This window comes from Terrabacter sp. MAHUQ-38 (genome assembly GCF_014518425.1).
Taxonomy (GTDB): Bacteria; Actinomycetota; Actinomycetes; order Actinomycetales; family Dermatophilaceae; genus Terrabacter.
In genome coordinates, this window is record NZ_JACVCU010000005.1 from 342,638 (window position 1) to 457,980 (window position 115,343).

The following is a 115,343-nucleotide window of genomic DNA, read 5'->3' on the forward strand; positions in this document are numbered from 1 at the left end:
CGCCCCGTGCGCGGAGAAGTCCGGCAGGACCTCGAGCACTGCGTCGAGGGCGTCACCGCTCCCCCGGCCGTGCACGGCGGACACGGGCCAGGGCTGGCCGAGTCCCAGGTTCCACAACATGGCCGCGTCGGCCTCGCCGCGCTGGTCGTCCACCTTGTTCGCGACGAGCACGACCGGTTTGCCGGAACGGCGCAGCAGCTTGACCACTGCTTCGTCGTCGTCGGTGGCCCCGACCGTTGCGTCGACGACGAACATGACGACGTCGGCGAGGTCGATGGCGATCTCGGCCTGCTCGGCGACCCGAAGGTGGATCCCGGTGGCGTCGGCCTCCCAACCGCCCGTGTCGACGACCGTGAAGCGGCGGCCGCCCCACTCCGCCTCGTAGGACACCCGGTCGCGCGTCACGCCGGGGACGTCCTCGACGACGGCCTCGCGGCGGCGCAGGATGCGGTTGACCAGGCTCGACTTGCCGACGTTGGGGCGGCCGACCACGGCGACGACAGGAAGCGGTCCCTGCGCAGCGGCGTCGGCGGCATACGGCCCCTCGGCGTCGAGCAGCGCCTGGTCCTCGGGGCTCAGCTCGAAGTCGTCGAGTCCGGCGCGCAGCGCGCGCTCGACGGAGGTGTCGTCGACGGTGGCGGCGGGGGTCGAGATCGGAGCGCCCTCGTCGATGGGGCGGGCGGTCTCGTCAGTCACGGTGTCCTCGAATCAGTGAACGTCTGGTGAGGACCCATTCTCCACCCGCGAGCGACGTACATGTGACGCGAGGGCGTCGCGCAGCTGCTCGGTGGCCAGACGTAGGCGGTCGCGGCCCGGGACGGCAGGGTCGACGGTGAGAGCGAACGAGTCCCCGAAGTCGACGAGCAGCCGCGACCGGAGCGGCGGCCAGTCGTCCTTCGTCGCTCCGGGCAGACGCGTGCCCAGGACGGCGACGGGGACGATCTCGGCTCGGGTACGGAGCGCGATCCACGCGGCGCCCGAGTTGACCTGCTGCACTTCTCCGGAGCCGCGGTTGCCCTCCGGGAAGATCCCGACAGCTCCCCCGCGCTCGAGCACCACTGTCGCTGCAGCCAGGGCCGCCCGGTCGCCCACCGTGCGGTCGATGGGGATCTGGCCGACCGCGCCCATGGTCCAGCCCAGGAAGCCCGAGAACGCCTCCTGCTTGACGAGGAAGCTGACCGGCCGGGGCGCCAAGCCGAAGACGAGCGGACCGTCGAGGAATGCCGCGTGGTTGGCCACGAGGATGACGGGCCCGGTCATCGGCACCCGCTCCGGGTGCAGGGCGGTGCCGCGGTAGAGGGTACTGAAGATGAACCTGCCGATCGGGCGGCCGATCCGAGCCCGGTTCGGGTGGGGAGCGACCGCCTGGCTCATGCGCGAGCCGCCTCGACCACCGACAGGACCGCGTCGACCGAGCCCTCGAAGTCCAGGTGGGACGTGTCGACCGTCGTGACGCCGTCGGCGGCGACGCTGAACTCCGACACGGCCGAGTCAGCCTTGTCGCGGTCGACGATCTGCGAGCGGGTCGCGGCGAGGGCGTCGGCGTCGGCGGCGCCGTGCAGCTCGTGGGAGCGGCGAGCCAGGCGGGCCTCCTCCGACGCGGTGAGCAGGATGCGCACCGGGGCGTCCGGCGCGACGACCGTCGTGATGTCACGTCCCTCGGCGACGACGCCGCCTCTGGCACGTCCGGCCTCGGAGATGAGATCCCGCTGGAGCACACGAAGGATCTCGCGCACCGGAATGATCGAGGCGACCGCCGAGACGTTGGTCGAGATGCGCGTCTCACGGATCGCCGCGGACACATCGGTGCCGCCGACCTCGACCGTCGGCGCGTCGGGGTCGGTGGCGATCACGAGCGGAAAGCGCTGGGCCACAGCGATGACGGCGTCGGCATCGGTGAGGTCGACGCCCTGGTGCAGGCACCACCAGGTGAGGGCGCGGTACATCGCACCGGTGTCGAGGAACGCGTAGCCCAGCCTGCGGGCGACCTGCTTGCTGACGCTCGACTTGCCGGAGCCCGACGGGCCGTCGATGGCGACGACGAAACCGGACAGGTGCTCCTCGGGCGTGACAGACATGCGCTCGAGGATAGTGCCTGCCGACTGCGTACCCGTGGCCTCCCCGACCCGCCCCGGGTCAGTCATGGACGCGCCATCCGAGACGCTCGAGCGCGGTGTGCAGCGGTTCGACGGACGCCGGCACGACCGATATCTCGGCGATGCCGACGGCCTGCCCGAGGCCGTGCTCGAGGTGCAGGTCCTCGAGGTTGATGCCGGCGTTGCCGACGTCGGTGAGCAGCCGAGCGAGCGAGCCGGGCTCGTCGGGCACGACGACCGACACGACGTCGTACGCGGCCGGCGCCGCGCCGTGCTTGCCCGGGATCCGCGCGTGGCCGAGGTTGCCGGCCTCGAGGACCCGGCTCAGGGTGCCCAGCGACCCCTCCCCGTCGGCGTCGACCAGGCCGTCGAGGGCACCCACGACGTCGTCGACCTGGTCCCGGACCTGCCGCAGCACGTCGCGGACGGCAGGTGCGTTGCCCGCGAGGATCTGGGTCCAGAGACGCGGGTCGCTGGCCGCGATGCGGGTCACGTCGCGCAGGCCCTGGCCCGCGAGGCCGACGGCCGACTCCGGCAGCTCACGCAGGCAGGCCGCGATGATGCTCGCGACGAGCTGCGGCACGTGCGAGACGGCCGCGACGGCCTCGTCGTGCTCGTGTGCAGGCATGACGCGCACGGCGGAGCCGACCTCGGTCGCCAGCTCGCGGACGCGGCGCACGGCGGCGGCCGTGGACGCCTCGTGGGGGACGACCACCCAGGCACGACCGTCGAAGAGGTCCGCGCGGGCTGCCGCCGCTCCCGAACGCTCGCGTCCGGCCATGGGGTGCGAGCCGACGTAGCGGCTGGCGTCGGCCCCCGAGTCGAGGACGACCCGCAGCACGGACTCCTTGACGGAGGCGACGTCGGTGACGACGGCTTCGGGCCAACGGCTCAGCGCCTGCACGACGACGTCGGCGGCGACGTCGGGCGGGGCCGCCACGACGACGACGTCAGGGGCGTCGGCCGCATCGTCGGCGATGTCACCAGCACGGAGGTCACGCGCGAGCAGCACGGCCGTCGGTGACGGGTCCTCGATGGTCACTCGAAAACCCTTGTCGGACAAGGCGATCCCAAGGCTGGTGCCAATCAGCCCTGCTCCGACGATGCGGACGTGCGTGCTCACCTCGCCAGCGTAGCGAGGGCGTCACCGGACGGACGGGACGTCCGGATCACAGACCTGCTGCCTTGTAGAGGGCCCCGATCTCCGCCTTGTTGAGCCGGCGCGTGCGGCCCGACTTGAGGTCGGCGAGCCGGATCGGCCCGACCTCGGTGCGCACGAGCTCGAGGACGGGGTGACCGACCGCCTCGAGCATGCGGCGGACGACGTGCTTGCGGCCCTCGTGGAGCACCACCTCGACCATCGCCTTGCCGGGCTGGTGGTCGACGATGCGGAAGGAGTCGACGCTCACGGGGCCGTCCTCCAGCTCGACGCCGTCACGGAGGCGTTTGCCGACGTCACGCTGCACCGGGCCGCGGATCGTCGCGACATAGGTCTTGAGGACGCCGTATGCCGGGTGCTGGAGCCGGTGCGCGAGGTCGCCGTCGTTGGTGAGCAGGAGCAGGCCCTCCGTGTCGGCGTCGAGGCGCCCGACGTGGAAGAGGCGCTCCTCGCGGTTGCCGACGTAGTCGGCGAGGGAGATCCGGCCCAGCTCGTCGTGCATCGTCGTGACGACGCCCTTGGGCTTGTTGAACGCGAGGTAGACGCGCTCCTCGTCGAGGTTGACGCGCACGCCGTCGACGTGGACGACCTGGGTGCGCGGGTTGATGCGCACACCGAGCTCGGTCACGACCTGGCCGTCGACCTCCACGCGGCCGTGCTCGATGAGGTTCTCGCAGACGCGGCGCGATCCCACACCGCCGGCGGCCATGAGCTTCTGGAGGCGCACGCCCTCGGGGTCGTGCACGTCGATCTGCGGCACTGCCTTGCGGTCGGGGAGCTTCGTCGGCTGGCTGGCCCGGGTCGTGCCGGCGAAGCGGGGACCGGCCGACTTGCCACTCTTGCCGGCTCGTCCGCCGGTGCCTGCCTTGGGCCCGCGTGGGGTGGCGCCGGAACGGCCTGTGCCGCCTGCTCCGCCCGACGCACCGGAGCCCTTCCTGCGGGGCTGACGGGGGGATCTGGAGTACTCGCTCATGCGTGTCCTTCCTCGATGAGCTCGTCGATGACGTCGGCGTCCGGGAGGTACGGCGCCAGCGCCGGGAGGTCGTCGAGCGACGAGAGCCCCATCCGCTGGAGGAAGTAGGGCGTCGTGCGGTACAGCACGGCGCCGCTCTCCCCCACGTCCTCGACCTCTTCGATGAGGCCCCGTGACACGAGGGTACGCACCACGCCGTCCACGTTCACCCCGCGCACGGCGCTGACCCGGGCGCGCGAGACCGGCTGCCGGTAGGCGATGACGGCCAGCGTCTCGAGCGAGGCCTGGGTGAGCTTGGCCTGTTGGCCGTCGAGGACGAACTTCTCGACGACGGGCGCGAAGTCGGCGCGGCTGTAGACCCGCCACCCACCGGCCACGCTGCGCAGGGTGAACCCGCGCTGCGCGGCGGCATACTCCTCCTCGAGGGCGTCCAGGTGGCCCCGCACGTCCTCGACGGGCAGCTCGAGGGCGGATGCGAGAGCCACCTCTGTGACGGGCTCGTCCACGACCATCAGCACGGCCTCAAGCGCGGAGCGGGCCCCACCCGGGAAGTCGTTGATGTCGAAGGCGATCTGCTCGTCGGCACCCTCGCGCTCGTCGAGCACGTCCGGCTCGACGGTCGCGTCGGGCCCCTGCGCCGACTGGTCACTCATCCTCTGCTCCTGTCACCAGGGCGGCCTCGCCGCCCGTCTCCTGCCGTGCTGCGTCCTCGTGCGCCGGCTCGTCCTCCGGCTCGTCGTGCGTACCGCTGTCGGTGGCCTCCGGGTCCTCGTCGAACTCGTCGTCGATCGCGATGTCGCCCGCCTCGGCGCCGGTCCAGCGGATGTCGAGCTCGCCGAGGGCCTCGGCCTGCTCGAAGGCGATGGCGGCCTCCTTGAAGAGCTCGAGCAGGGCGAGGAAGCGGGCGACGATGACGAGGGTGCTGTCGGCGTCGGCCACGAGGCTGCGGAACGAGACCTGGCCGCGGCTGCGCAGCCGTTCGACGATGATCGCCGCCTGCTCCCGCACGCTCACCTGCGGCGCGTGGAGGTGGTCGAGACCGACGCTCGGCGGGATCTTCGGCGTCATGGCCCGCGCGGCGATCATCGCGAACTGCTCCGGGGTGACAGCGATGACGAGCTCAGGGAGCAGGCTCGCGAACTCAGGCTCGAGACCGGCCTGTCGCGGCGTGATGCGGCCCGCGGTCGCCATCCGTTCGCGGAAGGTGGCCGCGATCTGCTTGTACGCGCGGTACTGCAGCAGGCGCGCGAACAGCAGGTCGCGCGCCTCGATGAGGGCGAGGTCCTCGTCGTCCTGCGGGCCCGACTGCGGCAGCAGCCGCGAGGCCTTGAGGTCGAGCAGGGTCGCGGCGATGAGCAGGAACTCGGACGCCTGGCCGAGGTCCCAGTCGCTGTCGGCCGCCTGGGCCGCCTTGATGTGCGCGACGAACTCGTCGGTGACCTTCGCGAGCGCCACCTCGGTGATGTCGAGCTTGTGCTTGCTGATGAGGCCGAGGAGCAGGTCGAACGGGCCCGAGAAGACGTCGAGGTGCACCTCGAACGGCGTCGCGGCACGCCGCGTGATGATGCCTCCCGGCGTGAGCTCGGGCGGCGGGGCCACGGCGTCCGGGACGGCCGGGGGCAACGCACCGTGCGCATCCACCGCAGGGTCAGCGGAGTCCACGGCAGCGTCGTCGACGTCGACCGCGACCCGGTCGACGGTGTCCTGCTCGGCCATCAGCGCACTGCGGATCAGGCTGCGCCGCCGCGCGCGACGAGCTCGCGGGCGAGCTGGCGGTAGGCGTTGGCACCGGAGTGCTCGGACGAGTAGGACGTGATGGGCTCAGCCGCGAGGGTGGCGTCGGGGAACTTCACCGTGCGGCTGATGACGGTGTGGAAGACCTGGTCGCCGAAGTGGTCGACGACCGAACGCACGACCTCGCGGCTGTGCAGGGTGCGGCTGTCGTACATCGTGGCGAGGATGCCGTCGACCTGCAGGCGCGGGTTGAGCCGATCGGTGATCTTGTCGATCGTGTCGATGAGCAGCGCCACGCCGCGCATCGCGAAGAACTCGCACTCGAGCGGGATGATGACGCCGTGCGACGCGGTCAGCGCGTTGACGGTGAGCAGGCCGAGCGAGGGCTGGCAGTCGATCAGGATGACGTCGTACTCGTCGATGACGGGCCGCAGCACGCGCGACAGGATCTGCTCGCGGGCGACCTCGCCGACGAGCTGGACCTCGGCCGCCGACAGGTCGATGTTGGCCGGCACCACGTCGAGGTTGGGCGTGCGCGTCTGCTGGATGACCTCGTGGATCTCGTGGCCGCGCTCGATGAGGAGGTTGTAGATCGTCGTGTCGAGCTCTTGGGCGTTGACCCCGAGACCGACCGACAGCGCACCTTGCGGGTCGAAGTCGATGACGAGGACCTTGCGGCCGAGCTCGGCCAGCGCCGCACCGAGGTTGATGGTCGTCGTGGTCTTGCCGACGCCGCCCTTCTGGTTGCACATGGCGATGACGCGCGCGGGGCCGTGGCTCGACAGCGGGGCGGGGTGCGGGAAGTCGGGCAGTGGCCGGCCGGTGGGGCCGAGCGGACCGTTGCCGGGCGCATCGTTGCCGGGCGCACCAGTGCCGGGTGAGTCGGCGGCCGGGTCGGTGCCGGGAAGGTGCGCGACCCGTAGGGCGTCACGGGAGGCCTCGTGGCGGGCCGGCTCGAGGTCCTCGGACGGCACCGACTGCATGGTCTCGTGTGACTCCTCGTTCACCGGGTGTTCCACTCCGCTCGGACTTGCCCCTGAGATGCTGCGGTCAGCCTCTCGCTGATCACGTGTGACCTTATCAGCGGGCACGTGGGTGGGCGCCCGCATACACCTCCCGGAGGCGGTGCACCGAGACCATCGTGTAGATCTGCGTCGTCGTCACCGAGGCGTGTCCCAGCAGCTCCTGGACGACCCGGACGTCGGCCCCGCCGTCGAGCAGGTGGGTCGCGAACGAGTGCCGCAGCGTGTGGGGTGAGACGTGCTCGAGGTCGGCACGGCCCGCCGCGCGCTGGATGATCGCCCAGGCGGACTGCCGCGACAACCGGGCCCCGCGCTGGTTGAGGAACAGCGCCGGGCCCCCTCTCCCGTGCGTGGCGAGGGCCGGACGGCCCCTCACGAGGTATGCCGCGACCGCCTCCACCGCGTAGCGGCCGACCGGGACGATGCGCTCCTTGCCACCCTTGCCGCGCAGCCGCACGGAGCCGACTCCCCCACGGCCACCGGTGGCGCGCGAGCCGTCGTCGGCTCCGTCCGTCTCGAGGTCGTCGACGTCGAGACCGACGGCTTCGCTGATGCGGGCGCCCACGCCGTAGAGGATCTCGAGGAGGGCACGGTCACGCAGCGACTCGGGCGTGTCGCCCACCGATGCGGCCGCGAGGAGGCGCTCCACGGCCTCTACCGGGATGGCCTTCGGCAGGCGCGCGGGTGGCTTCGGTGGGGCGACGTTGGCGGCGGGGTCGGTCGTCACCTCACCCTCGAGCGCGAGGAAGCGGTGGAAGCCTCGGACCGCGACGAGCGTGCGGGCCGCCGAGGAGGCCGCGAGGCCCCGCTCGCGCAGTGACGCGAGGAAGTCGGTGACGTCGGCCTCCCTCACGTGACCGGCGTCGGCGATGCCACGGGCTTCGAGGAAGGCCGAGTAGCCACGGAGGTCGCGTGCGTAGGACTTCAGGGTGTTGTCCGAGGCTCCCTTCTCGACCCGGACGTGGTCGAGCCACCCGCGGACGTCGCGCTCGAGGCGTGAGGGGCGGGCCGCAGGTGGCTCGGTCGTGAGGTCCTGGGTCAGGACAGGGCCTCGTCGAGAGTCACCGAGGACATGCCGTGCGCCTCGGCCACGCCGGCGTAGGTGACATGGCCGTCGTGGGTGTTGAGGCCGAGGCCGAGCGCGCGGTCGGTCCGCAGCGCGTCGCGCCAGCCGAGGTTCGCCAGCTTCACGGCATACGGCAGCGTCGAGTTGGTCAGGGCGTAGGTCGAGGTGTTGGGCACCGCGCCGGGCATGTTGGCCACGCAGTAGAACACCGAGTCGTGGACGCGGTAGGTGGGGTCGGCGTGCGTGGTGGGGTGGCTGTCCTCGAAGCAGCCGCCTTGGTCGATGGCGATGTCGACGAGCACGGAACCCGGCTTCATCTGGGAGACCAGCTCGTTCGAGATGAGCTTGGGGGCCGCGGCGCCCGGGATGAGCACGGCCCCGATGACCATGTCGGCCTGCAGCACCTGCTGCTGGATGGTCAGCTTCGAGGACGCCAGGCCGTGCACCTGGTTGTCGTAGCGCCAGAAGGACATCCGCAGCTTGTCGAGGTCGGTGTCGAGCAAGGTGACGTCGGCCCCCATGCCGAGCGCGATGTTGGCGGCGTTCTGGCCCGAGACACCGGCGCCGAGGATGACGACCTTGGCGTTCGCCACGCCACCCACACCGCCCATCAGGACACCTCGGCCACCCTGGGCACGCATGAGCGCGTGGGCGCCGACCTGCGGCGCCAGGCAGCCGGCCACCTCCGACATCGGGTAGAGCAGCGGCAGGCCCCCTGAGGGCAGCTGCACCGTCTCGTACGCGATGCCGGTGACCTTGCGAGCCAGGAGCTCCTCGGTGAGCGGCTGGTCGGCCGCCAGGTGCAGGTAGGTGAAGAGGGTCAGGCCCTCGCGCATCCGGTGGTACTCCTCGGCCACGGGCTCCTTGACCTTGAGCACCATGTCCGCCTCGCCCCAGACGTCGTCGGCGGAACCGATGATGCGCGCCCCGGCGGAGACGTAGTCGTCGTCGCTGATCTGCGACCCGACGCCGGCATCCTTCTCGACCAGCACGTCGTGCCCGTGCTCGGTGAGCTCGTGGACGCCCGAGGGGGTGATGGCCACGCGGTACTCGTGGTTCTTGACCTCGCGGGGGATGCCGACCTTCATGCTGCTGCACTTCCTTCCGGACTGACTCGGCCACGGCGCCGTTGCCGTGGCGAGAAGGGGCCCGCAGGGGCCGCGAGGCCACTGTATCCGTGGGTGTCACGGCCCGGTCACGACCTCCTGCAACTGTCGTTGACCGGCCTGGAGCCGTGCCACAGTGTGCTCACCGCCATCCGCGGCCGACGCGCTCGGAGAGGAGGGGTCGTGACCGATCCGCCGGGGCACGAGGGATACACCTGGCCCGTGGCACCGGCCGGTTCACGGCCACCGAGGCAGCGGAGGCCCTCGCAGCGGCCAGGAGAGGCCGGCACGATGCTGAAGCGGCCCCAGGGCCTCGTCGCCGGCGCGGCGGCCACGGCCTTCCCGGCACTTCGCTCGTTCGCGGGGGGCTTCCTCGTGGCCTCCGTGGTGGGTGGGTTCGCCGCTTTCATCGCCCTCGTCGTGTTCTTCGTCGTCGTCTTCGCCAACATGGGTCCGTGAAGCTCTACGCAGACACCCCCGGCCGCCGCAGCCGACAGCTGCTGTCCGACGTGCTCATGCTCCTGTGGATCGGGCTCTGGGTGTACGCCGGTCGCCAGGTCCACGACGTCGTCGAGCGGCTGCGCACACCGGCCGACTCGATCACTTCGGCGGGTCAGTCGGTGGGCGACGCGCTGACCGGGGCGGGCGACCAGGCCGGGCGCATCCCGCTCGTCGGCGAGCAGCTGCGGGACTGGCTCACGCAGGCCGCCGGGTCCGGCACGACGCTGAAGCAGGCCGGCACGTCGATGGCCGAGACGGTCGACCAACTGGCCCTGGGACTCGGTCTCGCGACGGTCCTGGTCCCGGTCGTGCCCGTCCTGGTCGTGTGGCTCTACGTGCGAGTTCGGTTCGTGCGCAATGCCAGCCGGTCGCAACGCTTCATCGACGCCGGGGAGGACCTCGACCTGTTCGCCCTGCGCGCGATGGCGACGCAGCCGATGCGCGCCCTGGCCGGCGTCTCCGACGACCCTGCCGGGGCGTGGCGGCGGCAGGACCGCGAGGTCATCCGACGTCTTGCCCTGCTCGAGCTGCGCCACCAGGGCCTCCGCCCCCCGCGCGATCGCTGAACCGGCGGTACCGCGCCCGGGCTCAGCCGTCGACGCGGGTGACGAGCGGGGTGAGGTCCTCGCTCGGCGGCGTCCACGTGTCCGCGGAGGCCGGCAGCTGCTCGCCCGAGCGGATGTCCTTGACCTCGTCGCCCGACTCGCCCGCCCCGGGGAACCAGACGTACGGGATGCCCCGTCGCTCGGCGTACCGGATCTGCTTGCCGAACCGCGCGGGCGACGGCGCGACCTCGCACGCGATACCCCGACGCCGCAACGCGGTCGCGACACCGACGGCTCCCTCGCGGGACTCGTCGTCGTTCAGGGCCACGAGCACCGCCGCAGGCGTCGAGCGTGAGGCGGTGACAAGGCCGCGACCGACGAGCAGGCCGAGGATGCGCGTGACGCCGATCGAGATGCCGACGCCCGGGTAGGTGGTCTTGCCGTCGCTCGCGAGGGCGTCGTAACGGCCACCCGAACAGAACGACCCCCACGACTCGTGACCGACGAACTGCGTCTCGTAGACGGTCCCGGTGTAGTAGTCGAGGCCGCGCGCGATGCGCAGGTCGGCGACGAGCCTGCCCGGCGCGTGGGTCATCCCGGTGCGAATGACGTCCGCGAGGGACTCGAGGCCCTCGTCGAGCAGTGGGTGCTCGACCCCTAGGGCGCGCACCTCGTCGACGAAACCGAGGTCGGTCGAGCGGATCGCGGCCAGAGCCAGGCACTGGTCGGCCTGCGCGTCGGTGGCGCCGGCCTCCACGAGCATGGCCTTGACCTTCTCGGGCCCGATCTTGTCGAGCTTGTCGACGATGCGCAGCGTCCCGATGACGTCGGTGAGGCCGATGCCCTGGTAGAAGCCGTTCGGGATCTTGCGGTTGTTGACCTGGATGACGAACTCGCCCACCGGGAAGCGGCTGAAGACGTCGGCGATGACGAGCGGCATCTCCGCCTCGAAGTGCGGTGACAGCTGGCCCACGTCGACGACGTCGATGTCGGCCTGGGTGAACTCGCGGTAGCGCCCCTCCTGGGGTCGCTCACCGCGCCAGGCCTTCTGGATCTGGTAGCGCCGGAACGGGAACGCCAGCTTGCCGGCGTTCTCGAGGACGTAGCGCGCGAAGGGCACCGTCATGTCGAAGTGCAGGCCCCAGCGGGCGTCGTCCTCAGCTCCGCCACCGAGGCGGGAGACCGCGTAGATCTCCTTGTCGGTGTCCTCGCCCTGTGCACTGAGCCGCTCGATCGGCTCGATCGAACGCGTCTCGACCGAGGAGAAGCCGTGCAGCTCGAACGTCTCCCGGATGACGTCGAGGAAGCGCTGCTCGACGATGCGCTCGGACGGGAGGTACTCGGGGAAGCCGCTGATCGGGGTGATCTTGGCCGCGGCCTTGGTGTCGGCCTTCGAAGTGGGACGCGTGCTCACGCGGGCAAGTCTCTCAGGTAGGGGTTGGTGGCGCGCTCGTGGGCCATGGTGGTCGCCTGGTAGTGCCCGGGGAGCACGAGCGTCGTGTCGGGCAGCGGCAGCACGACGTCGCGCAGGCTGCGCCGCATCGCGGCCGGGTCCCCGCCCGGCAGGTCCGTACGGCCGATGGAGCCGGCGAACAGCACGTCTCCCGTGACCATGGTCCGGTCCACGTCGACCTGGTCGCGGATGCCGTCCGGCACGCGGTCGATCCCGAACATCACGGAGCCCTCGGTGTGGCCGGGTGCGTGGAGCACGTCGAACTCCATCCCGGCGAGCGTGAGGTGCGCCGCGTCGCCGATCTCCACGACGTTGGTCGGCTCGGTCCAGGTGGCGGCCCTGCCGAACTGCTGCTCCAACATCGCGATGAGGCCGGGGTTGCTGCGACCGAGCAGGTCGTGCAGCCGGTAGCGGTCGTCCTTGTGGATGTAGGCGGCCGTGTCGGAGCCGCACACCGGCGTCACCGAGTACACGTGGTCGACGTGACCGTGCGTCAGCAGCACCGCGGCCGGGCGCAGCCGGTGCTCGGCCAGCACCTCCCGCAACGTGTCCTCGATCCCGATCCCGGGGTCGACCACGACGCACTCCTCCCCCGCCTGGGGCGCGAGGACGTAGCAGTTCGTGTCGAACGCCTTGGCCGGGAACGCGATGGTCAGCACGCTGGGAGCCTAGCGAGGGCGCCTGGTCCGGCCATCCGGCATACCGTGCCCTGGTGGGCACGCCCGAGCCCGGCGTATGCGGTCCCGGGCCTTCGGGACCGCAAATCCGCGCGCTCAGGGGGAGATGTCACGCAGTCGTGACCCGTCCCGCTGCGAACGCACCGCAGTCGTTCCATAAAATGACCGAACGCCCGGGGACAACCCACGTGGCCCGTACGAGGAGAGGTTCGTGACCAAAGAGCAGGAACGCGCACGTGCGCGCCGCCGCCACGAGGAACAGCAGAAGACCGCGAAGCCGCCGGTGAGCGACTCCACGCGCGACAAGCAGGTCTTCGGTGTGATCCTCGCGGTCATCCTCATCGTCGCAGCCGTCATCGCCGTGCCCAAGCTCCTCGGCAGCTCGGAGGGCCCCCAGCCGGCAGCCGGCGGGTCCACCACCCCGGCGAGCTCCCCGACGACCTCAGGAGGCCTCGCGGAGGGTCAGAAGCTGGCCGCGGGCTGCACCGCTCCCCCGGCGCTCCAGGCCACCCCGAAGCAGCAGACCAAGGCGCCGGCCAAGGCCGCTGCCGCAGGCAAGACGTTCGTCGCGACCGTCAAGACGAACTGCGGTGTCATCACGCTCGAGCTCGACGGCGCGAAGGCGCCGCAGACGGTGGCCTCGTTCGTCAACCTCGCCAAGACCGGCTACTGGGCCCCCAGCCCGTGCCACCGCGTCACCACGTCGGGCATCTACGTCCTTCAGTGCGGTGACCCCACCGGCACCGGCCAGGGCGGCCCCGGGTACACGTTCGGCATCGAGAACGCCCCGAAGAACGGCACCTACCCCAAGGGCGTGCTCGCGATGGCGCGCACGCAGGACCCGAACAGCAACGGCGGCCAGTTCTTCATCACCTACAAGGAAACCCGCTTGCCGACTGATGGTGGTGGCTACACGATCTTCGGGAAGGTGACCAAGGGCCTCGACATCGTCGAGAAGATCGCCGCCAACAAGGCCCTGGCCCCCAGCCCGACGGACGGCACCCCCGTCTCCCCGATCAGCATCCTCAGCGTCAGCGTGACGGAGAAGAAGGCATGACCGACATCAACCAGCCCGAGCCTGACCTCGCGACGCCGGACGCGCCCGACGCGCCGGAGCCCCTGACGGGGGCAACGCCCCCCGAGGCGACGTCCGTCGGGACGGAGTCCACGGATCCGCTCGAGGCATCGCCCGTCACACCGGCCGCCGAGAGCGCGGCCGCCGCCGAGACGGCCGACAGCACCGACACGGCTGACACCGCTGACACCGCTGACACGGCTGATTCAGTCGAGTCCGTCGCGGCGACCGAGTCCGGGGACACCGCCAACGCGTCCGAGGACGCCGCCGACGCGGCGGGTGACACGGCACAGGTCCAGCAGCCCGCTGCCGTCGAGCAGCCCTCTGCCGTCGGGGAGTCCGCTCCCGTCGAGCCCGCAGCCATTCAGAGCGCGGTCGTCGAACCAGCCGACGCGCAGCCAGCGCCCGTGGTCGCCCCGGAGTCCGCCCAGCCCGCCGTCATCGAGCCCGTCACCGAGCCCGTCACCGAGCCCGTCACCGAGCCCGGCATCGAGCCCGGCATCGAGCCCGCTGACGCGGAGACGGCCGACGCCATCGACTCGGTCGAGGCCACCGAGGCCACCGAGGCCACCGAGGCCACCGAGGCCACCGAGGCCACCGAGGCGGCCGCCGCGACCGAGCAGCCCTCGGCCGACGCGGCTCCGGCCGCTCCCACGCCCGCCAACATTCCGAAGCCCTCGGCCATCCCGACGCCGGCGGCCCTCGCCAAGGTCGTGCCGCACCCGGTGACGCCGGCAGCACCCGCCCCGATCACGACCGACCACTCCGCGTCCGCGGCGTTCGGTCGCGTCGACGAGAACGGCACCGTCTTCGTGCGCACCAGAGAGGGCGAGCGTGAGGTCGGGTCGTACCCGGGTGCCACCGACGAGGAGGCACTGACGTACTTCGCCCGCAAGTACGACGAGCTCTACGCCTCGGCCGTGCTCCTCGAACAGCGGCTCGAGCAGCCCGAGGTCCCGTCGAAGGACGTCGCCGAGGGCCTCAAGACGCTCCAGGCCCAGGTCAAGGACGCGACGGTCGTCGGCGACCTCGACGCCCTCGCGGTCAAGCTCGACGAGATCCAGTCGGGGCTCGCCGCGAAGCGCACCGTCGAGCAGCAGCACCGCGCCGAAGCCCGGGCCGCGGCCACCGCCGAGCGCGAGCGGATCGTGGGTGAGGCGGAGTCCATCGCCGGGCAGCCGGAGAGCCGCATCCAGTGGAAGAGCAGTGGTGCCCGCATGCGCGAGCTGCTCGACGAGTGGAAGGCCCACCAGCGCTCCGCCACGCGCCTCGACCGTGAGACCGAGTCGGCCCTCTGGCAGCGCTTCAGCGCCGCTCGCAACAGCTTCGACAAGGCCCGGCGCAGCCACTTCGCCGGCCTGGACGCGGCGCACGCCGACGCCAAGTCGGCGAAGGAGCGGCTCGTCGCCGAGGCCGAGAAGCTCGCGACGAGCACCGACTGGGCTGCCACCGCAGGAGCCTTCAAGCGCCTCATGGACGAATGGCGTCGCGCGGGTCGTGCGAGCCGGTCCGACGACGACAAGCTGTGGGCGCGCTTCAAGGCGGCCCAGGACAGCTTCTTCGCGGCCAAGGACGAGGTCGTCGCCGCCGAGGAGGAGCAGTTCCGCGGCAACCTCGAGGTCAAGGAGGCGCTCCTCGTCGAGGCCGAGGCGATCCTGCCCGTGACCGACCTCGAGAAGGCGAAGGCGCAGCTGCGCGTCATCCAGGACAAGTGGGACGCCGCCGGCAAGGTCCCCCGAGCCGACATGGACCGGGTCGAGAAGGCCATGCGCCGGATCGAGCAGACGGTGCGCGACGCCGAGGACAAGAAGTGGAAGTCGACCAACCCGGAGGTCGCGGCCCGGGCCCGCGCGATGGTCGACCAGCTCGAGCGCGCGGTCGCCGACCTCGAGGACGACCTGGCGAAGGCCGAGGCCTCCGGCAACGCGAACAAGGTCAAGAAGGCGCGTGAGGCCCTCGAGGCCCGTCAGGTCTGGCTCGACCAGGCCCGCGCCGGCGTCGCCGAGTTCGGCGGCTGACCGCCCGACCCACCCGTCGAGAGGCGGGTGAGGGTCAGGTGCGCATGACGGCGTCGGTCGACTTGCTGCCGTTGACGCGGTAGACGTCGAAGACGCCGTCGATGCGGCGCACCGCCTTGATGACGTGGTCCAGGTGCGCCGGGTCGCCCATCTCGAAGGTGAACCTCGAGATCGCGACCCGGTCGCGCGACGTCTGGACCGACGCCGAGAGGATGTTGACGTGCTGGTCGGACAGCACCCGGGTCACATCGCTGAGCAGCCGGTTGCGGTCGAGCGCCTCCACCTGGAGCTGGACGAGGAAGACGCTGGCCGAGCTGGGCGCCCACTCGACGTCGATGAGCCGCTCCGGGTTGGCCGTCAGCTGGTCGGCGTTGGTGCAGTCGACGCGGTGCACCGAGACGCCGTTGCCGCGCGTGACGAAGCCGATGATCGGGTCGCCGGGCACGGGCGTGCAGCACTTGGCCAGCTTGACCCAGACATCGGCGGTGCCGACGACGACGACACCCGGGTCGCCCGACCGGCGGCGCGTCGCCGCTCGGGTCGGGACGGTGGCCTCGGCGAGGTCCTCGGTGGCTCCGTCGACACCCCCCATCGAGGTGACGACCTTGCTGACGACGTGCTGCGCGGAGACATGGCCCTCGCCCACGGCGGCATACAGCGCCTCGATGTCCTGGTAGCGCAGGTCGGTCGCCACGGCCGTCATCGACTCGTGGCTCATCAGGCGCTGGAGCGGGAGGTTCTGCTTGCGCAGGGCCTTCGCGATCGAGTCCTTGCCGGCCTCGATGGCTTCCTCGCGACGCTCCTTGCTGAACCACTGCTTGATCTTGTTGCGCGCCCGGGGGCTCTTGACGAACTGCAGCCAGTCGCGCGACGGTCCGGCGCCGTCGGCCTTGGAGGTGAGCACCTCGACGACGTCGCCGTTCTCGAGCGTCGACTCGAGCGGGACGAGCCGGCCGTTGACGCGCGCCCCGATGCAGTGGTGACCGACCTCGGTGTGCACGGCATACGCGAAGTCGACTGGTGTGCCGCCCACGGGCAGCGCGACGACCGAGCCCTTCGGGGTGAAGACGTAGACCTCGCTGCTGCCCATCTCGAAGCGCAGCGAGTCGAGGAACTCGCCCGGGTCCTCGGTCTCTCGCTGCCAGTCGAGCAGCTGGCGCAGCCAGGCCATGTCGTTCTGCGGCGTGATCTCGCCGGGCCGCGCCGGCCCTCCGCCAGTCGCCTGGTCCTTGTACTTCCAGTGCGCCGCGACGCCGTACTCGGCACGTCGGTGCATCGTGTGGGTGCGGATCTGGATCTCGACCGGCTTGCCCTGCGGGCCGATGACGGTGGTGTGCAGCGACTGGTACATGTTGAACTTCGGCATCGCGATGTAGTCCTTGAACCGGCCCGGGACCGGGTTCCACCGAGAGTGCAGGGCGCCGAGCGCGGCGTAGCAGTCGCGCACCGTGTCGACGAGGACGCGCACCGCGACGAGGTCGTAGATCTCCTCGAAGTCACGGCCGCGCACGATCATCTTCTGGTACACGGAGTAGTAGTGCTTCGGCCGGCCCGTCACCGCGGCCTTGATCTTGGCGGCGGTGAGGTCGTCGGTGACCTGGCTGCGTACGCCGGCGAGGTACTCCTCACGCGCCGGTGCCCGCTCGGCGACGAGGCGCACGATCTCGTCGTACACCTTCGGGTAGAGCGTCGCGAAGGAGAGGTCCTCGAGCTCCCACTTGATGGTGTTCATGCCGAGGCGGTGCGCGAGCGGTGCATAGATCTCGAGGGTCTCGTTGGCCTTGCGCTTGGCCGACTCGGGACTGACGTAGCGCCACGTGCGCGCGTTGTGCAGACGGTCGGCGAGCTTGATGACGAGCACGCGGATGTCGCGTGCCATCGCGATGACCATCTTGCGCACGGTCTCGGCCTGGGCGGCCTCGCCGTAGGTCACCTTGTCGAGCTTGGTCACGCCGTCGACGAGCATCGCGATCTCGTCGCCGAAGTCGCGTCGCAGCTCGTCGAGGCCGTATGCCGTGTCCTCGACAGTGTCGTGCAGCAGCGCCGCCGCGAGCGTCGGCGGGGTCATGCCGAGCTCGGCGAGGATCGTCGTCACGGCGAGCGGGTGCGTGATGTACGCGTCGCCGCTCTTGCGCATCTGCCCCTCGTGGGCGCGCTCCGCGACGGCATACGCCCGCTCGATGACCGACAGGTCGGCCTTGGGGTGGTTCTGGCGGACGGCCGTCATGAGGGGCTCGAGGACTGGGTTGCCCGCCGGCCGGGTGGCCCCGAACCGTGCGAAGCGGGCGCGCACCCGCGAGGGGGTGGACAGCTCGCTGCGGACGTCCTCGCTCATGGAGAGAGTCTAGGCGGTCTGCCCGGGATCACACCGTCAGGATGGCGTTGACCGGTCGGTCGGCCAGACGCGTGCGTCCGTCGAGGAAGGCGAGCTCGAGGACGACCTCGATGGCGGTGACATGTGCGCCGGCGCGCTCGACGAGCTGGGCAGCGGCCTCGGCCGTCCCACCCGTCGCAAGCACGTCGTCGATGACGAGGACGCGCTCGCCGGCCTCGAAAGCGTCGGTGTGCACCTCGATCTCGGCGGTGCCGTACTCGAGCGCGTACGACTCCTTGAGCGTCTCCCCCGGCAGCTTGCCAGCCTTGCGGACCGGCACCATCCCGAGGCCCAGCTCGTAGGCCACGGCGGCGCCGAGGATGAACCCTCGCGCCTCGATGCCCACGACGACGTCGACCTGTCCCGCATACCGCTGGGCGATGTCACGCACGAGCGCACCGAACGCGGGACCGTCGGCGAACAGCGGCGTGAAGTCCTTGAAGACGATGCCGGGCTTCGGGAAGTCCGGGATGTCGCGCAGCTTGCTCGCCACGAGGTCACTGATCTGGCTCACGCCGTCTCCTGCAGGGTGTCGAACGAGCGGGTGGGCGGTCTCGGCCCGCGGTTGCGGGCCACGCCTCAGCGGCGCGACTTCGGTGCTCGCCTGGGCTGGTTGCGGGGCCCGGCCTGGGCGTACTTGTGGACGGGACGCGGCGCCCCCTCGCCCGAGGGGGACGACGTGGGCCCGGCGGCGCCGGTCGCGTCGGCCCCGACCGCCGCGGGCTCGGCTGCGCCGTCGACCGGTTGCGCACCGGTTCGCGCACCGTGCCGTGCGGCGTACTTGTCGAGCTGGCGCACGGCCGGCTCGTTGCGGCGCAGGTCGACGAGCAGCGGTGTCGCGATGAAGATCGACGAGTAGGCGCCGACCCCGATGCCGATGAAGAGCGCGAGCGACAGGTCGAGCAGCGTTCCGGGCCCGAGCAGGGTGAAGCCGACGAACAGCACCGCCGCGATCGGCAGCAGCGCCACGACCGTCGTGTTGATCGAGCGCACGAGCGTCTGGTTGACGGCGAGGTTGGCTGCTGCGGAGTACGTCATCCGCTTGGTGCGGAAGGCGTCGGCGGTGTTCTCGCGCACCTTGTCGAAGACGACGACCGTGTCGTAGAGCGAGTAGCCGAGGATCGTGAGGAAGCCGATCATCGACGACGGCGTGATCTCGAACCCGAAGAGGGCGTAGATGCCCACCGTGATGACGAGGTCGTGGAGCAGGGCCACGAGACCGGCCACGGCCATCTTCCAGGTGCGGAAGTAGAGGGCCATGACGATCGTCACGAGGATGAGGAACACGATGAGGCCCCGGATCGCCTGTTGGCTCACCGACTGCCCCCAGCTCGGGCCGACGAGCGAGGCACTCACGGCGCCCTGCTGCACGCCGAACTCGCGAGCCAGTGCCGCACTGGCCTCGTCGGTGAGCTCCGAGGCGGCCTCGGACTGCACACGGACGGTGTTCTGGCCGACGATCGTCGAGACGACGTTGCCGGGGATGCCCGCGTCGGCGATCGCGGACTGCGCCTTCTCCTCGTAGCCCTGGCTGTTCGTGACGCCCTGGACGCGGAACTCGGTTCCACCACTGAACTCGATGCCGAAGTTCAGCTGCTTGATGAAGATGCCGACGAGAGCAAGGGCGATGAGCACGGCGGAGACGGCGTACCACGTCTTCTGGCGCTTGATGAAGTCGATGGAGCGCTTGCCGGTGTAGAGGTCGTTGCCGACCTGGGCGAAGTTGATCATGCCTGGGCCTTCCCATCGGCGACGCGGGCAGAGCCCACGGTGGCGGGCGGGCGCTGGGCGCCGGGTGCCCCGAACTGGCCACGGCCGCGGTAGCGCACCGACTCCTTGGCGCCGAGGCGCTGCGGGTCGAGACCGGACCACTTGTGGCCGCCGCCGAAGAACTTCGTGCGGGCGAGCAGCTGCACGGTCGGGTGGGTGAACAACATGACGACGCCGACGTCGATGAGCGTCGTCAGGCCAAGCGTGAACGCGAAGCCACGGACGTTGCTCGAGGCGAGGAAGTAGAGCACGGCGGCCGCCATGAAGTTCACGGCGTCTGCCGCCAGGATCGTGCGGCGGGCCCGCTTCCAGCCCGTCTCGACGGCCGCGACGAGGGGACGCCCGTCGCGGACCTCGTCACGGATGCGCTCGAAGTAGACGATGAAGCTGTCGGCCGTCACGCCGATGGCGACGATGAGACCCGTGACACCGGCCATCGTCAGGCGGAAGCCGTGCGTCGTGCCGAGCACCGTCACCGCGAGGTAGGTGACCGCCGAGGCGACGACGAGCGAGGCGACGGTGACCAGGCCCAGGGCGCGGTACTGGAAGAGCGAGTAGACGACGACGAGCAACAGGCCGATGAAGCCGGCGAGCAGGCCGATGCGCAGCTGCTCCTCACCCAGCTGCGGCGTGATGTTGTCCTGCGTCTGGAGCGCGAAGGAGATGGGGAGGGCACCGAACTTCAGCTGCTCGGCGAGCTGCTTGGCCGAGTCGATGGTGAACGAGCCGGTGATCGAGGCACGGCCGTCGGTGATGACGGCACGAGCCTGCGGCGCCGTGATCACCGACTTGTCGAGGACGACGGCGAACTGGTCGAACGGCGGCTCGGACTGCAGGCCGTAGAGGCGCTTCGTCACGGCCGCGAACTTGGCCTTGCCCGCGTCCTTGAACGACAGCGCCACCTCGACGATGGAGGTCGGCTGGCCGTTGGGGCCGGGCTGGTAGCCGCTCGTCGCATCGGCGATCTCGCTGCCGTCGATCTCGCTCGGGCCGAGGACGTACTTCGTGACTCGGTCCTCACCACACGTGGCGATGGGCAGCTTGGGGTCGTCGACGATCTTGTCGACCGAGCCCGGGGTCGCGCAGTTGAGCGCGGTGTACTGCTTGGCCACGGTGTCGGCAGCCTGGTCGGCCTTCGCCTTCTCCCACCCGAGCCCGACGAGGCCCTTGCTGGCCTGTGCCTTGACGGCGGCCTGCGTCTCGGCCGGCGTCGGCGCGGGCTGGGTCTCGGCCGGTGCCGGCGTCGTGGCGCTCGGGGCCGGCGTCGTGGCCGTGCCGGTGGCCGTACCCGTCGCCGGGGTCGTGGCGGCGAGCAGGGCCGGGGGCACGATGCCGTTCTGGGCCGTGGCGCTGGTCGACGGCTTGGCCGCACCGGTGCTCGTCGCGCTGGGCGTGCCGGTCGAGGGCGTGGTGGCCGTGCCGGACGGGGCCGGCGTCCCGCTCGGCGTGCCGCCCGGGTTCACCTGGGCGGCGTTCGAGTCGAGGGCCTGCACGTAGACGGCGCGGAAGCGCAGCTGCGAGGGCTTGCTGAGAGCGTCAAGCTGCTCGGCAGTCGGCGAGCCGGGGATGGACACGACGATGTTGCGACCACCCTGGGTCGCGATCTCCGCCTCGGAGACGCCGTTGGCGTCGATGCGCTGGCGGATGATGTCGACGGCGCGGTTGACCTGCCCCTCGTTGATCGTCTCGGTGCCGACGAGCACCGGCTCGAGCACGAGCTCGGTGCCACCCTCGAGGTCGAGGCCGAGGCGCGGGGTCAGCGACCCTTCGCCCCACTTGGTGAGCCCGCCCACGAGGGCGCCGAGGCCGAGGATGACGACGATCAGGACCAGAAGGCTGCGCCTTGCCGACTTCTTGGTGGAGCTGCGTGCCACGAAACCCTCACTGACCGTTCTGCGGCGTGCCCGGCGTCGCGCCCGGGGCGTCGTCGGCGGACGCATCTGCGGACGTGTCGGTGGACGTCGTGGGGCCCGCGGCTGGGGTGTCGGTCTGCTTCATCGCGACCGCCCTGCGGTCGAAACGGATCGTCGTGCCCTCGGCGACCTCGAGCCAGGCACTGCTGTCGTCGAGGTGCTTGATGGTGCCGTAGACGCCGGACGAGGTGATGACCTGGTCGCCCACGTTGAGTGCCGAGCTGAACTCGCGCACCTGCTTCATCCGCTTGTTCTGCGAGAAGAACAACCAGCCCAGCAGCAGGAGGGGCAGGGCGAAAATCAGCAACGAGAAGGTCCCGTTGGTGTTCATGTCAGCTCAGTCCTTCGTGTCTTCGTCCGGTCGTCACGTGCGCACGCCACGACCCGTCGATCTGGGGTCGGATGTCGCGTCAACGACCGGGGGCACCGGATGGTGCCGCGGCAGCGGCTATGGTGCCCGCAGGAGTCTACGTGCGCGGGTGCAGTTTGTCAGAACGGATCGCGCGCCCGTGACGCACGGCCGTGTCACGTTTTGGCCGCACTTGGACGGCTCGGACCCGCTCGTCTCGGCCGGTCAGTCGTCGAACCGCCCGCCGCCGGCCTCGTCGAGCGGGAGGGTCGCCGACCACAGCGACTGGGCGTCGACCGGAGGCGTGAGCCCGAGGTGCTGCCACGCGAGCGTGGAGGCGGCACGCCCCCGAGGCGTACGCACCATGAACCCCTCCCGGACGAGGTAGGGCTCGGCGACCGTCTCGACGGTGTCGGGCTCCTCCCCCACGGCCACCGCGAGCGTGGAGAGCCCGACCGGGCCGCCGTTGAAGCGACGGCACAGCGCGTCGAGGACGGCACGGTCGAGCCGGTCGAGCCCGCGCCCGTCGACGTCGAAGAGGGCGAGGGCCTGCCGGGCGGCCGCGTGGGTCACGCGCTGGTCGCCGTGTACCTGCGCCCAGTCGCGGACCCGGCGCAGCAGGCGGTTGGCGATGCGCGGCGTGCCCCGCGAGCGGAGCGAGATCTCCCGGATGCCGTCGTCGTCGGCCTCCAGGCCGAGGAGCCGGGCGGAGCGGTGCAGGATCGTCACGAGGTCGGACGCGTCGTAGTAGTCGAGGTGGCCGGTGAAGCCGAACCGGTCGCGCAGCGGGGCGGGCAGCAGGCCCGCCCGTGTCGTCGCCCCCACGACGGTGAACGGCGGCAGCTCGAGCGGGATCGCCGTCGCACCCGGCCCCTTGCCGATGATGACGTCGACGCGGAAGTCCTCCATGGCGAGGTAGAGCATCTCCTCGGCCGAGCGCGACATGCGATGGATCTCGTCGAGGAAGAGGACCTCCCCCTCGGCGAGCGAGGAGAGCACCGACGCGAGGTCGCCGGCGTGCTGGATGGCCGGTCCGGACGTGATGCGGATGGGCTGCTCGAGCTCACCCGCGACGATCATCGCCAGAGTTGTCTTGCCGAGACCAGGCGGCCCGGACAGCAGGACGTGGTCCGGGGGTGAGCCGCGTCGCTTGGCCGCCTTGAGCACGAGCCCCAGCTGGTCGCGTACGCGTGTCTGGCCGGGGAAGTCGTCGAGCCGCTTGGGCCGCAGGGCGGCCTCGACCTGGCGCTCGTCGGTGTCGCTGCCGGCGTCGACGACGCGCGCCGTGGCCTCGAACGAGCCGTCGTCCCACACCTCGGGGGCGCCGGCCTCGTCGAGCTCCCAGGACCGTTCGATGCTCATCGTCCGAGCTCCTGGAGGGCCGCGCGCAGCAGCGCGGAGACTCCGGCGCCGTCCGCGGCGAGGGGCGCGATCCGGTCGAGCGCGTCGTCGGACTGCCGCACGGTCCAGCCGAGCCCCACGAGTGCCTCGCGGACCTGCTCGCGCCACTCCTCCCCCGAGTCGAGGCGAACCGGCGCGGCCGTCCCTGCGGAGCCGGGCAGTGCGCCGAGCTTGTCCCGCAGCTCGAGCACCATGCGTTCGGCCCCCTTCTTGCCGATGCCGGGCACCTTGGTCAGCGCGACGACGTCGCCGGTGCCGAGGGCGATGCGCACGGCGTCGGGCGAGTGCACGGCGAGCACGGCGAGGGCGAGCCGAGGGCCGACGCCGGACACGGTCTGCACCGTTTCGAAGACGTGCTTCTCGTCATCGGTGGCGAAGCCGTAGAGGGTCAGGGAGTCCTCGCGAACCACGAGACTGGTGGCGAGCTCGGTGGGCTGCCCGGTGCGCACGGACGCCGCCGTGGCGGGCGTCGTGTGGACGAGCATGCCGACTCCCCCGACGCCGACGACGACGGAGTCGAGGCCCACCTTGAGGACGGTGCCGGAGAGCGAGGCGATCATCGGGACTGGGCTCCAGGGTTGCTTCGGGTGGGGCGAGGAGTGCGAATCGCGGGGTTGGGCCCGGAGGCCGTGCGTCGGGCCGGCACGGCGCCCGGCGGCACGCGTCGGGGTATGCCGCTGCCTCGGCCTGCAGTGCGTGCGAGCTGCTCGAGGCGTGCCTCCTCGAGGCGGCTCTGGGTGCCTCCGCGCCAGACGTGACAGATCGCCAGGGCGAGGGCGTCGGCGGCATCGGCAGGTCGGGGCGGAGTGTCGAGCCCGAGGAGCTGGGTGACCATCGTCGTGACCTGGGCCTTGTCGGCGCGCCCGCTGCCGCTCACCGCCGCCTTGACCTCGGTGGGCGTGTGCAGGGCCACGGGCAGCCCGCGCCGCTCGGCGAGCATCATGACGATGCCGGTCACCTGAGCGGTGCCCATGACGGTCGAGACGTTGGTGTCGGCGAAGACCCGCTCGATGGCCACCGCCTCGGGGCGGTGGCGCTCGAACCAGGAGCGCATCTCGTCCTCGATGGCGACGAGCCGTTTCGGGGTCGGGTCGCCCGACGGCGTACGGATGACCCCGACCTCGACGAGCGAGAGCCGTCGCCCGGGAACGCCGTCGACGACGCCCACGCCGCATCGGGTCAGGCCGGGGTCGACCGCGAGGACGCGCACGGCATACCTCCTGGGTCGTGGTGGCTGGGGCGATCCGAACAGGTGTTCGGGACAACGCTAACGGGGCCGCCCCGAAACGACGGGAGGCACGCCGGTGTCCGGCGTGCCTCCCGTGACCCGGTCGGGGTCGACGTCGTCAGGCCGGCGTCACTCCTCGTCGTCGAGCTCCGCCAGGACGTCGTCGGGGATGTCGCCGTTGGCGAAGACGTTCTGCACGTCGTCGCTGTCCTCGAGGGCCTCGATCACGCGGATCATCTTCTTCGCGCCGTCGAGGTCGAGCGGCACCTGGAGGTTCGGGACGAAGGACGCCTCGGCCGACTCGTAGTCGATGCCGGCGTCCTGGATGGCCTTGCGGACGGCGACGAAGTCGGTGGCCTCGGAGACGATCTCCCACGTCTCGCCGTTGTCGTTGACCTCCTCGGCGCCCGCCTCGAGCACCACCTCGAGGATGTCGTCCTCGGAGCCGGCGTCCTTGGGCACGATGACGACGCCCTTGCGGTTGAAGACGTACGAGACCGAACCCGGGTCGGCGAGCTGGCCGCCGTTGCGGGTCAGTGCCGTGCGCACCTCGGCGGCAGCACGGTTGCGGTTGTCGGTGAGGCACTCGATGAGCACTGCGACGCCGTTGGGCGCGTAGCCCTCGTACATGATCGTCTGCCAGTCGGCGCCGCCCGCCTCGGCACCCGAGCCGCGCTTGACGGCGCGGTCGATGTTGTCGTTGGGGACCGAGGTCTTCTTGGCCTTCTGGATGGCGTCGTAGAGCGTGGGGTTGCCGGCCGGGTCACCGCCGCCCTGCCGGGCCGCGACCTCGATGTTCTTGATGAGCTTGGCGAAGAGCTTGCCGCGCTTGGCGTCGATGGCAGCCTTCTTGTGCTTCGTGGTGGCCCATTTGGAGTGGCCGCTCATGCAGTGTCCTCGCGTTCCGGTGACTGGCGTGCGCCCGACTGCTGGAGTCGGTGCTCTCTGACGATCGAGACGAACTCGGCGTGGATCCGGCGGTCGCCGCTCACCTCGGGGTGGAACGACGTGGCCATGAGGTTGCCCTGCCGGACCGCGACGATCCTACCGGCGGCCGCGCCCTTGCTCACGCGCGCGAGCACCTCGACGCCGGGGCCCGCCTCCTCGACCCAGGGTGCGCGGATGAAGACGGCGTGGACGGTTCCGTGCCGGGACCGGTCGGACCACACGTAGTCGAGGTCCTGCTCGAACGAGTCGACCTGACGGCCGAAGGCGTTGCGGCGGACGGTGACGTCGAGCCCGCCGAGGGTCTGCTGGTCGGGGCGCGCGTCGACGATGCGGTCGGCGAGCATGATCATGCCTGCGCACGAGCCGAAGGCGGGCATGCCGTCCGCGATACGCCGCAGCAGCGGTTCGCGCAGGTCGAAGGCGCGCACGAGCTTGTCCATGACCGTGGACTCCCCGCCGGGGATCACGAGGCCGTCGACCGCCTCGACCTCCGCGGGGCGGCGCACCGTGACGGCTTCGGCCCCCAGCGCCGTCAGGGCGGCGAGGTGCTCACGCACGTCACCCTGGACGGCGAGGACGCCGATGAGGGGCCGGGCCTCGGCGTCCTCGGCGGTGCCGGCGACAGGGGTCGTGGTGGGGTCGTCGGTGGTGCGGGTAGTCACCGGGTCAGCGTAGAACGCGTGCCTCGAGGCGCCGACCACGGGTCGGGTCGTGGGAACCGTCTCGGATGCGAGACGGGCCTGACACCGGCCCTGACATCAGCACGACCCCACCGGATACGTTGCGGCCATGACGACGGTGCACACCCACGACGCCCTGACCGCCCGTGCGCAGGAGGCGGACGACTCCTCCGTCCTGCGCGGCACCCGAGAGCTCTTCACCCTCCCCGACGACGTCGTCTACCTCGACGGCAACTCGCTCGGCGCGCTGCCGAGCGCCGTGCCGGCCGTCGTCGACGACGTCATGCGCCGCGAGTGGGGCGAGCGGCTCATCCGGTCGTGGAACGAGGCCGACTGGTGGGGCGCGCAGACGCGCGTCGGCGACCTCGTCGGCCGGCTCGTCGGCGCCGCGCCGGGACAGGTCGTCGTCACAGACTCCACCTCGGTCAACCTCTTCAAGGCCGTGATCGGGGCCGGCCGGCTGCGCCCCGGTCGGCGAGTCGTGCTGACCGACCCCGACTCGTTCCCCAGCGACCTGTACATGACCGAGTCGGCCGCCGCCCTCGCCGGACTCGAGGTGCGCCGGGTGCATCCGCGCGACGCCGTGAGCGCCATCGCCGAGGCCGGCGACGAGCTCGCCCTCGCGTCCTACTCCAGCGTGGACTACCGCACCGGCGAGCTCTGGGACCTGCGGGCCGTGACCGAGGCCGCCCACGCCGTCGGCGCCCTGGCCTGCTGGGACCTCTGCCACTCCGCGGGTGTCATCGAGGTCGACCTCGACACCGGTGGTGCCGACCTCGCCGTCGGCTGCGGCTACAAGTACCTCAACGGCGGCCCCGGCGCTCCGGCCTTCATCTACGTGGCCTCACGCCATCAGGACGACTTCGACCAGCCGCTGACCGGTTGGCAGGGCCACGCCCGCCCCTTCGAGATGCGCCCCGACTACGAGCCGGCACCCGGCATCACGCGCGCCCGCGTCGGCACCCCGCCCCTGCTCTCGGTCCTCGCTCTCGAGGCCGCACTGTCGGCGTACGACGGCCTCTCCCCCGCCGACGTCCGGGCGGCGTCGCTGTCCGTGACGGGCATGTTCATCGAGGCACTCGACACGCTCGGGGTGGACCTGCCGCTGGCGACGCCCCGTGAACCGGAGCGCCGCGGTTCCCAGGTGTCGCTGCGGCACCCGCAGGCGTTCGCCGTCGTGCAGGCGCTCATCTCCCGCGGCGTCATCGGCGACTTCCGCGAGCCCGACATCATCCGGCTGGGCTTCGCGCCGCTCTACGTCACCCACGTCGACGCGGTGCGGGCGGCCAGGCACCTCAAGGAGGTCCTGGACGGACGCGAGTTCGAGCGGCCCGAGTTCGCCGAGCGCGGCGCCGTCACCTGAGCAGTCCCCACCGAGGCCTCCGGCGCCGTGGGTGCACGAGGAGGTCGACGTTGTCGCTCCACTGCTCGACCGACCCGACGCCGCGTGGCAGCGCCCGCACGACGGGGTCGGTGACGCCCGCCTCCAGGAGGGCGACGACCTCCTCCCGCACGCCGCGGTAGGGCCGGTCCCAGAACGGCTCCACGGGGTCGTCGGCCACCGGGAGGCCGGCCGCGTCCTGGACCGCGTTGAGGGTGCGGATGGCGTCGACGAGCCCCGACTCGCGCTCACGCCAGTCAGCCGACGTCACCGCCCGCTGGAGAGACCCGACCGCCGCGGCCGCCCGCGGCAGGCGTGCGAAGCTCGTACCGAGCCACTTGGCGTAGGGCGGCCACCGTCGCTCGAGCAGGTGCCCCAGGTGCAGAGCGACGCCGGTCAGCCGCGCCGCGACGACGCTCGACCCGAGGTCGTCCCCGCGTTCCGCCGTCCGCCCCACGAACGGCAGCTCCTGTGCCAGTCGGGCCCAGTCGGTGGCGACGACGTGACGCCACACGTCGTCCGGGTACCACGCGAGCCGCTTCCGTATGCCGTGCAGCTCACCCGCGTCGTCGGCGAACACCTCCCCGGCCGTGACCTCCAGGACGGCCTGGCCCGTGAGCGACAGCCAGTCCTCGACGTCGAGGTCGCCGGTCGGGTCGAGGCCCAGACGTGAGACCGCGAGGTCGCGAGCGGTCTCGACCTGGACGCGGTGGCGCATGCCCGGGTCCCACGTGGTGGGGAACCGTGTCGGATGGCCCTCGTACTCGTCCGGGAGGCACTCGGTGAGATGGGCGTCGACGTCGGCGACCGCCTCGGTGGGGACGAGGAGGTTGAGGCGCAGTCCCCAGTCGTGGTCGCGCGACATGCCGTCGTCGAGGCCGAGGACGTCCGAGCCGCTGCCCAGCCGGCCGGCTGCATGCGGCAGGCCGGGCCACCGCCGACGGACGAGAGGCCCGACGACGTGTTCGTAGTACGACCGCGACAGCTCGGCTCCGGTGGCGTCCACGTCACGATGCTGCCACCCGACGTTCCCGCAACACACCGGGTAATCACCGACGCACCGGGATCCGACGCCGGTGCGTTGCGGGCTTCTCGGTGTTGCGAGACGGGGAGGGATGACGAATGCCGCCGGGCCCGTGGGGCTCGGCGGCATCCGTCAGCGTGGTGCGGGTGGAGCGGAGGTCACCAACCGCGCTCGGAGAGGCGGTGCGGCTGGGCGATCTCGTCGACGTTGATGCCGACCATCGCCTCGCCCAGGCCGCGCGAGACCTTCGCGATGACGTCGGGGTCGTCGTGGAACGTCGTCGCCTTGACGATCGCCTCGGCGCGCTGGGCCGGGTTGCCCGACTTGAAGATGCCGGAGCCGACGAAGACGCCCTCGGCGCCGAGCTGCATCATCATCGCCGCGTCGGCCGGGGTCGCGATGCCACCGGCCGTGAAGAGGACGACGGGCAGCTTGCCGGCCGCGGCGACCTCCTTGACGAGCTCGTAGGGCGCCTGCAGCTCCTTCGCCGCGACGTAGAGCTCGTCCTCGGGGAGGTTCTGCAGACGGCGGAGCTCCTGACGGATCTGACGCATGTGCGTCGTCGCGTTGGAGACGTCGCCCGTGCCGGCCTCACCCTTGGAGCGGATCATCGCCGCGCCCTCGGTGATGCGGCGAAGGGCCTCGCCGAGGTTGGTCGCGCCACAGACGAAGGGCACGGTGAACTGCCACTTGTCGATGTGGTTGGCGTAGTCGGCCGGGGTCAGGACCTCGGACTCGTCGATGTAGTCGACACCGAGGCTCTGGAGGACCTGGGCCTCGACGAAATGGCCGATGCGCGCCTTGGCCATGACGGGGATCGAGACGGCGTCGATGATGCCGTCGATCATGTCGGGGTCGCTCATGCGGGACACGCCGCCCTGGGCGCGGATGTCGGCGGGGACCCGCTCGAGGGCCATGACGGCGACGGCACCGGCGTCCTCGGCGATCTTCGCCTGCTCGGCCGTGACGACGTCCATGATGACGCCGCCCTTGAGCATCTCGGCCATACCGCGCTTGACGCGGGTCGTGCCGGTTCCGGACTGCTGGTCAGCCGCGGGCGTGCTGCCCGTGGTCGGGGTGGTGCTCACGATGTCCTGCTTTCCCGTGATCTGGTCTGGGGTTGCCTCAAAGGGTAGGCCCAGACCGGCCCTGCGCACGACACGGTCCCTGCTCGTGGGCACCGCTGTGACGGACGTCGCGTGGGGTTCCCTGTCGTGGCCGGGCGCAAGCCCCGCCCCTGACCGGCTCCGTACGGCGTGTCAGCTGACCGACAGGTGCTCGGGCGACTCGTCGTTGAACTCGACCGTGTGCGGCATCGTCGTGTAGCCCGCGAGGTGGAACAACCGGATCGCCCACTTGCGGCGGACGCGGCGCACGTCGGTGACGGCGTCGTTGTGGAAGCGCCGGGCGAGCTGGACGCGGTTGCACGCCGACGTCAGGCGGGACAGCACATCGGTACCGAGGGCGCTCGCCCGGAGGCCGTCGACCGCCTCCGGTGTGAGCGCGAGGTCGAGGGCCTCGGTGAGGTCGCTCTCGGCCTGCTCACGGGCGTGGCCATGCTCCGAGGGAGCCTCCAGCGACTGCGCAGCGGCGTTGGCGAGGATGAGCGAGGTCGCACCGTCGAGCAGCCCGCTGTTGGCGAGCTCGACGACCGCTTCGGCGCGACGCACGAGACGGGCGTCGAGAGCCGCGAGCGTGCCGCTGAGGCGCACGTGCAGCCGGTCGAGCCGAGCCGCGGTGTAGGAGAGGTACCAGCCGACGATGACGAGCACGAACAAGATCGCGAAAACCCAGGAGAGAACCTCGCTCACCGGGCGCCCCCGCGCAGGAAACGGTTCCAGCGGCCCTGCGCCGGCATCGCGGCTGCCCGACCCTCGATGACCGTCTCGTAGACCGCGAGGATCTCGTCGGCCACGACCGACCAGTCGAAGATCCGCGCGCGCCGCTGGCCCGCCTCGGCGAGCTCGGCCCGCCGCTCGGGACGGCGCAGCAGGTCCACCAGGGTGCGCGCCAGAGCGTCGGGCTGCTCGTTGGCGAACATCGCGCCCGCCTGACCGCCGTCGAGCACCCGGGAGAACGCCGACAGGTCGCTGGCCAGGACGCAGGCGCCGGCACTCATCGCCTCGATGAGGATGATGCCGAAGCTCTCGCCGCCGGTGTTGGGCGCGACATACACGTCCACCGACGCGAGCAGGGAGGCTTTGTCGTCGTCGGACACCGAGCCGAGGAACTCGCACGCGGCGACGACCTCGGCCGGCCAGCCCTCGGTCACGTCGTCGGGGTCGCCCGGTCCGGCGACGAGCACCCGCAGGCCGGGCACGGAGCGCAGCACCTCCGGCAGGGCCGCTGCGAGGACAGGGAGACCCTTGCGCGGCTCGCCCATGCGGCCGAGGAAGGCGATCGTCGGGGCTGTGGGCGTGCCGATCCACGGTGAACGCCGCGGCGCCTCGGCGAACCGGTCGACGTAGACACCGTTGGGGATGACGACGGCGTCGCCGCCGACGTGCGTCGTGACGGTGCGACGCGCGTCCTCGCTGACCGCGATGCGGCCGGCGATCTTCTCGAGGCTCGGCCGGATGATGGGGTATGCCGTCTGCATCGTCCGCGAGCGCAGCATCGACGTGTGGAAGGTCGCGACGATCGGACCTTCCGCGGCCATGAGCGCGAGCACGCTGACACTGGGCGTCACGGGCTCGTGCAGGTGCAGGACGTCGAACTCGCCGGCGTCGAGCCACTTGCCGACCTTCGAGGCGGTGACGGGACCGAAGTTGAGGCGCGCGACGGAGCCGTTGTAGCGCACCGCGGTGGCGCGACCCGCCGACGTGACGTAGCCGGGCAGCTCTGTCTCGCTGTCGGCGGGCGCGAGGACGGAGACGTCGTGGCCCTGGCCGATGAGGTGCTCGGCGAGGTCGCGGACGTGGAACTGCACCCCACCCGGCACGTCGAACGAGTAAGGACAGACGATCCCGATCCTCACGGTGTGGCCCCGGTTCGTCGTTCGGCCGGCATGGGGGGCACCGAGGCCGACGCCGAGGTGGTGGACGCGCTCGCGGCCGGGGAGACCGGCGCGTCGAGGTCGTCGACGAAGACGCGCTGGAGCATGTGCCAGCTCGACGTGTGCTCGCGGATCGTCACCGCGATGTGGTCGGCGCACTGCTGGACGAGGTCGGCGGCCCGCACCGCCGTGGTCCCCTCGACCCGCGGCACGAGCCGCCCGCTGAACTCGATCCTGGTGCGGTGTCCGCCGAGGCCCTCGCCGCGTGGCGCGCGCTCGTACCAGATACGGGCCGCGTAGAGCGGCGCGCCCGTCATGAGCGACAGCACCGCGGGGCCCTTCGCCATCCGGGCCCGATGCCCGAGCAGGTCGACCTCGACGCCGCCCTGGGTGAGGTCTCGGTCGGCCGCGAGCGCGATGAGCCGGCCGCCGTCCCGCGCCGCGGCGAGCAGACCGTGGAAGGGGTCGGCGCCACCCGTCAGCGGGATGATGTCCATGCCGATGCTGCGCCGGAAGGCGACGAACTCCTGGTACACCTCCTCCGGCTCGAGGCGCTCGGCGACCGTCGTGACCGGCATCAGGTTGCCGGCCGACCATGCGGCGCCGAGGTCGAAGTTGCCGAGGTGCCCCACGAAGACGACGCCTGCCTCGCCGCGCGCACACAGCTCGCGCACCTCCTCGTCGCCGCTCGCCACCACGGCTGCGTCGATCTGCGCCCGGCTCAGCGACGGCATGCGGAACGCCTCGCAGTAGTAGCGCATGTAGGAGCGCATCCCCTGGTGTACGAGGGAGTCGAGCTCGCGCTCGTCGAGCTCGGGACGCACCTTGGCGTAGTTGGATCGAAGCCGCTCGATGCCCCGGCCGCCGCGGCGGACGGCGATGTCGGCCACCCGGTCGAACAGGGCGTAGGCCGCCCGCTCCGGCAGCGCGCGTACGGCTGACCAGCCGAGCTTGAAGCCGAGCACGCTCACGGTGTCGGTGGCCCGTCGGGCAAGCCCGGTCACGCGCCCACCTCACCGGAGGCGAGGGCCTGCCGGCGCACGGTCAGCATGCGCTGCAGGACCGTCACGAAGCTCGCCACCGCGAGCAGCCCGAGCACCACGCCGAGCAACACGGTCGAGCCGAGGAGGTCGGCGAAGAAGGCCGCGACGAGCACCGCGACGAGCCGGTCGGCGCGTTCGGCGATGCCGACGTCCGCGGTGTAGCCGAGGCCCTCCGCCCGTGCCTTGGCGTAGGAGACGACGCTGCCGAGGATGAGGCACGCGAGGGCGAGGCCCGCCATGAGCTGGTTGTTGCCCCTGCCCGCGTAGAAGAGGACGAGGCCGCCGAAGATCGCGGCGTCGCCCATGCGGTCCAGGGTCGAGTCGAGGTAGGCGCCCCACTTGCTCGACCGGCCGGACTCACGCGCCATGATGCCGTCGACGTTGTCGGAGAAGACGAACGCGGTGATGACCAGCACGCCCACCCAGATCTCACCTCGGGGGAAGAAGGCCAGCGCGCCGACGCAGACACCCGTCGTGCCCACGATCGTCACGATGTCGGGGCTGATCCCGAGGCGGAGGAACACGTGGGCGATCGGACCGAGGATCTTGGTCATCGACGCGCGCAGGAGTCTGTTGAGCATGGTGGGGACAGCCTACTGACCGGTTGCGCATGCCCGGGCACGCCGTATGGTGCGGCGCGTCAGTCGGTGGGCCAGGCCGCGACGAGGCGCGAGCGGGTCTCCTCCAGCAGGACGGGCAGCGCCTTCGTCTGGGCGATGATCGGCAGGAAGTTGGAGTCGCCGCTCCAGCGGGGCACGACGTGCTGGTGCAGGTGGGCCGCTACGCCGGCTCCCGCGACCGCGCCCTGGTTCATCCCGAGGTTGAAGCCGTGCGGCTCGGAGGCGCCCTGCAGCGCACGGATGGCCTGCTTGGTCAGTGCCGTGAACTCGGTCGTCTCCTCGTCGCTGAGGTCTACGTAGAGCGAGACGTGCCGATAGGGGCAGACGAGGACGTGGCCGGGGTTGTACGGGAAGAGGTTCATGACGACGTAGCAGTGCTCGCCGCGGTGGACGATGAGTCCTTCGGCATCCGGCTTGGTCGGCGCGGAGCAGAACGGGCAGTCGGTGCCGGCGTCGTCGGCGGGCTTGTCCCCGAGGATGTAGGCCATCCGGTGCGGGGTCCAGAGCCGCTCGAAGCCGTCCTCGACGCGGGCGAACCCCTCGACGTGCTCCGGCGCCGCGGACTCGCCCGTGGACGTGGTGCCACTCGCCTGCGTCGTCATGGTGTCTGATCCTAGGACGGGGGATCCCTCGGCGAGAGGGCCGGACCCGGGTCGCGAGACACCGGTGCAGCGTGTCGATTTCGGGATCGGGTGCCGGAGCCGGTTGAATTGGGCGCGGCCCTGCGATGTGTGAGATCGCAGGGCCCTTGTCGTGCCGTCGCAGGCGTGCTCGTACGTCAGAGTCGACACGGAACAGCCCTGCGGGTGTGAGAGCCGCAGGGCCGTGGTCCTCGAGCACGCGCGGCGTCGAGCCGCCAGGCGCATGAAGGAAGGTGAAGGCCCGGGAAGTATGAGTTCCCGGGCCTTCGATTCTTCCTCGCCGAAGCGATTCAGAAACCGTCCCGCCGAAGCGGTTCGGTAAGGACTGTTCTAGCCCCGTAACACGCTCGTGACAAGGGGTTTGCCAAAGATTCTCCGGAGTTCGTGCAGAGCTCACGGCGTGTCCCCACAATCGGCGGCGTGTCGGCGGGGGTCGGCGGCTGGGCTCAGCCCCACCGATGCGGTTCAATGGTGCACGAGGACCCCGTGGTGTGTGAGACCACGGGGCCCTCGTACGTTCGGCCGGCCGTCACCGCAGCGACACGGCATACACCTCGAAACGGCCGTCCGCGGGCAGCGTGACCGACTGGAGCCGGCGGGCGGGGTCCGCCGCCGCCGTCGCCCCGAAGAGCTGCACGGGTGGCCCGTCGACGCCCGACCCGCCCTTGATCCGGTGGTCCATGGCGATGGCGACCGTGTTGCCGTTGTGGCCGCTGCCGGCCGCCCAGTCCGTCAGGGCGATCGGCACCGTCTGGACGCTGCCGTCGGTGTAGGTCAGGCGCAGCGCGGTCGTGACGTCGCCGTTGTGGGTGGCCCCGATGACGTGGATCGAGGTCCGGGACCCGGCCGGAACGAGGAGGGTCTGCCCGCGGCCCTCGACGAAGTTCGGTGTGGTGCCGGACGTCGGAGGCGCGGCATACGTGACCCCGTTCCAGTCCCAGGTGCCGGCGGCCGGCAGCAGCGCGGCGTCGTAGCTCCACCCGCTGCCGTCGAAGTTGCCCTCGCTCGGCGACGCGACGGTCGCCGTGCCGTCGTGGTTGCGGGCCGGGCCCAGGTCGACGGCACAGGCCTCGCCGTCGCCGAGGCAGCCGAGGGCGTCACGGACCTGGACGGCGACCGTACGCGTGACGGGTTCGACGCCGGGTGCCGCCGCGGTCACGAGGACCTGGTGGTCACCCACGCCCAGTCCGGCCGGCAGCCGCAGGGTCACGGGGACCGACGCGCTCGCGGGCACGCCGTCGCTGTGCAGCACCGCCGCGCCCTCACCCTCCGGGCCGACCGTCGCACCCCATCCGCCGGGGACCGTGACCGACACGTCGACGGGGAGGCTCTTCGGCGCCTGGCCCACTAGGTCGACGGACAGGCGCGCCTCCCGCGCGCCGGTCGGGACCACCACGGGGCTCGGACGCACCGTCATGGACAGACCGAGGCGCGGGTCGCGCCCTGCCTGCACGGCCGAGGGCGGGACGTCGGCCGGTGTCGTGCCCCAACCGCTCGGTGTGGTGCCGACGGTGTGGGCGACGGTGCCACCGCGGCGCAGGTCGTTCCAGCCGACCCAGCTCCTGGTGGTCGTGCGGCCGTTGACGGCCAGCGTCTGCACGTAGCGCCGGTCGTCGGAGACTCCGGGCGCGGTGACGGTCAGGCGTCCGCCCTGGCCCGTGCGCACCGTCGACGGCGCCGCCACGTCGATGTCGACGCGCTCGAACTGCGGCGAGGAGACGACGAAGAAGTTCGCGCCGCTCATCGTCGGGTACAGGCCCCACGACGAGAAGACGTACCAGGCGGACATCGTGCCGAGGTCGTCGTTGCCGGTCATGCCGTCGGCGCCGTCGGTGAACAGCGTGAACGCGGCGCGGGCGACCGTGGCGATCTTCGCCGGCTCCTGCACCCAGGCGTAGACGTAGGGCGCGAGCAGGTCCGGCTCGTTGTTCGGGTTGTACGTCGGCTTGCTGTAGTAGGCGTACGTCGCCTCGATCCAGTCGGTGCGGGCCGTGCCGGCGGGGTCGGTGAGCAGCTTCGGGTAGGCGAAGAAGTCATCGAGCCGCTGCTCCGTCGCGACGCGTCCGCCCATGAGCTTGACGAGCCCGGCCGGGTCCTGCGGAGCGAGCCACTGGTACTGGTAGGAGCCGCCCTCGTGGAACGCGTGCGATGCCTCGACGGGCTCGTAGGGGTCGAGCCACGTGCCGTCGGCCAGGCGGGGCCGGAAGGTCTGCGTGCCGTCGTCCCAGAGGTTCCGGTACCAGCCGCTGCGCTCGGTGAGCATGGCTGCGTCGGCCGTGTGGCCGAGCCCTCTCGCCATGAGGGCGAGCGACGCGTCGGCCGCCGCGTACTCCATCGTGGCGGAGGCCGGGTGCGCGCAGTCGTTGTCCCCGCCGTGGGAGACGCAGTCCGTCCCCACCTCCAGACCGAACGGGATGTAGCCGAGCTTCTCGTACCAGTGCTGGCCGGAGCGGCCGTTGTACTGGCTGTCGGCCGGAGGTCGCTCGGTCGCGTTCTGCTTGAGCAGCGCGTACGCCTCCGCCTCGTGCCCGGCGAGGAAGCCCTTGCTCCAACCCTCGACGAGGAACGGCGTCACCGGGTCGCCGGTCATGATGTTCGTCTCGCTGTTGACGAGGGCCCAGCGCGGCAGCCAGCCGCCCTCGCGCCCGATCGCGAGGACCGACAGGTGGGAGTCGCGTGCGACGTCGGGCGCGAGCACCTCGAGCAGCTGGTTCTGCGGGCGGTAGGTGTCCCAGAGGGAGAAGTTCTGACGCGGCGTATAGCCCTCCGCGACGTGCACCTTCCCGTCCCAGCCGTGATAGCGGCCGTCGACGTCCGAGGCGAGGTTCGGGTGCATGAGCGAGTGGTAGAGCGCCGTGTAGTACGCGGTACGCCGCTCGTGCGTGCCGCCCGTGACCCGAGCGCGACCGAGCTGCTCCTCCCACCGGCCCGTCAGGCGGGCGCGGGTCGCGTCGAAGTCGAACGAGTCGCCCGTCTCGGCGGTCAGGTTGGCCCGGGCGCCCTCGGCGCCGGTGTAGCTCAGGGCGACCTTCATCGTCACGGAGGTCGTGCCGCCGGCGAAGGTCAGGGCGGCCCCGTTGCCGCCGTCGGCCGTCCGCGCGTCGCGGGCGCCGGGCGTGAGCGTCGTGCCGCTCCACGTGCCGAACGAGCTGAAGGGCCGGTCGAACTCGGCCCGGAACCACACCGTGTGCTGGTCCTTGCCGGCGCAGAAGTTGCCGTCGTGGATGCGGCCCTCGACGACGCGGTCACCGACGACGTGCACCTCGGAGTCGAAGACCCGCATGTTCGCCTTGCCGGTGTTGAGCAGGACGTTGGCCTGCTTGCCGGCCGGGAAGGTGTAGCGCTGCCAGCCGGTGCGGTCGGTCGCGGTCAGCTCCGCCTGGACGCCGTAGGTCGGCAGGCCGACGCGGTAGTAGCCGGGGCTCGCCTCCTCGTCGTCGTGCGAGTACGCCGACCGGTACCGGGACGCGTCGACGGTCGTGACGGCCCCCGTGGTGGGCATGACCGGCAGCTCACCGACGACGGGACAGCCGACCCCCGACAGGTGGGTCTGGCTGAAGCCGTACATCGAGGACTGCGAGTAGTCGTAGCCGCCCTCTCCCCCGGTGTCGGGACTCACCTGGACCATGCCGAAGGGGGCACTGGCACCCGGGAAGGTGTTCCCGTTGTCCTGCGTGCCGATGAACGGGTTGACCGACTCGACGAGCGGCTCGGACGCCGCCGCCGGTGGCGCCCCGGAGGGCAGGACGGGGCCGAGGGCGGTGGCGGCGAGGACGACGGCGGAGAGCGGGCGGAGCACGGTGCGCATCTGGACGTTCCTTCACGGGCGACGACGATGTCTCGCCCGAGACTCGTGACGTCCCCTCCCCCGCGTCAACCCGTGACCGATGTCCTGTCCGATGGACGCGCGACATCGGACAGAACGGACGTATGCCGCCGGGTGGGGTCACACGGGCGCGGACCCGGCCCGGCGGCATACGTCGTCGGTCGTGCTCGGGAGCTCAGACCTGGGCGCGCGACTCGATCGCGGCGACGATCTCGTCGATCGCGTCGTCGATCGGCACACCGTTCTTCTGCGACCCGTCACGGAACCGGAAGGACACCGCGCCCGCGGCCCGGTCCTCCTCGCCCGCGATGAGGGTGAACGGCACCTTCGACTTGCTGGCGTTGCGGATCTTCTTCGGGAAACGGTCGTCGCTGTCGTCGAGCTCGACGCGGACTCCCTTCGCCTTCAGGCGGTCCAGGACCTCACCGAGGTAGTCGGCGTAGTCCTCGGCGACGGGCACACCGAGCACCTGCACCGGGGAGAGCCACACCGGGAACGCGCCGGCGTAGTGCTCGGTGAGCACACCGATGAACCGCTCGATCGAGCCGAACTTGGCCGAGTGGATCATGACCGGCTGCTCGCGCGAACCGTCGGCCGCCTGGTACTCGAGGCCGAACCGCTCCGGCTGGTTGAAGTCGTACTGGATCGTCGACATCTGCCAGGTGCGGCCGATCGCGTCGCGCGCCTGCACCGAGATCTTGGGGCCGTAGTACGCGGCGCCGCCCGGGTCGGGCACGAGGTCGAGCCCGGAGGCCGTCGCGACCTCCTCGAGAACCTTGGTCGCCGCGGCCCACTGCTCGTCGCTGCCGATGAACTTGTCCTTGGCGTCGTCGCGCGTCGACAGCTCGAGGTAGTAGTCGTCGAGACCGAAGTCCTTGAGCAGCCCGAGGACGAAGTCGAGCAGGTGCTTGACCTCCGCGCCCGCGGTCTCCTTGGTGACGTAGGAGTGCGAGTCGTCCTGGGTGATCATCCGCACCCGGGTCAGGCCCTGGAGCACGCCGGACTTCTCGTCGCGGTAGACGGTGCCGAACTCGAAGAGGCGAAGCGGCAGCTCGCGGTAGGAGCGCTGGCGCGCCTTGTAGATGAGGTTGTGCATCGGGCAGCTCATCGCCTTCAGCCGGTAGTGCTGCCCGTCGACGTCCATGGCCGGGAACATGCCCTGGGAGTAGTACGGCAGGTGCCCGGAGGTGAAGAAGAGCTCCTCCTTCGAGATGTGCGGTGTGCCGACGTACTGGAAGCCCTCCTCGATGTGCCGCGCGCGGACGTAGTCCTCCATCTCGCGCTTGAGCACGCCGCCCTTCGGGTGGAAGACGGGCAGGCCGGGACCGAGCTCGGTCGGGAACGAGAAGAGGTCGAGCTCGGCGCCGAGGCGCCGGTGGTCCCGCCGCTCAGCCTCCGCGAGCCGGTCGAGGTACGCCTTGAGGTCGTCCTTGGTGGGCCAGGCGGTGCCGTAGACGCGCTGGAGCTGCGGGTTCTTCTCGGAGCCGCGCCAGTACGCGGCCGCCGAGCGCATCAGCTTGAACGCGTTGCCGATGAGCTTGGTGTTCGGGATGTGCGGCCCGCGGCACAGGTCGCCCCAGGCGCGGGTGCCGTCGCGGCGGACGTTGTCGTAGATCGTCAGCTCTCCGGCCCCGACCTCGACACCGGCACCCTCCGCGGCCTCCTCGGCGTTGCCACCCTTGAGACCGACGAGCTCGCACTTGTACGGCTCGTGGGCGAGCTCCTCGAGGGCCTCTGCGTCGGTGACGACGCGGCGCGCGAACGTCTGCCCCTCGTTGATGATCTTCTGCATGGCCTTCTCGAGCGCCTTGAGGTCATCCGGGTGGAACGGGGTCTCCACGTCGAAGTCGTAGTAGAAGCCGTCGCGGATGGGCGGCCCGATGCCGAGCTTCGCGTCGGCCCGCAGCTGCTGGACGGCCTGGGCGAGCACGTGCGCGGTCGAGTGGCGCAGCACGGCCAGGCCGTCCTCACTGTCGACGGTGACGGCCTCGACGACGTCTCCGTCGGCCAGGACGTGGAACAGGTCGCGCAGCTGACCGTTGACGCGTGCGACGACGACGGTGCGGTCACCCTCGAAGAGCTCACCCGCCGTCGTCTGCTCCGCGACCGATCGCTCGCTTCCGGCGACGGTGACGGTGATCTGTGCAGACACGGTTGGTGCTCCTCGTTCGACAGGGACCCGTCGACGGGGCGACGGGCCGGTGGTGGGTGCCGCGCGGTGCGGCCGTGCAAGCGTATCGAGCGCGCTCAGCACCCAGCGACGCGGTTTGCCCGCACGGCCGAAGCGGTCGACGGCTTCCGCGTCACCAGGTGTTCTCCACCACGGCGTGCTCGACCTCACCGCGGGCGCCCTCGAGCGCCGACAGCGTTCGTCCGACCTCGAACACGCTGCGCAGGCGGACCGTGGACGGGAGCCGCACGGGCTTGCGGAACCACACGCGGCTGGTGAGCCCCGCACCGGGAAGTCGCGGCCCCAGCGACGACAGCGTCCTGGCGTACGTGTACATCCCGTGCGCGATGGCGGACGGGAAGCCGAGGGGACGCGCGGTGAGGGCGTGGACGTGGATCGGGTTCCAGTCGCCCGAGACGGCGGCGTAGGCACGCCCGGTGCCCTCGCCGAGTCGCCACACCGGGCCGCCGCCGCCGGAGCCGAGCGGCCCGACGGACGGCGGCTCCGAGACCGGCGCCTCGGGGTGCTCCCGACTGCGCGACAGGTAGGTGCTGACCCCTGTCCACACGACCTCGCCCCGGACACTGACCTCGGACAGGAGGTCGACCTGGCGGCCACGACGGTGTGGTCGCAGGTCCTGGGCCCACACGGACACGTCGAGCACCTCGTCGGTGCCGATGGGTCTGCGGACCTCGATGCGGTTCTCGACGTGGACGGCGCCCATGAGCGGCAGAGGAAACCGGTCGCCGCTCATGACGCTCATCTGCAGCGGGAACGCCACGAGGTGCGGGTAGGTCGCCGGCAGGATTCCGTCGACCGGGAAGCGGCAGACGTGGGAGTACGCGACGAGCTGGTCCAGGTCCACGCGTATGCCGGCGCGCGAGACCCGCACGTCGGGCAGGGTGTCGCTCGAGCTGCCTCGACGCAGGGCCGCGGTCGCGTAGATGCGTCGGAGGTCTGGGGCGGACTCCAGGGTGATCTCCTTGGTCATCGTCTGATCACGCTCCCAGGAGGCTCTGGCCGCAGACGCGCACGACCTGGCCGGTCACGGCGGCCGCACCCGGCTGGGCGAGCCAGGCGATCGTCTCGGCGACGTCCTTGGGGTGGCCGCCCTGCTCGAGTGAGTTCATCCGCCGCCCGATCTCCCTCGTGGCAAAGGGGATGCGCGCCGTCATCTCGGTCTCGATGAAGCCCGGCGCGACCGCGTTGACGGTGATCCCTCGGTCGGCGACCTGGCGCGAGAGTGCCGACACGAGGCCGATGACGCCGGCCTTGCTGGCGCCGTAGTTGGTCTGGCCGCGGTTGCCCGCGATGCCGGCGATCGAGGCCACGCACACGATGCGGCCACCGTCGGCCAACCCGCCGTCGCCGAGGATGGCCTCGTTCATGCGCAGGATCGAGCGGAGGTTGACCTCGAGGACCGTCCGCCAGCGGTCCTCGTCCATGTTGACGAAGAGCTTGTCGCGCGTGATGCCGGCGTTGTGGACCACGATGTCGAGGCCGCCGTGACGCGACGACGCGTGCTCGACGATGCGTCGACCGGCGTCCTCGGCGGTGACATCGAGCTGGAGCGCGGTGCCCTTGACCTCGTTGGCCACGGCCGCGAGAGCGTCCCCGGCACCCGGGACGTCGCCCGCCACGACGGCTGCCCCGTCCCGCGCCAGGACCCGCGCGATCTCGGCCCCGATGCCGCGTGCAGCGCCCGTCACGACCGCCACCTTGCCGGCGAGCGGGCGGAGCGGGTCGGTCTCCCCGCTCGTCGCCTCGTTGACCCGCACCACCTGGCCGTCGACGTATGCGGAGCGGCCGGACAGGAGGAACTCCACCGCCGAACGCACTCCGTCGTGCGCATCGCCCTGGGCGAGAACGAGGTTCGCCGTGGCGCCCGCCCGCAACTCCTTGCCGATCGAGCGAACGGCCCCTTCCAGGGCACGCTGCGTCGTCACCTCGGCGACGTCGCTGAGGGACTGCGGGTCGGTGCCGATGACGACGACGCGGCCGTTGCGGCCGAGCGCCTTGACCGCGGGCGCGCCGAGCAGCCGCAGCTGGTCGAGCTCCGCAGGGTCGACGGCCGCACTGAGGTCCAGGAGGACTGCGCCCACCTTCTCCCCCGCGTCGCCAGGGGTCGACACCGTCGCGACGCCGACGCTCGCGAGCCATGACGCGATGCCGTCTGCGAAGCGCCCACCGCCCGCGACGAGGACAGGGCCCTCGCACAGCGGCAGGCCCGGCTCGTAGCGGCGCAGCCGCGTGGGCTGTGGCACACCCACCTTCTTCGCCACGGGCGACGTGACGAGCTTCGTGAACAGGTCGCTCATGGTCAGGCCTCCAGGATCGCGACGACGCCCTGCCCACCGGCAGCGCAGATGGAGATGAGGCCGCGCCCACCGCCCGCCTCGTTGAGCTGCTTGGCGAGCGAGGCGACGATGCGCCCACCCGTCGCCGCGAACGGGTGACCGGCGGCGAGCGAGGAGCCGTTGACGTTGAGCTTGCTGCGATCGATCGAGCCGAGCGGGCCGTCGAGGCCCAGGCGCGCCTTGCAGAAGTCGGGGTCCTCCCACGCCTTGAGCGTGGTCAGGACTGTCGCGGCGAAGGCCTCGTGGATCTCGTAGAAGTCGAAGTCCTGCAGGCTCAGGCCGTTTCGAGCGAGAAGGCGCGGCACGGCATACGCCGGCGCCATGAGCAGGCCCTCCTCGCCGTGGACGTAGTCGACAGCCGCGGTCTCGGCGTCGACGAACCACGCCAACGGGGTCAGGCGGTGCTCGGCGGCCCAATCCTCGCTCGCGAGGAGCACGGCCGACGCGCCGTCGGTGAGCGGCGTCGAGTTGCCGGCCGTCATCGTCGCGCCGTCACCCTTGCCGAAGACGGGCTTGAGGGTCGACAGCTTCTCGACGCTCGAGTCGGGGCGCAGGTTCGTGTCACGAGAGACGCCGAGGTAGGGCGTGACCAGGTCGTCGAAGAACCCCCTGTCGTAGGCGGCGGCCAGCTTCTGGTGGCTTGCGGCGGCCAGCTCGTCCTGCGCCTCGCGGGTGATGCCCCACTGGGCTGCGGTGAGCGCCATGTGCTCCCCCATCGACAGACCGGTCCGCGGCTCGACGTTCTCCGGGATCGCGGGGAGGAGGTGTCCGGGCCGTAGGCCGGCGAGCGCCTTGGCGCGGTCGACGGCCGAGCGGGCCCGGTTGGCGGCGAGCAGGGTCTGCCGCAGTCCCTCGCTGACGGCGATGGGAGCGTCGCTCGCACTGTCGACGCCGCCGGCGATGCCGGCGTCGACCTGGCCGACGGCGATCTTGTTGGCGACGAGGATCGCGGCCTCGAGGCCGGTGCCGCAGGCCTGCTGGATGTCGTAGGCCGGCGTCCTCGGGTCGAGCCTCGTGCCGAGCACGGTCTCGCGGGTCAGGTTGAAGTCGCGGCTGTGCTTGAGCACCGCTCCGGCGACGACCTCACCGAGCCGCTCTCCGGCGAGGCCGTAGCGGGCGACGAGGCCGTCGACCGTGGCCGTGAGCATGTCCTGGTTGGACGCCTTCGCGTACTTGCCGTTGGACCGGGCGAAGGGGATGCGGTTGCCTCCGAGGACCGCGACTCGACGGGACGTGCGCGGGGTGGAGTGGGGCGCCATGGATCTCTCCTGCTGTCGGATGTCTGGCCTGTCGTTCCGGTCCAAGATAACCGAAACCGACAGTAGTCGATACAGCCAGTACCTGTTACTTTCGTGAGATGGACGATGAGGTGGACCACGCCCCAGGTGCACGCGCCACTCCCCGGGACGGGCGCGACGCACGGTGGGAGCGACATCGTGAGGAGCGGCGAGCCGCCCTCGTCGACGCGACGATCCGCGCCATCCGCAAGCACGGCGCAGGAGTCGGGATGGATGACATCGCGGCGGAGGCCGGCACGTCCAAGACCGTGATCTACCGCCACTTCGACGACAAGGCCGGCCTCTACCGCGCCGTCGCCGCGCGCATCGACGGGCGCGTCGTCCGCAACGTCGGCTCTGCGCTCGGCGGCACGGGCACGGCGCCCGGTGACACGCGCGATCTCGTCGCGTCCACGGTCGATGCCTACCTCGCCCTCGTCGAGTCCGACACGGAGGTCTACCGCTTCGTCGTCAACCGGCCGCTCGTCGACCTCCCTCTGCCCGACGACCCGGTCGGCGGCACGGTCGACCAGGTCACCGACCAGCTCACCGGGCTGCTCCTGGCCTCGCTCCGCGGGAACGCCACCGAGCCCTCCCGCGCCCGCACGTGGGCCATCGCCCTCGTCGGCTCGGTCCGCGCGGTCGCCGACGACTGGCTCGCCACCCCGGAGTCCGAGCGCGCGTCCCGCGTCGCCGTCGTCGAGGCCCTCACCGACCTCGCCTGGCACGGCCTCGCCCCGATCCTGTCCGCCGACGAGCCAGCCCGGACCCGCTGAGGTCCCCGAGTACCCAGGAGCCGAGATGTCCACGGCCGAACGCACTCCCGCCGCCCCCACGCCCGCTAACCGACTCTCCGGCGTCTCCGACACAGTCACCGAGCAAGAGAACCTCGAGCCGATCGCGTCCGGGGCCCATGACGGGCCCGACCTCGTCGCCGCATTGCGCCGCCATCTCGACGGACCCTTCACACCGGTGCGCGACCACTGTCGCGCCCTCGACGCCGCCACGTTCGGACCACCAGCCGAGCCCCCGTCCATGGACGCGCACCGCGCCCGCGTCACGGCCCAGCTCGCCGAGCTCGCCAGGCAGCCGTATGCCGCCTACGGCTTCCCGGAGCACCAGGGTGGGCATGCGCGCTTCGGCGAGGCGGTGGCCGCATTCGAGATGCTCGGCCACACCGACCTGTCGTTGTTCGTCAAGGCCGGGGTCCAGTGGGGTCTGTTCGGCGGTGCCGTGTCACTGCTCGGCACGAGCCGCCACGACCACCTCCTGCCGCTGATCACGTCCGGCGAGCTCCAGGGCTGTTTCGCGATGACCGAGACGGGTCACGGCAGCGACGTGCAAAGCCTGCTGACGACGATGACCTACGACGACGCCACCGACGAGCTCGTCGTCCACTCACCGGCGCCCGAGGCACGCAAGGACTACATCGGCAACGCGGCGCGCGACGGGCAGCTCGCGGCGGTGTTCGCCCAGCTCGTCGTCGGCGACGAGTCGCACGGCGTCCACTGCGTGCTCGTCCCGATCCGAGGCGCCGACGGGGCGCCCGCGCCCGGCGTCACCATCGAGGACTGCGGACCCAAGCTCGGCCTGACCGGGGTCGACAACGGCCGCCTCTCCTTCGACCACGTGCGGGTCCCGCGCACCAACCTGCTCGGCCGCTACGGCGACATCGACGAGACCGGTGCCTACTCGAGCCCCATCGACAACCCCGGCCGGCGGTTCTTCACGATGCTCGGCACCCTCGTGCGCGGGCGCATCTCCGTCGCCGGCGGTGCAGGTGCCGCGGCGCGGTCGGCCCTGGCCGTGACGACGACGTATGCCGCCCGTCGCCGCCAGTTCGCCCCACCCGGCACGGACGTGGAGACGACCGTCCTCGACTACCGCACGTACCAGCGCCGGCTGCTGCCCAGGGTCGCGACGGCATACGCCCTCCAGCTCGCCCAGCACGAGCTCGTCTGCGCGATGGACGACGTCCTCGCCGGTCGCGCCACCGGCGAGCAGGACCAACGCCGCCTCGAGACCCGAGCCGCCGGTATCAAGGTCCTGACGACCCGGCACGCGACCGACACGATCCAGGAGTGCCGCGAGCTGTGCGGTGGCGCCGGATACCTGTGGGCCAACCGCCTTGCAGCGCTCAAGGCGGACACCGACATCTTCACCACCTTCGAGGGCGACAACACGGTGCTGCTCCAGCTCGTCGCGAAGTCGCTCCTGACGGACTACCAGGCGACGTTCGGCGACCTGGACACCGCCGGCATCGTGCGCTTCGGGGCGCGGCTCGCGGCGGGCGCCGTCATCGAGCGGACGGCGGCGCGCGGCATCATCCAGCGGCTCGTCGACGCCGCACCGGGCCGCGACGAGGACGTCACCTTCGCGATCCGCGGCACCCAGCTCCGGCTGCTGCGCGAGCGCGAGGAGCACCTGCTCGAGGGGCTCGCCCGCCGGCTGCGACGGGCCACGGTGCCGGGCGGGGACGCGTTCCAGGCCTTCAACGCCTGCCAGGACCACCTGGTCGACGCGGCCATCGCGCACGTCGAGCGCACGGTCGCCGAGTCGTTCGCAGCCTCGGTCGAGGCGTGCACGGATCCTGAGGCCAGGGCCGTGCTGGCCCGGGTCTGCGACCTGCACATCCTCTCGGCCATCGAGAGACACAAGGCGTGGTACCTCGAGCACGACCGGCTGAGCCCGGCGCGCACCAAGGCGCTGACAGCGCTCGTCAACGAGATCTGCGCCGAGCTGCGGCCGCATGCGACGACGCTCGTCGACGCCTTCGGCATCCCCGACGGACTGCTCGCGACGGAGATGTCCGGGACGGCCTGACGCGGCCGCGAGCACGGACCGGGGTACTCCGCGCCGCCGTCAGCGCGCCGTCAGCCCGCCGTCAGTCGGTGGGCCGCTGGTAGCGGCCGCGGCGGTGGACGAGGGGCACATCTTCCTCACCGACGACGGTGTGCTCGATCACCGCCTCGACGAGCACCGACCAGCCGACGTCGTGCCGGCTCAGCGGGTCGAGACGCACGCCCATCCACGTGGTCGCGCCCACCGGGCGCGGCCCCCACTCCGTCTGCTCCCACTGCGTGAGCCGGAACGGGCCTCCCGGGGCGGGCATGACACCGGCGAAGGCATCGGCGAGCATCTGGTCGCGCCAGCCGAGGAGGGACACGACCGCGGTGCCGGTCTCCTCGAGCCGCTCGAGCAGGTCCGAGTCGGCGTGCACCAGGGCAACGACGCGGCCCGGGTCACCCGTCGCGACGAGGTAGGACGACACGGTGAGCCCCGCCCGCTCGACGCCCTCGCCCGAGGTCCACAACGAGACGGCTGCCCCGATGCGCCCACGCAGCCGACGCACCTGGTCGCGCTCGTCGTCGGGGGTCTCGAATGGGTGCTCGCTGTGGATCGTCACGCTGCACTCCCCCGCGACAGAGCCCGAGCGCTCACTCGGGCTCGGCCACGAGGACGGTGTCGTCGACGGCGACGGTGCCCGGCGTGACGACCTCGGCGTAGACGCCCGCGCACTGCGACGGAGCCTGCGTGATGCTCAGCGTGCAGTCGCCGATGCGGACGACGCGGCCGACGAGCTGGCCGAGCACCGAGGACTCCATGTCGAGCACGATGTTGGCCTTGGGATGCGTCTCGACGTAGTCGTCGGCCGAGACGAGGTGCACCGCGTGCTTCTTGGACCGGTTGCCCTCCGGGCCGCTCTGTGTCACCTCGACCGAGTCGAGCTCCTGCCCCGGCGCGTCGGAGTCGGGGTAGATGAACAGGCTGGAGACCGTCGCGTTCATGGGCGACACGCTAGCCCCTGCGGGGCCTCGCCGCGCGGGCGAGAGGGCGAGTCGTGCGCGTCGAGCGGGGTGGACGTGAAGGGACTCGAACCCCTGACCTCTCGCGTGTGAAGCGAACGCTCTAACCAACTGAGCTACACGTCCGGGCACCCCTGTGCCGGCAGGCTGTCGGGGTGACGGAGGGAAACAATAGCCTGTGCCGGACCGGGGACGGTAATCGCCCCTCCCGCGCGGCCCCGGCGCCGCGGGTCAGTCGATGCCGGGCAACCGGGCCAGCAGGTCCTCGCCCCACTGCGGCACGATCTGCGGGATGCCCGCCAGGGCGAGGTAGGCCCAGATGACGGCCCACACGATGAGCAGCGTGCAGAGCGCCACGAGGCCGCGCACCCAGATGGCCTGGTCCATGATCCAGTCGTTCCAGCGGCTCACGTGGTGCTTGCCGAAGTCGAGCCAGCCTTGCGCGAACTCGAACTCGCTCGCGAGGATGAGCAGCCCGAAGAAGACGACAAGCCAGCCGGGCCCCGGCGCCGGCACCATGATGAGGCCCGCGACGGTGACGACCGCTCCGACGACGCCGACAGCCGTGCGCCAGACGAGGTGCGTGACGCGGTTCCGCCGCAGCCGGGCCCGCCAGGCCCAGCGGTCCTCCGCCGCGTCGAGGGTGACGTTGGAGTCGGAGTAGTCGACCTCGGGGCCCCGGGTGGCGCCTGGCGCACCTGGCGCAGTCTTGTCGTGGTCGCTCACGGGTCGGCGTCCCGTTCGGCGTTGCTGCGGAAGACTGCCCGGAGCTCGGACGTGACCGGCCGCTCGCTCGACAGCTCGCGGGCGTCGACGCGGTGGATCGGCAGGACGTCCTTCGTGGAGCTCGTGATGAACACCTCGTCGGCCGTCTGGAGGACCTCGAGCGGGAGCGCCTCCTCGCGGATCTCGACCCCCGCGGCGCGTCCCCACTCGATGACGAGCTCGCGGGTGATGCCGAGGAGCAGGCCGGAATCGGCCGGGGGCGTGCGCACCACCCCGTCGACGACGACGAAGATGTTGCTGCCCGTGCACTCGCACAGCTCGCCCCGCGTGTTGGCGAAGACGGCCTCGACGGCGCCGGCCTCCTTGGCGCGCGCCAGCGCGACGACGTTCTCGGCATACGACGTCGTCTTGAGGCCGACGACCGCGCTGCGCTCGTTGCGTGTCCACGGCACCACTGTCAGGGCACCGCTGGCGGGCGGCCGGGACTGCGGTCCGGCCACGACGATGTAGGTGAGCGAGGCGTCGGCGCGGTCGGACCCGAGCGGTCCGATGCCGCCCGTGACGCTGTAGCGCAGTCGGCCGAAGTCGATCTCGGGCCCGTCGAGCACGGCCGCGATGCCCTTGTCGAGGAAGGGAAGGTCGAGCAACGGCAGGCCGAGGCCGGCCGCGGAGCGTTCGAGACGGCGGTGGTGACGGGTCAGCGCGAACGGTGTGCCGGTGTCGATCTTCGCGGTCTCGAAGACGCCGTCGCCGACGGTGACCGAGTGGTCGAGGGCGGAGACAGAGGGTCCGGTCGGGTCGACGAGGTCGCCGTTGACCCAGACGCGCGTGGTCGTGCTCATGGTCCCTTTCCTCGTGGCTGGGCGCCTGCCGGGCGTGCAACGGTGCGGCGCCGGGCCGGTGTCCTCATGGTGTCACAGTGCCGGCCGCCAGCCCGATGAGCCTGGCCGCCTTCAGCTCCGTCTCGGCCCACTCGCCCTCGGGGTCCGAGTGCCAGGTGATCCCGGCGCCGGTGCCGAAGCGCAGCCAGCGTCCCCCGGTGTCGTCGTGCTCGGCCCAGAAGGTGCGGATGCCGACGGCGAGGTCGGCCTCACGCGCGTCCGCGTCGACCCAGCCGATGGCGCCGCAGTACGGCCCGCGTGGAGCTGTCTCGAGGTCCTGGATCGCCGTGAGTGCGCTCGACTTGGGCGCGCCCGACACCGAGCCCGGTGGGTAGGCGGCGGCGAACACGTCCCTCCAGCCCACGTCGGCACGCAGCCGCCCGCTGACCGTCGAGACGAGGTGCACGAGCCCTGGGTGCGGCTCGACCGCGCACAGCTCGTCGACCGAGACGGTGCCCGGTTCGCACACGCCCGAGATGTCGTTGCGCATGAGGTCCACGATCATGACGTTCTCGGCGTAGTCCTTGGGCAGCATCTCCTCGGCGGTCGGCGCCGTGCCCTTGATCGGCCGAGTGACGATGCGCCGGTCCCGGCGCGACAGGAAGAGCTCGGGCGAGGCGCTGACGACATCGAGCCCGGCCTCGCGGCAGCGGATCCGAGCGGCGTGCGGCGCGGGGTTGCCTTGCCGCAGGAGCGCGTCGAGCCCGTCGAGATCTGCGGCCGCGGGGAGCTCGTGACTGAGGACACGGCATACGTTCACCTGGTAGACGGTGCCCGCCGCGATGCGCTCGCGGACCTCCCGGACCGCCTGCACGTATGCCGCCCGGTCGAGCGAGCTGCGCCAGCGGCGATCCAGCGGCTGCCATCCGACGGGCGACGCGCTCGTCGCTTCAGGACGGCGGCGCGCGACGTCGGCGAAGCGGACGGCGGTGACGTCGCCCTCGAAGGAGGCCACGACGGCCCAGAAGCCCTCGCCGGACATGGCGTCGAGGGCCGCTGGGCCGTGCCGGACGTCGATGACGCCGTGGGCGTCCCGGTCGGCGAAGCGGGCGTGGTCCACCCGCAGATCGTAGGGCCTAGGAGGCCAGCGCCTTCTCGATGTCTGCTGCGAGGTCGGCGGGTTCGGTCGTCGGCGAGTAGCGAGCGATGACCGTGCCGTCCCGGGCGACGAGGAACTTCGTGAAGTTCCACTTGATCTTCTTGCCGAGCAGACCGCCCGCCTCGGACTTGAGCCACGTGAAGAGCGGGTGCTCGCCGGAGCCGTTGACCTCGACCTTGGCGAACATCGGGAACGTGACGCCGTAGTTCTTCTGGCAGAAGGCGCCGATCTCCTCGTCGGAGGCGGGGTCCTGGCCGCCGAACTGGTTGCACGGGAAGCCGAGCACGGTGAGGCCCTGCACCCGGTACGTCTCGTAGAGCTGCTCGAGCCCACCGAGCTGCGGCGTGTAGCCACATTCGCTGGCGGTGTTGACGACGAGGACGACGTCACCGGCGCACTCGCCCAGGGACACCTCCGCGCCGTCGATCGCGGTGGCCTTGAAGTCGTGCAGCACGGTCACGGTCTCTCCTCTGTGGTTACGCGTCGGTAGGCCATCTTCGCCCGGACCGCGCCCGAAGCGCGAATCGTGGGCGTGAGGCCCGTCGCCGAGCTCAGCCGGTGGCGTCCTCGGGCTCGGGCGGCACGTCCTTGCCCTCCCGCTCGTCGCGCTCGGCCCACTCGAGCAGCGAGCTGAAGTCGAAGACGGCCTCGTCGATGCCGGCATGGAGGTCGCCGAGCTCCGCGAAACGATCCGGCATCGTCGCGATGGTGAAGTCCTGCGGCTCGGCATCCGGGATCTCGTCCCACGCGAGCGGCGCGGAGACGGTGCCCCGCGGGTTGCCTCGAACGCTGTACGCGGCGGCGATCGTGTGGTCGCGTGCGTTCTGGTTGTAGTCGACGAACAGGTCGTGGGGCGAGCGGTCCCGGCGCCACCACGTCGTCGTGACCTCGTCGGGAAGCCGGCGCTCGACCTCGCGCGCGAACGCGAGGGCACCGCTGCGTACGTCCTTGAACCCCCAGCGCGGCTCGATGCGCACGTAGACGTGCAGCCCCGCGCCACCGGACGTCTTAGGCCAACCGACGGCACCGAGCTCGTCGAGGATCTCGTGCGTCGTCGCCGCGGCCCGACGCACGGTGTCGAACGAACACTTCGGCATCGGGTCGAGGTCGATGCGCCACTCGTCGGGCTTCTCGGTGTCGGCGCGTCGGCTGTTCCACGGGTGGAACTCCACCGTCGACATCTGGACCGCCCAGATGACGTCGGCCAGGCGCGTGACGCACAGCTCGTCGGCGTGCAGCCCGTAGCGCGGGAAGTGCAGGCGCACGGTCTCCACCCACGGCGGCGCGCCGGCGGGCAGCCGCTTCTGGTGCACCTTTGCGCCGTCGACCCCCTTGGGGAAGCGGTGCAGCATGCACGGTCGCTCGCGCAGGGCGTTGACGATCCCCGGTCCCACCGACTGGTAGTACTTCACCAGGTCGAGCTTGGTCTCGCCGCGCTCGGAGAAGTAGACGCGGTCCGGGCTGGAGAGACGCACCGTGAAGTCGCCGACCTCGATCTCCATCGCTGGGCTCTTGCTCGACGCCGCCATGCCGGACAGCCTACGGACCAGAGGCCCGCGTGGGCCGTATGCCGCGTGGCCGGGTCGGTGCCGGACGCGCGGAAGGGCCCGCCGACGCGTGTCGACGGACCCCTCCTGACGAGCGGACGACCGGGCTCGAACCGGCGACCTCAACCTTGGCAAGGTTGCGCTCTACCAACTGAGCTACGTCCGCGTGCAGTCCTCCGGCGACCGAGGCCGCCGTGGTTGCGTGGTAGACCATAGCGGACCTGCGGGCCGGTTGCGAAACCCACTCTCCGAGTTGCCGTTCCGAGACAGATGCGTGCAGCCCGCCGGGGACGGGCGAGGCGAGGAGCCCCGCTCGTTTGCGGGTGAGCGGGGCTCCGAGTGGCCGCATAGGTTGGTTCGCATGAGGCACCTGTCATTCGCGCACGCGCCGGCGGTCGAGCGTCTTGGCCAGCAGATCAGACAGACCGTGAGTGCTGCAGATGCACTCAGTGACCTGCAGCTGCTGGCTCCCTCGAGATGCCACGGGTGGAGTGCGCTGGACGTCGTCGTCCACCTCCGCATGGGTCTGCAGGAAATGGTGGTCGGCGCCGGCCCTACGGACGACGGGCCAGACCATGATGCTGCGTCGTACTGGGCGAGCCACCCGGACGACCGGGACGACGATCCGGTGCCACACATCCTGTGGTTGCGACGGGTCGCCAGCGCCTACGGTCGCCCGTCCGCCGCCGTGAGCCATCTCAAAGACGTCGCCGAGGGCGCCATCGTCGCGGTCCGCTCGATGCAGGAGGGGCTGATCGCCTTTCAGGGCAAGCACCTGCGCAGCGGCGACTTCCTGGCAACTTGGGTCGTCGAGCTGGCCGTCCATCAGCTCGACTTCGACATCGATGGGGACGAACCTGTCGGGATCGACTGGGCGCGCAGAACGCTGGAGGCCATCGCGGACGCCGACCTGTCGTCGGGGATGGATGACCGGTCGGCGGTGCTCGTGGGCCTGGGGCGCATACCGCCTCCGGCCGGGGTCGCGCTGTACGACTCCTACCCGGTGTCGCTCTGACGCGCAGCACCCTACGGCGTCCTCGCGCTTGAACCATGGGGATGACCTGATCCCCTTGGTCCGAGCTAAGCGGAGCGTGGGGTGAGGGCCCTGGACCCGAGGGGCTCGGCCAGCGGGACGCGGACCCCGAAGACTCCGAGGACGGCTGGGATACCGGCGCACACCGCCCCCGGCACCCGACCCGTCCAGACGTCGAGCCGCACAGCGGAGCGTGTCTCGTCCACGTCGAGATAGGTCACGACGTCGCAGGGCGGTCCGCCGGCCTTCACCTCCACGAGGACGCTCGGCCCCGGTCCGGCGTCGACGAGGCTCCACGAGGCTCGGCGTTCGCGCAGTGCGGGTACAGGCGTGACCTCGCTCACGGTGGACGACGGCGTCGGGCCGCCCGACGTGGGTGCGGGTCGCCGGCTCGGGGGCCTGGGCGGTGCCGACTGCCCGGGCGTAGCGGCGTCGCCGCAGGCACCGATGGCGAGCACGAGGATCACGCAGGCCGCCGCGAACGCGCCGAGGGGCGCGCCCGGTCGGACCGGACGCGCCCTTCGTGTGTGCGGGTTGGGCATCTCAGAGGTAGCGGGTGAAGTTGAAGAGGCTCCACGCGTCGTCGTCGAAGTACGGCGACAGCATGATCGTCGGGCCGGAGATGCGGTCGATACGGCTGTTGACGCCGTTGAGCCAGCCCCAGTCGCCGTTGTAGCCGTTGAGCCAGCCGCCGCCGCTCGAGCCGCGCGTCATGTCGCACGGGATCTTGACGGTCTGGGACCACGTGAACCAGTAGTCCCACTCCGGCGAGGTCGTCCCCTGGCAGCGCATGAGGTTGCCGCCGTCGAAGGGGGTCTCGGCCGGGTAGCCGAACGCGTACTCGTACACGTTCTTGCCCTTGTTGACGGTGAGTCCCTGACCGCCGAAGTAGTCGGCGATGTGCCAGCCGCCGAAGTTCGTGTTCATCGTCGCCACGCCGAAGTCCTGGGAGAAGTCGGAGCTGCCGGTCCAGGCGGTGCGCGCCTGCAGCGATGCCGCGGACCACGTGCCGTACGGCCGCGGGTTGGCCAGGTCGTCGTCGTATGCCGGGACGAACGTCCAGTTGCTGTGCCACGTGCCGCCCTGGCCGCCGTGGACGCAGTGACCTGCGGTCCAGACCGAGTCCCTGCCCTCGGTGTTGATGATCGTCCCGGAGCAGACGTAGTTGAGACCGCCCTTGGTGAAGAAGACCTTCCCGGCCGTGTACGCCGTCGGAACGTAGTAGGGCAGGTTGGGGTTGTAGGCCGCCTGCAGACCGGAGGCGAAGAACTTGCTGGGCGCACCGTCGACACTGCGGACCGGGCCGTCGTTGGTGACTGGCTTCTTGCCGGCCTGGTGCAGCGCCTTCTGCGAGGCGACGTACTTCTCTGCCTTGGCGGCAAAGTCTCCGGAACTGGCCACCGGTGTCGCGGAGCGCATCCGCGCCGGCGTCCAGAACGCCTCGAGCGACTGGCTGTCGGTGGCCTTGGCCCCGAACTTCGCCTTGCCGGCCGCCTTCGCCTCGGCGGTGACCTGCACCGTGCTGGTTGCGTTGGCCGCCGTCGCGGACTGCTTGTCGTGCTGCGGCGCCGCGCCCGCGGCGCCGATCGACATGCTGGTCGCCGCAAGCAGCCCGACGCCGACGGCGACCGACTTCGTGGTGAGAGAGCGGAGTGTGCCCATGATGTGAGTTCCTTCCCCGAGCCAGCCGCCCGATGCGGCCGAGCTTCAGGCGTTCAGAGCAGGAACCACGCCGCGTGATACGGACCTCTCGGCAAGACCCTCGCGGTCACGTGCCCGAGTTTCAGAGCCTCAGCACGATCAGCGCGATGTCGTCGCGTAGGGCAGAGTGCGGTGGCAGCTCAGCGAGAAGCGTGTCCGCAAGTGACTCGACGTCCAGCCCCCGGAGCCGGACGAGGGCCGCTGCCAGGCGGCGGATCCCCCTGTCGAGGGGCTCGCCGCGGCGCTCGACCAAGCCGTCGGTGTACATGACGAGGGTGTCGCCCTTGCCCAGGGTTGCCGTGCCGAGGGGCCTGGTGACGATGTGCTCGGTGACGGCGAGCGGCGGCCCCAGTGCCTGGTCCATGGCGTGGACCGTGCCGTCCTCGCGCAGGACGAGTGGCGGCAGGTGACCGGCGTTGCTGTAGATGGCCAGGTCGAGCTCTGGGTCGATGACGACCTTCACCGCCGTCGTGGCCGTCGCATCAGGGCTGTGACGAGCCACCCGATCGAGCGCCGTCATGGCCGCGGCCGGACCCACATCGGCGACGGTCAGGGCACTCAACGCGCTACGGAGCTGGCCCATCACGGCGGCCGCGCGCAGCCCATGACCGACCACATCACCGACGGCTACCGCCAGACGACCCTGTCCGAGGTCCGCGACGTCGTACCAGTCTCCGCCGACCTGGAGCGCGTCCGAGGCCGGCCGGTAGCGGACCGCAACCTGGACCGCCTCGGTGACGCTCGCGGGAACTTCAGCGGGAAGCATGACCTCCTGGACGGCGATGCCCAGCTGCCGCTGCGTCTCCAGCGCCAGGTCGAACATCTGGCTCTGTTCCGCGACCGCGGTGGCGGCCACCACCGCGGCCCTCGCCTGCAGGCCACCGAGCTCGAGGGATCCGCTCAGAGCGGCACCGAGATGGGGGACGAGGGCGGTGACGTCGTGAATGTTGTACAGCACGTCCGTCCCCACGCCACCTGGCCTCGGCACGGGCACGGCGGTGCCGATCCAGTAGTGCCGCCCTTCGTCGGCCCCCTCGGACCGACCCAGCTCGAGCTCGTACCGCTGGAGGCCGACCACGACCGTCCGGCCGGTCTCCAGAGCGGACAGGACGGCGCGGCGAACGGTGTCGACGACTGGCTCGGTCCCGGCTGTCTCTGTCGGCAGCACGGCGAACAGGTTCGTCCCGATCACCTCGCTCCGCGTCCGGCCGGACACCTCCACGTAGGCGTCGTTGCAGTCACGAACCATCAGATCCGCGTCGAGTACGACGCAGGGAGTCGGCACCGCGCGAAACAACGCCGGGTAGTCAAGGTCCACCGCTGACCGCGCGCCATTGGAGCCGGGCGCCGACGCCAAAGGTGGCCGGCGCACCGGGCGGGTCTCGGGAGTGGACACGCGCTCACGGTAAACGGGGCCCGCATCGGACGGGGCCCACTTGGCAAAACACGATGCGCGGTTCGTGCCGACTCGACGCCGCGGCCCTGGCGTCACGGCCTCACGTCGAGAAGCGACCGCTGTCGCGGCAACATGGCCGGGTCGGCCTGCTTCTCCACTGGGCTACACGCTGAGCCGGATCACAAAGGTGACCATCCGGATCGCCACCTGACAGCCTTGTCCGTCATCGCAGGTAGCGCCCCATCAGCTGCACCACCGCCCAACGGCACATCGTCAACCGGACATCACGCTGTCCCCCGCGGTCGTGCCGATACATGGTGCGCGGCCAGGTGACGCCCTGAGAGTTCTCGTGGATCGGCGGAGTGCAACTGCGGAGACGGCGGTGGAGAGCCGCGTCCATCGTGCAACGCTCGGTACTGCTGTGGTGTCTCATAGGGCATGAGCGACGATGCCCCAGAAGCCTTCGTGCCTACGGAGCAGGCCCCGATGCGCCGCCGACGATCGTGGTAGCACGACGCGCCGTCCTGCGCCTGGCCGTCCTGACGGCCATCGCCCCCTCGCTGGCGGCGTGTGGTGACAGCGGCGATGCTCCAGACCCCGGCGGGCTCGACCTGGTCAAGTCCGACCTGGCCCGGTCGACGGGCAGACCAGACGCCATCCCAGAGCCAGCCGAGGCGCTACATGGCCTCGCCGGCGACCTGTACGGCCAGCTCGCGACGAAGCAGGGCAACCTGGTCCTGTCGCCGTACTCCGTCGCGGTGGCCCTCGGTATGACTCTGCCGGGGGCAGCTGGCCGCACCGCCACCGAGATCCGCCAGGTGCTCGGAGTACGAGACGACGCCCGATTCCACAGCGGTCTCAACTCATTGTCGGCGTACCTCGAAGGGCTGGCCGGGAACCAGCACCGCGCCGACGGAAGCGGTGCCGAACTGGCACTGGAGGGCGCGAACCAGCTGTACGGCCAGGAGCGTGTGACCTGGGAACGCGGCTTCCTCGACCTGCTCGCGCGCGAGTACGGCGCGGGCTTGCGGACCGTCGACTACCAGCGCGCCCCGGAGAAGGCGCGGGGGTTGGTCAACGGCTGGGTCGCAGAGCGCACGCGCGATCGAATCCCGGAACTCATTCAGGCAGGTGTGCTGGACGCGTTGACCCGCCTCGTCCTGGTCAACGCGCTCTACCTCAAAGCGCCTTGGGAGAACCCGTTCGAGAAGTCGCTGACCAGACCCAGTCCGTTTCACCGCTCGGACGGCAGCACGATCAATGTCGCCACGATGCAGCAACCACCTCTGGCCACCACGATGACCCGAGGCAAGGGGTGGCGGGCCGCACGGCTGCCCTATGCCGGTCGCAGACTCGCCATGACGCTGGTCCTGCCGGACCCGGGGCGGTTGCGCCAGGTGGAGCAGCAGGTGACCTCGGGTGGCTTGGCCCAGGTGCTGGCCGCCGGACCGGAAGTCATGCTCGACGTGCGGCTGCCGAGATTGACGTTCCGGAGCCAGTCTGAGTTGAAGGGCGCCCTGCAGCAGTTGGGGATGCGGACAGCCTTCGACGCCTACATGGCCGACTTCCGACCGATGACCGTAGAGGATCTGGACCTGTATGTGAGCGCAGTCCCGCACGAGGCCTTCGTCGCGGTCGACGAGGACGGCACGGAGGCCGCGGCTGCGACGGCAGTCGTGATCTCCACCCTCTCGGCATCCGTCACCGAACCGTTCCACGTCGACCGGCCGTTCCTGTTCGTCATTCACGACGTCAAGCACGGCACGCCCCTGTTCCTCGGCAGAGTCGAGGACCCGAGCGAGTGACTGCCCATCGACAGAGCCACGACAGCCAGAGACCAGGGGTAGGTCGGGTAGGCGTCGGCCGTGATCCGTGCGCGACGAACATGTCGGGGTCCGCAACGGTGAGTTCGCGCGTAGGCTCCGAAAGATGGAGCGCATCAATCTGGGTGAGGCGGATGGCTTGCCGCCGGTGGATTGGGCCGAGGTCGTCGAGAAGCTCGATGCGGGGTCGATGCCGCTGCCCGACGCGGCAAACGCCCGCACGACCTGGCTGTCTACGGTCAACGACGACGGCAGCCCGCACGTGACCGCGGTCGGTGCTCTCTGGATGGACGGCGCGTTCTGGTTCCAGACCGGCGCGGGGACGCGCAAAGGGCACAACGTCGCCCGCGATCCGCGGTGTTCGGTCGCGGTGTCGGTCCGCGACGCGGACGTGGTGATCGAGGGTGACGCGATGCGGGTAACCGAGCCCGGCGCGCTGGCGCGGATTGCGAAGGCGTGGGCGGACAATGGTTGGCCGGCGGAGCCCGATGAGAGCGGGCCGGGCATCACGGCCCCGTTCAACGCACCGTCGCAAGGCCCTCCGCCGTGGAACGTGTATCGGATCGAGCCCCGCTCGGCGATTGTGGTCTCGGCGACGGAGCCGGGAGGCCTGACTCGCTTCCTCTTCTGACGCTCGGAGGGTCCCACAAGTGCCGCAGTTCGTGAAGATCCCCCGTGCAGGTCGCCGCGCTAGGCATCTGGCTTCCGGTCGGTTTCGCGGGGGTGGGTCTACCCGTGCTCGCCATCGAGTCGCCGAAGGGGCCGGTCACTCGCACGGGTGACGCACGTTGCCTGCGAGACCGCCGGCGAGCCCAGCGGGCATCTCGCCCGCACGCGACCGGGAGGGGTCCTTGACCAGATGCGTCGCTCGCAGATCAAACAAAGATCGTGCCAGCTGGATCCAGGAAGTCTGTTGCGATGATTTGCGCGACGCCGTAGGGCTGGGTGTCGAAGCCCTTGTAGTTGTGCCAGGCCTTGATCCGACCGTCGGTCTGGATGAGGGCGATCTCGGACCGTCCATTGCCGTCAAGGTCCATGAACCGCACCCTTGCCGGATCGGTGAACCCCGTCGCAATGATGACGGCGTAGCCGAACGGCGAATCGGCGAAGCCGAGGTCGTTGTGCCAGGCCTTGATCTGCCCGTCAGTCTGGATGAGGACGATCTCGGACCGGCCGTCATCGTCCAGGTCGGTGAACACCGTCCGCGCAGGGTTGGTGAAGCCGGTCGCGATGATGAGCGAGCTCCCATAGGGCGAGGTGGCGAAGCCGAGGTCGTTGTGCCACGCCCGGACCTGGCCGTCTGCCTGGACCTGGATCAGCTCGGACTTGCCGTCGTCGTCGAGGTCGGCGAACCGTACCCTTGTCGGATCAGTGAACCCGGTCGCGATGATGAGCGAGCTCCCATAGGGCGAGGTGGCGAAGCCGAGGTCGTTGTGCCACGCCCGGATTTGGCCGTCTGCCTGGACCTGGATCAGCTCGGACTTCCCGTCGTCGTCGAGATCGGCGAACCGAACCCGTGTCGGGTCGCTGAAGTCAGTCCCGATGATCGCTGCGGATCCGAACGGCATGGCTTCGAAGCCCTTGTAGTTCTGCCAGGCCTTGATCTGACCATCGGTCTGTATCAGCGCGATCTCAGCGCGGCCATTGCCGTCAAGGGACGACTTCCGGCTACCGCCCTGCACCGGCAGCCCGTTCACCCAGCTGAGGTTGATCGAGAACATGTGCCTGCTTCCGCCCGCCGCAGCGGCGTGCAACACGACCTTGTCACCACCGCCCAGCCCGTCCTGGGACGTCACGACGTCAGCGCCACCGGGGCCGCACAGTCCGGTGTTGGCCTGAGTCATGAAGGCACTCGGGGCTGACGTCCAAGGGCCGGTGACCGCTGGCGCCGTTGCGTACGACGTGTAGTAGCCACAGCTGGCAAAGGATCCGCCGGAGTAGAACAGCACCATTTTGTCATCACGCTCGACCAGGTCCGGCGCCTCGATGATCTGGCCGGCTGGAACAGTGAGCATCGCAGTCGTCGCACCGACCAGGGTGGTGCCGTTGTTGCTGACCCGGCTGACCCAGAGCGTAGACGGCTGGTTGACGGCATTGCCGTCGCTCTTCCAGGTGAGATACCGCGTTCCGTCCCGGGCGACGAAGGTGTTTGCGTCGATCGCGCCACCTTGGCTGAGCGGGCAGATGAGCGGTCCTGAACCGTGGGGTACGAACCCTCCCACCGGCGAATTGCTGAACGCCACGCCGATGCACTGACGACCAGAGGCTGCGTCCTGGGCCGTGTAGGTGAGCGTCAGACTGCCGTCGGGGTTGGGTTGAACGTCGGGAGCCCAAGTCCTGCCCGCGACGGCCCAGCTGCCGGGCCCGCCGGGCATCGCGTCACCGAGGACTTGCCAAGGTCCGTCGATGGTGGGCGCGCTGGCCACCGGGAGATGCCTGAAGTCGTTGGTGGCGTAGGCGTACCAGGTCTGTCCGATGCGGACCACGTCAGGATCTGCAAACCCTTGAGCGATGAGCTCTCTCGGGGCGGAGGGGGTGGCGGCGAGGGCGATCGGGGCTGCCATAACCAGCGCCGCCTGAACGACGAGGCTGAGGGCGGCCAGCGTAGCGAGCCAGGGCGCGCAGAGCTCCTTGGTCATTGGTCACCTGCTGTGCTGTGTCCAGTGACCGTCGTTCCCTTGACGTGGTGTGCCGCGACCTGGGCGTGCGACAGCGCTCGGTCGTAGAGCGCGACGTCCGCCATCCAGCCGACGAACCGGTTGCCGGCGTCGTCGCCTCGAGCACCGATCTTGAGTGATCCCTCTCCCCGACCTGGCGCGCGCGTCATCGGCGTTGACTTGAGCAGTTCCCCGTCCAGGTAGACGGTCAGCGTGGAGCCGTCGAAGACCGAGACCACATGGTGCCAACCCCATTGGAGCACGGGTTTCTGCGCTGGCCCGGTGGTGGACAGGGCATCCGAGAGGTTCATCGCCTCGGGCCGGTTTCTGGCAGCCAACCTGAGGAGGTACCCGTTGTTGGCTGGTCGGTCGTACTTCTCCAGCACGCCTTGGTCACCTGACTCCCGGGGGTATACCCAGGCCTCGAGAGTGTACGGACCCGTCAGGTTCAGCGTCGGTGAGCTGGGGACATCGATGTAGCCGCCTGCGAGGCTCATCGACCGACTGGGCTCGCCGGCGAGCGGTCCCGCCTGACCGGTCACGACCGTCCCACGGACCTGGCCGTCGTTGCCGTGTCCCGACTCATCCGAGGCGGTGCCCGCCGTGTCCTCGAGGGGCCAGTAGCCGACGGCTCCGTCTGCACGTACGAGGTCCGCATAGTTGCCGGTGGCCGGGCGCGACACAGTCACTGAGGTCGTGTGAGAGGTCGGCGTTCCGCCCTCCGGGTGCACCGTCACCGTGAGTGGATAGCGGCCGGCGGCAGCGTCGGGTGGGGCCGTGACGCTGGTGCTCACTCGCTGCCAGGCCAGACCGTTGCCAGCATTGCGTGCGAAAGGAACCTGCCCGGCGGCCACCGTCCACCCGGACGGGGCCTCCACAGTGACTCGCCCCTTGACGACGCTGGTGCCCGAGGTCTCGACGAGCATCCCCAGCTGGGCGGAGGCGCCGGGCGCGATCATCTCCGCGAGGTCCGTAGACACGACTCGGGCTTGGGACGTGGACCGAGCGGCGACCGGGGTCACCACAGCCCGGACGCTGGCCCTTCCGGAGGTCGGCACCGTCACGGCATCGCCGACGAGGAGGACCGGCGCTCCGTTGACGGTCGCCGAGGTGATGCGGTAGCCGGCAGGCACGCGAAGATGCACCGAGATCCGTTGCAGCTTGGGCCGGTTCGGCTGAGCTGCTGGCGGCACAATCGTCGCCTCGACGGTGCCCTTGGCCACGCGGGAGGTGATTGCGTACGTCATCGGCCCGAAGGAGGTCGGGAGGTCGGTGACGCCAACGGTCTGTCCCTCGGCCAGCCAGAGCTTCGGCGTGGCAGCGGCGAGCTGGAGTCCGCTCGGCATGCCTTGGGCATCCTGCGTCTCGTTGATGAGCATGCCGGAGAGCGCCTTGAGGTACGTCGCGTTGTTCGCCGACAGCGGCGCCCGGAACTGGGATCGGTAGTACTCCATCGGGCAGGGAGCGACAGTCACCCCTTCGCCGCCGATGAAGGTGTTCGGCGTGAAGCCCTGCGAGAGCATGCCGTAGAAGGTCAGTCCGATCCGGTCTGCATCACCGACCTGGCTCAGGTACTTGAGGTACGACCAGCCGTACTGCTGGTCGATGCCGCTCGACCGGTAGCCGTCCGCCGCCGGCCAGGCCCCACCGGGGCGGGTCTGACACGCCTCTACTGGTTCGCCGCTGAGGTTGAACCGCGTGAGCCCGAGGAACAGCCCGCCGTGGGTGTTGAGATACGTGCGCAGACCCTTGCCGATACGGCTGTCCGGGTCTATGAGTCCACTGCCCAACGCGTAGGGCATGATCAGGTTCCAGTAGCTCCCTTGCTGCGAATCGGTGATTCGACCCGATGGGTCGAAGTCGCTGGGATCACCGAGCGCGATCGGGACGAAGACCGAGCCGTCCGGCAGCTCGGTGCTGCTGCGTTCGATCGCCTTCAAGGTCGCGATCCGCAGCCCTTGGGCCTGCGCCGTGAAGGCTGCCGCGTCGGTGTCATGGTCCAGGAGGCGCAGCACCAGTCCCATGTCCCGCAGCCCGCGCCACACGTCGGCGTGGTGGTGTATGCCGTGTGCCTTGGTGCTGTTGTCCGAGTAGAGGCGCGTCTTGGCGAGCAGCCCGTCGGGGTCCTGGCTGCGTTGCGCGGAGATGTCGGTCAGCCACGTGCGGAAGTTCGGGAGGTTGTCCGAGATCAGACTGGCATCACCCGTCTGGAGGTAGTACCGCGCAGCGGTCTGGAGCTTGATCCCGCGTTCCCAGGTGGTGAAGCCGTCGTTGTACTGACCTCGAACGAGGAACTGGTCGATGGCCTGCCGCGTGCGAGTGGTGAACCCGAAGTCACCGAGTGACCCCACGGTTGCGACGGCCTCGGGGATCCACGCGAATCGCTCGTCGTCGGGGAGCTCGTACCCGTTGCCGACGGTGAGGTTGTAGCCCATGACAAGGTTGGTCAACAGCATGGAGCGCATCGCGTCGGCCGCGTACCTCTCCGGAATCCGAACGGTGCTGCCGGCCGCGAGCTGGCTCTTCCAGTACGTGACCATGTCGGCACGCCGGGCGTCGTAGGCGTCGCGGTCCATCACGACCGCACCGAGCGCTTGGGGCTGGTTCATCAGCAGCAGGTAGACATCGGCCGGGCCTTGGCTCAGGTCGAGGTCGAACGTGAGGTCGGGCGCGCTCCACCTGGCCGACCCGCTATGGGCAAGCGACAGCTTGTCGCCAACCACGAGGCTGTTCGCGGCCTGCGCCGCGGCGGCGACATACATCCCGTTGAGGTTGACGCGCAGCCTGGTGGAGGACTCGGCCGAGCTTCCCGGTCGCACCTTGAAGTGGATCATGGTCATCAGCCGCGCGGAGGACGAGAGTCTCGTGACGTAGGACTCGCGCTCGTAGACGCGGCCCTGCCGGTCGGTGTAGCGATTCTGGAGGATGGGCAGGTAACCGTCAGCCAGCGTCGGCGGGTCCAAGCGGTTCTCGGCCGAGCCGAAGAGCTCCGAGCCCTCGCCAACGTAGAACTTGACCCACTGGCGGGTCCGCGAGTCCGCGAAGTCCGAGTTGATCTGGCTGCCGTCGACGAAGGGGAAGCTGAAGTCGCGCTCGGCGCTGAACCGGGCGAGATCCGGCATGGGGTATGTGAGCGGAAGATAGTTCGACCGGCTGTCGTGCCAGTAGTCGTCCCCGTGGTTGGGCGGAACCAGCAGGTCGCGCGTGTTGTCCAGGGTGGGTCCGTTCGGCAGTGCCATCAGCTGCTCGCCCCAGGTGTCGGCGCCCTCGCGGAGCGCGGCCTGCACGCGATCGACATAGTTGGCTGGGAACTGCGGCTGGTCGGGCTGACCGATCGGCCCGTCGGCCATGAGGTCACGGTCAGCCACGGTGGCGATCGCGGCAGGCGACGCGGCGGTCGCCGGGGGCGCCGCAGTCCAGAGCCCAGCCGCTGCTGCGACTGCCAGCAGTACCGCAGATGCACTCCAACGATGTGGCCCTCGTCGCATGGTCGCCCTCACTCCTCGTCGAATGCGCGGTCGCGACCGACTGGCGATGCCCTGCAGCCGCGGTACAGGCCTGCAACGGTCGCGTGATATCGAAAATGCTAATACTGGTCTATACCAATTACAAGGGTGCGGAACGATTCCCGCCGCGATCGGACTGTCGTGGGTGTCCTTTGGCCCGAAGGACGTTCGTCGAGCGTCGCGGCGGAGCCGGCGACAGTTACCTCAGCGGTGCGATTCCCACCTCAGGACTGAAGGCCGGCCAGCGCTAGGTGGTGCGCGTGACCTTGGAGAGACCTCGCGGCTCGTCGGGGTCGAGTCCCCGAGCGATGCTGAGGTCCAGCGCCAGCCTCTGCAGAGGCACGATCTGGAGGATGGGTGACAGCTCCTCTGGCACGTCTGTCCCGACCGGGATGACCGCCGGATGCCCGTGACGTGCAGCGAAGTCGCGGTCGCCCACGACGAGCGTGTCGGCGCCTGTCTGACGGATGTGTTCGACGACCGGGCCCAGCAGCTCGCCGCCCACACCTGGCGGTACGACGATGATGGCCGACTGGTCGACATCGAGCATCGCCAAGGGGCCGTGCATGAGATCTGCGCCGGAGAAGGCCTGTGCGGCAAGGTAGCTCGTCTCCATCATCTTGAGCGCCCCTTCCCGAGCCGTTGGGTAGGAGAAGCCTCGCCCGACGGTGACGAGCCGCTGGATGAGGCGGTGTCCGTCGGCCCACGGCGGTAGGTCCTGGCCGAGCAGATGCGTCAGTTCCTCTGGCAGCCCACGCGCGCTCGCGCCGTCCCGCCCGCGCCAGGCATCGACGAGCAGCCAGAGCGCCTGCAGCTCGGCCGTATACGTCTTCGTCGCCGCCACGGACCGTTCCACGCCCGCACGGATATCGACGTGCCACTGCGCGGTCGCTGCCAAGGCAGAGACAGGAGCGTTCGTGACCGCTACCGTCATGGCCCCGTGACGGCCAGCCACCCGTGTGGACTCGATGAGGTCGGGTGACCCGCCTGACTGGCTGATCGCCAGCCAGAGGCATCGTTCCAGGCGCGGCCTGGCTGCGTAACCGGTGTACGTGGACAGCGATGCCAATCCGCACGGGATCCCGAGCTGGGTCTCGATGAGGTACTTGACGTACAGCGCCGCGTGGTCGCTCGTCCCCCTGGCTGCGATCAGGGCGAAGCGGGGGTCAGTGTCTCGCACTGCGGCTGCGACGGCCCGTATGTTGCCAAGCTCGGTCTCGAACTGCCGTGTGAGTACGTGCGGTTGCTCGTGGATCTCGGCGCGCATGTGCCGGCCCCGGTCGGTGCGAGAGGACGCGGGGCCCAGTGGCGTGCTCGTCACGGCTCGATGGGGCGGATCCGCGCCCCGTACATCGAGTAGAGGCCGGCGTTGTGCGCGTCGCCGTCCGGCGTGTTGGCAGAGACGTACACGGGCACCCGCGCACCGCTCTCCTCGAGGGCCCGGCAGGTGGCTTCGGTCAACAGCTGCGCGATGAGCACACCGGTCAGGGACGACACGGCACCGATCCGCTCGCCGCCGGCGAGCTGAATCGTGGCGTCGCCTCGTGGTGCCATGTTGTCGATGACGACGTCCGCGAGATCGACCAGCCGCTGACCCGAACGGGTGCGGGACGTCACCCCGCGCGTGTGGTTGAGCGACGTGATCGCGACGAGGCGGTGTCCCCTCTCCGTGACAAGTGACGCCATTTCCACGATGGCGGCGTTGATCCCGGAGTTGGACACGATGACGAACAGGTCGCCGGCCTCGGGTCGGGCCAGCTCGTAGATGCGCGCAGCCAACCCCGGCTCTCGCTCGTACGTCGGGTCCAGGATGTCCGCCGGGTCGGCGCCGCCGAACATCACTAGGTCCTTGACGCTGAGCATCCCCACCGACGCGAGTCCACCGGCCCGCGCCGCGAGCTCGAGCGCGACTATCCGGGAGTGTCCTGTCCCGTATGCCTGCACGACCCCGCCGTCGCGGATCGCCGTCGCCATGAGCTCCCCGGCCCGGCGCACCTCCCCCAGCTGACTGTCGAGGACGTCGGCTACCACCGACCGTGCGATGTTCGCATATTCCAGCTCAGACAACTGACTGCTCCTCTTCCTTGGAGTCGTGCGCCCGACGTGCGAGATCGACGGCGACGTCGACCACGTGCTCCCCGCTGCCCGGCGCCACGGGGCTCACCAGCACCTCGTAGCCGACGTTCGCGGCGCGGGTGGGCAGATAGCCGAGGTAGCCGTTCGTGTAGCCGAGGACCACCGTCCGCTCGGGCACGGGCGAGCGGCGACGGATGTCGTTGCCGAGGGACAGGAACAGCTCGGCGGGCACGGCCACGAGCGTCACTCCGGGCAGCTGCGCCACCTCGACGTCGATCGAGAGCTCGTCCATGTACTCGGAGGCTTGCCGCCGGCTGGCGATCTCGACCCCCTGACGCAGGACATGGAGCAGCCGCGCGTCGCGTGAATCCCTACCCCGGGTCCCAGCAGGACTGAGCTCGTTGCTCAGTGCAGACGCGGGCTTCGGCTTGAGGGTGACGGTCTGGGCCTTGGCAACTGTCGCCGCGGATGCGTCGCCGGCCTCGGCGGGATGTTTCCGCGCGAGGATCTCGTCGAGCGCCGGCGTGACGGCATCCGCGAGCACCTCACCCAAACGCTCGATCTCGGGCGCGACACGGCCACGACGACTGAACCGCGTGCTGATGTCTCCCGCTGCGCCTGTCGCCGATACCACCCAGGGGCCGCCCGTCTGACGCTCCTGAAGGCGTCGGAGCAGGGCTCGGCGAATGCCGCCGCAGAGGTCGGCACTCACGCAGGAGTTCTCCGCCCCGAGAACCGTGGGGTGCACCGGCGTCACCACGAGCAGGCCCTCCACGTGTCCTTTCCTCGACGCCACCACGAGATCGACTGGAACCCCCTGTGGCTCAGTCGCGCTCGCGGTGCGGTCACCCGCAAGACCGGTGACGTCGACGCGAACCACGTCAACGCGGCTGGCCACCTGCTCCTGGATCGCGAGGCGGACCGCCGCAACGGACGCCTCCACGAGCCTTCCCAGCACTGTGGGCGGCGTGACGGCGCCGCCGGGGTGGCAGCCGCTCTCCGGGCCCGCGTGTGTATGCGTGGCGGCGACCCATGCGCCGGTGATCGCCAATCGGGCACGGAGTGCTTCGCGGACCGCGAGGACGGCGTCACGGTTGACGCACACGAGGTCCGCGACGACGAGCGCCCAACGGCTGTCTCGAGAGTCGCCGGCGTCAACGACGATCGCGTGCACCTCCAACGGGTCTTGGATACCGCCGACGCCGCTGTCTCGGTCGGCGTAGCCGCCCATCGCTTCCCCTGTGGCGACCGGAAGGGGCGCCGTGCCGTGACCCAGCCGGATCATGCGGCCGTTCCCTGTCGGGCGATGAGCGGCGCGTACATGCGGTGCTCGCCGTGCCAGCCACGGCGGGCCAGCAGCACCGAACCGGACAGGGGATCACCCGACGGTTCGGCGAACTGCAGTCCCGCGGCCTCGACGGCAGCCTGGAAGGGGCGCCTGACCGCGCCTGCACCCGTGAGGAGGCGGCCGGCATATGACACGCGTGGAGCGTTCGACTCGGCGCCGACGGCGCGTGCTGCCGCCAGTGCGCTGGCGGCGAGTGCCGCGCCGGCCAGGCCGCAGATGGCGTTCGCGACCTCGTCGCCGGCGTCGGCGTGGCGTGCGACGACGCGAGCGAGCCCGGAGATGAAGGCGACTCGGTCATGGCGTCGATGGAGGCGTTGGAGCGCTGCAAGGTCTGCGCCTCCAAGAGCCGAGAAGATCTCGTCGCTCATGGTGGTGGGCGCTTCCGTGTGGTCCGCAGCCGCGGCCGCGGCGCGCAGCGCGCTTCGTCCGATGTCGTAGGCGCTCCCACGGTCGCCCACGATCGGGCCCCAGCCATCGCAGCGGGCCCACCTCCCGTCGGGGGCCACCGCCACCGCGACCGTCCCGGTGCCGGCCGAGACGACGGTGCCCGGGCCGGCGAGGGCGCCGGCGTGCGCGGTCACCGCGTCGTCGACGAGCACGACCTCGGCCGAGAACATCGAGGACAGCGCAGCGCCGAGAGCCCTTCTCTCCGCGGACGCACCAGGGAGACCGGTGAGCCCTGCGCACACTCGAGTGGGGACGTCGTCGCGCAGGGCGCCGGCCGCGGCACGGACGGCCGCCCTGATGGTGTCGAGGTCAGAGTCGGCCTCGGGAGCGTAAGAGAAGCCAGGACCCTCGCCCTGCCAAAGGGTGTTGCCGGCAGCGTCTGTTGCGCAGACTCGGGTGGCGGACTTTCCCCCGTCGATCCCGATGAACCGCTGCGCGCTCATCGGCCGATCCCGGCCGTGAGGCCTGCCACGATCTGCTTCGTCGCGAAGACGAACACGAGCACCAGGGGCGCGAGCGCCAGCACAAGCCCGGCGAAGAGCGCTCCGCGGTCCGCCGCGTACTCGCCGATGAATCGCGTGAGCCCTACCGGAATCGTGTACTTCTCGTCGGAGCGGATGAGCACCAGCGGGTAGAAGAAGTCATTCCAGATCGGCGCGAACTGGAACACCGTCACGGCGGCGACGGCGGGCCGCATCAGCGGCAGGACGACCGAGCGGAAGATGCGCCACTCGTTGGCACCGTCGATCAGGGCCGCCTCTTCCAGCTCAGGCGGAACTCCCCGAAGGAAGCCCATGAGGACGAAGACCGAGAAGGGGATGCCGCCCGCCGCATACAGGAGTACGAGGCCGAGACGGCTGTCGATGAGTCCGGCCGACTCGAACATGTAGAAGACGGGAAGCAGGCCGAGCTTGGCCGGGATCATGAGGCCGGCGATCACATAGGCGGCAAGCACCGCTCCCCCTCGGAAACGCCACCGCGAGAGTCCGTAGGCGAGCATGCTCGCGAGGCCGACACAGAGCGCGACGGACGCCACGGACACCAGGGCCGAGTTGAGGAAGTAGGTGGACAACGAAGCCGTCTGCCATGCGCGCGCGTAATTGGTCAGCCCTGCGCTGCCGGGGAGGCCGATCGGCTGGCCGAGCAGATCGCTGTTGCTCCGGAACGAGCCGATCAGCACGAGCAGGATCGGGCCGAAGGCAACCACCGCGTAGGCGCACAGGAGCAGCTGGACGCCGACCGACCGGGCGGTCGATGGGCGCCGGACGGGTTGGATCCGGGCGGGTGGCACAGATGCTGCAGCGGTCACAGTTGCACCTCTCGGCGGCGCAGGAGGCGTTCGAGCAGAAGCGCCACGCCGAAGATCAGGACGAACATCAGCATGGCGACGGCTGAGGACTCACCGATGGCGTTTGAGCCGCCACGGAAGGCGGTTCGGTAGTAGAGGAGTCCGAGGACGTCCATCGACCCCCCGGGACCCCCGCTCGTGCCGCCCAGGGCGTAGACGAGGTCGAAGACGTTGAAGCAGCCGATGAAGGTGAGCACGGTGATCACCCCGACGGCGGGCATGAGCAAGGGGAAGCGGATCCTCCAGAACAGCGTCCAAGGGCGGGCCCCGTCGATCTGGGCGGCCTCCTCGAGGGACTGCGGGATGCCACCGAGTGCTGCGCCGAAGATGAGCAGGGGGCCGCCGATCCACTGCCAGGCGTTGACGAGGATAAGGACGGGCAGGGCCAGGTCGGGCTCACCGAGCCATGGCTGCGCCCAGGACTCGAGGCTCACTGCCTTGAGCGCGGCGTTGACCGGACCGAAGGTGGGGCTGAGCAGGAGCGACCAGAGGTAGCCCACGATGAGCGGGCTGATCAGGAACGGCATCGAGAAGAGGGTCTGGAAGAAGCGCTTGCCCCTGGGATTGCGGTGCAGGATCAGGGCCAGACCGAGACCGATGGTGTTCTGGATCGCCATCGTGCCGACGAAGAAGAGGACGTTGTGCAGCAGGGCCGCGCCGAGCTCGGAGCTGATCGGGTACCGCGTCAGCACCTCGAGGTAGTTGCCGACTCCGACGAACGGGCCGCGCGTCGTTCCCTCCCAGGCGAAGAAACCGTAGACGAGTGCAGTGAGCAGCGGGTAGATGACCATCGCTGAGTAGAGCCCGGCGCCGGGGAGGCAGAAGGCCACGACCCATCGCCAGGCAACGCGGCGGCCCTGTGCTGGGCCGCCGCGTCCGCGGCGACGTCGACTCACGACTTCGGCTTGAACCACTGGTCTACACCGCGCTGGATCGAGGCCGCCGCCTGCGCCGGGGTGACCTTGCCCAGCACCGCGTTGGAGAGCTCCTTCGAGGCAAGATCCCAGGCGCCCGGGGTCCCGGCAGAGAAGTACGCGTAGGTCAGGTAGGGACTGGGGTTGGCGGCATAGTCCTTGACGGCCTGTGCCAACACCTCGCCCTTGGGCGTGACACCTGGCACCGGCGAGATCTGCTGGAGCTCGTCGGTGAAGGCCTGACCGAACTCGGCGCCGGCCATCCAACGCACCAGCTCGAGGGCTGCAGCCTGGTTCGACGTCTTGGACGACACGCCGAAGGAGCCGTCGACGAAGCCGGGCACGAGCGTCTTCTGCGAGACCGCGTCCGGAGCGGGTGGCGCGTTGAAGACCCCGATGTTGAGCTGCGGGTTGGCGGTCTTGAAACCAGCCACTTCCCAGACGCCCCCGGGAAAGGTGGCGGCCTTGCCCGACGCGAACTGAGCCTTGGCGTCGTCGTACCCGACCCCAGTCGCCTGGGGCTCCCAGTACGGCTTCGTACTCAGCCAGGTGCCGATCGAGGCGACCCACGCCTCGTCGGTGAACTTGCCCTCGCCGCGCAGCATCCTGTCGCGCTGCTCGATGCCGCCGTAGCGCGTCGCCCCGAAGATCTCCTGTTGGATCGGCAGCATCCACGTGTCGGTCACCGTGGCGGCCACCGGCACGACGCCGGCCGCCTTGAGCTTGTCGAACCCGGCGGTCATCTCGGCCCACGTCGTGGGCACGGACAGACCGTGCTTCGCGTAGATGTCCTTGTTGTAGATCACGTGCATGGTCTGGATGGCGAACGGCACGCCGTAGACCTTCTGGTCCCTGTCGCTGCGCGCTCCGTCGAGCACGTCGGACGAGAACTCCTTCAGCTCGGGCACGGTCGAGTCGAGCTCGACGAGGGAACCGGCAGCGGCGAGCGGCTGTAGGAGGCCGTAGGACCGCAGTTGGGCGACATCAGGGCCGTTCGTGCCCGTGAGGCCGGTCTTGAGGATCGTGTCGTACTCGGTGTTCTTGTACGGGACGTACTCGACCGTGACCCCGGGGTGCTTGTCCTCGTAGAGCTTGAAGATCTTCTTGTATGCGGCGACGTCCTCCTGCCGCCAGCCCCAGACCTTCAGCGTCACGGGGCCGCCCTGGTCCTCCGTGCTGCCGCTGCCGCCCGCCGTGCCCGGCGAACACGCGGCCACAACACCAAGCAACACGGCCATCGCGGCGGCCTTCGTCCATCGAGTGCCCACGGGGACCTCCCTCGCTCTGCGACCGGTCGATGTGACCTCGTCGATGGAAAGGACCGTAATACTGGTCTAGACCGCCCGTCAATGGATACGATGCAATTGGCGACGGGTCGTGAAGCACATACCGATCGGCGGCCGGCGGGCTAAGTTGTGTCCACCCATCGACGAGGAGGGGCAAATGCCCAGACATCGGCAAGAGGCGACCCTCGACTCACTGGTCACTCGGGTCCCCACGCACGGCCAGACCAAGGGTGAGCACATCCTCGAGACACTGCAGTCGTTTGCCCAGGCGACACCTGCTGGCACCCTCCTCCCCTCGGAACGTGCCCTGGCCGACCACTTCCATGTCTCCCGAATGACCGTCCGCGGAGCGGTCGACGAACTGGAGAGCAAGGGCTTCGCGAGACGCGTCCCTGGGCGCGGCACGTTCGTCAACCACCCCCAGCTAACTCATTCCGAGACGTTCCGGTCGTTCAGTGACGATATGCGTCTACGCGGCCTGGAGCCGGGATCCGTTGGCTACCGCGCGTCTACGCGCAGGGCAACGCGTTCGATCGCGGCCTCGCTCGGGGTCGAGGTGGGTGCGGAGACCCTGCACATCGAACGCGTCCGCACGGCCGACGGCGAGCCCATGGCGCTCGAGCGGACGAACGTCTCACTCGAGCGCTTCCCCGGCCTGCGCTCCCAGATGAGCCCCGACCAGTCGCTCTACGACATCATCCAGCGCATCTACAACATCCGGCTGGAGAGCGCCCGGCAGCGAGTTTCCATCGTTCGACTCTCGGCCCCCGACGCAGTCAAGCTCGCTGTGGCAGAGGGAGAACCCGCCTTCCTGGTCGAGCGCACGGCGCTCGACAACATGGGCCGCGTCGTCGAGTTCGGTCGATCGCTCTACCGGGGCGACCGCTACGCCATCGAGATGCATGTCGGCACGCCGGGTGCGCGGCCGCTCAGCTGACCCACGACATCACGGCGCCCGCCCCCACCGCACCTGCCACATGGGTGACCATTGACGCCTCTTCTGGTCTAGTCCAGTATCTCGACCACGGCACGGGGTCGCATGGGCGATCCGCCTGCTTCGACAGAGGATCGGCCGTCAGCGAACGGAGCACGTCAATGCGACCCGGAAGTCCCCATCGATCCCGACGGGCGCGCGGAGCCCTGGCCGGAGGCTTGGCGCCCATCGCCCTGGCCGCCGTCACCATCGCCGGACCAGCGGCTGGCGCAGCCGAGAGCGCCGCGGCGGCCCCCGAGGTCAGCCCTCGACCGCAAAAGATGACCGTGACCGGTGCGGCCCTCGACCTCGCGGCCTCTGTCACCGTGGTCCGCGGCGTGGGCGCCGATCCGGCGGCCGTGACCGCGACCCTGGCGGCGCTGGCGGCCACGAACACCTCGGTCACGATCACCACCACCGATCCCGGCACGGGCGACACCGTCTACGTAGGCGGGCCGACCGAGACCGCACCGAGTCGTCCGGCGCTCGTCGCGCTCGGGGTGACCGCCGCGAACGGCCCAAGGCAGCAGGGCTACGTCCTGGCCAGCGGCACGGACTCGCGCGGCCGCAAACGCGTCGTGCTCTCCGGCCACGACAAGGTGGGCACCTTCTACGCCGCCCAGACGCTGCGCCAGCTCCTGTCCCCCGACGCCACCGGGGCCTCCATTGACCGGGTGACGATCGAGGACTGGCCGGGCTTCGGGTTCCGCGGAGGCATGGACTCGGCCAACCCGCCGCCGCCTGGTGTCGCCCGCTGGACCACGGCCGACCGCCTCGAGCAGGTCGAGGTCCTGGCCCGCAACAAGATGAACCGCTTCTTCTACGGCCCGGCGATCGATCCGCGCACCGGCGGCTTGCCCGGGCAGGGCAGCTGGCGCACCGAGTACTCCACCCAGGAGCTCAACGACTTCGCCGCGATCGTCGCCAAGGCGAAGCGCCTGCACGTCGACTTCATCTACCGCATCTCGCCCGCTGCTCCCCTCGACCAGGCCTACGGGATCTGCCACTCGTCGGCCGATGACCGAGCCAAGCTGTTGGCCCGCCTCGACACGCTGCGCTCGAAGGGCGTGCGCCACTTCGTCGTCGCCTGGGACGACATCGCCGCCGGCGAGCAGTTCACCTGCCCCGCAGACACTTCCGCCTACGGCACCCCCGGCCCGAACGGCACCAAGGTCGTCGACAAGGCGGCATGGGCTCGGGCGCAGGCAGCCGTCACGAACTACGTCCAGACCCAGTTCATCGCGAAGAACGCCCTCCCCCAGCTGTTCACTGTCCCGACGGAGTACGCGGGCGGCGCCGCTTCCTCGTACCGGGCCGTGTTCGACCAGTCGCTGAGCCCGGCCGTTGGGATCTACTGGACCGGACCCGAGGTCATCTCGCCGACCATCGGCGTCGCCGACCTCACCGCGGCGTCACAGACCTTCCCGCGACACACCCTCGCGATCTGGGACAACTACCCGGTCAACGACCAGGTCTGGGACCGCCTGCACCTGGGACCTGTCCAGGGGCGCGACGCCGGGCTCGGCCGCGCCCCGGGGATCCTCTTCAACGAGATGACCCAACAGGGCCCCTCACAGCTGCCGCTCCTGACCGCTGCAGACTACGCCTGGAACCCCGCGAACTACGACGCCGAGAAGGCGTGGGGCCGAGCCATCGCGACCCTGGGCGCGTCACGCGCGGCTGACCTGCGAACCTTCGCCGAGCTGAACCGATCGTCCGCGCTCACGCACGCCGACTCACTCGCCCTCGCCGAGGGCATCGACGCGTTCCGTCAGGCTTTGCGGACCAACACGAACGTGGCGGCAACCGCGAGCACCCTCAAGCAGAAGCTCACCTCCGTCCGCGCCGCCGGAACCAACCTCCAGACGATGCAGACCAGTTTCGCCAGCCAGGCCCGACCCTGGCTGCAGCAAACGGTGCGTCTCGCCGACGCCGGATCCATCGCCGTCGACCTGCTGGTCGCCGAACGCAACGGCCAGACGATGACGGCCGAAACCCTACGAGCCCAGCTCATCGGGCAGCTCCCGTCAATCGCCGCCGAACCAGCCGCGGTGGGCGCGGGCGTCCTGCCGGCGCTCGTGTCCTTCGCGCTGCGCCGCGGGATCGACACCATCGACCTCAGCGGCGACGGCCGCGCCGACGTGCTGGCCGTCAACAGCGCAGGCGAGCTCAAGGCGTACGAGAACCAACGCACGACCTACAACTGGCCCGAGTTGGAGGCGACGGGCGTGAGGGTCGGCGAGGGGTGGAGCGCCTCTATGCTCCCCATCCCGGGAGATCTTGACGGGGACCGGCTCGCAGACCTGCTCGCCGTCACCCCATCCGGCCAGCTCATGCAGTATCGGAACACGGGAGCCTCCTTCGGAAGCATCGCCCCGAACGGGGTGCAGGTCGGCAGCGGCTGGCAAGGCGCCCTCGCGGTCCGATCGGCTGACCTCGACGCCGACGGGCGCGCCGACCTGCTCGGCGTCTTCCCCGACGGAAGCCTCCTGGCCTTCCGCAACACCGGCATGAGCGCGGCGGGAGCGGTCACGTGGGCGGCTCCGCTCACCGTCGGCCAAGGATGGTCGGCAAACGAGCTGCCGTTCGTCGGTGACCTGAACGCCGACGGTCGTGCAGACCTCATGACGATCAAGCCGGACGGCACACTCTGGCACTTCCTCAACACGGGCAGTCTGTCCGGGACGACGTTCGCCGCCGGCCAGAAGGTCGGCCAGGGGTGGACGGGCTATCTCGACATGCATGTCGTCGACCTCGACGGCGACGCCCGCGCCGACGTCTTGGGCGTCATGGGCAATGGAGAACTGCGCGCCTTCCGTAACGCCGGAGTCACGCCGGCAAGCACCGGTGCGTACGTGAGGTTCGGTGCGGGCGTGTCGGTGGGCGGCGGATGGAGCGCCTCGAACCTGCCCGTCCCGACCGACTTCAACGGCGACGGTCGCGCCGACTTGGTGTCGATCGCAAGCAGCGGTTACCTGGTCACGAATGTCAACGCTGGTCGCTTCGACAGCGGCTTGATGTTCCCCACCGGCGTGTGGCACGGCCCAGGTTGGACGGGGACGCAGTTCCTGCGCTGACGAGCACGTCCGGTCCCGCAACCTCCATCTCGTCGGTTGCGGGACCGCAGTGCGCCCGCCCATGGTGAACCGACGCTGATGAAGTGGGGAACCAGTGGCGACGACGGACGGCGGCCGTGCGCTGGCCCGACGCAAGCGCTGAGCCTGGGCACGAAACGCTGCTGCGCCTGCTCAGGCGGCCCTTGACGGCGCAGGCCGACTGCCCGAACAGCTCGCGTCAGCCATCCGCGACTTCGTCATCCACCATGCCAACGACCACACCACCGCACGCGTGATCAACTACGAGCTCGCCGCGCTGACTGAGGCCCATCGCCGCGAGATCGGCCGCCTACGCCACACCGGCCGACCTCTGCGGACGGCGGTCAGGGACTAAGTCGGGGCGCTCGTCACTCAGTTGGGCAAGCATCGGCTGTTCGGATCCGCCGGACACAAACAGCCCCTGACCGGCGTTTCCGCTGGTCAGGGGCTGTTTCGTGCTGGTGGGCGATACTGGGTTTGAACCAGTGACCTCTTCCGTGTCAAGGAAGCGCGCTACCGCTGCGCCAATCGCCCGTGGGTCCTGCTGGGTGTTGCACCGAGGTGGAGACGGGATTTGAACCCGTGTACGCGGCTTTGCAGGCCGCTGCCTCGCCTCTCGGCCACTCCACCGTGGAAGGCACGTGGAACTGCTGCCTCCGAGCGGACGACCGGGCTCGAACCGGCGACCTCAACCTTGGCAAGGTTGCGCTCTACCAACTGAGCTACGTCCGCGGAACACCAGCGGTGTAACTTCCCCGCTGCGTGCTTGGTAGACATTAGCCGATCGCCCGACGAGATACAAAACCGGCCTCGGCGTCCCCTTCAGCGCCGTCCGGCACCCCCGTCGGAGGCCCCCCGAGCGGCTTCCTCAGCCGCGTCGCGGGCCGCCTGCGCCCCCTTGTCGACCCCCCGCTCGAGTGCGGCGCGAAGGGGTCCACGGTCGGTGCTCTCGTACTGCTGCTCGCGGCCCCGACCCGCCCCGTCGGCCGGCGCGGCCGGCCCAGCTGGCCCACCCCCCTCGGTCTCACCGGAAGCGTCGGCAGCATCGCCGGCGTCGGTGCGGCTCAGCAGGCCACCGGCGCCATCCATGGCCCAGTTCACGAGGCGTACGTCCGCCCCCTCGTGCAGCTCCACCGGCCACAGCGTCCGCACAGCCGCGTTGAGTCCGGCGCCGATGAGAATGGCGACAGCGAGCGCGTACAGCCAGATCAGCAGGACGATCGGGGTGCTGAGGGGGCCGTAGATCGACGTGCCGCCCATCGACGCCTCGAGGGAGATCCGCACGACGTACGACGCCCCGAGCCAGATCGCCATCGCGAGGACGGCACCTGGGATGTTGCGTCGCCAAGGCGCCCGTCGTGGCGTCGACACGTGGTACATCGAGGCGAGCAGCAGGACGCCGAGCAGGACGAGGGTCGGCCAGTACAGCGCCCTGGTCACGGTCGCGGCGACATCGGGCAGCCACGACGACAGCAGCTCAGGCCCGAGGAGCATCAACGGCAGCACGACGACGGCCGAGACGATGCCGAACGAGTAGAGCAGCAGGCTGAACGCCCGCATGTGCACGATGCCGCGGGCATCCCGCTGCCCGTACATGATCGAGACGGTGTCGACGAAGACGTTGAGCGCGCGGGAGCCGGACCACAGTGAGAGGAGAAAGCCCACGGAGATGATGTCGAAGCGCCCGCCGCGCAGGACGTCGCCGATGGTCGGCAGCAGTAGCTCGTTGATGCTGGACTCGCTCAGGAAGCGGGATGCGTAGACCTCGATCGCCGAGACGATGCTCTCGGTCGTGTCGGGTCCGATCCAACCGCCGACGAAACCGAGGCCGCCGAAGATCCCGAGCACCAGCGGCGGCAGGCTGAGGAGCATGAAGAACGCCCCCTCGGCCGCGAGCCCCGTGACGCGGTAGCGCAGGCAGACCCGGATCGTCTCCAGGGTCAGCCGCGCGAGCGGGATGCCCCATGGGACCCGCTCCAGCCCTGACCGCACCCTCGTCCGCATGCCCATCGACTCCGAGGCTACGGGGGCGCGACGCCGGACGTCAGGATGGCCGGCGCGACACGGGCTGAACGGGACACCGTGATCCGCCGCGGCCTAGTCTCGGCGGGTGAGCACCCATGACGTGACGAACCAGGTGCCGCCGTTCGTCGACGGTGACTTCCTTGCCGACGACGTGGCGTTGATCGAGGCCGTCCAGCGCTGGTCGGGACCCGAGGGGGTCGAGACGCTCGCACCGCTCGGCCGCCTGGCAGGCACCGATCAGGCGCAGGAGCACGGCCGCCTCGCCGACGCGTATCGGCCGGTCCTGCGCACCCATGACGCGCGTGGCAACCGCGTCGACGAGGTCGAGTTCCACCCCTCGTGGCACTGGCTCATGACGCAAGCCGTCGGCGCCGGGCTGACCGCCGAACCATGGACACGGCCCGTGTCGTCGGGGGCCCACGTGCGCCGCGCTGCGGGGTTCGTCCTGTGGTCCCGCGTCGAGGCGGGCCACGCCTGCCCCATCTCGATGACGTATGCCGCCGGGTCGGCCCTGCGCCACGACCCCACGTTGGGTTCACGCTGGCTGCCGGCCCTGGCCAGCCGCTCGTACGACGTCGGGATCAGGCCGGTGACCGAGAAGGCGGGCGCCATCTCCGGGATGGGGATGACGGAGAAGCAGGGCGGCTCGGACGTGCGCGCCAACACGACCCGCGCAGTACCGACGGCCGGAGGACCTTTGCCGGGCGAGACGTACCGGCTGACCGGCCACAAGTGGTTCTGCTCGGCACCGATGAGCGACGTCTTCCTCATGCTCGCGCAGGCGCCGGGCGGGCTCACCTGCTTCGTCGTGCCACGCGCCCTGGACGACGGCACACGCAACCCGTTCGCGCTGCACCGCCTCAAGGACAAGCTCGGCAACCACTCGAACGCGGCCAGCGAGGTGGAGCTCGACTGGACGTGGGGCAGCCGGCTCGGCGACGAGGGTCGCGGCGTCCGGACCATCATCGACATGGTCGCGGCCACGCGGCTCGACTGCGTGCTGGGCTCGACCGCCACCATGCGCGACGCACTCTCCCGTGCTGTCCACCACGCCCGCCATCGGTTCGCCTTCGGGTCCCGGCTCGTCGACCAGCCGCTGATGCGCAACGTCCTCGCCGACCTGGCCCTCGAGGCCGAGGCAGCCACGGTGCTCGGGATGCGGCTCGCCCACGCCCTCGACCGGGGTGAGACCGACCTCTTGAGGCTCGGCGTCGCGCTCGGCAAGTTCTGGGTGTGCAAGCGAACCGCCCCGATGGTCGCGGAGGCGCTCGAGTGCCTGGGCGGCAACGGCTACGTCGAGGAGAACGGGCTGGCCCGGCTCTACCGGGAGGCGCCGCTCAACTCGATCTGGGAGGGGTCGGGCAACGTCAACGCGCTCGACGTCGTCCGGGCCGTGAGCCGCGAGCCGGCCTGCCTCGAGGCGCTGACGAAGGAGCTGCACCAGATCCGAGGTCAGAGCCACGAGCTCGACGCGCACGTGGACTCCGCTGTGGCTCAAGCCCATTCGCTTGATCCGACGTCTGCGGAAGCCGCTTTCGGCGCCCGGTCCGTCGTCGAACGGCTCGCTCTTGCGCTCCAGGCCGGGCTGCTGGTCCAACACTCCCCCGGCCCGGTCGCCGACGCGTTCATCGCGAGCCGGATCGCCGGCCGACGCGGCCACACGTTCGGGTCGCTCGATACCGACCTCGCGGGCGTGGCCTCGACCCTCATCGACCGAGCCGGCTGACCGAGCCGGCACGTCAGCTCTCGGCGAGCCGCCTCTTCTCGACCTCGACGTCGAAGTCCGCCTCCGGCCACTGGAGGTCCATGCCACGCAGGGCGTCGAGCAGCACCTGCTGCACGGCGAGCCGTGCATACCACTTGCGGTCGGCGGGCACGACGTACCACGGCGCGCCGGCGGTCGAGGTGGTGTCGAGGACTGCTTGGTACGCCTCCATGTAGTCGCTCCAGCGCGCTCGTTCGTCGACGTCGCCCGGGTTGTACTTGTAGTACTTGTCCGGCCGATCCAGTCGCTGCTGGAGCCGCGCCTGCTGCTCGTCCTTGGAGATGTGGGTGAGGATCTTGATGACCGTCGTGCCCGCAGCGGTGACCTCACGCTCGAACTCGTTGATCTCCGCGTAACGGGCGGACCACACCTCCTCGGGCACGAGCTGGTGCACCCGGACGATGAGCACGTCCTCGTAGTGCGACCGGTCGAAGACCCCGAGCTGGCCGGGAGCCGGCAGCGCGTTCCGGATCCGCCAGAGGTAGTGGTGGGCGAGCTCCTCCTTGGTCGGCGCCTTGAAGGCGATCGCCTTGACGCCCTGCGGGTTCACCGAGATGACGTGGCGCATGATGCCGCCCTTGCCGGAGGTGTCCATGCCCTGCACGACGAGCAGCACCGAACGCGTGGATCCCGCGGTCGACTCGGCGAAGAGCCGCTCGAGCAGGTCGGCGAGCTCGTCCTCGCACGCGGCGAGTGCGGCCGCCCCAGCCAGCTTGTCTCCCGAGAACGCGGGTGTCGCCCGCGTGTCGACGTCGGCGAGACGGAAGCCGCTGCCCGGAGCAACGCGTAGGGCTTCGGCGAAGTCGCCGAGCAGGCCGACGGCGGCGCGCTCCTCGGCGGCCACGCGCTTGTCGTGCGCCGCCTTCTGCTTCTGCTGGTCCTTCGCCTTCGCGCCTTTGCCCATGGCGTCATCCTGCCTGACGGGGGCCTGACGCGAGGGTCAGCGCGCGGGCCGATCTGTCCCCGGTCCCCGATACTGGCGTCATGCGCCTCATCGTGCCCGGCAGTTCCGGCTTGTCCAGCCTCGACGACCTCGATGCGGCAGGGCTTTTCAGGGTCTACGCGACACCTGGACCCAACTGGGTCCGCTGCAACATGGTGACCTCGCTCGACGGAGCCGCCACGGGGCCGGACGGCCGGTCGGGGTCGATCAACAACGAGGCGGACCACATCGTCTTCGAGGTGCTTCGCGCGTCCAGCCACGTCGTCGTCGTCGGCGCGGGCACGATCCGCACAGAGGCCTATCCCCCGCTGTCCGTGCAGGACTCGCTCGTCGACCTGCGCCGTGAGCGCGGTCTGCCCGATATCCTGCCCCTCGTCGCCGTGAGCAACCGCGGCGCCGTGCCGCCCACCCTGAGCGGATGCCGTGACGGCCGGGCGCTCCTCGCCGTGCCCTCGTCGGCAACCGGCCTCGACGCCGCCCGCGCCGACCTCGGGCCCGACAACGTCCTCGTCTGCGGCGATGACGTCGTCGACCTGGCCGCTCTCGTCGCGGCCCTCCGCGAGCGTGGCTGGGGCCAGGTCCTGACCGAGGGCGGCCCCGGACTGCTGGGGTCGTTCCTGGCGGCCGGGCAGATCGACGAGCTCTGCTACACGCTCGTCCCGCAGGTCGTCGGCGGCGAGCACCCGCGCACGGTCGGACCGCAGGCGGTGCCGGCCGAGCTCCACCTCGAGACGCTCGTCGAGCAGGACGGCACGATCATGGGCCGGTGGCTCGTCCGTCGCCGCTGAGCGGGGCGGTGAGCCCGGAACGGGAGACGAGCCACTCGCGCAGCACCCGCTCCCAGCGTTCCGGGTCGACGTTCCACTCCCGGCAGTGACGAGCGGTGTCCCAGCGCTCGAAGCGCACGAGGTCGGGGCGCCGGCCGGCGAGTGCCACGGCCGGGCCGATCGGGACGAAGTCGTCGCCGTCCGAAGCCATGACGAGCATCGGGTGACGCAGCTCGTCCGCGCGGGCGACCCAGTCGGTGCGGGCCACGTCGATCGGTTCGCGCACCCCGACGAGACGGCGCGAGCGCCGAGAACCCATGAGGTCGGTCGCCATCCGGACCAGCGGCCCGGGCAGGAGGTGCAGCCGACCGTGGTGGCGCAGGACGACGCCCCAGTCGATGACCGCCGAGTTGAGCACGACACCCACGACATACTCCGCGAGGGGCGAGTGGTCCAGTGTCTGCAGCACGATGGCACCGCCCATCGACCACCCGAGGAGGATGATGCGACGCGCACCGTGCGACACGGCATACCCCATGGCTGCCTCGACGTCCCGCCACTCCGACAGCCCGAGGTTGTAGCGCCCGTCGGGGCCGCGCGGGGCGTCGCGGTCGTTGCGGTAGGCGGTGACGACGCTCGTCCACCCCTCCGCCCGGAGGACGGGAACGGCTCGCAGCGTCTCCTCCTTGCGCGCGCCCCGGCCGTGCACGAGCACGGCCCAGTCGGTGCCGGTCACGCCGCCCTCGGGTCGTACCAGCCAGCCCGGTAGCGCGCCGACGTCGGACAGGATGCTGACGTCCTCGTCTGGGAGCCCGAGACACACGCTCGGCCGGTCCCAGTAGTAGTACTGGTTCCACCGAGCCGGGCCCGGCTCCAGACGCCCGCGGTCCACCGCGATGAGCCGGCGCGCGACGGAGCGCGCGTCGCTCTCGACGATGTCGCCGACCCGGGCGTGGCCGGTCCCCCCGTCGAGCCACACTCCGTAGCGACCCGGCACCACGGTGTCAGGCATCGCCGCGAAGGTGACCGTGTCGTCGTCACGGCGCAGGATGGTCAGGTTCTCGGGTTGGAGCTCGTCGGGGGTGAGCACCCGGCGGGCGAAGTAGGCGGCCGCCGCGACGGACCCGCTGGCAGCGCCGAGGACCGAGCCGGTCCCCGCAGCCGCCGCCACGAGCACCGGACGCGAGACGAGACGGCGCACCTGCACGAGCCCATCGTTGCAAAGCCTCCGAGCAGAGCGTGGAGCGGCGTGCCGGAGGAAAGACGCGAATCGGGACGAATGCGTATCAACGACCACGCGGGCGCCACCTTCTGTCGGGAGCATCGGGACACGGACGGGCGGTCCGCACCGGTCCGATGTTCCCCGGCCCGCCCCCGCGGGCCGGTCGCAGACCGGCGACGACCGTTGGGGTCACGGCCGCCGCCGGGATGTCTCGGGGTGCGAGGGGCATCCACGCACCGCTTCTCACCATCTCGTTCCCACGAAAGGGGACATCGTGTTCACAGCCATGCGCCGAAGTGCGCTCACGCTCGCCGCCGCCGGGGCTCTTGTAGCAACTCCGGCCCTTGCGATGGGTGCCGGCGTCAGCCCGGCCACCTACGACGCGTCGGTCGATCCGGGCGACACCGTCCACGTCACCAAGACCGTCAGCACACCTGCGATCCCGCCCAAGCCCGACATCGTCCTCGTCGTCGACGAGACGGGCAGCATGGGGTCCGCCATCGCCAACGTGAAGTCGGAGATGGGATCGATCGTCACCACGGTGCAGTCGGCCCAGCCGCAGGCGCAGTTCGCGGTCGTGTCCTACAAGGACGCGACCGACGGGGCGCAGTTCTTCCAGGTCGAGTCCGACCTGACGGGCAGCCAGGCCACCGCTCAGGGGGCCATCGACAGCCTCGTCGCGGGTGGCGGGGGTGACACCCCTGAGGGCCAGCTCAACGCCCTCTGGGAGGTCGGGACCGGCGGCAGCGCCATCTCGTTCCGTCCGGACTCCTCGCGCATCGTCGTCTGGTTCGGCGACGCCAGCGGCCACGACCCGAGCGGCGGCCACTCCGAGGCCGACGCGACCGCGTCCCTCACGGGTGTGGGCGCCCAGGTCATCGCCATCAACGTGGCGTCCGGTGGGGCCGACGGCCTCAACGCCACGGGACAGGCTCAGCGCATCGCCGCCGCCACCTCCGGCACGTTCTTCCCGAGCGTGACCCCGGGGAATGTCGCGGCCACGATCCTCGCCGGGCTGGGCAACCTGCCGGCCGAGGTGAGCGCCGACGTCTCGTGCGACCCGGGCCTGTCCATCGCGTTCACGCCCTCCCTGCCGCAGACCGTGACGAGCGGCAGCGACGTCGTGCTCGACGAGGCCATCACCGTGGCGGCGGACGCACCCCAGGGCTCGACCCTGACGTGCACGACCACGTTCCTGATCAACGGTGCCGAGGCCGGGCCGGAGTTCGTCCAGACCGTCAGCATCAAGGTCAACGACGTCACCCCGCCCACCGTGTCGTGCGGTCCCGGCGTCAACCCCGACGGCGTCACGCCGCCCGGGTACAAGAAGGCCGGTTTCTACCAGCTCGTCGCCGACGACAACCTGCCTGGTACCACCGTGACGGTCTCCGACACCGCGACGGGCGCCAGCTTCGGCCCGTACGACCCGGGGACGTACATCAAGATGACGCAGGCTCTCGGCGCGACGCCGTCGGCGGTGCCGTTCGAGGGCATGGTCGACTGGCACGTCACCGTCCAGGGCGACCTGCTCCTGACGGCAACCGACGCGGCGGGCAACACGGCCACCGCCACCTGCTCGGCGCCGCCGAACAAGAAGTGAGCCCGCTCGACCCACCCACTCCGGGCTGAGCAGCGCGAGGGGTCCCGGCACCGTCCGGGGCCCCTCGTCGCGCTGCGGCCCGTAGGAAGCGATGCGGCCCGTAAGAAGTCGTAACCACGGACAGCCCGGGACCGGGCACAAACCCCGGAGACGTGGCGTTGGTCTGGACATGAGCGACAAGAGCACCTCAGCCAAGCCGTATGCCGTCCAGCGCACCGACGACGAGTGGCGCGCCGCCCTGAGTCCCGCCGAGTACCAGGTGCTGCGAAAGGCCGGCACCGAGCCCGCGTTCCGCGGCGAGTACACCGATACGAAGACCCATGGCGTCTACTCGTGCCGCGCGTGCGGCGCCGAGCTCTTCCGCAGTGACACGAAGTTCGAGTCGCACTGCGGCTGGCCGTCCTTCTACTCACCCCTCGCCGGCGACTCGGTGGAGTACATCGAGGACCGCAGCCTGGGGATGAAGCGCGTGGAGGTGCGATGCGCAACGTGCGGCTCGCACCTCGGCCACGTCTTCGAGGGCGAGGGGTATGACACCCCCACCGACCAGCGCTACTGCATCAACTCGATCTCGTTGCGCCTGCAGCCCGACGAGGACGCCGCACCCGAGGCCTGAGCCCGGCTTCGGACTCGCGAGGCCGTGTCGCGGTCGCGCCGCCCCTGACGGCGGCCCCCCGCGCCTCGGCGCGTCAGCGCAGGTTGGCGACGAGCTCGGCCGGCTGCACCTTGGGGCCGGTGAAGAACGGCACCTCCTCGCGCACGTGCAGACGTGCCCGGGAGGCGCGCAGCTCGCGCATGAGGTCGACGATGCGGTGCAGCTCGTCCGCCTCGAAGGCCAGCAGCCACTCGTAGTCGCCGAGGGCGAACGACGCGATGGTGTTGGCTCGCACGTCGGGGTAGTCGCGGGCCATCTGGCCGTGCTCGCGCAACATGTCCCGGCGCTCGTCGTCCTCCAGGAGGTACCAGTCGTACGAGCGCACGAACGGGTAGACGCAGACGTACTTCCGAGCGACCTCGTCGGCCATGAACGCCGGCACGTGGCTCTTGTTGAACTCCGCGGGACGGTGCAGCGCCGCGGAGCTCCACGTCGGCTCGAGGTGCTGCCCGAGCTCGGTGCGCAGCAGCCGGTGGTAGGCCGACTGGAGCTGCTCGATGCTCTCGGCGTGCCACCACACCATGAAGTCGGCGTCACCCCGCAGGCCCGCGACGTCGTAGAGTCCGCGGACGACCACCCCTTCGGCGGCGATCTCGTCGAGGAAGGCCTCGAGCTCTGCCGTGAGCTTGTCGCGGTCGTCACCGAGCGGACTCACGGTGCTGAACACCGACCACATGCTGTAACGGATCGTGTCGTTGATCTCCCGCATCCGGGCCGGGCTCACGCGCTCGCTCATGCGCCCATCATCCCAAGCCGTCCGGACGCGCGCGTCAGCGGGTCAGCACGGCGCGAGCGGCGGCACGCCCGGACGCGATGCACGCCGGGACCCCGACGCCGTCGTATGCCGCCCCGCACAGCGCCAGCCCGGGCGGGAGCTCGCGCGTGGGGGCCAGCCGGGTCCGGTGCCCGACTGCGTACTGGGGCAGTCCCCCGCCCCAGCGCTGGACGTGTGCGGCGACGGGGTCCGGGAGCGCGGGGCCCAGGACGGTGCGCAGGTCGGCGAGGGCGACCTCGACGAGCTCGTCGTCGCTGCGCTGGACCGACGCCTCTTCCCGATGGCGTCCGACAGAGGCACGCAGGAAGGTCCGGTCGGGGTGGGCGGCGGCGAGCCAGGGCCACTTGACGGTGCTGAACGTCGCGGCCTTGATCGTCAGCGGCTCGGTGGGCGGCACGAGGAACCCGGTGCCGTCGAGAACCTCAGGGGCCGACCCCGACAGTGCGAACGAGATGATCGCCATCGACGCGAGCTCGATCCCCGCGAGCGCGTATGCGGCCGCGGGCGCTTCGTCACGCAGCAGCCGAGCGGTCGCGGGCGGCGGGGTGGCGACGACGACGGCGTCGAAGAGGTCGTCGACCACGTCTGTCGTGGGACCCGTCGAGACGACCCAACCGTCGCCGGTGCGGCGCAGTCCGCGCACGACCGCTCCGGTGCGCACGTCGGCGCCCGCCCGGGCGAGCTCGCGCAGCAGGATCTCCGGGAGGCCGCCGAGCCCGCCCACCAGGGTGGCGAACACCGGCATCACGGCCATCGGCCCGCCTGCTGCCGCCTCCACGGCGGCCCGCGCGACCTCGAGAAGGGGGCGTCCGTCGCGTGCGGCGGCGGCGAGCGCCGGGACGGCCTGCTCGGCGGAGATCTCGCGGGCGTGGCCCGCGTAGACGCCGGCGAGAAGGGGCTCGACGAGGCGGTCGGTGACAGCAGGCCCCAGGCGGGCGTCGACGAGGTCGCCGACCGAGACGTCGCCATGGAGGACGCCGTCGACGCGCTCGTGGACGAGACGGTCCACCTCGGCGTCGGTGAGCAGTCCGCGGACGGACTCCGGGTCGGAGGGCACGCCCATGACCGTCCCCTTGGGCATCGGCCAGCGCCGGCCGCGGGACACGATCGAGGCGCCGGCCCCGCCCGGGTGGGTCGTCCGGTCATCGACACCGAGCTCCTCGAAGAGGCCGAGGGCCTCGGGACGACGCGCGAGCACCGACTCGGCGCCGACGTCGATGCGCACGCCGCCGACGTCCTCGAGCCGCAGCTTGCCGCCGACGCGGTCGCTGCCCTCCAGGACCGTGACGGCGACGTCACTGCCCGGTCTGGTCAGCTCCCACGCCGCCGCGAGACCACTGATGCCACCGCCGATGACCGCGACGCTCCTGACCATGTCGCCACTCTCCCACCCATGCGATCAGCCCCGAGCGCGGCCCCGGCCGGGAGCGTTTGTCCACCGCGGGGCCGATGGGGGAATGTGGAGGACATGACAGCCCCCGCCCTGCTGCTCGCCCTGCCCACGGCCGAGCTGTCGGGTCTGGTCGGGATCGCCAGCCGAGTCATCCGCACTCTGGGCGAGTGGGGCGTCGCGGCGCTCACGTTCGTCGAGACGGTCCTCCCGCCGATCCCCAGCGAGGTGGTGCTGCCCCTCTCCGGCTTCATCGCCCGGCAGGGCCAGATGAGCCTCGCCCTCCTGCTCGTGACCAGCACGCTCGGTTCCTACCTGGGCGCCATGGCCCTGTACCTGCTCGCCTCTCGACTCGGCCAGGCCCGAGCAATCGCGCTGCTCGCGCGGTTGCCGCTCGTCGACCGAAGCGACTTCGTCCGCACCACTGCGTGGTTCGCGGACCACGGGCGACGCTCCGTCTTCTTCGGCCGCCTCGTGCCGGGCGTGCGCAGCCTCGTCTCGCTCCCGGCCGGCGCGGTGCACATGCCGATCCTGCGGTTCACCGTCTTCACGGTCGCCGGCAGCGCGATCTGGAACGGGCTGCTCATCGGGCTGGGCTGGCTGCTCGGGTCGCGCTACGAGCTCGTCGACCGGTACTCCTCGGTCCTGGACGTCGTCGTGGTGACCGCCGTCGCGGCCCTCGTCGCGTGGCTCGTCGCGCGCCGGGTCCGACGGGGCCGCGCCGACCGGACGTCCCCACGAGCGACCGAGGAAGCGACCGAACGCGCGAGCGAAGAGTCGACCGGGCGCGGTTGAGCCGGCCACCTCCTGCCGGTCATGGGTCCGACGCGTCCCCCGCAACGTTCCGGGACCGCCCGGTGTCTTTGGAGGCAACAGGACGTCGCCAGCACACCGCACGGACCAGCACAGCATCCGGCACCGCACGGGAGGCGACCCGTCGAAAGGCTCGCCATGACCGACACCTCGCGCCTCCCCCGCCCATCCTCCCTCGCACCCTCACGTCGTCGGCTCCTCGCCTTCGTCGTGGCACTCGCTCTCGTGCTCGTGGCCGCGGTCCCGCTGGGCCTGCGAGCGCTGTCGGGGGCCTCGCCCGGGGCCCCCTCGGACGCGACCGTCGAGCTGGGCCCGAACGCGGTCCGGGGCGGCACCGCGGCCACCCCCGACGACCTGTCGCAGGACGGCGGAGCCCCCGCCGCGTCCGACCGCTCGGCCAAGTCCCCGGCGGCCGACGCGCCGTCGAGCCCCGGCGCGTCGGTCGCCGTCATCGGGGAGAAGCTCGCGCGTACGGCCTGGCTGGGCATCAAGGTCACCGATCTCACGGGGGCTGCGGCCCGAGCCCGGGTCATCGCCACCAGCGCGGGCGGTCAGGTGACCTCGGAGAACGTCGTGACGGCGGACGATCCGACGGGCGGCCCCGGCATGGTCGGCCCGGCCACCGAGTCGGGTCGGGCCCTGCCCCGGGTCGGCGTCGACGAGGCCGGCATGGTGCTCAGTGTCCCCGCCGAGTCACTCGACAAGGTGCTCACGGAGCTCTCGCGGATCGGGTCCGTGTCGTACCGTTCGTCGCAGACCCAGGACGTCACCGACACCTACGTCGACACGAAGGCCCGCATCCAGCCGATGCGTGACGGCATCGACCGGCTGCGCGCGCTCCTCGCCAAGACCACCGAGCTCCAGCAGATCATCACGCTCGAGAGCGAGCTGACCCGGCGCCAGGCCGAGCTCGACTCACTCACGCAGCGCCTCGCGCAGCTCGACAAGCTGACGACGATGAGCGACGTGACCGTGTCGCTGTGGACCGACGCCACCACGCCGGTCGAGGACGACAACGGTCCCGGCGGCGGGCTGCGTACGGCTTGGGAGAGCTTCCTCGGCTCGCTCACCGTCATCGTCACCGGCCTCGCGGTCCTGCTCCCGTGGCTCGTCATCCTCGTCCCCCTGATCCTGCTCGCGCTGCGCCGCTGGCGCCGCCGCGACACGGGTGCCCCCGTCGCGACCTCCCACGCGGCCGAGGCCCCGGGCGCCGGGGCCGCTCCGCAGCCGGTCGGCGCCCCGACCGGGACCAGCGCCACCGGGACGAGCGCCACCGGGACGAGCGGCACGCCGTCGAAGCCTGAGTCGGCGGGCCCGCCCTCGGGTGCGTGACCGGCGACGCCGACGGGTGACGGTCGCCGCGGGCGGCTCGGTCAGCGACCGAGCCGCCCGCGGACCAGGTCGGCGACCTGTCGGACCTCGCGGACGTGCAGCACGTGCGCGAGGCCGAGGTAGATGACCGTGAAGACGAGGCCGACGAGGCCGATCTCGAGGGCGCTGGCGAACATCCGCTTGACGATCGACGACGTGCTGTCGATGGCGCCACTGGTGATCGGCTCGAGGACGACGGTCACCGCCCACGCGACGACGCCAGCGACAGCGGCGGCGACGCCGACCCGGGCCATGGTGACCACCGCACCGCTGAGGCCGAGGCTGCCCGTGCGCCGTCGCAACAGGTACAGGCCGACCCCGGAGCTGACGACGTTGCCGACCGTCTGCCCCATCGCCATGACGCCGATGGCCCAGACGGGGTTGACGAACAGCGTGATGACACCGGCCAGTGCACTGATGCCGGTGAGCAGCACCTGCATGACCACAGTGGGTCGGCCGTCCTCCAGTGCGAAGAACATCCGGTAGCACAGCAGGTCGAGCCCGAACGGAACGAGCCCGAGGATCATGATGACGAGCACGCTGGCGGCTACTTGGACGGACCGCGTGTCGATGCCGGGGTTGAGCAGCGCGACGATCGGGTTGGCCAGCACCATGACGGCCACCATGATCGGCACGTTGGCGACGAGCGGCATCGTCAGGCCGGTGCGGAAGTCGTTGCGCAGGCTCTCGGTGTCTCCGGATGCGGCCGCCGCCGAGAAGCGCGGGAAGAGCGCCGTGATGATCGAGACGGTGACGAACGCGTGCGGCAGCATGAAGAGCGTGAAGGCGATGCTGTATGCCGCCGGGCCGCGTGCCACGGCAGCGAGGCCGAGCTCCTTCGCATGGGACGTCGCGTTGTTGAGGACGCCTTGGCTGATGAAGAAGCCGAGCTGCGAGATGGCGAGGCCGGCGAAGGCCCACAGCGCGAGCCGGCTCACGCCGCCGAGCCCGACGCCCCGCAGTCCCCATCGCGGCCGGTAGTGGAAGCCCGTGCGGCGCAGCGCCGGCACCAGAGACAGCGCCTGCACGACGACGGACAACGTGGCCGATCCCGCGAAGAGCCAGATCATCGGCCCCGTCCACTCCGACGGGTCGCGCGGCCGTGGGTGTCTGTCGGGCCCGAGCAGGTGCGGCTGCGGGAAGACCACGAGGAACAGCACGAGCCCCGCTACAGCCACGACGTTCGCGAGGAACGGCGCCCAGGCGAACGCGCCGAAGCGCCCTCGCGCATTGAGGATCTGGCCGAGCAGCGCGAAGAGCCCGTAGAAGAAGATCTGCGGCAGGCAGATGAGCGAGAACGCGAGTGCAAGCTCCTTGAAGTCCGGTGTGGAGTTGCGCGCGAGCAACCACACGAAACCTCCCGCCCCGGCCATGACGACGACGGTGATGACAGCCATGCCGGCGAGCGCGACCGTGATGACTCGGTCGGTGAACTCCTGGCCGCCGTCCTCGAGCTTCATGGCGCGGGCGAGCGAGGGGATCAGCACCGCGTTGAGGATGCCGCCGGCAGCCAGGACGTAGAGGACGTTGGGCAGGGTGTTTGCGAGGGAGAAGGCGTCACCGGCGAAGGTGGCGCCGATGATGGCGGTGATGAGTCCGTTGCGCACGGTGCCGAGCACGCGTGAGGCGACAGACCCACCGAACATGGTGAGGCTGGAGCGGGCGACCGACGGCGCAGCCGTCATCGGCGGCTCGAGCACTCGTGCACGAGCGCGGTGACCCGGGTGAGGACGTCCGGGTCGACGTCGGGCAGCACGCCGTGCCCGAGGTTGAAGATGTGGCCGGGTGCGTGCCTGCCCTCGTCGACGATCTCGCGCACGCGGCGCTCGAGAGCCTCCCATGGCGCGAACAGCAGGGCCGGGTCGAGGTTGCCCTGCACGGCATACCTCGGCCCGAGCCGCTCGACGGCGTCGGTCAGCGAGACGCGGTAGTCGACGCCGACGACCTCGGCTCCGGCCTCGCCCATGAGCGAGAGCAGCTCTCCCGTGCCGACGCCGAAGTGGATGCGCGGCACGTCGAGGTCGGCCACCGCCCCGAGGGCGAGGGCGGAGTGCGGCATCGCCCGGGCCGCGTAGTCGGCCCGGGACAGTGCCCCCGCCCATGAGTCGAAGAGCTGGACCGCGCTCGCGCCGGCCTGTGCCTGGACCCGCAGGAACGCCCCCGAGATCTGGGCCAGCCTCTCGCACAGGGCGTCCCAGAGCTGCGGGTCACCGTGCATGAGCGCCTTCGTCTTCTCGTGGTTCTTCGAGGGGCCGCCCTCGACGAGGTAGGAGGCGAGCGTGAACGGTGCGCCGGCGAACCCGATGAGCGGGACGTCACCCAGCTCGGCGACGAGCTGGCGCACCGCCTCGGTGACGAAGGGGACGTGCTCGGGGGTCAGCGGGACGAGCTGGTCGAGGTCGGCGCGCGTGCGAATGGGATGGGCCACCACCGGCCCGACCCCGGGCACGATGTCGAGGTCGACCCCGATGGCCTTGAGCGGTACGACGATGTCACTGAAGAAGATGGCGGCGTCGACGCCGTGACGGCGCACCGGCTGCAGGGTGATCTCGGTGACGAGGTCGGGACGCATGCACGACTCGAGCATCGGGACGCCCTCGCGCACGGCGCGGTACTCCGGCAGCGAGCGCCCGGCCTGACGCATGAACCACACCGGCGTACGCGTCACCGGCTCGCGGCGTGCAGCGCGGACGAGGTCGCTCTGGCTTGTGGCTGGCGGGGCGGTGGTCGGCACCGGACAATCCTGCCACGGTGCCTGGCGCCTGCTCGCCACGCTGGTCCGGCGCGCCCTGAGGACAGATCACCCGACTCCGGCATACCCTCATCTGGTGCACACGAGAACGTTGCCGGGCAACCACGGCGCGGTCTTCGCGAGGACGCTGAGCGCCCTGCGAGACGTCCGTCTGCGCTCCGAGGTTCGCCTGACCGAGGTGCCGGCCCCGACGCGCATCGCTCCCTATGCTGCCGCGCTGACCGCCGACGTCATCGACATCGCCGACCCCGACGACGACCTCGCGACCGGGCGCTTCGTCCTGCTGCACGACCCGGCGGCCCCAGAGACGTGGGACGGGCAGTGGCGAGTCGTCACGTTCGCTCGGGCCGAGCTCGAGCCAGAGCTCGCCGGCGACCCGATGCTGGGCGCCGTCGGCTGGTCGTGGCTCACGGAGTCGCTCACCGAGCGCGGCCTCGCGTGGACGGCCGAGGCCGGCACCGTGACCCGCGTCGTCAGCGAGAGCTTCGCGGGGCTCGCAGACCGCGAGGCGAGCGTCGAGATGGAGATCCGTGCGTCATGGACCCCGGTGGGTGACGACGTCGTCGACCACCTGCGCGCGTGGGCCGACATGCTGTGCACCATCGCCGGCATCCCGCCGCTGCCCGACGGCGTCGTGCCCCTGCCGGGGCAGCGCCGGTGACGGCTGAGCCCGCAGAGACCGCGGAGGACCTCGGCGACGACGCGGTCGCCGACACCACCCTGACACCGCTGACCCACCCGCGTGACGGCGTCCCCGACGTCGTCGTCGACGAGCGTGCGCTGGTGCGCGCCGCTGAGGCGATCGCGTCCGGCACGGGCCCGGTAGGCATCGACGCCGAGCGCGCGTCGGGCTACCGGTACGGACAGAAGGCCTATCTCGTGCAGATCCGCCGTGAGGGCTCGGGCACGTGGCTCATCGACCCGATCGCGTGCCCCGACCTCTCTCCGGTCGGTGACGCCATCGGCGACGCCGAGTGGATCCTGCACGCCGCGACGCAGGACCTCCCGTGCCTCGCCGAGGTCGGGCTGAAGCCGACGTCGCTCTTCGACACCGAGCTCGGTGGACGCCTGGTCGGTCTGCCGCGTGTCGGTCTCGGCGCCATGGTCGAACACTTCCTCGGCCTCCAGCTCGCCAAGGAGCACTCCGCCGTCGACTGGTCGGCGCGCCCCCTGCCCGAGCCGTGGCTGCTGTATGCCGCCCTCGACGTCGAGGTGCTCGTCGACCTACGCGACGCGGTGGCCGCTGAGCTCGCCACGCAGGGCAAGTCCGCCTGGGCCGCCGAGGAGTTCGACGCCCTGCTCGGGTTCACCGGCCCCGAGCCGCGCGTCGACCCGTGGCGGCGCACGTCGGGCATGCACAAGGTCCGCGGCCGTCGCGGCCTCGCCATCGTGCGCGAGCTGTGGCTGTGGCGCGACGGCATGGCCCAGCAGCGCGACACCTCACCCGGCCGGGTCCTGCCCGACGCGGCGATCAGCGAGATCGCGCTGGCCAACCAACGAGCCACCAAGCCGCCCCGACAGGTCAGCTCGTCGGAGCCTCGGCTGGCACGGTCCGTCCGGCGTCACCAGGAGGCGATCATCGAGGTGGTCGCCCGGGCGCTCGCCCTCCCGGAGTCCGACCTTCCGGTGCTGTCGCTCCCCCCGACCGGTCCCCCACCGCCGAAGGCCTGGGCTGATCGCGACCCGGTCGCCGCGGCCCGGCTCGCCCGTTCGCGAGAGCTGCTCGGCGCGATCTCCGAGGAGCTCTCGGTCCCGGTCGAGAACCTCCTGACGCCAGACCTGCTGCGACGCTTCCTCTGGGAGGGCCCCGCTGCGCCGACGACGGCCGAGGTCGCCGACGCCCTCGCGGCGATGGGGGCGCGGCGTTGGCAGACGACGATCACGGCGCCCCTCGTCTCCCTCGCCTGCCAGGAGAACCCGCCCGCCTGACCACCCCCCGTTTCGCGCGCTCAGGCGTGGAGCGCGCGATCCGGTCAGTCGCGCGTGAGATGTCGCGCGCTCGTCGCATGCTTCGCGCGCTCAGGCGTGGAGCGCGCGAAATGTCGGGACCTCCAGGTGAGGATGGTCACCCGGACGGCCATTGGCGCCGAAGTTACCGGGAAGTAGTATCGAGAGCGGTCGCGGTCCATGGACCCGACCCGACGCCGGCGTCCGAGTCGGCCCAGCGACCCCTCGATCATCCCGATCACCCCCGACCCACCTGGGAGGCACCGTGCCCCGCGCACTCAACGAGGTCGTCTTCGTCGACGGCGTCCGAACGCCCTTCGGCAAGGCGGGTGACAAGGGCATGTACGCCCAGACCCGCGCCGACGACCTCGTCATCCGGTGCATCCGGGAGCTGCTGCACCGCAACCCGGGGCTACCGAAGGAGCGCGTGGAGGAGGTCGCCATCGCGGCCACGACGCAGATCGGCGACCAGGGACTGACCCTCGGGCGCACGGCGGCACTGCTCTCCGGCCTGCCCAACACGACCCCGGGCTACTCCGTCGACCGCATGTGCGCGGGCGCCATGACCGCGGTCACCAACACGGCGAGCTCGATCGCGTTCGGCGCCTACGACGTCGCCATCGCCGGCGGCGTCGAGCACATGGGCCGTCACCCGATGGGCGAGGGCGTCGACCCCAACCCGCGCATCGTCGCCGAGAAGGTCGTCGACCCCGACGCGCTCGTCATGGGCAAGACCGCCGAGAACCTGCACGACCGCTTCCCCACGCTCACCAAGGAGCGCTCCGACGCCTTCGCGGTCGGCAGCCAGGACAAGCTCGCCGCGGCCTACGCCGGCGGCAAGATCCAGCGCGACCTCGTCACCGTCGCCACCCGCCACGTCGAGCAGGGCTGGGGCATCGCGACGGCCGACGAGCCGCCGCGGCCCGGCACGACGCTCGATGACCTCGGCCAGCTGAAGACGCCGTTCCGTGCCCATGGCAACGTCACGGCGGGCAACGCGGCCGGCCTCAACGACGGCGCCACCGCGTGCCTGCTCGCCTCCGAGCAGGCCGCCACAGAGCTGGGCCTGCCGGTGCGGATGCGCCTGGTCTCGTACTCCTTCGTCGGCGTCGAGCCCGAGGTCATGGGAGTCGGCCCCGTCCCGGCCACCGAGAAGGCGCTGGCCAAGGCGGGCCTCGCGATCGAGGACATCGGCCTCTTCGAGCTCAACGAGGCGTTCGCCGTGCAGGTGCTCGCCTTCCTCGACCACTTCGGCATCGCCGACGACGACCCACGCGTCAACGAGTACGGCGGCGCCATCGCGACCGGTCACCCCCTCGCGAGCTCTGGCGTGCGCCTCATGACGCAGCTCTCGCGGCAGTTCGAGGAGCACTCCGAGGTCCGTTACGGCCTGACCGCCATGTGCATCGGCATCGGCATGGGCGGCGCCGTCATCTGGGAGAACCCGCACCACGAGGCCTACGAGTCCTCGACGAGCAGCACGAACGACAAGGAGGCCGTCGCGTGACCCTCACGACCGAGAAGCCCACCGCCGCAGCCGACTTCGCCAGTGAGGTCGTGACGCGAACGCCGGTGCGCGATGTGGCCCTGCCCGGTGGCGCCGGCACGCTCGCCCTCATCACGCTCGACAACGGCTTCGACCACACGAAGCCCAACACCTTCGGGCCGCAGTCCATCTCCGGGCTCGCCCAGACCGTCGCCAGTCTGCGCGGGCGCGCCGAGGCCGGCGAGATCCAGGCCGTTGCGGTGACCGGCAAGCCGTTCGTCTTCGCCGTCGGCGCCGACCTCACCGGCGTGCCCTTCATCGGATCACGGGACCAGGCGCTCGAGATCGCGCGGGCCGGCCACGCTGCCTACGCCGCCTTCTCCGACCTGCCTGTCCCCACGTTCGCATTCGTCAACGGCGCGGCCATGGGCGGCGGCGTCGAGCTCGCGCTGTCGGCGACCTACCGCACCATGAGCGCGGGTGTGCCCGCCGTCGCGCTGCCCGAGGTGTTCCTGGGCCTCGTGCCCGGTTGGGGCGGCTGCTGGCTGCTGCCCAACCTCGTCGGCGTCGAGAAGGCGCTCACCGTGGTCATCGCCAACCCGCTCAGCCAGAACCGCATGCTCAAGGGCGTCGAGGCGTACCGGCTCGGGATGGCCGACGCGCTCTTCGAGCCGGCCGACTTCCTCGAGGAGTCCGTGGCCTGGGCCGCCCGCGTCCTCTCGGGCGAGATAGCGGTCGAGCGGCCGCAGGTCGACCGCGACGAGACGGCGTGGAGCGCGTCGGTCGCCAAGGCCAGGAGTGTGGCCGACGTCAAGACCGGCCGCCAGGCGAAGAGCCCGTATGCCGCCCTCGACCTGATCGCCGCCGCGCGCACCGCGACGCGCGAGGAGGGCTTCGCCGCCGAGGACGAGGTGCTGGCCGACCTGCTCATGAGCGATGAGCTGCGTGCAGGCCTCTACGCGTTCGACCTCGTGCAGAAGCGTGCCAAGCGTCCTGCCGGTGCCCCCGACAAGTCGCTCGCCCGACCCGTCACCAAGGTCGGCATCGTCGGTGCCGGGCTCATGGCGAGCCAGCTGGCGCTGCTGTTCATCCAGCGTCTCCAGGTGCCGGTCGTGCTGACCGACATCGACGACGAGCGCGTCGCGAAGGGAGTCGGCTACGTACACGCCGAGCTCGACAAGCTCGCCGGCAAGGGCCGGCTGAGCCCAGATCGCCTGAACCGGTGCAAGGCCCTCGTCACGGGGTCGACGAGCAAGGGTGGCTTCGCCGACGCCGACTTCGTCATCGAGGCCGTCTTCGAGGAGATGTCGGTCAAGCAGCAGGTCTTCGCCGAGGTCGAGGCGGTCGTGTCGCCGGAGTGTGTCCTGGCCACGAACACGTCGAGCCTGTCGATCGCCGAGATGGCGAGCCGCCTGGAGCGCCCCGAACGGGTCGTCGGGTTCCACTTCTTCAACCCTGTGGCCGTCATGCCACTGCTCGAGATCATCCCCGGCGAACGCACCGACGATGCCGCTCTCGCAACGGCGTTCGCGGTCGGCAAGGCTCTGAGGAAGACGTGCATCCGCGCCGCGGACAGTCCCTCGTTCATCGTCAACCGCCTCCTCGGCCGCTTCATGGGCGAGGCTGCGAAGATCCTTGACGAGGGCACCCCGATCGAGGTCGTCGACCGCGCCTTCGCCGGTCTGGCGCCGATGCCGCCCTTCGTGCTCATCGGCCTGGTCGGCCCGGCCATCGCACTGCACAACGGCGAGACGCTCGTGCGCGCGTTCCCCGACCGGTTCTACGCGTCGCCGACGCTCCAGCGGATCGTCGCGGCCGGCAAGCGCGGCTTCTACGACCTGTCGTCCGGTCGCCCGGTCCTCGACCCCGAGGTCGCCGAGCTCATCGAGAAGCCGTCCGAGCCGGTCGTCCTCGACCTCGCCCAGGTCCGCGAGCGCGTCCTGACGGTGCTCGCCGACGAGGCGCGCCGCATGCTCGACGAGGGTGTCGCGCAGGCCCCGATGGACATCGACCTCGCCATGATCACGGGCGCCGGGTTCCAGTTCTGGAATGGCGGCATCACGCCGCTCCTCGACCGCACGGGAGTCTCCGAGCGCGTCACCGGGTCGCGGTTTCTCCCGGCCGGCGTCGCGAACGCGCCGGCCTGACGGCACGACACGGCATACGGCCTCACTCTGGGGCCACGGACCGGACGTTTCCTCCGGTCCGTGGCCGCGCCGAGCCCGCGCTGGATGTGTCCTTATCTCATATATGAGATAAGGTCTCCCCGTGCCAGAGACCTACCTGAACCGAATCGGCCGATTGATCCGCGACGCCCGCCGTCACAAGGGGATGACGCAGTCCGAGCTCGCGGAGCAGCTCGGAACGTCGCAGAACGTCGTTGCGCGCATCGAGGGCGGCAAGCAGAACCTCAGCCTCGACACCCTCGCCAGGATCGGCGACGCGCTCGACTCCGAGTTCGTCTCGCTCGGCCACTCCGGCCCGCAGCACCTGCGGATCGTCGGCGGCCAGAAGCTCACAGGCTCGATCGACGTCAAGACGTCCAAGAACGCCGCCGTCGCGCTCCTGTGCGCCGCGCTGCTCAACCGCGGCCGCACGACGCTGCGCAACCTCGCCCGTATCGAGGAGGTCAACCGCATCCTCGAGGTGCTCGCGTCGATCGGCGTGCGCACTCGCTGGCTGCCCGACAGCAACGACCTCGAGATCGTCCCGCCTGCCCGCCTCGACCTCGCCGACATCGACGTCGCCGCGGCCCGCCGCACGCGAACGGTCATCATGTTCCTCGGCCCGCTCCTGCACGAGCACGAGTCCTTCCAGCTGCCGTATGCCGGAGGCTGCGACCTCGGCACGCGAACCGTCGAGCCCCACCTCAGTGCGCTGCGCTCGTTCGGTCTCGAGGTGACCGCGACTCACGGCTTCTACGAGGCCCGTTCCGACCGCTCGGTCAACCCCGACCGAGCCATCGTGCTCACCGAGCGCGGCGACACCGTGACCGAGAACGTCCTCATGGCGGCCGCCCGCCACGCCGGCACGACGGTCATCCGCAACGCCAGCCCCAACTACATGGTCCAGGACCTCTGCTTCTTCCTCGAGAAGCTGGGCGTACGCATCGAGGGCATCGGCACGACGACGCTCACCGTGCACGGCGTCTCCCAGATCGACGTCGACGTCGAGTACTCCCCCAGCGAGGACCCGATCGAGGCGATGAGCCTCATCGCGGCTGCGGTGGTCACGGACAGCGCCATCACGATCCGTCGCGTGCCGATCGAGTTCATCGAGATCGAGCTCGCGACCCTCGACGGCATGGGGATGAAGTACGACCTCACGTCCGAGTACACGTCGGCCAACGGCAAGACGCGGCTCGTCGACCTCACGACGATCCCCGGTCCGCTCAAGGCCCCGACCGACAAGATCCACCCGATGCCGTTCCCTGGCCTCAACATCGACAACCTGCCGTTCTTCGCGCTCATCGGCGCCGTCGCCGAGGGCAGCACGATGATCCACGACTGGGTCTACGAGAACCGCGCCATCTACCTGACCGAGCTGACGAAGGTCGGCGCCAAGGTGCAGCTGCTCGACCCGCACCGTGTCATCGTCGAGGGCCCGACCCGGTGGCGCGCCGCCGAGGTCGTCTGCCCTCCGGCGCTGCGTCCCGGCGTCGTCGTGCTCCTGGCGATGCTCGCGGCACCCGGCACGTCGGTGCTGCGCAACGTCTACGTCATCAACCGTGGCTACGAGGACCTCGCCGAGCGTCTCAACGCGCTGGGGGCCACCATCGAGGTCTTCCGCGACATCTGAGCCCACGACTCGCGGGCTGAGGCCGGTCCACACCGAAACTCGGCTTTTGTGTCTGGTGACCACACAGGTGCCCCAGACTGGTCTGCCTAGTCTTCCCGCATGGCCGACGCCCGCAACGACGCACGCGACCACGCCGGAAGCTCCCGTCGGGGAATGCCCTGGGCGGTCAACGACCCGATCGACCTGACCGGGCGCACGGCCCTCGTGACAGGCGCCGCGAGCGGCATCGGCGCGAGCATCGCCCGAGCGCTGGCCGCGGCCGGAGCAAAGGTGCACGCCGTCGACCAGGACGAGCACGGACTCGACGCCCTCGCCCGGTCGGCCGGTGTCGCGACGATCACGGCGGACCTCTGCGACCTCGACGTGCTCACCGACCTGCCGACCGACGTCGACATCCTCGTCAACAACGCCGGCATCCAGCACGTCAGCCCCATCGAGGAGTTCCCGGTCGAGCGTTTCGACCTCATCCTCGATCTCATGCTGGTCTCGCCGTTCCGGCTGATCCGCCAGTCCCTGCCGCACATGTACGACCGAGGCTGGGGCCGTGTCGTCAACATCTCGAGCGTCCACGGTCTGCGCGCCAGCGCGTTCAAGGCCGCCTACGTCACGGCCAAGCACGGCCTCGAAGGACTCTCGAAGGTCGTCGCCCTCGAGGGCGGCCCGCACGGGGTCACGTCGACGTGCATCAACCCGGCATACGTGCGCACTCCGCTCGTCGAGAGGCAGGTCACCGACCAGGCCCGCACGCACGGCATCCCGGAGACCGAGGTCGTCGAGAAGGTCATGCTGGCGCCGGTCGCGGTCAAGCGCCTCGTCGAGCCCGACGAGGTCGCCGCGCTGACCTTGTTCCTGTGCGGCCCCGCGTCCGCGTCGGTCAACGGCACGTCGTTCTCCATGGACGGCGGGTGGACGGCGCACTGACCGCGGTCCGCCCACCGAACCCCGACACGCCTAGGATCTGCCCGTGGCCACCCGCAGCGAGACGCCGTCGCCCGCCGACTCGGCTGAGCAGACACAGACGGCGGAGCAGGTGATGCACCTGCTCGAGCTGCTCGCGTCCGATGCCACGGTCGCCGAGGTCGCAGCTGCCGACGCGCCGGCCGAGGCCCGTGACCTCGCACTGCGGATCACGAGCACCCGCGAGGTGCACCAGCACCGCGAGGCCGGCCTCGCCGCCCTCCTCGACACGGCGCGCGAGCTCGCGACCGAAAGCGACCCAGGCTCGGTGCTCGACGCGATCGTGCGCCGCGCGCGCCGGCTCGTCGGCACCGACCTCGCGTACCTGACCCTCTACGACCCGGAGGCCGGCGACACGTACATGCGGGCCACCGACGGGTCGGTCTCGGCGGCGTTCCAGTCCGTCCGTCTCGCCCTCGGCGCCGGTCTCGGCGGTCTCGTCGCGTCGACGCGCAAGCCGTACTGGACTGCCGACTACTGGTCCGACGAGCGCTTCCGCCACACCGAGGCCATCAACAGCGCCGTCGGCGAGGAGGGCATCATCGCGATCTGCGGCACGCCGCTCATCGTCGAGTCCGAGTTCGTCGGCGTGCTCTTCGCGGCCAACCGGTCGTCACGGCCGTTCACACTCGAGGAGGTCGGGCTCCTCGGCAACCTCGCGACACTCGCCGCGGTGACGCTCGTCCAGACCCGCGCGCTCGCCGACGCCGAGAACGCGCTCGCGGCGCTGTCCGACGCCCACGAGACGGTCCGGCAGTACGCCGCCGGCGTCGAGAAGGCGGCAGCCGCGCACGACCGCTTCGCCTCCCTCGTGCTCGGCGGCGGCGGTGTCGACGACATCACGCACGCTCTGGGCGAGCTGCTCGGCGGCTGGGCGGTGCTCGTCGACGAGAACGGTCACCGGCGCAGCGCTGCCGGCCCGGCACCGGAGCACGATGCCGAGGGCGCCGACCCGTTCGCGTCGCTGAACACCCTCCCAGGCCTCGGCACCGGGCGCCTGGTCGAGCGCGACGGCGTGTATGCCGTGTCGGTGACCGCCGCGCGCGAGCGGCTCGGCACGATCTTCGTCGGAGGCCTCGGCACGCTGAGCGACTCGGAGCAGCGCACGGTGGAGCGGGCCGGCGTCGTGACGGCGCTCGTCCTGCTGTTCGAGCGCCAGGCGGCCGACGCGCGCCAGTCGGCCCGCAACCGGCTGGTCAGCGACCTGGTCAGCGCGCGCGGCTCACGCGACGAGCGCCTTAGCCTCGCCCGCACGGTCGGCTTCGACCCGCAGAAGCCGTTCTGCCTCCTCGTGCTGCGCGGCGACGAGGGGGGTGGACACCGGGCCCTGCTCATCTCGGCGAGCGCGGCGACGGGTGAGACCTCGCTGGTCGGGTCGCACGACGGTGACGTCATCGCGCTCGTGCGCGGCGTGGACGCCGACTCGCTGGCGCGCTCGACTGCCGCACGCATCGGCAAGCGCACGTGCGTCACCGTCGCCGGGGTCGGCCCGATCAGCGACGTCGACCGGATCACCGAGGCGCACGAGGAAGGAGCGCGCACCGTCGGCGCCCTCATCGCCCTGGGTCACAGAGGACGGGGCGCCGCGGCGACGCAGCTGGGTTTCGCCGGCCTCATCGTCGGCTCGCACCCGGATGTGGACGACTACGTGCGCAAGCTGCTCGGCCCCCTCGTCGACTACGACGAGCGGCGGGGCACCGACCTCGTCGGCACGCTGTCGGCGTACTTCGCGGCGGGCGGCAGCCCGCGGCACGCGGCAGGCACCCTGCACGTGCACGTCAACACCGTGTCGCAGCGCCTCGAGCGCATCACGGCGCTGCTCGGCGCGTCGTGGCAGCAGCCGGACCACGCGCTCGAGCTGCAGATCGCGCTGCGGCTGCGGTCTCTCCAGGCACCCGACTGAGCGGTCAGCTCGAGCGCTCCGGGAGGCGCGGCTCGAGGTCCGCGACGACCTGGTCGGCGGTGAGGCCGAGGGCTTCGAGGATCTGGCCGCGCGACGCATGGTCGAGGAACCGCTTCGGGATGCCGTAGGTGTGCACCGGCACGTCGAGCCCGGCCTCGCGCAGGGCCAGGGTGACGGCCGACCCGACGCCGCCGCTCACGAGGTTGTCCTCGACGACGGCCACGGCGCGAGCGCTCCGGGCGAGCTCGACGACGTCGTCGCTGACGGGCAGCACCCAGCGTGGGTCGACGACCCGGACGTCGCGGCCGTGGGCGGCGATCTTCTCGCCGGCCTCCGTGGCGAGCCCGGCGAAGGCGCCGACGCCGACGACGAGCAGGTCGACGTCGTCGCCGGCGTTCTCGAACAGCACGTCGACGTCGCCCACCGAACGGACCGCCATGAGGGGGTCGGCGACGTCGCCCTTGGGGAAGCGGATGACGGTGGGGCCGTCGGAGACGTCGACGGCCTCGCGCAGCGAGAGCCTGACCTGCTCGCCGTCGCGCGGCGCGGCCAGCCGCAGGCCCGGCACGATCGAGGTGAGCGTCATGTCCCACATGCCGTTGTGCGAGGCGCCGTCGCTGCCCGTGACCCCGGCGCGGTCGAGGATGAAGGTGACGCCCGCCCTGTGCAGGGCGCAGTCCATGAGCAGCTGGTCGAAGGCGCGGTTGAGGAAGGTCGCGTAGACGGCCACGACCGGGTGCAGGCCGGCGTAGGCGAGGCCCGATGCCATCGTGACCGCGTGCTGCTCGGCGATGCCGACGTCGAAGACGCGGTCGGGATAGGCGGCGGCGAAACCGTCGAGCCCGACGGGGATGAGCATGGCCGCGGTGAGGGCGACGACATCGGGACGCTCAGCCCCGATGGCCACCATCTCCTCGTTGAACTCGTCGGTCCAGATGCGGCCCGACACCTCGAACGGCAGACCCGTCTCGGGGTTGAACTTGCCGACGCCGTGGAACTGGTCCGCCTCGTCGTCGATGGCCGGCTGGTACCCACGGCCCTTCTGGGTGATGACGTGGACGATGACCGGTCCACCGAAGTCGCGGCCTTTGCGCAGGGCCCGCTCGACGGCGTGCTCGTCGTGGCCGTCGACGGGACCGATGTACTTGAGGCCGAGGTCCTCGAACATGCCCTGCGGGGCGACGATGTCCTTGATGCCCTTCTTGACGCCGTGAAGCGTCTCGAACATCGCGCCGCCGACGACGGGTGTACGCACCAACGAACGCTTGCCCCAGTCGAGGACGCGTTCGTAACCGCGGGTCGTGCGCAGCGTCGCGAGGTGGTCCGCGAGGCCGCCGATGGTCGGGGCGTAGGAGCGCTCGTTGTCGTTGACCACGATGACGAGGGGCAGCGTCTTGTCGACGGCGATGTTGTTGATCGCCTCCCACGCCATGCCGCCGGTGAGCGCGCCGTCCCCGATGACGGCCACCGTGTGCCGGTCCGTCTCACCGCGCAGGCGGCGGCCCTTGGCGATGCCGTCGGCCCACGACAGGGCGGTCGACGCGTGGGAGTTCTCGACGACGTCGTGCTCCGACTCGGCACGGCTCGGGTATCCGGAGAGGCCACCCTGCTTCTTCAGCCTGCTGAAGTCGTGGCGTCCGGTGAGCAGCTTGTGCACGTAGGACTGGTGCCCCGTGTCGAAGACGAACGTGTCGCGAGGCGAGTCGAAGACGCGGTGGAGCGCGATCGTCAGCTCGACGACACCGAGGTTGGGACCGAGGTGCCCGCCGGTCTTGGAGACCTCGGTGACGAGGAAGGTGCGGATCTCCTCCGCCAGCGCCGGGAGCTGGGTCGCCGGCAGGGCCTTGAGGGCCGCCGGGCTCGTGATCGTCTCCAGCAGGGCCACGCTGGGTCGTCCTCTCGGTGGTCGGTCGGGGGTTCGGTTCGGTGGTTCGGACTCGGGTGGGTCGATCGAGTCTACGGGTCAACGTCCGAGCCCTCCCAAAGGTGCACGCGAACCTTGTCAGGACCGTCACACCCCCCTCACAACCGCCCTCACAACCGCGGCGCGAAGACCTTGCCCTGGAGCGCCTCGTGGAGCAACCGCACCGACCGCGACGCCGCAAGGAGCCGAATTCCCTCGGCCTCGATCTGGCCCAGGATCTCGGTCAGCGCCTCGGCCGGTACGTGCGGCCCGATCGCGACGCGCGCCTCGCGCCACGCATCACGCATCGCGACGACCTGGCCGTCGATGTGCCGGCCGGCCAGCCACGCGAGCGCGATCGGGTGACGCCGCCACCCGGCATACGCCCGGTAGTCCGGTGGGCACTGGTCGAGCAGCCACAGCACGGCCCGGTCCTCCCAGCCCGGCGTGTGCGCCGGTGGCACCCCCGTCGGCCAGCCCGGCGGCGTGTGCCCGGTCGGGGTCGGTGCGCTGGGCGTGGACATGGCCCCAGTCTGCCTCCCCTACCCTTCGACCATGACAACGGTCGGCTGGGTGACGGTCTTCCTCGACCTGCCGCCGCACGCGCACGAGGCGGGCACGCGCTTCTGGTCGGCGGTCACCGGGTATGCCGTGTCTCCGCCTCGTGGGGACCATGCGGAGTTCACGACGCTCCTGCCACCACACGGCGACCCACACCTCAAGCTCCAGCGCACCGAGACCGCCGACGGCGACGCGCCGCCGGCCGTGCACCTCGACCTGCATGTGGCCTCCGTGGACGACGCCGCGTCGCGCGCCGAACGGCTGGGGGCAGAGGTGGCCCACCGGTCGGAGCACGGGTACGTCGTGCTGCGCTCCCCAGGCGGCTTCGTCTTCTGCCTCGTCGACGAGCCGCTCGTCGAGAGGCCCGCGCCGACGCGCTGGCCGCAGCAGCACGAGAGCATCGTCGACCAGGTCTGCCTCGACATCCCGGCGCCCGGCTACGAGGCCGAGTGTGCCTTCTGGTCCGGGCTCACCGGGTGGCCGGAGCGACGGTCGGTGAGCCGCCCGGAGTTCCGCCACCTCGAGCGGCCCGGCGCGATGCCCGTCCGGCTGCTGCTCCAGCGGCTCGAGGAGCCGGGTGCGGCGCCTGTGTCGGGTCACCTCGACCTGGCCTGCGACGACCGGCAGGCCGAGGTGGCCAGGCACGTGACCCTCGGCGCCGCCGTCGTCGCCGACCACGGCGGCGGCTGGACGGTGCTGCGCGACCCCGCCGGAGGGCTCTACTGCATCACCGACCGCGACCCGCGCTCGGGTCTGCGCCCCTGACCCCCGCGTCGGCTACCAGTTGGCCTGGGCGGGTGCCGGCGGCAGCGGGCGGTCGCCCGGGTGGATGACGTAGACGATGCCGCCGCTGTGGGGCACCCAGACGTTCTCGAACTCCTCGCGAAGGTAGGTGACCCGCACCTGCTCGTCGCTGGCCAGCAGGTGCGAGGCCGGGTCGTTGCAGACGACGTCACCGGACTCGGTGAAACCGACGACGACCATCAGGTGACCGTTGGTGCCGTAGCCCGCACCGGTCAGCTCGCCCTTCTTGAACGACACGGAGACCACGAGGGGGATGCCCGCGGCGATGAACGCCTCGGCCTCGGTGAGGCTGCGCAGCCGTGTGACGAAACCGCGCAGGTCGCCGCGCGTGGCGGCGTACGCGGTGTTGAACGGCCAGTTGCCCGCGCCGTCGTACGTGTAGTCGAAGACGTTGCGTGCCGTGAAGTCGACCTGGGCGTCGACGGCGGGGTCGACCCAGGCGGTCTCGTCGGCGGTCGGGCCGGCACCCCAGTAGGCGACGACCATCGACGTCGAGGTGGGTGAGCACCACGCCTCGCCGCCGTTGTCCCACTGCGGGTAGTGCCCGACATGCACCTCCTGGGAGTACGTCGGCACGTCGAGCACGGTGCCGCAGGCGGGTCCGTTGGCGCTGCGCGGCACCTTCTTCGTGTCGGGCAGGGCCGAGGCCATCGCCCCGACCACCGCGACGGTCGGGGTGTCGCCAGAGCCGGGTACGCGCATGAGGCGCACCTCGAGCTGCCAGTCCGTCAGCGTGTAGCCGCTGCGGGTCGCGAGCGTGTCGGTGAGGACGGTCGCCACCGTGTCGCCCTGACCCGCGAGCGAGGTGCGGTGGATGCCGCCGCCGTCGGCCGGGTCCTTCGTGGCCCACCGGCCGAGGACGTAGTCCTTCGTCGTGGCGCCGGCGCTCGTGCCGCGCACCCGGACCTCGACCCACGAGCCGCCGGGCGTCGTGGCGTTCCACGAGGCGACGAGCTCAGTCAGCGGGAAGCCGGGAGCGACGACCGGCGAGGTCCACGTGGCGACGTCGTAACGCACCGGCCTGGTCGACGTCCCGTGGGGGTCGACGTAGTCGATGGTGCGGTCGAAGGGGCCGAAGGCGAGGTCGGCTCCCTCCCACGAGACGTAGGCGACCTGGCGCGGCGGGTCGCCCTTCTTGGTCTGGGCGGCACGGGCACGGGTCGCGCCCCTCAGGCCGGCGCCGGTGAGGGCGGCTCCGGCGGCCGCGCTGGTGAGCAGCGTGCGGCGGCTCGGCTGGAACGGGACGTCGGAGACGACGGAGCGACTGGGCATGGCACACCTTCCGGAAGGAGCTCGCGCGGCCAGTCAACACCCGCTCCTACCCCGGTTGGGGCTTCCCGCCGAAAGTTGTCGCGATGAGAACGTGGCTCGCGGGAAATCGACGCGTCACGCCCAGTTCGGCTCGGCCGGCACATGGGGCAGGGCGACGTCGCGAGGGTGCATGACGTAGGCCAGGCCACCGTTCGACCCGAGCCACACGCGCTCGAACTGGTCCCGCCGGTAGACCGTCCGCACCTGCTCGTTGCTCGGGACCCGGTGCGAGTTCGGGTCGTTGGAGATGACGTCACCCTGCGCGGTGAAACCCACGACGGTCAGCAGGTGGCCGTCCGTCTCGTAGCCGGCGCCGTCGAGCTCGTCCTCGTGGAAGCTGACCGACACGACGAGGGGTACACCCGCCAGGACGAACGCCTCCGCCTCGGTCAGGTCACGCAGCCGGGTGACGTACGCGCGGAGTCCGCGTGCCCCGGCGTATGCCGTGTTGAACGCCCAGTTGCCAGCGCCGCGGTAGGAGCGGTCGAAGACGCGGCGCACGGCGTGCACGACCTGCGGGTCGGTGCCGTGCCCGACCCAGGCGGCCTCGGCGGCGGTGGGCGCACGGCCCCAGTGCTCGAGGAGCATGGTCGTCGACGTCGGCGAGCACCAGGACTGGCCCCCGTTGCCCCACTCGGGGAACGTGTCGACGTGCAGGCGCTGCGAGTGCGGCGGCACGTCGACCTCGTGTCCGCTGCCGGCGCCGGGGGCGCTCGTCGGCTCGGCGGGCTCGATCGTGAAGCGCGACGCGGCGCCGGCGACGAGCGACAGGTGGGGCCAGCCGCCGTCCGCGGCCGGGTCGGTGGCCAGCGCGGTCGTCCGCAGCTGCCACTGGTCGAAACCCCGGCCCGGGGCGGAGACCCACGTGTCGGTAGCGACCGTTCCGGCGTCGAGCTGCTGACCGCGCACCGTCGTCCGGGTGATCGGCGACTCCCCCGCCGGATCGTCCTCGGCCCAGCGCGCAAAGGTGAACCACGGAGTCCACCCGTCGTCGTCCGCCACCCGTCCCTCGACGTGCAGCCACGTGCCGGACGGCGTTTGGGCGTTCCACGACGGGATGAGCTCCGTTGCGGCGTAAGGCAGCTCGACGACCGGCGACTCCCAGACCCGCGCTGCATACGTGACGGGCGCGGCGCCGGTGACATGGACATCCGCATAGGCGACGTCGGGCGCGGGCTGCCAGTCGAAGCCGGATTCCCAGAGGCTCAGCGTGGCATGTCGCTCGGTCACGCGACGAGCATGCCACCCGGCGGCGTCCGGGACGCGCGGGGGCCCGGCCACCGCGTGGTGCGGCGACCGGGCCCGTCGGACGGCGCGCGTGTCAGCTCGCGACGAGCGAGCGCAGGACGTACTGGAGGATGCCGCCGTTGCGGTAGTAGTCCGCCTCGCCGGGGGTGTCGATGCGCACGACCGCATCGAAGGTCACAGGACTCGACTCCGATCCCTCCTTCGTCGCGACGACCTTGACGGTCTTCGGCGTGGTGCCATCGTTGAGGGCGGTGATGCCGGTGATCGAGAAGGTCTCGGTGCCGTCGAGGCCGAGGGACTCGGCGTTCTGGCCCTGCGGGTACTGCAGCGGGATGACCCCCATGCCGATGAGGTTGGAGCGGTGGATGCGCTCGTAGCTCTCGGCGATGACGGCCTTGACGCCGAGCAGGCTCGTGCCCTTGGCTGCCCAGTCACGTGACGAGCCCGAGCCGTACTCCTTGCCCGACAGGATGACGAGCGGCGTGCCGGCCGCGGCGTAGCTCTGAGCAGCGTCGTAGATCGTCGTCTGCTCGCCACCCTTCGTGAAGTCCCGAGTGAAGCCGCCCTCGACACCGTCGAGGAGGAGGTTCTTCAGGCGGATGTTCGCGAACGTCCCACGGATCATGACCTCGTGGTTGCCGCGGCGCGAGCCGTAGGAGTTGAAGTCCTTGCGCTCGATGCCGTGCTCGGCGAGGTACTTCCCGGCGGGGCTGTCGGTCTTGATCGCACCGGCCGGGCTGATGTGGTCGGTGGTCACGGAGTCGCCGAGCTTGGCGAGCACGCGGGCGCCCTCGATGTCGGCCACCGGGGTCGTCTCCATCGACATGCCGTCGAAGTACGGGGGCTTGCGCACGTAGGTCGACTCGCCGTCCCATGCGAACGTGTCACCCTCAGGGGTCGGGAGCGACTGCCAGCGCTCGTCGCCGGCGAAGACGTCGGCGTAGTCGTCGGTGAACATCTGCTGGTTGATGCTCCCGGCGATCGTCTGCTCGACGTCGGCCGGTGCCGGCCAGATGTCCTTGAGGAACACGTCGTTGCCGTCGGTGTCCTGCCCGAGAGGCTGCGACTCGAAGTCGAAGTCCATCGTGCCGGCGAGAGCGTACGCGATGACGAGCGGCGGGCTCGCGAGGTAGTTCATCTTCACGTCGGGGTTGATGCGGCCCTCGAAGTTGCGGTTGCCCGAGAGCACCGACGTGACGGCGAGGTCGGCGTCGTTGATCGCCTGGGAGATCTCGTCGTTGAGCGGGCCGGAGTTGCCGATGCACGTCGTGCAGCCGTAGCCGACGAGGTGGAAGCCCAGCTTCTCCAGGTAGGGCCACATGCCGGCCTTGTCGTAGTAGCCCGTGACGACCTTGGAGCCGGGGGCCATCGACGTCTTGACCCACGGGGCGACCGTGAGGCCCTTCTCGACGGCGTTCTTGGCGAGCATGGCCGCCGCCATCATGACCGACGGGTTCGACGTGTTGGTGCAGCTCGTGATGGAGGCGATCGAGACGATGCCGTGGTCGATCTCGAACTCGCGGCCCTCGGCGTCCTTGACCGCGACCTTCTTCGACGGACGGCCGTTGGCGATGCCGTCGTGCGGCTTGTCGCCGCCGTTGTCCTCGCCCGGGTCGCTCGCGGGGAACGACTGGGCCGAGCCGGGGTCGCCCTCGTCGTGCGCGACGTAGGTCGGCAGCACCTTGCGGAACGCGTCCTTGGCATCGACCAGGGCGATGCGGTCCTGCGGGCGCTTCGGCCCGGCGATCGAGGGGACGACCGTCGACAGGTCCAGCTCGATGTACTCGCTGTAGCGGGCCTCCGGCTGGTCGGGACCGGCCTTGAGCCACATGCCCTGCTCCTTGGCGTAGGCCTCGACGAGAGCGACGCTCTCGTCGGAGCGGCCGGTGAGGCGCAGGTACTCGAGCGTGACGTCGTCGATCGGGAAGATCGCACACGTCGAGCCGAACTCGGGGCTCATGTTGCCGATGGTGGCGCGGTTGGCGAGCGGCACCTGCGAGACACCCTCGCCGTAGAACTCGACGAACTTGCCGACGACGCCGTGGTCACGCAGCATCTCGGTGATCGTGAGCACGACATCCGTGGCCGTTGCCGCCGTCGGGATGGCTCCGGAGAGCTTGAAGCCGACGACGCGCGGGATGAGCATCGAGACGGGCTGGCCGAGCATGGCCGCCTCGGCCTCGATGCCACCCACGCCCCAGCCGAGGACGCCGAGGCCGTTGACCATCGTCGTGTGCGAGTCGGTGCCGACGCACGTGTCCGGGTAGGCGACCTGCTCACCGTCGATCTCGCGGACCATGACGGTGCGCGCGAGGTGCTCGATGTTGACCTGGTGGACGATGCCCGTGCCTGGCGGGACGACCTTGAAGTCGTCGAAGGCGGTCTGGCCCCAACGCAGGAACTGGTAGCGCTCGCGGTTGCGCTGGTACTCGATCTCGACGTTGCGCTCGAAGGCGTCGGCACGGCCGAAGACGTCGATGATGACCGAGTGGTCGATGACGAGCTCGGCCGGGGCGAGCGGGTTGATCTTGGCGGGGTCGCCGCCGAGGTCGGCCACGGCCTCACGCATCGTGGCGAGGTCGACGACACAGGGCACGCCGGTGAAGTCCTGCATGATCACGCGGGCGGGCGTGAACTGGATCTCGGTGTCGGGCTGCGCGTTCTCGTCCCACGAGCCGACCGCGCGGATGTGGTCGGCCGTGATGTTGGCGCCGTCCTCGGTGCGCAGGAGGTTCTCGAGGAGCACCTTGAGGCTGTACGGCAGGGTCTCCTGCCCCTCGACTCCGGCGAGCCGGTAGATCTCGTAGGACTGGCCGGAGACCTCGAGGGTCCCCTTCGCCTTGAAGCTGTCGATGCTGCCCACAGCGGGCTCCTTCCAGCAACGTTGTTGGATGTCGCAGTGCTCAATTTATCTTGACGTCAAGATATATCTAACCACACGCGGCTGTCCTTGTCAGTCCACCCCTACCCGGCCATCTTTCCCCGGACCCGGGCGGTTGTCTGCCCGTGGGCGGCCGCTCACGGCCTTCGCTCCAGCACGGCGATGCACTCGACGTGGTGCGTCATCGGGAAGGCGTCGTACGCCTCGAGCGTGGAGAGGACATAGCCGTGGTCGGCGGCAGCCCTGACGTCGCGCGCGAGCGCCGACGGGTCGCACGCGACGTAGACGACACGGCGCGGCCCGAGCTGTCCGAGCAGCGCCATGACCTCCTTGCCGGCCCCCGTCCTGGGCGGGTCGAGGACCGCAAGATCGGCCGTGACGCCCTGGGCGACCAGAGAGCGCAGCTCGCGGTCGACACGGTTGGCACGCCACTCGACGTTGTCGAGGTGCTCGGTGTTGGTGGCGCCGTTGTCGACCGCACGCCGGTCGCCCTCGACGCCGAGCACGAAGCCGTCCGGTGCGACGAGCTCGCCGAGGCGCATCGTGAACAGGCCCGACCCGGCGTACAGGTCGACGACCTTGTCCCCGGACGCCGCGCCGAGGAGGGCGACGACCCGGCTCAGGAACGTCGACGCCGCGCCGGGATGCACCTGCCAGAAGCCGCGCGCCGCGACGACGTACTCGCCCTCCCAGCCACCGTCGCGTACGAGCTCGCCGACGAGTCCGGCGGACCCGTCGGCCTTCTCGGGCGCGGGGAGCGCCACGAGCACCGGCTCGTCGGGATGGGCCGCGTCGACGACGTCGACCGACTCGACGTCGGGCCACTCGGTGTCGAGCACGCCCGAGTCGACGATGCCCCTCGTCGCGATGAGGCAGTCGTCGAGGGGTACGACGTCACGCGACCGGTGCTGCCGGAGACCGGCGTGGCCTGCTCCGTCCACGGCGAACTCGACGCGTGTGCGCCAGCGCAGACCGGCCTCGTCACCGGGGACCGGGCGCACGTCGACGTCCACGTCGAGCCCCGCGAGCCGCATGAACTGCTCCCGGACCACGTCGGCCTTGAGGGCACGCTGGGTGTCGAGCGAGGCGTGCTGGAAGTCGCACCCGCCGCAGCGGCCGGGAGCGGCGTACGGGCAGGGGGCCTCGACGCGTCCGGGCGCGGCCCGGAGCACCTCGACGGCATCGGCACGAACGAACTTGTCACCGACTCGGCCCTCGGTGACGCGGGCGACGACGTGCTCGCCGGGCAACGTGTGGCGCACGAAGACCACCTGGCCCTCGTGCCGGGCGACGCAGTGGCCGCCGTGGGCGACCGGCCCGACCTCGACGGTCCACTCGCTGCCCACGAGCGACTCACCGCCCTCGGCCCGCTCGCGCGTGCGGCGAGCGGTCACAGCGCTCCGCCGCGCACCGAGCCCGGGATGGGCGGCTGGTCGATCCAGTCACGCTCGGCGCCCTCGGACGACGCGAGCTGCCACGGCACGCTGACGACCATGACGCCCGGCGTGAAGAGCAGTCGCGCCTTGAGCCGCAGGGCGCTGTGGTTGTGCAGCACCTGCTCCCACCACTTCCCGAGGATGTACTCGGGCAGGTAGACAGTGACGATGTCACGCGGGTTGCCCGACCGGATCGACCGCACGTAGTCGAGGATCGGTCTCGTGATCTGGCGGTAGGGCGACGCGAGCACCTTGAGCGGCACCGGGATGTCGTGCCTGTCCCACTCGGCGAGCAGCGCCTGCGTCTCGTCGTGGTCGACGTCCACCGTGACGGCCTCGAGGTAGGTGGGTCGGCTGGCCCGGGCGTACGCCAAGGCACGCATCGTCGGCTTGTGCACCTTGGAGATGCAGACGATGGCGTGCACGTGGCTCGGCAGCATCGGCTTCTCGACGTCCCAGTCGATGGCGAGCTCGTCGCGCACGCGCGAGTAGTGCTTCTTGATGCCGAGCATGAGGAAGAACAGCACCGCCATGGCGAGGATCGCGTACTTGGCGCCGGCCTGGAACTTCGTCAGCAGGACCACGACGAGCACGATCCCCGACATGGCGGCTCCCACCGCGTTGATGATCCGCGAGCGCTGCATCCGCGCGCGCTCCTTGGCATTGCGCTCGAGCCTCAGGTGACGCGTCCAGTGCCTGACCATGCCGGTCTGGGACGTGGTGAAGGAGACGAACACCCCGACGATGTAGAGCTGGATCAGCGCGGTGACCTCGGCCTTGAACACGATGACGAGGAGCATGGCCGATCCGGCGAGGATCAGGATGCCGTTGCTGAACGCGAGCCGATCTCCGCGCGTGTGCATCTGGCGGGGAAGGTAGCCGTCGCGCGCGAGGATCGAGCCGAGCACCGGGAAGCCGTTGAAGGCGGTGTTGGCTGCGAGGACGAGGATCAGGCCCGTGACGATGGAGACGAAGATGACACCGAGCGGGAAGTTCGCGAACACCGCCTCGGCGAGCTGCCCGATGGCAGTGTGCTGCACGTAGGAGTCGCCGACCGGCTGGCCGTCGCGCAGGAGCTGGGCGCCCGGGTCGTCGGCGATCTTGACACCGGTCCACTGGCTCAGCGCGATGATCGACCCCAGCATGACGATCGAGAGCGTGCCCATGAGCAGCAAGGTGGTGGCGGCATTCGCGCTCTTCGGCTTCTTGAAGGCAGGTACGCCGTTGGAGATCGCCTCGACGCCGGTGAGCGCCGCGCAGCCTGACGAGAAGGCCCGCAGCAGGAGGAAGGCGGCAGCGATACCGGTGAGACCCTGCCCCGGCTCCGGCTCCAGGGTGAGCGATGCGCTCTCCGCGGGGGTGAGCGATCCCGAGAAGTGCTGGATGAAGCCGTAGATGCCCATTCCGATGATGGCGAGCATGAAGGCGTACACCGGCACCGCGAACGCCTTGCCCGACTCGCGGACCCCGCGCAGGTTCATCGCGGTGAGGAAGGCGATGAGGCCCACCGCCACGATCACCTCGTTCCCGCGTACGAAGTCGAGGACGGTGGAGGCGTTCTGCACACCAGAGGAGATCGAGACCGCGACGGTGAGGACGTAGTCGACCAGCAGTGAGCTCGCGACGGTCAGTCCCGCGCGCGGACCGAGGTTGACCGTGGCCACTTCGTAGTCACCGCCCCCCGAGGGGTACGCGTGCACGTTCTGGCGGTACGAGGCGACGACCACCACCATGACGAGCACCACGGCGATCGTGATCTGCCAGCTGTGTGTCGTGACGAACGCGCCACCCGCGAGGCCGAGCATGAGCAGGATCTCGTCGGGCGCGTACGCCACGGACGAGAGCGCGTCACTGGCGAAGATCGGCAGCGCAAGCCGTTTGGGCAGGAGCGTCTCGCCGAGCTTGTCGCTACGCATCGCGCGACCGACGAGGAGGCGCTTGAACAGCGAACCGGTACCTGGCACGACGACACTGTATGACGGATCGCCGGGCCGTACTGACTCACTCGCGGGCGGCGTCCGACCCGTGGTCTCAGGTCCCGGCGGCGTGTGCGGGCCGCCCGGTGGGGCCGCCGCGAACGGTGTAGCGTCGCGTCCGTGCACTTCGTCATCATGGGATGCGGCCGAGTCGGGTCGACCCTCGCCCGCACCCTGGGCCGCAGCGGCCACGACGTCGCGATCATCGACGCCGACGCGTCCGCGTTCCGTCGGCTCGGCACGTCCTTCGAGGGTCAGACCGTGACCGGGATCGGTTTCGACCGAGACACGCTCATCGCCGCCGGCATCCGCGATGCCTACGCGTTCGCGGCCGTCAGCAGCGGCGACAACTCCAACATCCTCGCAGCCCGCGTGGCGCGCGAGACCTTCGGAGTCGAGCACGTCGCGGCGCGCATCTACGACCCGCAGCGCGCCATGGTCTACCAGCGGCTCGGCATCCCGACGGTCGCGACGGTGCGCTGGACGTCCGACCAGATGATCCAGCGACTGCTGCCCCAGGGTGCCGTGCCCGAGCTCACCGACCCGAGCGGCAAGATCGTCATCGCCGAGGTGCCGCTCGCCGACGGATGGGTCGGCAAGCCGCTCACCCTGGTCGAGGAGCAGACTGGCGCGCGGGTCGCCTACGTGACCCGCCTCGGCGAGGGCACGCTCCCCCGGCCCGACATGGTCGTCCAGCAGGGTGACCTCGTGCACGTCGCCGCCCCCCGAGACGACCTCGCCCGCGTCGAGCGCCTCTGCGACCAGGCCCCGGCCGCCCACTGACCGGCACAGGAGAAGAAACCCCCATGCGCGTCGTCATCGCCGGAGCCGGAAGCGTCGGCCGCTCCATCGCCCGTGAGCTGCTCGGCAACGGCCATCAGGTCCTGCTCATCGACAAGGACGCGGACGACGTCCAGGCCTCGCGTGTCCCCGAGGCGTCGTGGCTGCTCGCGGACGCCTGCGAGCTCGCGGCCCTGGAGGAGGCACGGCTCGAGGAGTCCGACGTGTGCGTCGCCGCCACCGGGGACGACAAGGCCAACCTCGTCCTGTCGCTCCTCGCCAAGACCGAGTTCGGCGTGCCGCGCACCGTCGCCCGCGTCAACAACCCCAAGAACGAGTGGATGTTCGACGAGTCGTGGGGCGTCGACGTCGCGGTCTCGACGCCACGCCTCATGACAGCGCTCATCGAGGAGGCCGTCAGCATCGGCGACCTGGTGCGCATCTTCGAGTTCCAGCAGGGGCGCGCCTCGATGGTCGAGATCACCCTGCCCGAGGGCAGCCCGTTCGCCGGGCGCCGCGTCGGCGACGTCGACTGGCCCTCCGACACCGTGCTCGTCGCGATCATCCGCGAGGAGCGGCCCCTGGCACCGACGCCGGACGACGCGATCGAGGCCGGCGACGAGCTGCTCTTCATCACGACGACGCAGCAGGAGGGCCACCTCCAGGACCTGGTGGCCCCGGACCAGCGTCACCGCACCGACGACGACAGCTGACTCCGGGTCGCGATCTCTCCGGGATGGAGTCAGGCAGCGCGGGCGGGGTCGATCGGTGTGCGGCCGCGCACCAGGATCGCGCCCATAGCGGTCACCGCGAGCAGGTAGGCGGGCCAGCCGAGGACGACCTTGGCGACGCCGAGCGCCGCGACCTGCTCGGCGAGGTACAGCGGAACCATGATCGAGAGCCGCACGACGTTGAGGGCGATGAGCACCCACGCGAGCCTGGCCGCGACCGTGACGATGCCCGCGTGTCGGCGCCACCAGGTGGGGTCCTCCGCGAAGGCCTCGGGCTCGGCGACCCCCACGACGAAGCCGAAGAGCGGCCAACGCGTCAGGTTGGTCAGGAGCAGGACCACGAGCAGGCCGGCGTTCTGGAGCATTCCCGGCAGGAAGGCGTCCTCGGCGCGTCCTGAGCGGAGCGCGAAGAACGCCGAGATGCCCACTCCCACAGCGGCATACGCGATGAAGCGTGGG

At 70.6% G+C, this 115,343-nt stretch carries 97 protein-coding genes and 5 tRNA genes (2 of these 102 running past the window's edge); 29 read left to right on the forward strand and 73 right to left on the reverse strand.

The window, feature by feature from the left end; all coding sequences use genetic code 11:
* The 10 genes from der to ald form a co-directional block, all read right to left on the reverse strand.
* Positions 1-696: the 5' portion of a ribosome biogenesis GTPase Der gene (gene der / locus H9I49_RS19630; RefSeq protein ID WP_188032065.1), read on the reverse strand. 804 nt of this gene lie to the left of the window's left edge; 696 of the gene's 1,500 nt are visible here — the first part of the coding sequence; it begins with the start codon at positions 694-696; its stop codon lies off the left edge, out of view.
* 12 nt (positions 697-708) lie between these two features.
* Positions 709-1,374, reverse strand: coding sequence for a 1-acyl-sn-glycerol-3-phosphate acyltransferase (locus tag H9I49_RS19635; protein WP_188032066.1), 666 nt, complete (start codon positions 1,372-1,374; stop codon positions 709-711).
* Positions 1,371-2,078 carry a (d)CMP kinase gene (gene cmk / locus H9I49_RS19640; protein ID WP_188032067.1) on the reverse strand — a complete coding sequence of 236 codons (708 nt, stop codon included), beginning with the start codon at positions 2,076-2,078 and terminating at the stop codon, positions 1,371-1,373. Before cmk ends, H9I49_RS19635 begins: the two co-directional genes overlap by 4 nt.
* A 58-nt stretch (positions 2,079-2,136) precedes the next feature.
* The gene (locus H9I49_RS19645) at positions 2,137-3,219 is read right to left on the reverse strand and encodes a prephenate dehydrogenase (RefSeq protein WP_188032068.1); all 1,083 of its coding nucleotides are present in this window, start codon (positions 3,217-3,219) and stop codon (positions 2,137-2,139) included.
* Positions 3,220-3,265: 46 nt separating this feature from the next.
* Positions 3,266-4,228: a pseudouridine synthase gene (locus H9I49_RS19650; RefSeq protein WP_188032069.1), complete on the reverse strand. Its 963-nt coding sequence runs from the start codon at positions 4,226-4,228 to the stop codon at positions 3,266-3,268.
* Positions 4,225-4,881 carry an SMC-Scp complex subunit ScpB gene (gene scpB / locus H9I49_RS19655; protein WP_188032070.1) on the reverse strand — a complete coding sequence of 219 codons (657 nt, stop codon included), beginning with the start codon at positions 4,879-4,881 and terminating at the stop codon, positions 4,225-4,227. The genes H9I49_RS19650 and scpB overlap by 4 nt, the downstream gene beginning before the upstream one ends.
* Positions 4,874-5,944, reverse strand: coding sequence for a ScpA family protein (locus H9I49_RS19660; protein WP_188032071.1), 1,071 nt, complete (start codon positions 5,942-5,944; stop codon positions 4,874-4,876). Before H9I49_RS19660 ends, scpB begins: the two co-directional genes overlap by 8 nt.
* Before the next feature lie 14 nt (positions 5,945-5,958).
* Entirely contained in the window at positions 5,959-6,945 is a 987-nt protein-coding gene (locus H9I49_RS19665; RefSeq protein ID WP_255524148.1) for a ParA family protein, read from the reverse strand.
* A 97-nt stretch (positions 6,946-7,042) separates the two neighbouring features.
* Positions 7,043-8,026, reverse strand: coding sequence for a site-specific tyrosine recombinase XerD (xerD, locus tag H9I49_RS19670; protein WP_188032255.1), 984 nt, complete (start codon positions 8,024-8,026; stop codon positions 7,043-7,045).
* Positions 8,023-9,138 (reverse strand): alanine dehydrogenase, encoded by a 1,116-nt coding sequence (gene ald, locus H9I49_RS19675; RefSeq protein WP_188032073.1) that lies wholly within the window; start codon positions 9,136-9,138, stop codon positions 8,023-8,025. Before ald ends, xerD begins: the two co-directional genes overlap by 4 nt.
* A 309-nt stretch (positions 9,139-9,447) precedes the next feature.
* On the opposite strand from ald, the gene H9I49_RS19680 reads away from it, so the two are divergent.
* Positions 9,448-9,615 (forward strand): hypothetical protein, encoded by a 168-nt coding sequence (locus H9I49_RS19680; RefSeq protein WP_188032074.1) that lies wholly within the window; start codon positions 9,448-9,450, stop codon positions 9,613-9,615.
* Positions 9,612-10,223 carry a hypothetical protein gene (locus H9I49_RS19685; RefSeq protein WP_188032075.1) on the forward strand — a complete coding sequence of 204 codons (612 nt, stop codon included), beginning with the start codon at positions 9,612-9,614 and terminating at the stop codon, positions 10,221-10,223. The genes H9I49_RS19680 and H9I49_RS19685 overlap by 4 nt, the downstream gene beginning before the upstream one ends.
* 22 nt (positions 10,224-10,245) lie before the next feature.
* On the opposite strand, the gene hisS is transcribed toward H9I49_RS19685, so the two are convergent.
* Together hisS and H9I49_RS19695 are read right to left on the reverse strand one after the other, a co-directional pair.
* Positions 10,246-11,616: a histidine--tRNA ligase gene (hisS, locus tag H9I49_RS19690; protein ID WP_188032076.1), complete on the reverse strand. Its 1,371-nt coding sequence runs from the start codon at positions 11,614-11,616 to the stop codon at positions 10,246-10,248.
* On the reverse strand, positions 11,613-12,314 hold the full coding sequence (locus tag H9I49_RS19695) for an MBL fold metallo-hydrolase (RefSeq protein WP_188032077.1): 702 nt from the start codon (positions 12,312-12,314) through the stop codon (positions 11,613-11,615). Before H9I49_RS19695 ends, hisS begins: the two co-directional genes overlap by 4 nt.
* Positions 12,315-12,543: 229 nt before the next feature.
* On the opposite strand from H9I49_RS19695, the gene H9I49_RS19700 reads away from it, so the two are divergent.
* Together H9I49_RS19700 and H9I49_RS23520 are read left to right on the forward strand one after the other, a co-directional pair.
* Positions 12,544-13,389 (forward strand): peptidylprolyl isomerase, encoded by an 846-nt coding sequence (locus H9I49_RS19700; RefSeq protein WP_188032078.1) that lies wholly within the window; start codon positions 12,544-12,546, stop codon positions 13,387-13,389.
* Positions 13,386-15,425, forward strand: coding sequence for a DUF349 domain-containing protein (locus H9I49_RS23520; RefSeq protein WP_223128929.1), 2,040 nt, complete (start codon positions 13,386-13,388; stop codon positions 15,423-15,425). The genes H9I49_RS19700 and H9I49_RS23520 overlap by 4 nt, the downstream gene beginning before the upstream one ends.
* A 34-nt stretch (positions 15,426-15,459) precedes the next feature.
* Here the strand turns inward: H9I49_RS23520 and H9I49_RS19710 are convergent, their stop codons facing one another.
* From H9I49_RS19710 to pdxT, 10 genes are all read right to left on the reverse strand, one after another.
* Complete coding sequence (locus H9I49_RS19710) at positions 15,460-17,760, reverse strand: bifunctional (p)ppGpp synthetase/guanosine-3',5'-bis(diphosphate) 3'-pyrophosphohydrolase (RefSeq protein WP_188032079.1); 2,301 nt, start codon at positions 17,758-17,760, stop codon at positions 15,460-15,462.
* Between the two features lie 28 nt (positions 17,761-17,788).
* Positions 17,789-18,313 carry an adenine phosphoribosyltransferase gene (locus H9I49_RS19715; protein WP_188032080.1) on the reverse strand — a complete coding sequence of 175 codons (525 nt, stop codon included), beginning with the start codon at positions 18,311-18,313 and terminating at the stop codon, positions 17,789-17,791.
* Positions 18,314-18,378: 65 nt separating this feature from the next.
* Positions 18,379-19,530 carry a protein translocase subunit SecF gene (gene secF / locus H9I49_RS19720; RefSeq protein WP_188032081.1) on the reverse strand — a complete coding sequence of 384 codons (1,152 nt, stop codon included), beginning with the start codon at positions 19,528-19,530 and terminating at the stop codon, positions 18,379-18,381.
* On the reverse strand, positions 19,527-21,443 hold the full coding sequence (gene secD, locus H9I49_RS19725) for a protein translocase subunit SecD (protein WP_188032082.1): 1,917 nt from the start codon (positions 21,441-21,443) through the stop codon (positions 19,527-19,529). Before secD ends, secF begins: the two co-directional genes overlap by 4 nt.
* Positions 21,444-21,450: 7 nt before the next feature.
* Positions 21,451-21,813 carry a preprotein translocase subunit YajC gene (gene yajC / locus H9I49_RS19730; RefSeq protein WP_188032083.1) on the reverse strand — a complete coding sequence of 121 codons (363 nt, stop codon included), beginning with the start codon at positions 21,811-21,813 and terminating at the stop codon, positions 21,451-21,453.
* Between the two features lie 243 nt (positions 21,814-22,056).
* Positions 22,057-23,193, reverse strand: coding sequence for a Holliday junction branch migration DNA helicase RuvB (gene ruvB, locus H9I49_RS19735; protein WP_188032084.1), 1,137 nt, complete (start codon positions 23,191-23,193; stop codon positions 22,057-22,059).
* Positions 23,190-23,792, reverse strand: coding sequence for a Holliday junction branch migration protein RuvA (ruvA, locus tag H9I49_RS19740; protein WP_188032085.1), 603 nt, complete (start codon positions 23,790-23,792; stop codon positions 23,190-23,192). Before ruvA ends, ruvB begins: the two co-directional genes overlap by 4 nt.
* Positions 23,789-24,442 carry a crossover junction endodeoxyribonuclease RuvC gene (gene ruvC, locus H9I49_RS19745; protein WP_188032086.1) on the reverse strand — a complete coding sequence of 218 codons (654 nt, stop codon included), beginning with the start codon at positions 24,440-24,442 and terminating at the stop codon, positions 23,789-23,791. Before ruvC ends, ruvA begins: the two co-directional genes overlap by 4 nt.
* Positions 24,443-24,589: 147 nt before the next feature.
* Positions 24,590-25,348: a YebC/PmpR family DNA-binding transcriptional regulator gene (locus H9I49_RS19750; RefSeq protein ID WP_188032087.1), complete on the reverse strand. Its 759-nt coding sequence runs from the start codon at positions 25,346-25,348 to the stop codon at positions 24,590-24,592.
* Entirely contained in the window at positions 25,345-25,992 is a 648-nt protein-coding gene (gene pdxT, locus H9I49_RS19755; RefSeq protein ID WP_188032257.1) for a pyridoxal 5'-phosphate synthase glutaminase subunit PdxT, read from the reverse strand. The genes H9I49_RS19750 and pdxT overlap by 4 nt, the downstream gene beginning before the upstream one ends.
* A 205-nt stretch (positions 25,993-26,197) precedes the next feature.
* On the opposite strand from pdxT, the gene kynU reads away from it, so the two are divergent.
* Complete coding sequence (gene kynU / locus H9I49_RS19760) at positions 26,198-27,451, forward strand: kynureninase (protein ID WP_188032088.1); 1,254 nt, start codon at positions 26,198-26,200, stop codon at positions 27,449-27,451.
* Here kynU and H9I49_RS19765 read toward each other — a convergent pair.
* From H9I49_RS19765 to H9I49_RS19820, 12 genes are all read right to left on the reverse strand, one after another.
* Positions 27,444-28,475, reverse strand: coding sequence for a DUF4037 domain-containing protein (locus tag H9I49_RS19765; protein ID WP_188032089.1), 1,032 nt, complete (start codon positions 28,473-28,475; stop codon positions 27,444-27,446). The two genes, kynU and H9I49_RS19765, sit on opposite strands and share 8 nt — an antisense overlap.
* 176 nt (positions 28,476-28,651) lie before the next feature.
* Positions 28,652-29,581: a pyridoxal 5'-phosphate synthase lyase subunit PdxS gene (gene pdxS, locus H9I49_RS19770; protein WP_188032090.1), complete on the reverse strand. Its 930-nt coding sequence runs from the start codon at positions 29,579-29,581 to the stop codon at positions 28,652-28,654.
* Between the two features lie 171 nt (positions 29,582-29,752).
* A complete protein-coding gene (locus H9I49_RS19775) occupies positions 29,753-30,304 on the reverse strand; it encodes a hypothetical protein (protein ID WP_188032091.1) in 552 nt (183 codons plus the stop codon).
* Positions 30,301-31,470, reverse strand: a complete 1,170-nt coding sequence (locus H9I49_RS19780; RefSeq protein ID WP_188032092.1) for a glycosyltransferase family 4 protein — start codon at positions 31,468-31,470, stop codon at positions 30,301-30,303. The genes H9I49_RS19775 and H9I49_RS19780 overlap by 4 nt, the downstream gene beginning before the upstream one ends.
* Positions 31,467-32,492, reverse strand: coding sequence for a phosphatidylinositol mannoside acyltransferase (locus H9I49_RS19785; RefSeq protein ID WP_188032093.1), 1,026 nt, complete (start codon positions 32,490-32,492; stop codon positions 31,467-31,469). Before H9I49_RS19785 ends, H9I49_RS19780 begins: the two co-directional genes overlap by 4 nt.
* Positions 32,489-33,112, reverse strand: a complete 624-nt coding sequence (gene pgsA / locus H9I49_RS19790) for a phosphatidylinositol phosphate synthase (protein ID WP_188032094.1) — start codon at positions 33,110-33,112, stop codon at positions 32,489-32,491. The genes H9I49_RS19785 and pgsA overlap by 4 nt, the downstream gene beginning before the upstream one ends.
* 59 nt (positions 33,113-33,171) lie before the next feature.
* A complete protein-coding gene (locus tag H9I49_RS19795; protein WP_188032095.1) occupies positions 33,172-33,753 on the reverse strand; it encodes an HIT domain-containing protein in 582 nt (193 codons plus the stop codon).
* A 568-nt stretch (positions 33,754-34,321) separates the two neighbouring features.
* Positions 34,322-37,600 carry a GH92 family glycosyl hydrolase gene (locus tag H9I49_RS19800; RefSeq protein WP_188032096.1) on the reverse strand — a complete coding sequence of 1,093 codons (3,279 nt, stop codon included), beginning with the start codon at positions 37,598-37,600 and terminating at the stop codon, positions 34,322-34,324.
* 193 nt (positions 37,601-37,793) lie between these two features.
* Complete coding sequence (thrS, locus tag H9I49_RS19805; RefSeq protein ID WP_188032097.1) at positions 37,794-39,770, reverse strand: threonine--tRNA ligase; 1,977 nt, start codon at positions 39,768-39,770, stop codon at positions 37,794-37,796.
* Positions 39,771-39,921: 151 nt separating this feature from the next.
* The gene (locus tag H9I49_RS19810; protein WP_188032098.1) at positions 39,922-40,779 is read right to left on the reverse strand and encodes a MaoC/PaaZ C-terminal domain-containing protein; all 858 of its coding nucleotides are present in this window, start codon (positions 40,777-40,779) and stop codon (positions 39,922-39,924) included.
* 7 nt (positions 40,780-40,786) lie between these two features.
* A complete protein-coding gene (locus tag H9I49_RS19815) occupies positions 40,787-42,106 on the reverse strand; it encodes a 3-oxoacyl-ACP reductase (RefSeq protein WP_188032099.1) in 1,320 nt (439 codons plus the stop codon).
* A gap of 2 nt (positions 42,107-42,108) precedes the next feature.
* Entirely contained in the window at positions 42,109-43,404 is a 1,296-nt protein-coding gene (locus tag H9I49_RS19820; RefSeq protein ID WP_188032100.1) for an acetyl-CoA C-acetyltransferase, read from the reverse strand.
* Positions 43,405-43,502: 98 nt separating this feature from the next.
* On the opposite strand from H9I49_RS19820, the gene H9I49_RS19825 reads away from it, so the two are divergent.
* Both H9I49_RS19825 and H9I49_RS19830 read left to right on the forward strand, forming a co-directional pair.
* A complete protein-coding gene (locus tag H9I49_RS19825) occupies positions 43,503-44,198 on the forward strand; it encodes a TetR/AcrR family transcriptional regulator (RefSeq protein ID WP_188032101.1) in 696 nt (231 codons plus the stop codon).
* Positions 44,199-44,223: 25 nt separating this feature from the next.
* Entirely contained in the window at positions 44,224-46,245 is a 2,022-nt protein-coding gene (locus tag H9I49_RS19830; protein WP_188032102.1) for an acyl-CoA dehydrogenase, read from the forward strand.
* A 61-nt stretch (positions 46,246-46,306) separates the two neighbouring features.
* Here the strand turns inward: H9I49_RS19830 and H9I49_RS19835 are convergent, their stop codons facing one another.
* The 9 genes from H9I49_RS19835 to H9I49_RS19875 form a co-directional block, all read right to left on the reverse strand.
* Positions 46,307-46,828 (reverse strand): flavin reductase family protein, encoded by a 522-nt coding sequence (locus tag H9I49_RS19835; RefSeq protein ID WP_188032103.1) that lies wholly within the window; start codon positions 46,826-46,828, stop codon positions 46,307-46,309.
* 31 nt (positions 46,829-46,859) lie between these two features.
* Entirely contained in the window at positions 46,860-47,210 is a 351-nt protein-coding gene (locus H9I49_RS19840; RefSeq protein ID WP_188032104.1) for an MOSC domain-containing protein, read from the reverse strand.
* Between the two features lie 70 nt (positions 47,211-47,280).
* Positions 47,281-47,354, reverse strand: a tRNA-Val gene (locus tag H9I49_RS19845).
* 105 nt (positions 47,355-47,459) lie between these two features.
* Positions 47,460-47,954 (reverse strand): TIGR02611 family protein, encoded by a 495-nt coding sequence (locus H9I49_RS19850; RefSeq protein ID WP_188032105.1) that lies wholly within the window; start codon positions 47,952-47,954, stop codon positions 47,460-47,462.
* Positions 47,951-48,796: an aminotransferase class IV gene (locus H9I49_RS19855; RefSeq protein ID WP_188032106.1), complete on the reverse strand. Its 846-nt coding sequence runs from the start codon at positions 48,794-48,796 to the stop codon at positions 47,951-47,953. Before H9I49_RS19855 ends, H9I49_RS19850 begins: the two co-directional genes overlap by 4 nt.
* A 64-nt stretch (positions 48,797-48,860) precedes the next feature.
* Positions 48,861-49,895, reverse strand: a complete 1,035-nt coding sequence (locus H9I49_RS19860; protein ID WP_188032107.1) for an anthranilate synthase component I family protein — start codon at positions 49,893-49,895, stop codon at positions 48,861-48,863.
* A gap of 16 nt (positions 49,896-49,911) precedes the next feature.
* Positions 49,912-50,394 (reverse strand): glutathione peroxidase, encoded by a 483-nt coding sequence (locus H9I49_RS19865; protein WP_188032108.1) that lies wholly within the window; start codon positions 50,392-50,394, stop codon positions 49,912-49,914.
* A 91-nt stretch (positions 50,395-50,485) separates the two neighbouring features.
* Positions 50,486-51,463, reverse strand: coding sequence for a non-homologous end-joining DNA ligase (gene ligD, locus H9I49_RS19870; RefSeq protein WP_188032109.1), 978 nt, complete (start codon positions 51,461-51,463; stop codon positions 50,486-50,488).
* A 111-nt stretch (positions 51,464-51,574) separates the two neighbouring features.
* Positions 51,575-51,647, reverse strand: a tRNA-Gly gene (locus tag H9I49_RS19875).
* 195 nt (positions 51,648-51,842) lie between these two features.
* Between H9I49_RS19875 and H9I49_RS19880 the strand changes: the two genes are divergently transcribed.
* On the forward strand, positions 51,843-52,496 hold the full coding sequence (locus H9I49_RS19880) for a maleylpyruvate isomerase N-terminal domain-containing protein (protein WP_223128932.1): 654 nt from the start codon (positions 51,843-51,845) through the stop codon (positions 52,494-52,496).
* Positions 52,497-52,561: 65 nt separating this feature from the next.
* On the opposite strand, the gene H9I49_RS19885 is transcribed toward H9I49_RS19880, so the two are convergent.
* From H9I49_RS19885 to H9I49_RS19895, 3 genes are all read right to left on the reverse strand, one after another.
* Positions 52,562-52,981 (reverse strand): hypothetical protein, encoded by a 420-nt coding sequence (locus H9I49_RS19885; RefSeq protein WP_188032111.1) that lies wholly within the window; start codon positions 52,979-52,981, stop codon positions 52,562-52,564.
* Positions 52,982-53,057: 76 nt separating this feature from the next.
* Entirely contained in the window at positions 53,058-54,176 is a 1,119-nt protein-coding gene (locus H9I49_RS19890) for a serine protease (RefSeq protein ID WP_188032112.1), read from the reverse strand.
* Positions 54,177-54,297: 121 nt separating this feature from the next.
* Positions 54,298-55,707, reverse strand: a complete 1,410-nt coding sequence (locus tag H9I49_RS19895) for a SpoIIE family protein phosphatase (RefSeq protein WP_370587670.1) — start codon at positions 55,705-55,707, stop codon at positions 54,298-54,300.
* A gap of 407 nt (positions 55,708-56,114) precedes the next feature.
* Between H9I49_RS19895 and H9I49_RS19900 the strand changes: the two genes are divergently transcribed.
* Together H9I49_RS19900 and H9I49_RS19905 are read left to right on the forward strand one after the other, a co-directional pair.
* Complete coding sequence (locus H9I49_RS19900) at positions 56,115-57,416, forward strand: serpin family protein (RefSeq protein ID WP_188032114.1); 1,302 nt, start codon at positions 56,115-56,117, stop codon at positions 57,414-57,416.
* Positions 57,417-57,540: 124 nt separating this feature from the next.
* The gene (locus H9I49_RS19905) at positions 57,541-58,065 is read left to right on the forward strand and encodes a pyridoxamine 5'-phosphate oxidase family protein (RefSeq protein ID WP_188032115.1); all 525 of its coding nucleotides are present in this window, start codon (positions 57,541-57,543) and stop codon (positions 58,063-58,065) included.
* A 244-nt stretch (positions 58,066-58,309) separates the two neighbouring features.
* Here H9I49_RS19905 and H9I49_RS19910 read toward each other — a convergent pair whose 3' ends face one another.
* The 9 genes from H9I49_RS19910 to H9I49_RS19950 all read right to left on the reverse strand — a co-directional run bounded on the left by H9I49_RS19910 (position 58,310) and on the right by H9I49_RS19950 (position 70,998).
* On the reverse strand, positions 58,310-60,073 hold the full coding sequence (locus tag H9I49_RS19910) for a family 43 glycosylhydrolase (protein WP_223128933.1): 1,764 nt from the start codon (positions 60,071-60,073) through the stop codon (positions 58,310-58,312).
* Entirely contained in the window at positions 60,070-63,459 is a 3,390-nt protein-coding gene (locus tag H9I49_RS24610) for a LamG-like jellyroll fold domain-containing protein (protein WP_188032116.1), read from the reverse strand. The genes H9I49_RS19910 and H9I49_RS24610 overlap by 4 nt, the downstream gene beginning before the upstream one ends.
* 385 nt (positions 63,460-63,844) lie before the next feature.
* Entirely contained in the window at positions 63,845-64,918 is a 1,074-nt protein-coding gene (locus H9I49_RS19920) for an SIS domain-containing protein (protein WP_370587671.1), read from the reverse strand.
* Positions 64,915-65,664: a sugar isomerase domain-containing protein gene (locus H9I49_RS19925; protein WP_188032117.1), complete on the reverse strand. Its 750-nt coding sequence runs from the start codon at positions 65,662-65,664 to the stop codon at positions 64,915-64,917. Before H9I49_RS19925 ends, H9I49_RS19920 begins: the two co-directional genes overlap by 4 nt.
* Positions 65,657-66,958: a hypothetical protein gene (locus H9I49_RS19930; protein ID WP_188032118.1), complete on the reverse strand. Its 1,302-nt coding sequence runs from the start codon at positions 66,956-66,958 to the stop codon at positions 65,657-65,659. The genes H9I49_RS19925 and H9I49_RS19930 overlap by 8 nt, the downstream gene beginning before the upstream one ends.
* Entirely contained in the window at positions 66,955-67,911 is a 957-nt protein-coding gene (locus tag H9I49_RS19935; protein WP_188032119.1) for an N-acetylglucosamine kinase, read from the reverse strand. The genes H9I49_RS19930 and H9I49_RS19935 overlap by 4 nt, the downstream gene beginning before the upstream one ends.
* Positions 67,908-68,777 carry a carbohydrate ABC transporter permease gene (locus H9I49_RS19940; RefSeq protein WP_370587672.1) on the reverse strand — a complete coding sequence of 290 codons (870 nt, stop codon included), beginning with the start codon at positions 68,775-68,777 and terminating at the stop codon, positions 67,908-67,910. Before H9I49_RS19940 ends, H9I49_RS19935 begins: the two co-directional genes overlap by 4 nt.
* A complete protein-coding gene (locus H9I49_RS19945; RefSeq protein ID WP_370587673.1) occupies positions 68,774-69,712 on the reverse strand; it encodes a carbohydrate ABC transporter permease in 939 nt (312 codons plus the stop codon). The genes H9I49_RS19940 and H9I49_RS19945 overlap by 4 nt, the downstream gene beginning before the upstream one ends.
* Positions 69,709-70,998 carry an extracellular solute-binding protein gene (locus tag H9I49_RS19950; RefSeq protein ID WP_188032120.1) on the reverse strand — a complete coding sequence of 430 codons (1,290 nt, stop codon included), beginning with the start codon at positions 70,996-70,998 and terminating at the stop codon, positions 69,709-69,711. Before H9I49_RS19950 ends, H9I49_RS19945 begins: the two co-directional genes overlap by 4 nt.
* A gap of 175 nt (positions 70,999-71,173) precedes the next feature.
* Between H9I49_RS19950 and H9I49_RS19955 the strand changes: the two genes are divergently transcribed.
* From H9I49_RS19955 to H9I49_RS24615, 3 genes are all read left to right on the forward strand, one after another.
* Positions 71,174-71,953 carry a GntR family transcriptional regulator gene (locus H9I49_RS19955; RefSeq protein WP_223128934.1) on the forward strand — a complete coding sequence of 260 codons (780 nt, stop codon included), beginning with the start codon at positions 71,174-71,176 and terminating at the stop codon, positions 71,951-71,953.
* Between the two features lie 158 nt (positions 71,954-72,111).
* A complete protein-coding gene (locus H9I49_RS19960; RefSeq protein ID WP_255524108.1) occupies positions 72,112-75,066 on the forward strand; it encodes a beta-N-acetylglucosaminidase domain-containing protein in 2,955 nt (984 codons plus the stop codon).
* A gap of 199 nt (positions 75,067-75,265) precedes the next feature.
* Positions 75,266-75,439 carry a hypothetical protein gene (locus H9I49_RS24615; protein WP_188032262.1) on the forward strand — a complete coding sequence of 58 codons (174 nt, stop codon included), beginning with the start codon at positions 75,266-75,268 and terminating at the stop codon, positions 75,437-75,439.
* Between the two features lie 104 nt (positions 75,440-75,543).
* On the opposite strand, the gene H9I49_RS19970 is transcribed toward H9I49_RS24615, so the two are convergent.
* From H9I49_RS19970 to H9I49_RS19985, 4 genes are all read right to left on the reverse strand, one after another.
* A tRNA-Val gene (locus H9I49_RS19970) sits at positions 75,544-75,618 on the reverse strand.
* Between the two features lie 25 nt (positions 75,619-75,643).
* Positions 75,644-75,714: transfer RNA gene (locus H9I49_RS19975), tRNA-Cys, on the reverse strand.
* 29 nt (positions 75,715-75,743) lie between these two features.
* Positions 75,744-75,816, reverse strand: a tRNA-Gly gene (locus H9I49_RS19980).
* A gap of 90 nt (positions 75,817-75,906) precedes the next feature.
* Positions 75,907-77,094, reverse strand: a complete 1,188-nt coding sequence (locus H9I49_RS19985; RefSeq protein WP_255524109.1) for a YihY/virulence factor BrkB family protein — start codon at positions 77,092-77,094, stop codon at positions 75,907-75,909.
* A gap of 100 nt (positions 77,095-77,194) precedes the next feature.
* Here H9I49_RS19985 and H9I49_RS19990 point away from each other — a divergent pair, with 100 nt between their 5' ends.
* Positions 77,195-78,835 (forward strand): acyl-CoA dehydrogenase family protein, encoded by a 1,641-nt coding sequence (locus H9I49_RS19990; RefSeq protein WP_188032123.1) that lies wholly within the window; start codon positions 77,195-77,197, stop codon positions 78,833-78,835.
* A 13-nt stretch (positions 78,836-78,848) separates the two neighbouring features.
* Here H9I49_RS19990 and H9I49_RS19995 read toward each other — a convergent pair whose 3' ends face one another.
* Complete coding sequence (locus H9I49_RS19995; RefSeq protein WP_188032124.1) at positions 78,849-79,778, reverse strand: PPK2 family polyphosphate kinase; 930 nt, start codon at positions 79,776-79,778, stop codon at positions 78,849-78,851.
* An 80-nt stretch (positions 79,779-79,858) separates the two neighbouring features.
* Between H9I49_RS19995 and H9I49_RS20000 the strand changes: the two genes are divergently transcribed.
* Complete coding sequence (locus tag H9I49_RS20000) at positions 79,859-80,605, forward strand: dihydrofolate reductase family protein (RefSeq protein WP_188032125.1); 747 nt, start codon at positions 79,859-79,861, stop codon at positions 80,603-80,605.
* On the opposite strand, the gene H9I49_RS20005 is transcribed toward H9I49_RS20000, so the two are convergent.
* Positions 80,574-81,791, reverse strand: a complete 1,218-nt coding sequence (locus H9I49_RS20005) for an alpha/beta fold hydrolase (protein WP_188032126.1) — start codon at positions 81,789-81,791, stop codon at positions 80,574-80,576. The genes H9I49_RS20000 and H9I49_RS20005 overlap by 32 nt on opposite strands.
* A 289-nt stretch (positions 81,792-82,080) precedes the next feature.
* Between H9I49_RS20005 and H9I49_RS20010 the strand changes: the two genes are divergently transcribed.
* Entirely contained in the window at positions 82,081-83,406 is a 1,326-nt protein-coding gene (locus H9I49_RS20010; RefSeq protein WP_188032127.1) for a vWA domain-containing protein, read from the forward strand.
* Between the two features lie 169 nt (positions 83,407-83,575).
* A complete protein-coding gene (gene msrB, locus H9I49_RS20015; RefSeq protein ID WP_188032128.1) occupies positions 83,576-84,022 on the forward strand; it encodes a peptide-methionine (R)-S-oxide reductase MsrB in 447 nt (148 codons plus the stop codon).
* 73 nt (positions 84,023-84,095) lie between these two features.
* Here the strand turns inward: msrB and hemQ are convergent, their stop codons facing one another.
* Both hemQ and hemG read right to left on the reverse strand, forming a co-directional pair.
* Complete coding sequence (hemQ, locus tag H9I49_RS20020; RefSeq protein WP_188032129.1) at positions 84,096-84,797, reverse strand: hydrogen peroxide-dependent heme synthase; 702 nt, start codon at positions 84,795-84,797, stop codon at positions 84,096-84,098.
* A 34-nt stretch (positions 84,798-84,831) separates the two neighbouring features.
* A complete protein-coding gene (hemG, locus tag H9I49_RS20025; RefSeq protein WP_188032130.1) occupies positions 84,832-86,211 on the reverse strand; it encodes a protoporphyrinogen oxidase in 1,380 nt (459 codons plus the stop codon).
* 93 nt (positions 86,212-86,304) lie between these two features.
* On the opposite strand from hemG, the gene H9I49_RS20030 reads away from it, so the two are divergent.
* Together H9I49_RS20030 and H9I49_RS20035 are read left to right on the forward strand one after the other, a co-directional pair.
* A complete protein-coding gene (locus H9I49_RS20030; RefSeq protein ID WP_188032131.1) occupies positions 86,305-87,021 on the forward strand; it encodes a DedA family protein in 717 nt (238 codons plus the stop codon).
* A 156-nt stretch (positions 87,022-87,177) separates the two neighbouring features.
* Positions 87,178-88,371: a DUF4349 domain-containing protein gene (locus H9I49_RS20035; protein WP_188032132.1), complete on the forward strand. Its 1,194-nt coding sequence runs from the start codon at positions 87,178-87,180 to the stop codon at positions 88,369-88,371.
* A 41-nt stretch (positions 88,372-88,412) separates the two neighbouring features.
* Here H9I49_RS20035 and murJ read toward each other — a convergent pair whose 3' ends face one another.
* Positions 88,413-90,095, reverse strand: a complete 1,683-nt coding sequence (gene murJ / locus H9I49_RS20040; protein WP_223128936.1) for a murein biosynthesis integral membrane protein MurJ — start codon at positions 90,093-90,095, stop codon at positions 88,413-88,415.
* Positions 90,092-91,144, reverse strand: a complete 1,053-nt coding sequence (hemE, locus tag H9I49_RS20045; RefSeq protein ID WP_188032134.1) for a uroporphyrinogen decarboxylase — start codon at positions 91,142-91,144, stop codon at positions 90,092-90,094. The genes murJ and hemE overlap by 4 nt, the downstream gene beginning before the upstream one ends.
* A 94-nt stretch (positions 91,145-91,238) precedes the next feature.
* On the opposite strand from hemE, the gene H9I49_RS20050 reads away from it, so the two are divergent.
* The 7 genes from H9I49_RS20050 to H9I49_RS20080 all read left to right on the forward strand — a co-directional run bounded on the left by H9I49_RS20050 (position 91,239) and on the right by H9I49_RS20080 (position 101,253).
* On the forward strand, positions 91,239-91,823 hold the full coding sequence (locus tag H9I49_RS20050) for a DUF3000 domain-containing protein (protein ID WP_188032135.1): 585 nt from the start codon (positions 91,239-91,241) through the stop codon (positions 91,821-91,823).
* Positions 91,820-93,091, forward strand: coding sequence for an HRDC domain-containing protein (locus H9I49_RS20055; protein WP_188032136.1), 1,272 nt, complete (start codon positions 91,820-91,822; stop codon positions 93,089-93,091). The genes H9I49_RS20050 and H9I49_RS20055 overlap by 4 nt, the downstream gene beginning before the upstream one ends.
* Positions 93,092-93,374: 283 nt before the next feature.
* Positions 93,375-94,616, forward strand: coding sequence for a thiolase family protein (locus tag H9I49_RS20060; protein ID WP_188032137.1), 1,242 nt, complete (start codon positions 93,375-93,377; stop codon positions 94,614-94,616).
* Positions 94,613-96,742 carry a 3-hydroxyacyl-CoA dehydrogenase NAD-binding domain-containing protein gene (locus tag H9I49_RS20065; RefSeq protein WP_188032138.1) on the forward strand — a complete coding sequence of 710 codons (2,130 nt, stop codon included), beginning with the start codon at positions 94,613-94,615 and terminating at the stop codon, positions 96,740-96,742. The genes H9I49_RS20060 and H9I49_RS20065 overlap by 4 nt, the downstream gene beginning before the upstream one ends.
* Before the next feature lie 121 nt (positions 96,743-96,863).
* Positions 96,864-98,393 carry a UDP-N-acetylglucosamine 1-carboxyvinyltransferase gene (locus H9I49_RS20070; protein ID WP_188032139.1) on the forward strand — a complete coding sequence of 510 codons (1,530 nt, stop codon included), beginning with the start codon at positions 96,864-96,866 and terminating at the stop codon, positions 98,391-98,393.
* Between the two features lie 99 nt (positions 98,394-98,492).
* Positions 98,493-99,314, forward strand: coding sequence for a 3-hydroxybutyrate dehydrogenase (locus H9I49_RS20075; RefSeq protein WP_188032140.1), 822 nt, complete (start codon positions 98,493-98,495; stop codon positions 99,312-99,314).
* A 43-nt stretch (positions 99,315-99,357) separates the two neighbouring features.
* Complete coding sequence (locus H9I49_RS20080; protein WP_188032141.1) at positions 99,358-101,253, forward strand: helix-turn-helix domain-containing protein; 1,896 nt, start codon at positions 99,358-99,360, stop codon at positions 101,251-101,253.
* Between the two features lie 4 nt (positions 101,254-101,257).
* Here H9I49_RS20080 and dxs read toward each other — a convergent pair whose 3' ends face one another.
* Together dxs and H9I49_RS20090 are read right to left on the reverse strand one after the other, a co-directional pair.
* Positions 101,258-103,138 (reverse strand): 1-deoxy-D-xylulose-5-phosphate synthase, encoded by a 1,881-nt coding sequence (gene dxs, locus H9I49_RS20085; protein ID WP_188032142.1) that lies wholly within the window; start codon positions 103,136-103,138, stop codon positions 101,258-101,260.
* 149 nt (positions 103,139-103,287) lie between these two features.
* Positions 103,288-103,680 (reverse strand): hypothetical protein, encoded by a 393-nt coding sequence (locus tag H9I49_RS20090; RefSeq protein WP_223128937.1) that lies wholly within the window; start codon positions 103,678-103,680, stop codon positions 103,288-103,290.
* A gap of 31 nt (positions 103,681-103,711) precedes the next feature.
* On the opposite strand from H9I49_RS20090, the gene H9I49_RS20095 reads away from it, so the two are divergent.
* A complete protein-coding gene (locus H9I49_RS20095) occupies positions 103,712-104,482 on the forward strand; it encodes a VOC family protein (RefSeq protein ID WP_188032143.1) in 771 nt (256 codons plus the stop codon).
* A 12-nt stretch (positions 104,483-104,494) separates the two neighbouring features.
* On the opposite strand, the gene H9I49_RS20100 is transcribed toward H9I49_RS20095, so the two are convergent.
* The 5 genes from H9I49_RS20100 to H9I49_RS20120 all read right to left on the reverse strand — a co-directional run bounded on the left by H9I49_RS20100 (position 104,495) and on the right by H9I49_RS20120 (position 113,313).
* On the reverse strand, positions 104,495-105,793 hold the full coding sequence (locus H9I49_RS20100) for a C39 family peptidase (RefSeq protein WP_188032144.1): 1,299 nt from the start codon (positions 105,791-105,793) through the stop codon (positions 104,495-104,497).
* A 114-nt stretch (positions 105,794-105,907) separates the two neighbouring features.
* Positions 105,908-107,062, reverse strand: a complete 1,155-nt coding sequence (locus H9I49_RS20105; RefSeq protein WP_188032145.1) for a C39 family peptidase — start codon at positions 107,060-107,062, stop codon at positions 105,908-105,910.
* 91 nt (positions 107,063-107,153) lie between these two features.
* Positions 107,154-109,943 carry an aconitate hydratase AcnA gene (acnA, locus tag H9I49_RS20110; protein ID WP_188032146.1) on the reverse strand — a complete coding sequence of 930 codons (2,790 nt, stop codon included), beginning with the start codon at positions 109,941-109,943 and terminating at the stop codon, positions 107,154-107,156.
* 155 nt (positions 109,944-110,098) lie between these two features.
* Complete coding sequence (locus tag H9I49_RS20115; RefSeq protein ID WP_188032147.1) at positions 110,099-111,355, reverse strand: TRAM domain-containing protein; 1,257 nt, start codon at positions 111,353-111,355, stop codon at positions 110,099-110,101.
* On the reverse strand, positions 111,352-113,313 hold the full coding sequence (locus H9I49_RS20120) for an APC family permease (protein ID WP_223129029.1): 1,962 nt from the start codon (positions 113,311-113,313) through the stop codon (positions 111,352-111,354). Before H9I49_RS20120 ends, H9I49_RS20115 begins: the two co-directional genes overlap by 4 nt.
* Positions 113,314-113,493: 180 nt before the next feature.
* Between H9I49_RS20120 and H9I49_RS20125 the strand changes: the two genes are divergently transcribed.
* Both H9I49_RS20125 and H9I49_RS20130 read left to right on the forward strand, forming a co-directional pair.
* A complete protein-coding gene (locus tag H9I49_RS20125) occupies positions 113,494-114,156 on the forward strand; it encodes a TrkA family potassium uptake protein (protein ID WP_188032149.1) in 663 nt (220 codons plus the stop codon).
* 23 nt (positions 114,157-114,179) lie between these two features.
* On the forward strand, positions 114,180-114,866 hold the full coding sequence (locus H9I49_RS20130; RefSeq protein WP_188032150.1) for a TrkA family potassium uptake protein: 687 nt from the start codon (positions 114,180-114,182) through the stop codon (positions 114,864-114,866).
* Between the two features lie 29 nt (positions 114,867-114,895).
* On the opposite strand, the gene H9I49_RS20135 is transcribed toward H9I49_RS20130, so the two are convergent.
* Positions 114,896-115,343 carry the 3' portion of a DUF3159 domain-containing protein gene (locus H9I49_RS20135; RefSeq protein ID WP_188032151.1) on the reverse strand. Its footprint extends 287 nt past the window's final position, so 448 of the gene's 735 nt are visible here — the last part of the coding sequence; its start codon lies off the right edge, out of view — the gene reads right to left on this strand; the stop codon is at positions 114,896-114,898.

Excerpts from the sequence above, each read along its gene's own strand:
- H9I49_RS19830 (WP_188032102.1), top strand. The coding sequence starts at position 44,224 with ATGTCCACGGCCGAACGCACTCCCGCCGCCCCCACGCCCGCTAACCGA.
- ligD (WP_188032109.1), bottom strand. The coding sequence starts at position 51,463 with ATGGCGGCGTCGAGCAAGAGCCCAGCGATGGAGATCGAGGTCGGCGAC.
- H9I49_RS19635 (WP_188032066.1), bottom strand. The coding sequence starts at position 1,374 with ATGAGCCAGGCGGTCGCTCCCCACCCGAACCGGGCTCGGATCGGCCGC.
- H9I49_RS19710 (WP_188032079.1), bottom strand. The coding sequence starts at position 17,760 with ATGAGCGAGGACGTCCGCAGCGAGCTGTCCACCCCCTCGCGGGTGCGC.
- H9I49_RS20090 (WP_223128937.1), bottom strand. The coding sequence starts at position 103,680 with ATGTCCACGCCCAGCGCACCGACCCCGACCGGGCACACGCCGCCGGGC.
- murJ (WP_223128936.1), bottom strand. The coding sequence starts at position 90,095 with ATGACGGCTGCGCCGTCGGTCGCCCGCTCCAGCCTCACCATGTTCGGT.
- H9I49_RS20075 (WP_188032140.1), top strand. The coding sequence starts at position 98,493 with ATGGCCGACGCCCGCAACGACGCACGCGACCACGCCGGAAGCTCCCGT.
- ruvA (WP_188032085.1), bottom strand. The coding sequence starts at position 23,792 with ATGATCGCCTCGCTCTCCGGCACCGTCCTCAAGGTGGGCCTCGACTCC.
- pgsA (WP_188032094.1), bottom strand. The coding sequence starts at position 33,112 with ATGCTCAACAGACTCCTGCGCGCGTCGATGACCAAGATCCTCGGTCCG.
- ruvB (WP_188032084.1), bottom strand. The coding sequence starts at position 23,193 with ATGAGCATCGAACGGTCCTGGGAGCTCGACGAGGCCGGCGCCCCCGAG.
- H9I49_RS19800 (WP_188032096.1), bottom strand. The coding sequence starts at position 37,600 with ATGCGCACCGTGCTCCGCCCGCTCTCCGCCGTCGTCCTCGCCGCCACC.
- H9I49_RS19680 (WP_188032074.1), top strand. The coding sequence starts at position 9,448 with ATGCTGAAGCGGCCCCAGGGCCTCGTCGCCGGCGCGGCGGCCACGGCC.
- H9I49_RS19810 (WP_188032098.1), bottom strand. The coding sequence starts at position 40,779 with ATGACCAAGGAGATCACCCTGGAGTCCGCCCCAGACCTCCGACGCATC.
- H9I49_RS19905 (WP_188032115.1), top strand. The coding sequence starts at position 57,541 with ATGGAGCGCATCAATCTGGGTGAGGCGGATGGCTTGCCGCCGGTGGAT.
- kynU (WP_188032088.1), top strand. The coding sequence starts at position 26,198 with ATGACGACGGTGCACACCCACGACGCCCTGACCGCCCGTGCGCAGGAG.
- H9I49_RS19840 (WP_188032104.1), bottom strand. The coding sequence starts at position 47,210 with ATGAACGCGACGGTCTCCAGCCTGTTCATCTACCCCGACTCCGACGCG.
- H9I49_RS19815 (WP_188032099.1), bottom strand. The coding sequence starts at position 42,106 with ATGAGCGACCTGTTCACGAAGCTCGTCACGTCGCCCGTGGCGAAGAAG.
- H9I49_RS20035 (WP_188032132.1), top strand. The coding sequence starts at position 87,178 with ATGACCGACACCTCGCGCCTCCCCCGCCCATCCTCCCTCGCACCCTCA.
- H9I49_RS19820 (WP_188032100.1), bottom strand. The coding sequence starts at position 43,404 with ATGGCGCCCCACTCCACCCCGCGCACGTCCCGTCGAGTCGCGGTCCTC.
- ald (WP_188032073.1), bottom strand. The coding sequence starts at position 9,138 with ATGAAGGTCGGCATCCCCCGCGAGGTCAAGAACCACGAGTACCGCGTG.
- H9I49_RS19855 (WP_188032106.1), bottom strand. The coding sequence starts at position 48,796 with ATGAGCACGACCACGCGCGTCTGGGTCAACGGCGACCTCGTCGACCCG.
- H9I49_RS20130 (WP_188032150.1), top strand. The coding sequence starts at position 114,180 with ATGCGCGTCGTCATCGCCGGAGCCGGAAGCGTCGGCCGCTCCATCGCC.
- H9I49_RS19880 (WP_223128932.1), top strand. The coding sequence starts at position 51,843 with ATGAGGCACCTGTCATTCGCGCACGCGCCGGCGGTCGAGCGTCTTGGC.
- H9I49_RS19935 (WP_188032119.1), bottom strand. The coding sequence starts at position 67,911 with ATGAGCGCGCAGCGGTTCATCGGGATCGACGGGGGAAAGTCCGCCACC.
- H9I49_RS19665 (WP_255524148.1), bottom strand. The coding sequence starts at position 6,945 with ATGCAGTCGGTGCCGTCCGAGGACCTCGAGCCGGCCCGCCACGAGGCC.
- H9I49_RS19985 (WP_255524109.1), bottom strand. The coding sequence starts at position 77,094 with ATGGGCATGCGGACGAGGGTGCGGTCAGGGCTGGAGCGGGTCCCATGG.
- H9I49_RS19910 (WP_223128933.1), bottom strand. The coding sequence starts at position 60,073 with ATGACCAAGGAGCTCTGCGCGCCCTGGCTCGCTACGCTGGCCGCCCTC.
- secF (WP_188032081.1), bottom strand. The coding sequence starts at position 19,530 with ATGATCAACTTCGCCCAGGTCGGCAACGACCTCTACACCGGCAAGCGC.
- H9I49_RS19795 (WP_188032095.1), bottom strand. The coding sequence starts at position 33,753 with ATGACGACGCAGGCGAGTGGCACCACGTCCACGGGCGAGTCCGCGGCG.
- H9I49_RS20000 (WP_188032125.1), top strand. The coding sequence starts at position 79,859 with ATGCGCCTCATCGTGCCCGGCAGTTCCGGCTTGTCCAGCCTCGACGAC.
- hemQ (WP_188032129.1), bottom strand. The coding sequence starts at position 84,797 with ATGAGCGAGCGCGTGAGCCCGGCCCGGATGCGGGAGATCAACGACACG.
- H9I49_RS19955 (WP_223128934.1), top strand. The coding sequence starts at position 71,174 with ATGCCCAGACATCGGCAAGAGGCGACCCTCGACTCACTGGTCACTCGG.
- H9I49_RS19660 (WP_188032071.1), bottom strand. The coding sequence starts at position 5,944 with ATGGCCGAGCAGGACACCGTCGACCGGGTCGCGGTCGACGTCGACGAC.
- H9I49_RS19750 (WP_188032087.1), bottom strand. The coding sequence starts at position 25,348 with ATGAGCGGCCACTCCAAATGGGCCACCACGAAGCACAAGAAGGCTGCC.
- H9I49_RS19890 (WP_188032112.1), bottom strand. The coding sequence starts at position 54,176 with ATGGGCACACTCCGCTCTCTCACCACGAAGTCGGTCGCCGTCGGCGTC.
- H9I49_RS19650 (WP_188032069.1), bottom strand. The coding sequence starts at position 4,228 with ATGAGCGAGTACTCCAGATCCCCCCGTCAGCCCCGCAGGAAGGGCTCC.
- H9I49_RS23520 (WP_223128929.1), top strand. The coding sequence starts at position 13,386 with ATGACCGACATCAACCAGCCCGAGCCTGACCTCGCGACGCCGGACGCG.
- H9I49_RS20030 (WP_188032131.1), top strand. The coding sequence starts at position 86,305 with ATGACAGCCCCCGCCCTGCTGCTCGCCCTGCCCACGGCCGAGCTGTCG.
- msrB (WP_188032128.1), top strand. The coding sequence starts at position 83,576 with ATGAGCGACAAGAGCACCTCAGCCAAGCCGTATGCCGTCCAGCGCACC.
- H9I49_RS20100 (WP_188032144.1), bottom strand. The coding sequence starts at position 105,793 with ATGCCCAGTCGCTCCGTCGTCTCCGACGTCCCGTTCCAGCCGAGCCGC.
- H9I49_RS20095 (WP_188032143.1), top strand. The coding sequence starts at position 103,712 with ATGACAACGGTCGGCTGGGTGACGGTCTTCCTCGACCTGCCGCCGCAC.
- hemG (WP_188032130.1), bottom strand. The coding sequence starts at position 86,211 with ATGGTCAGGAGCGTCGCGGTCATCGGCGGTGGCATCAGTGGTCTCGCG.
- scpB (WP_188032070.1), bottom strand. The coding sequence starts at position 4,881 with ATGAGTGACCAGTCGGCGCAGGGGCCCGACGCGACCGTCGAGCCGGAC.
- H9I49_RS19995 (WP_188032124.1), bottom strand. The coding sequence starts at position 79,778 with ATGGGCAAAGGCGCGAAGGCGAAGGACCAGCAGAAGCAGAAGGCGGCG.
- H9I49_RS19960 (WP_255524108.1), top strand. The coding sequence starts at position 72,112 with ATGCGACCCGGAAGTCCCCATCGATCCCGACGGGCGCGCGGAGCCCTG.
- H9I49_RS20120 (WP_223129029.1), bottom strand. The coding sequence starts at position 113,313 with ATGCGTAGCGACAAGCTCGGCGAGACGCTCCTGCCCAAACGGCTTGCG.
- H9I49_RS19825 (WP_188032101.1), top strand. The coding sequence starts at position 43,503 with ATGGACGATGAGGTGGACCACGCCCCAGGTGCACGCGCCACTCCCCGG.
- H9I49_RS19930 (WP_188032118.1), bottom strand. The coding sequence starts at position 66,958 with ATGATCCGGCTGGGTCACGGCACGGCGCCCCTTCCGGTCGCCACAGGG.
- cmk (WP_188032067.1), bottom strand. The coding sequence starts at position 2,078 with ATGTCTGTCACGCCCGAGGAGCACCTGTCCGGTTTCGTCGTCGCCATC.
- yajC (WP_188032083.1), bottom strand. The coding sequence starts at position 21,813 with ATGAACACCAACGGGACCTTCTCGTTGCTGATTTTCGCCCTGCCCCTC.